The 115,343-nt window shown below is 29.0% G+C and carries 100 protein-coding genes, 4 riboswitches and 1 other annotated feature (1 of these 105 running past the window's edge); of the genes, 82 read left to right on the top strand and 18 right to left on the bottom strand.

Annotation, left to right across the window (positions count from 1 at the left end; all coding sequences use genetic code 11):
• Positions 1-801, bottom strand: partial view of a conjugated bile salt MFS transporter gene (locus Q3287_RS03295; protein ID WP_054271750.1) — the 5' portion only. It extends 480 nt beyond the left edge of the window; 801 of the gene's 1,281 nt are visible here — the first part of the coding sequence; the start codon lies at positions 799-801; its stop codon lies off the left edge, out of view.
• Positions 802-994: 193 nt separating this feature from the next.
• Between Q3287_RS03295 and Q3287_RS03290 the strand changes: the two genes are divergently transcribed.
• The 8 genes from Q3287_RS03290 to clpX all read left to right on the top strand — a co-directional run bounded on the left by Q3287_RS03290 (position 995) and on the right by clpX (position 10,320).
• Positions 995-1,417, top strand: coding sequence for a DUF3783 domain-containing protein (locus Q3287_RS03290; RefSeq protein WP_407815430.1), 423 nt, complete (start codon positions 995-997; stop codon positions 1,415-1,417).
• Between the two features lie 100 nt (positions 1,418-1,517).
• On the top strand, positions 1,518-2,456 hold the full coding sequence (locus tag Q3287_RS03285) for a phosphoglycerate dehydrogenase (protein WP_054271748.1): 939 nt from the start codon (positions 1,518-1,520) through the stop codon (positions 2,454-2,456).
• Between the two features lie 380 nt (positions 2,457-2,836).
• Positions 2,837-4,861: an NAD-dependent DNA ligase LigA gene (ligA, locus tag Q3287_RS03280; RefSeq protein ID WP_407963518.1), complete on the top strand. Its 2,025-nt coding sequence runs from the start codon at positions 2,837-2,839 to the stop codon at positions 4,859-4,861.
• Positions 4,862-5,017: 156 nt separating this feature from the next.
• Positions 5,018-6,367, top strand: coding sequence for a ribonuclease PH (gene rph / locus Q3287_RS03275; protein ID WP_407963517.1), 1,350 nt, complete (start codon positions 5,018-5,020; stop codon positions 6,365-6,367).
• Positions 6,367-6,837, top strand: a complete 471-nt coding sequence (locus Q3287_RS03270) for a metallophosphoesterase (protein WP_054277662.1) — start codon at positions 6,367-6,369, stop codon at positions 6,835-6,837. Before rph ends, Q3287_RS03270 begins: the two co-directional genes overlap by 1 nt.
• 193 nt (positions 6,838-7,030) lie before the next feature.
• Positions 7,031-8,317: a trigger factor gene (gene tig, locus Q3287_RS03265; RefSeq protein WP_054277661.1), complete on the top strand. Its 1,287-nt coding sequence runs from the start codon at positions 7,031-7,033 to the stop codon at positions 8,315-8,317.
• A 149-nt stretch (positions 8,318-8,466) separates the two neighbouring features.
• Positions 8,467-9,051 carry an ATP-dependent Clp endopeptidase proteolytic subunit ClpP gene (gene clpP, locus Q3287_RS03260; protein ID WP_021386274.1) on the top strand — a complete coding sequence of 195 codons (585 nt, stop codon included), beginning with the start codon at positions 8,467-8,469 and terminating at the stop codon, positions 9,049-9,051.
• Positions 9,052-9,069: 18 nt separating this feature from the next.
• Positions 9,070-10,320 carry an ATP-dependent Clp protease ATP-binding subunit ClpX gene (clpX, locus tag Q3287_RS03255; RefSeq protein ID WP_054271743.1) on the top strand — a complete coding sequence of 417 codons (1,251 nt, stop codon included), beginning with the start codon at positions 9,070-9,072 and terminating at the stop codon, positions 10,318-10,320.
• 70 nt (positions 10,321-10,390) lie between these two features.
• On the opposite strand, the gene Q3287_RS03250 is transcribed toward clpX, so the two are convergent.
• On the bottom strand, positions 10,391-10,918 hold the full coding sequence (locus tag Q3287_RS03250; RefSeq protein WP_054271742.1) for a chromate transporter: 528 nt from the start codon (positions 10,916-10,918) through the stop codon (positions 10,391-10,393).
• Positions 10,906-11,418 (bottom strand): chromate transporter, encoded by a 513-nt coding sequence (locus Q3287_RS03245; RefSeq protein ID WP_021386213.1) that lies wholly within the window; start codon positions 11,416-11,418, stop codon positions 10,906-10,908. Before Q3287_RS03245 ends, Q3287_RS03250 begins: the two co-directional genes overlap by 13 nt.
• 171 nt (positions 11,419-11,589) lie before the next feature.
• On the opposite strand from Q3287_RS03245, the gene lon reads away from it, so the two are divergent.
• Positions 11,590-13,953, top strand: coding sequence for an endopeptidase La (gene lon, locus Q3287_RS03240; RefSeq protein WP_054277659.1), 2,364 nt, complete (start codon positions 11,590-11,592; stop codon positions 13,951-13,953).
• The gene (gene yihA / locus Q3287_RS03235; RefSeq protein ID WP_054271740.1) at positions 13,943-14,554 is read left to right on the top strand and encodes a ribosome biogenesis GTP-binding protein YihA/YsxC; all 612 of its coding nucleotides are present in this window, start codon (positions 13,943-13,945) and stop codon (positions 14,552-14,554) included. Before lon ends, yihA begins: the two co-directional genes overlap by 11 nt.
• A gap of 195 nt (positions 14,555-14,749) precedes the next feature.
• On the opposite strand, the gene Q3287_RS03230 is transcribed toward yihA, so the two are convergent.
• Positions 14,750-16,120, bottom strand: coding sequence for an MFS transporter (locus Q3287_RS03230; RefSeq protein ID WP_407963516.1), 1,371 nt, complete (start codon positions 16,118-16,120; stop codon positions 14,750-14,752).
• A 180-nt stretch (positions 16,121-16,300) separates the two neighbouring features.
• Positions 16,301-16,416, bottom strand: a riboswitch (FMN riboswitch).
• Positions 16,417-16,702: 286 nt separating this feature from the next.
• On the opposite strand from Q3287_RS03230, the gene Q3287_RS03225 reads away from it, so the two are divergent.
• From Q3287_RS03225 to Q3287_RS03135, 19 genes are all read left to right on the top strand, one after another.
• Positions 16,703-17,782, top strand: coding sequence for an ATP-binding protein (locus tag Q3287_RS03225; protein WP_407963515.1), 1,080 nt, complete (start codon positions 16,703-16,705; stop codon positions 17,780-17,782).
• 218 nt (positions 17,783-18,000) lie between these two features.
• Positions 18,001-18,681 carry a DUF881 domain-containing protein gene (locus Q3287_RS03220; RefSeq protein WP_054277657.1) on the top strand — a complete coding sequence of 227 codons (681 nt, stop codon included), beginning with the start codon at positions 18,001-18,003 and terminating at the stop codon, positions 18,679-18,681.
• A 28-nt stretch (positions 18,682-18,709) separates the two neighbouring features.
• Complete coding sequence (locus Q3287_RS03215; protein ID WP_407963514.1) at positions 18,710-20,053, top strand: GspE/PulE family protein; 1,344 nt, start codon at positions 18,710-18,712, stop codon at positions 20,051-20,053.
• Positions 20,054-20,204: 151 nt separating this feature from the next.
• Entirely contained in the window at positions 20,205-21,290 is a 1,086-nt protein-coding gene (locus Q3287_RS03210; protein ID WP_407963513.1) for a type II secretion system F family protein, read from the top strand.
• A gap of 51 nt (positions 21,291-21,341) precedes the next feature.
• Positions 21,342-21,692, top strand: coding sequence for a type II secretion system protein (locus Q3287_RS03205; protein WP_054271734.1), 351 nt, complete (start codon positions 21,342-21,344; stop codon positions 21,690-21,692).
• A gap of 39 nt (positions 21,693-21,731) precedes the next feature.
• Positions 21,732-22,604 (top strand): pilus assembly protein PilM, encoded by an 873-nt coding sequence (locus tag Q3287_RS03200; protein WP_074179282.1) that lies wholly within the window; start codon positions 21,732-21,734, stop codon positions 22,602-22,604.
• The gene (locus tag Q3287_RS03195) at positions 22,605-23,048 is read left to right on the top strand and encodes a hypothetical protein (RefSeq protein ID WP_054277654.1); all 444 of its coding nucleotides are present in this window, start codon (positions 22,605-22,607) and stop codon (positions 23,046-23,048) included.
• 14 nt (positions 23,049-23,062) lie between these two features.
• Positions 23,063-23,644, top strand: coding sequence for a hypothetical protein (locus Q3287_RS03190; RefSeq protein ID WP_407963512.1), 582 nt, complete (start codon positions 23,063-23,065; stop codon positions 23,642-23,644).
• Between the two features lie 252 nt (positions 23,645-23,896).
• On the top strand, positions 23,897-24,934 hold the full coding sequence (locus tag Q3287_RS03185) for a YecA family protein (RefSeq protein ID WP_054277652.1): 1,038 nt from the start codon (positions 23,897-23,899) through the stop codon (positions 24,932-24,934).
• A gap of 80 nt (positions 24,935-25,014) precedes the next feature.
• A complete protein-coding gene (locus Q3287_RS03180) occupies positions 25,015-25,380 on the top strand; it encodes a hypothetical protein (RefSeq protein ID WP_054271729.1) in 366 nt (121 codons plus the stop codon).
• Between the two features lie 4 nt (positions 25,381-25,384).
• Positions 25,385-25,702 (top strand): hypothetical protein, encoded by a 318-nt coding sequence (locus tag Q3287_RS03175; protein WP_407963511.1) that lies wholly within the window; start codon positions 25,385-25,387, stop codon positions 25,700-25,702.
• Between the two features lie 47 nt (positions 25,703-25,749).
• On the top strand, positions 25,750-27,354 hold the full coding sequence (locus tag Q3287_RS03170) for an NAD(P)/FAD-dependent oxidoreductase (RefSeq protein ID WP_407963510.1): 1,605 nt from the start codon (positions 25,750-25,752) through the stop codon (positions 27,352-27,354).
• Positions 27,355-27,477: 123 nt separating this feature from the next.
• Positions 27,478-29,106, top strand: coding sequence for a Na/Pi cotransporter family protein (locus Q3287_RS03165; protein ID WP_054277650.1), 1,629 nt, complete (start codon positions 27,478-27,480; stop codon positions 29,104-29,106).
• Between the two features lie 350 nt (positions 29,107-29,456).
• Positions 29,457-30,806, top strand: a complete 1,350-nt coding sequence (locus Q3287_RS03160; RefSeq protein WP_054271725.1) for a glucose-6-phosphate isomerase — start codon at positions 29,457-29,459, stop codon at positions 30,804-30,806.
• Between the two features lie 153 nt (positions 30,807-30,959).
• The gene (locus tag Q3287_RS03155; protein WP_054277648.1) at positions 30,960-32,039 is read left to right on the top strand and encodes a S1C family serine protease; all 1,080 of its coding nucleotides are present in this window, start codon (positions 30,960-30,962) and stop codon (positions 32,037-32,039) included.
• A 344-nt stretch (positions 32,040-32,383) separates the two neighbouring features.
• A complete protein-coding gene (locus Q3287_RS03150) occupies positions 32,384-33,292 on the top strand; it encodes a trans-4-hydroxy-L-proline dehydratase activase (RefSeq protein WP_054277647.1) in 909 nt (302 codons plus the stop codon).
• A gap of 4 nt (positions 33,293-33,296) precedes the next feature.
• Positions 33,297-35,666, top strand: a complete 2,370-nt coding sequence (gene hypD, locus Q3287_RS03145; protein WP_407963509.1) for a trans-4-hydroxy-L-proline dehydratase — start codon at positions 33,297-33,299, stop codon at positions 35,664-35,666.
• 297 nt (positions 35,667-35,963) lie between these two features.
• On the top strand, positions 35,964-36,767 hold the full coding sequence (proC, locus tag Q3287_RS03140) for a pyrroline-5-carboxylate reductase (protein WP_054271721.1): 804 nt from the start codon (positions 35,964-35,966) through the stop codon (positions 36,765-36,767).
• Positions 36,768-37,416: 649 nt separating this feature from the next.
• Positions 37,417-41,058, top strand: coding sequence for an EAL domain-containing protein (locus tag Q3287_RS03135; RefSeq protein WP_407963508.1), 3,642 nt, complete (start codon positions 37,417-37,419; stop codon positions 41,056-41,058).
• A 252-nt stretch (positions 41,059-41,310) separates the two neighbouring features.
• On the opposite strand, the gene Q3287_RS03130 is transcribed toward Q3287_RS03135, so the two are convergent.
• The gene (locus Q3287_RS03130) at positions 41,311-41,892 is read right to left on the bottom strand and encodes a TetR/AcrR family transcriptional regulator (protein WP_054277645.1); all 582 of its coding nucleotides are present in this window, start codon (positions 41,890-41,892) and stop codon (positions 41,311-41,313) included.
• 180 nt (positions 41,893-42,072) lie between these two features.
• On the opposite strand from Q3287_RS03130, the gene Q3287_RS03125 reads away from it, so the two are divergent.
• Positions 42,073-42,258, top strand: a complete 186-nt coding sequence (locus tag Q3287_RS03125) for a hypothetical protein (RefSeq protein WP_407963507.1) — start codon at positions 42,073-42,075, stop codon at positions 42,256-42,258.
• Between the two features lie 271 nt (positions 42,259-42,529).
• Here Q3287_RS03125 and feoB read toward each other — a convergent pair whose 3' ends face one another.
• Together feoB and Q3287_RS03115 are read right to left on the bottom strand one after the other, a co-directional pair.
• Positions 42,530-44,473 carry a ferrous iron transport protein B gene (gene feoB / locus Q3287_RS03120; protein WP_407963506.1) on the bottom strand — a complete coding sequence of 648 codons (1,944 nt, stop codon included), beginning with the start codon at positions 44,471-44,473 and terminating at the stop codon, positions 42,530-42,532.
• A gap of 17 nt (positions 44,474-44,490) precedes the next feature.
• Entirely contained in the window at positions 44,491-44,709 is a 219-nt protein-coding gene (locus Q3287_RS03115; RefSeq protein WP_021386230.1) for a ferrous iron transport protein A, read from the bottom strand.
• Positions 44,710-44,915: 206 nt separating this feature from the next.
• Here Q3287_RS03115 and Q3287_RS03110 point away from each other — a divergent pair, with 206 nt between their 5' ends.
• From Q3287_RS03110 to rgaR, 17 genes are all read left to right on the top strand, one after another.
• The gene (locus Q3287_RS03110; RefSeq protein ID WP_054277642.1) at positions 44,916-45,425 is read left to right on the top strand and encodes a Gx transporter family protein; all 510 of its coding nucleotides are present in this window, start codon (positions 44,916-44,918) and stop codon (positions 45,423-45,425) included.
• A 77-nt stretch (positions 45,426-45,502) separates the two neighbouring features.
• Positions 45,503-45,664 carry an aspartyl-phosphate phosphatase Spo0E family protein gene (locus Q3287_RS03105; RefSeq protein WP_161803447.1) on the top strand — a complete coding sequence of 54 codons (162 nt, stop codon included), beginning with the start codon at positions 45,503-45,505 and terminating at the stop codon, positions 45,662-45,664.
• Positions 45,665-45,813: 149 nt separating this feature from the next.
• Positions 45,814-46,479 carry an MgtC/SapB family protein gene (locus Q3287_RS03100; protein ID WP_054271717.1) on the top strand — a complete coding sequence of 222 codons (666 nt, stop codon included), beginning with the start codon at positions 45,814-45,816 and terminating at the stop codon, positions 46,477-46,479.
• A 65-nt stretch (positions 46,480-46,544) separates the two neighbouring features.
• Positions 46,545-48,329 carry an oligoendopeptidase F gene (gene pepF, locus Q3287_RS03095; RefSeq protein WP_054277641.1) on the top strand — a complete coding sequence of 595 codons (1,785 nt, stop codon included), beginning with the start codon at positions 46,545-46,547 and terminating at the stop codon, positions 48,327-48,329.
• A gap of 202 nt (positions 48,330-48,531) precedes the next feature.
• On the top strand, positions 48,532-49,365 hold the full coding sequence (locus tag Q3287_RS03090; protein WP_054271715.1) for a phosphate ABC transporter substrate-binding protein: 834 nt from the start codon (positions 48,532-48,534) through the stop codon (positions 49,363-49,365).
• Positions 49,366-49,596: 231 nt separating this feature from the next.
• A riboswitch (cyclic di-GMP riboswitch) is annotated at positions 49,597-49,680 on the top strand.
• Between the two features lie 574 nt (positions 49,681-50,254).
• The gene (locus tag Q3287_RS03085) at positions 50,255-50,932 is read left to right on the top strand and encodes a response regulator transcription factor (protein ID WP_054271713.1); all 678 of its coding nucleotides are present in this window, start codon (positions 50,255-50,257) and stop codon (positions 50,930-50,932) included.
• Between the two features lie 71 nt (positions 50,933-51,003).
• Positions 51,004-53,019, top strand: coding sequence for a cell wall metabolism sensor histidine kinase WalK (locus Q3287_RS03080; protein WP_054277639.1), 2,016 nt, complete (start codon positions 51,004-51,006; stop codon positions 53,017-53,019).
• A gap of 49 nt (positions 53,020-53,068) precedes the next feature.
• Positions 53,069-53,749, top strand: coding sequence for a response regulator transcription factor (locus tag Q3287_RS03075; RefSeq protein WP_021386210.1), 681 nt, complete (start codon positions 53,069-53,071; stop codon positions 53,747-53,749).
• A gap of 340 nt (positions 53,750-54,089) precedes the next feature.
• Positions 54,090-55,007 carry a phosphate ABC transporter permease subunit PstC gene (pstC, locus tag Q3287_RS03070; protein ID WP_054271711.1) on the top strand — a complete coding sequence of 306 codons (918 nt, stop codon included), beginning with the start codon at positions 54,090-54,092 and terminating at the stop codon, positions 55,005-55,007.
• A gap of 1 nt (position 55,008) precedes the next feature.
• A complete protein-coding gene (pstA, locus tag Q3287_RS03065; protein WP_054271710.1) occupies positions 55,009-55,833 on the top strand; it encodes a phosphate ABC transporter permease PstA in 825 nt (274 codons plus the stop codon).
• Between the two features lie 18 nt (positions 55,834-55,851).
• The gene (gene pstB / locus Q3287_RS03060) at positions 55,852-56,616 is read left to right on the top strand and encodes a phosphate ABC transporter ATP-binding protein PstB (protein WP_054271709.1); all 765 of its coding nucleotides are present in this window, start codon (positions 55,852-55,854) and stop codon (positions 56,614-56,616) included.
• Between the two features lie 27 nt (positions 56,617-56,643).
• A complete protein-coding gene (gene phoU, locus Q3287_RS03055; protein ID WP_054271708.1) occupies positions 56,644-57,297 on the top strand; it encodes a phosphate signaling complex protein PhoU in 654 nt (217 codons plus the stop codon).
• Positions 57,298-57,456: 159 nt separating this feature from the next.
• Positions 57,457-58,329: an aromatic acid exporter family protein gene (locus Q3287_RS03050; protein ID WP_054271707.1), complete on the top strand. Its 873-nt coding sequence runs from the start codon at positions 57,457-57,459 to the stop codon at positions 58,327-58,329.
• Positions 58,330-58,412: 83 nt separating this feature from the next.
• Positions 58,413-59,849, top strand: a complete 1,437-nt coding sequence (locus Q3287_RS03045) for a [Fe-Fe] hydrogenase large subunit C-terminal domain-containing protein (RefSeq protein WP_223153368.1) — start codon at positions 58,413-58,415, stop codon at positions 59,847-59,849.
• A 47-nt stretch (positions 59,850-59,896) separates the two neighbouring features.
• On the top strand, positions 59,897-60,724 hold the full coding sequence (locus Q3287_RS03040; RefSeq protein ID WP_054271705.1) for a polysaccharide deacetylase family protein: 828 nt from the start codon (positions 59,897-59,899) through the stop codon (positions 60,722-60,724).
• Positions 60,725-61,034: 310 nt separating this feature from the next.
• Positions 61,035-61,296: a binding site (T-box leader), on the top strand.
• A 76-nt stretch (positions 61,297-61,372) separates the two neighbouring features.
• Positions 61,373-64,039: a valine--tRNA ligase gene (locus Q3287_RS03035; RefSeq protein WP_223153369.1), complete on the top strand. Its 2,667-nt coding sequence runs from the start codon at positions 61,373-61,375 to the stop codon at positions 64,037-64,039.
• Positions 64,040-64,463: 424 nt separating this feature from the next.
• Positions 64,464-65,174 (top strand): two-component system response regulator RgaR, encoded by a 711-nt coding sequence (gene rgaR / locus Q3287_RS03030; protein ID WP_054271703.1) that lies wholly within the window; start codon positions 64,464-64,466, stop codon positions 65,172-65,174.
• Positions 65,175-65,433: 259 nt separating this feature from the next.
• Here the strand turns inward: rgaR and Q3287_RS03025 are convergent, their stop codons facing one another.
• Both Q3287_RS03025 and Q3287_RS03020 read right to left on the bottom strand, forming a co-directional pair.
• Complete coding sequence (locus tag Q3287_RS03025; protein ID WP_054271702.1) at positions 65,434-65,757, bottom strand: AzlD domain-containing protein; 324 nt, start codon at positions 65,755-65,757, stop codon at positions 65,434-65,436.
• Positions 65,747-66,463: an AzlC family ABC transporter permease gene (locus Q3287_RS03020; protein ID WP_223153370.1), complete on the bottom strand. Its 717-nt coding sequence runs from the start codon at positions 66,461-66,463 to the stop codon at positions 65,747-65,749. The genes Q3287_RS03025 and Q3287_RS03020 overlap by 11 nt, the downstream gene beginning before the upstream one ends.
• Before the next feature lie 790 nt (positions 66,464-67,253).
• Here Q3287_RS03020 and Q3287_RS03015 point away from each other — a divergent pair.
• Both Q3287_RS03015 and Q3287_RS03010 read left to right on the top strand, forming a co-directional pair.
• A complete protein-coding gene (locus tag Q3287_RS03015; RefSeq protein ID WP_054277636.1) occupies positions 67,254-68,273 on the top strand; it encodes a S8 family serine peptidase in 1,020 nt (339 codons plus the stop codon).
• A gap of 133 nt (positions 68,274-68,406) precedes the next feature.
• A complete protein-coding gene (locus Q3287_RS03010; protein ID WP_407963505.1) occupies positions 68,407-69,705 on the top strand; it encodes a bifunctional folylpolyglutamate synthase/dihydrofolate synthase in 1,299 nt (432 codons plus the stop codon).
• A 130-nt stretch (positions 69,706-69,835) separates the two neighbouring features.
• On the opposite strand, the gene Q3287_RS03005 is transcribed toward Q3287_RS03010, so the two are convergent.
• Entirely contained in the window at positions 69,836-70,081 is a 246-nt protein-coding gene (locus Q3287_RS03005; protein ID WP_054271699.1) for a TIGR03905 family TSCPD domain-containing protein, read from the bottom strand.
• 147 nt (positions 70,082-70,228) lie between these two features.
• On the opposite strand from Q3287_RS03005, the gene Q3287_RS03000 reads away from it, so the two are divergent.
• A complete protein-coding gene (locus Q3287_RS03000) occupies positions 70,229-71,095 on the top strand; it encodes a YncE family protein (RefSeq protein WP_054271698.1) in 867 nt (288 codons plus the stop codon).
• Between the two features lie 3 nt (positions 71,096-71,098).
• Here Q3287_RS03000 and Q3287_RS02995 read toward each other — a convergent pair whose 3' ends face one another.
• Both Q3287_RS02995 and Q3287_RS02990 read right to left on the bottom strand, forming a co-directional pair.
• Positions 71,099-71,635: a DUF4364 family protein gene (locus Q3287_RS02995; RefSeq protein ID WP_009891708.1), complete on the bottom strand. Its 537-nt coding sequence runs from the start codon at positions 71,633-71,635 to the stop codon at positions 71,099-71,101.
• Positions 71,636-71,825: 190 nt separating this feature from the next.
• The gene (locus Q3287_RS02990; RefSeq protein ID WP_003422115.1) at positions 71,826-72,029 is read right to left on the bottom strand and encodes an alpha/beta-type small acid-soluble spore protein; all 204 of its coding nucleotides are present in this window, start codon (positions 72,027-72,029) and stop codon (positions 71,826-71,828) included.
• 290 nt (positions 72,030-72,319) lie between these two features.
• Between Q3287_RS02990 and Q3287_RS02985 the strand changes: the two genes are divergently transcribed.
• The 21 genes from Q3287_RS02985 to Q3287_RS02885 all read left to right on the top strand — a co-directional run bounded on the left by Q3287_RS02985 (position 72,320) and on the right by Q3287_RS02885 (position 97,426).
• Positions 72,320-73,084: a polysaccharide deacetylase family protein gene (locus Q3287_RS02985; protein WP_407963504.1), complete on the top strand. Its 765-nt coding sequence runs from the start codon at positions 72,320-72,322 to the stop codon at positions 73,082-73,084.
• Between the two features lie 389 nt (positions 73,085-73,473).
• A complete protein-coding gene (prdC, locus tag Q3287_RS02980; RefSeq protein WP_054271696.1) occupies positions 73,474-74,787 on the top strand; it encodes a proline reductase-associated electron transfer protein PrdC in 1,314 nt (437 codons plus the stop codon).
• 396 nt (positions 74,788-75,183) lie between these two features.
• A riboswitch (cyclic di-GMP riboswitch) is annotated at positions 75,184-75,269 on the top strand.
• 15 nt (positions 75,270-75,284) lie between these two features.
• Positions 75,285-77,363, top strand: a complete 2,079-nt coding sequence (locus Q3287_RS02975) for a Cys-Gln thioester bond-forming surface protein (RefSeq protein WP_407963503.1) — start codon at positions 75,285-75,287, stop codon at positions 77,361-77,363.
• 370 nt (positions 77,364-77,733) lie between these two features.
• Positions 77,734-79,494, top strand: coding sequence for a sigma-54 dependent transcriptional regulator PrdR (prdR, locus tag Q3287_RS02970; RefSeq protein WP_074179788.1), 1,761 nt, complete (start codon positions 77,734-77,736; stop codon positions 79,492-79,494).
• A 438-nt stretch (positions 79,495-79,932) separates the two neighbouring features.
• Positions 79,933-80,370, top strand: coding sequence for a sugar transporter (locus tag Q3287_RS02965; RefSeq protein ID WP_407963502.1), 438 nt, complete (start codon positions 79,933-79,935; stop codon positions 80,368-80,370).
• Between the two features lie 125 nt (positions 80,371-80,495).
• Positions 80,496-82,373: a D-proline reductase (dithiol) proprotein PrdA gene (gene prdA / locus Q3287_RS02960; protein WP_407963501.1), complete on the top strand. Its 1,878-nt coding sequence runs from the start codon at positions 80,496-80,498 to the stop codon at positions 82,371-82,373.
• A gap of 62 nt (positions 82,374-82,435) precedes the next feature.
• Complete coding sequence (locus Q3287_RS02955) at positions 82,436-82,720, top strand: CBO2463/CBO2479 domain-containing protein (RefSeq protein ID WP_074179789.1); 285 nt, start codon at positions 82,436-82,438, stop codon at positions 82,718-82,720.
• A gap of 37 nt (positions 82,721-82,757) precedes the next feature.
• Complete coding sequence (prdB, locus tag Q3287_RS02950; RefSeq protein ID WP_079739805.1) at positions 82,758-83,483, top strand: D-proline reductase (dithiol) protein PrdB; 726 nt, start codon at positions 82,758-82,760, stop codon at positions 83,481-83,483.
• Positions 83,484-83,562: 79 nt separating this feature from the next.
• Entirely contained in the window at positions 83,563-84,321 is a 759-nt protein-coding gene (prdD, locus tag Q3287_RS02945) for a proline reductase cluster protein PrdD (RefSeq protein WP_054271689.1), read from the top strand.
• A 14-nt stretch (positions 84,322-84,335) separates the two neighbouring features.
• Positions 84,336-84,803, top strand: a complete 468-nt coding sequence (locus tag Q3287_RS02940) for a glycine/sarcosine/betaine reductase component B subunit (protein WP_021386220.1) — start codon at positions 84,336-84,338, stop codon at positions 84,801-84,803.
• Between the two features lie 298 nt (positions 84,804-85,101).
• Complete coding sequence (locus Q3287_RS02935) at positions 85,102-86,109, top strand: proline racemase (RefSeq protein ID WP_054271695.1); 1,008 nt, start codon at positions 85,102-85,104, stop codon at positions 86,107-86,109.
• A 119-nt stretch (positions 86,110-86,228) separates the two neighbouring features.
• Positions 86,229-87,110 (top strand): TSUP family transporter, encoded by an 882-nt coding sequence (locus Q3287_RS02930; protein ID WP_054271687.1) that lies wholly within the window; start codon positions 86,229-86,231, stop codon positions 87,108-87,110.
• Positions 87,111-87,771: 661 nt separating this feature from the next.
• Positions 87,772-88,407 carry a single-stranded DNA-binding protein gene (locus Q3287_RS02925; protein ID WP_054271686.1) on the top strand — a complete coding sequence of 212 codons (636 nt, stop codon included), beginning with the start codon at positions 87,772-87,774 and terminating at the stop codon, positions 88,405-88,407.
• A gap of 183 nt (positions 88,408-88,590) precedes the next feature.
• Entirely contained in the window at positions 88,591-89,160 is a 570-nt protein-coding gene (locus Q3287_RS02920; protein ID WP_021386272.1) for a class I SAM-dependent methyltransferase, read from the top strand.
• A 77-nt stretch (positions 89,161-89,237) separates the two neighbouring features.
• Positions 89,238-89,375, top strand: a complete 138-nt coding sequence (locus tag Q3287_RS02915; protein ID WP_167639843.1) for a hypothetical protein — start codon at positions 89,238-89,240, stop codon at positions 89,373-89,375.
• Entirely contained in the window at positions 89,372-91,147 is a 1,776-nt protein-coding gene (locus Q3287_RS02910; RefSeq protein ID WP_167639844.1) for a sigma 54-interacting transcriptional regulator, read from the top strand. Before Q3287_RS02915 ends, Q3287_RS02910 begins: the two co-directional genes overlap by 4 nt.
• Positions 91,148-91,441: 294 nt before the next feature.
• Positions 91,442-92,749, top strand: a complete 1,308-nt coding sequence (locus tag Q3287_RS02905) for a serine dehydratase subunit alpha family protein (protein ID WP_054271684.1) — start codon at positions 91,442-91,444, stop codon at positions 92,747-92,749.
• 314 nt (positions 92,750-93,063) lie between these two features.
• On the top strand, positions 93,064-93,603 hold the full coding sequence (gene hpt / locus Q3287_RS02900; RefSeq protein WP_054271683.1) for a hypoxanthine phosphoribosyltransferase: 540 nt from the start codon (positions 93,064-93,066) through the stop codon (positions 93,601-93,603).
• A gap of 220 nt (positions 93,604-93,823) precedes the next feature.
• Complete coding sequence (locus Q3287_RS02895; RefSeq protein ID WP_054277627.1) at positions 93,824-94,357, top strand: sigma-70 family RNA polymerase sigma factor; 534 nt, start codon at positions 93,824-93,826, stop codon at positions 94,355-94,357.
• Positions 94,358-94,419: 62 nt separating this feature from the next.
• Positions 94,420-95,637: a DUF4179 domain-containing protein gene (locus Q3287_RS02890; protein WP_054277626.1), complete on the top strand. Its 1,218-nt coding sequence runs from the start codon at positions 94,420-94,422 to the stop codon at positions 95,635-95,637.
• A gap of 103 nt (positions 95,638-95,740) precedes the next feature.
• Positions 95,741-97,426 (top strand): exosporium protein, encoded by a 1,686-nt coding sequence (locus Q3287_RS02885; protein WP_407963500.1) that lies wholly within the window; start codon positions 95,741-95,743, stop codon positions 97,424-97,426.
• Between the two features lie 78 nt (positions 97,427-97,504).
• On the opposite strand, the gene dapB (Q3287_RS02880) is transcribed toward Q3287_RS02885, so the two are convergent.
• The gene (gene dapB / locus Q3287_RS02880; protein WP_054271679.1) at positions 97,505-98,260 is read right to left on the bottom strand and encodes a 4-hydroxy-tetrahydrodipicolinate reductase; all 756 of its coding nucleotides are present in this window, start codon (positions 98,258-98,260) and stop codon (positions 97,505-97,507) included.
• A gap of 341 nt (positions 98,261-98,601) precedes the next feature.
• Between dapB (Q3287_RS02880) and Q3287_RS02875 the strand changes: the two genes are divergently transcribed.
• A complete protein-coding gene (locus Q3287_RS02875; protein WP_407963499.1) occupies positions 98,602-99,591 on the top strand; it encodes an SPFH domain-containing protein in 990 nt (329 codons plus the stop codon).
• Between the two features lie 113 nt (positions 99,592-99,704).
• Here the strand turns inward: Q3287_RS02875 and dapD are convergent, their stop codons facing one another.
• The 5 genes from dapD to dapA (Q3287_RS02850) form a co-directional block, all read right to left on the bottom strand.
• Positions 99,705-100,421: a 2,3,4,5-tetrahydropyridine-2,6-dicarboxylate N-acetyltransferase gene (gene dapD, locus Q3287_RS02870; protein ID WP_021386275.1), complete on the bottom strand. Its 717-nt coding sequence runs from the start codon at positions 100,419-100,421 to the stop codon at positions 99,705-99,707.
• A gap of 188 nt (positions 100,422-100,609) precedes the next feature.
• Positions 100,610-101,359, bottom strand: coding sequence for a 4-hydroxy-tetrahydrodipicolinate reductase (gene dapB / locus Q3287_RS02865; RefSeq protein WP_054271677.1), 750 nt, complete (start codon positions 101,357-101,359; stop codon positions 100,610-100,612).
• Between the two features lie 66 nt (positions 101,360-101,425).
• Entirely contained in the window at positions 101,426-102,313 is an 888-nt protein-coding gene (dapA, locus tag Q3287_RS02860) for a 4-hydroxy-tetrahydrodipicolinate synthase (protein WP_407963498.1), read from the bottom strand.
• 116 nt (positions 102,314-102,429) lie between these two features.
• Positions 102,430-103,431 (bottom strand): aspartate-semialdehyde dehydrogenase, encoded by a 1,002-nt coding sequence (locus Q3287_RS02855; protein WP_054271676.1) that lies wholly within the window; start codon positions 103,429-103,431, stop codon positions 102,430-102,432.
• Between the two features lie 177 nt (positions 103,432-103,608).
• Positions 103,609-103,782, bottom strand: a riboswitch (Lysine riboswitch).
• A 77-nt stretch (positions 103,783-103,859) separates the two neighbouring features.
• A complete protein-coding gene (gene dapA, locus Q3287_RS02850) occupies positions 103,860-104,741 on the bottom strand; it encodes a 4-hydroxy-tetrahydrodipicolinate synthase (RefSeq protein ID WP_054271675.1) in 882 nt (293 codons plus the stop codon).
• A 322-nt stretch (positions 104,742-105,063) separates the two neighbouring features.
• Between dapA (Q3287_RS02850) and Q3287_RS02845 the strand changes: the two genes are divergently transcribed.
• The 10 genes from Q3287_RS02845 to Q3287_RS02800 all read left to right on the top strand — a co-directional run bounded on the left by Q3287_RS02845 (position 105,064) and on the right by Q3287_RS02800 (position 115,319).
• Entirely contained in the window at positions 105,064-106,257 is a 1,194-nt protein-coding gene (locus Q3287_RS02845; RefSeq protein WP_054271674.1) for an L-serine ammonia-lyase, read from the top strand.
• Between the two features lie 206 nt (positions 106,258-106,463).
• Positions 106,464-107,582 (top strand): N-acetyldiaminopimelate deacetylase, encoded by a 1,119-nt coding sequence (locus Q3287_RS02840; protein WP_054271673.1) that lies wholly within the window; start codon positions 106,464-106,466, stop codon positions 107,580-107,582.
• A 130-nt stretch (positions 107,583-107,712) separates the two neighbouring features.
• Complete coding sequence (locus Q3287_RS02835; RefSeq protein ID WP_021386217.1) at positions 107,713-107,958, top strand: small, acid-soluble spore protein, alpha/beta type; 246 nt, start codon at positions 107,713-107,715, stop codon at positions 107,956-107,958.
• On the top strand, positions 107,945-108,691 hold the full coding sequence (locus tag Q3287_RS02830; RefSeq protein ID WP_054271672.1) for a class I SAM-dependent methyltransferase: 747 nt from the start codon (positions 107,945-107,947) through the stop codon (positions 108,689-108,691). The genes Q3287_RS02835 and Q3287_RS02830 overlap by 14 nt, the downstream gene beginning before the upstream one ends.
• 260 nt (positions 108,692-108,951) lie before the next feature.
• Positions 108,952-109,827 (top strand): Hsp33 family molecular chaperone HslO, encoded by an 876-nt coding sequence (hslO, locus tag Q3287_RS02825; RefSeq protein ID WP_407963497.1) that lies wholly within the window; start codon positions 108,952-108,954, stop codon positions 109,825-109,827.
• 279 nt (positions 109,828-110,106) lie between these two features.
• The gene (locus Q3287_RS02820) at positions 110,107-110,907 is read left to right on the top strand and encodes a PIG-L family deacetylase (protein ID WP_407963496.1); all 801 of its coding nucleotides are present in this window, start codon (positions 110,107-110,109) and stop codon (positions 110,905-110,907) included.
• A gap of 188 nt (positions 110,908-111,095) precedes the next feature.
• The gene (locus tag Q3287_RS02815; protein ID WP_407963495.1) at positions 111,096-111,473 is read left to right on the top strand and encodes a lactococcin 972 family bacteriocin; all 378 of its coding nucleotides are present in this window, start codon (positions 111,096-111,098) and stop codon (positions 111,471-111,473) included.
• Positions 111,474-111,565: 92 nt separating this feature from the next.
• Complete coding sequence (locus Q3287_RS02810; RefSeq protein WP_407963494.1) at positions 111,566-113,743, top strand: DUF1430 domain-containing protein; 2,178 nt, start codon at positions 111,566-111,568, stop codon at positions 113,741-113,743.
• Positions 113,744-113,748: 5 nt separating this feature from the next.
• Complete coding sequence (locus Q3287_RS02805) at positions 113,749-114,393, top strand: putative bacteriocin export ABC transporter (protein WP_407963493.1); 645 nt, start codon at positions 113,749-113,751, stop codon at positions 114,391-114,393.
• 359 nt (positions 114,394-114,752) lie between these two features.
• Complete coding sequence (locus Q3287_RS02800) at positions 114,753-115,319, top strand: hypothetical protein (RefSeq protein ID WP_054277618.1); 567 nt, start codon at positions 114,753-114,755, stop codon at positions 115,317-115,319.
• Positions 115,320-115,343 lie beyond the last annotated feature (24 nt).

Below are 115,343 nucleotides of genomic sequence, written 5' to 3'. Positions count from 1 at the left end.
ATTTAGATAATTTCTAAGGTAAGTTGGATATTGTACAGATAATGATGAAACATATATACCTACAAATATAAATCCAATTGCCATAATCCAAAAATATTTAATTTTTTTAGCTTCTTTCAACGTATAACCCCATACTGAAGAAGAAATTGCATCGGATGAGTTCTCTTTTTTTCCTTTAGACCTTACTATTTCACTGGCATCCTTAGGCATTCTAAGTATGAATAATATTATAGGTATACCAATTATCAATGCTGCAATCCCAAATATTAGATAAGAGCGACTATATCCTTGAGATGCTAATAAACGAACTACAAGTGGTTGTAGAAATATACTACCAATAGAACCACCAGCAAAAGCAAATCCTAGAGCCTTTCCTTTACTTTCTTCATCAAACCAAGCACTTATTAAAACAGGTATACCTATAGCAGATATAATTGTAGCACCAACTTGCACAATACATGATAAAGTATAAAATTGCCATAGCTTAGTACATATAGAAAAAGTAGCAAAAGCAATACTAGAAATTATACAGCCTAATAAATAGAGTGTCTTAAGATTGACTTTAGAAAACAATTTACCAATAAAAGGTGATACAATTGCTGAAGCAATCGTACCAATGGTGAATATTAGAGAAAAAGATGCCAAACTAAAGCCTTCCCCTTCAACAACATAACTTATAAACTGAGGTTGTATAGTAGCTACGAGATTAAATGGAATAGCCTGTATCAACATACAACCAAGTACTATAACCCAAGCGTTTGAAAAGTTTTTAATGCTAAATTTATTATTTAGTGTATTCATTGTATCTCTCCTTTAGATTAGGATTTGTAAATATTAATCTAATTATTCCAGTTTTACAGATTAGTTTTGGATAGTGTAGCTATTTAAATGTAATTTTGGGTATTAATATAAAAATTCTCTATTAAAAATTGATTATTTTAAACGGATGAGGTAAATTAACATATATAGATAGATAAATGAAAGGATGGATGAAATGTCATTTGAAAAAATAAATAATAATAATCTAGATAAAATACACAATAGAAAGTGTATCATGTTTGTAAATTTTAATAAAAAAGAATTATCACTAATTAAAAATGTTAGTAATTTTGCTGGAATAAGAGACCACATTATCTTAAGCGATAAAAATGGGGATGACATAATTAGAGATATTTTGGATGGAAATACATCAAATAAATGTGAAAATGGAATTAAGAGTAAGTCTGTGATATTTAATAACATTCCAAGTACACAAGTGAATGCATTTTTGGAAGGATTAAAAAAAGTGAGGATAAATAAGCCTTTTACAGCTATGGTAACTGAAACATCTATTGATTGGACATTAAATAATTTAATAGAAAATTTAGTTCAAGAACGTAATGCAATGGTCTTAGGAAAAACAATTGAGCATAAATAAATTTGAGACATCTTCTAGTGAGTTTAACTAATATACATTAAGTATCATATTGTACTGTAGGATATAAAAGTTTTAATGTGAGTAGATGGAGGAGATTAAGATGAAAGTTTTATTTACAATAAATTATGGAAAAGAGAAGTTCGAGAAAATAAGTGAATTAGGATATGATGTTATACACTACTCTGAAGATAGTATTGAAAATAATGAAGATGTAAATACTGCAGATGTACTAGTTACATATAATCCATTTAGCAGACTAGATATTTCTAAAATGAAAGATTTAAAGTATATACAGACAACTAGTGTAGGTATAGACCAACTTCCAAAAGAAGAAGTATTAAAGAGAGATATTAAAATAGCAAATAATAGAGGTGGATATAGTATACCTATTGGTGAAAGCATAGTTATGTATATTTTAGAAATCTATAAAAATAGTGCAAAGTTTTTTAAACAGCAACAAAACAAAGAATGGAAGATGGATTTTTCTGTATCAGAATTATATGGGCAAAGAGTTGGATTTCTCGGAACAGGTACTATATCATCAGAAGCAGCTAAAAGATTGAAGGCTTTTGGCTTAGAAATATGGGGAGTAAACACTGATGGAAGTAGTAAAAAATACTTTGATAAATGTTTTGCTACTGATGATATGAATGTTGTATTTGAAGAATGTGACATAGTTGTAGTAGCAATGCCTTCTACAAAAAGTACAGATGGAATAGTAAACAAAGACATGTTTAAACTTATGAAAGAGGGTTCTGTATTTATTAATGTTGGCAGAGGAAATACAGTTAATCAGAAAGATTTAGAAGAATGCGTAGAAAAATTTAGAGGAGTAGCATTAGATGTATTTGAAAGTGAACCTTTAAGCCAAGAGAATAAGTTATGGGAGTGCGAAAATGTCATAGTAACTCCTCATAATTCTTGGGTATCTGATAAGAATAAGGAAAGAACATTTAATATGGTTTATAATAATTTGAAACACTATATAATGGAGAATAAACCTATAGATAATGTTGTAGATATATCAAGAGGTTATTAAACATAAAAAATTTAATGAAAATAAAAGGGGTTGTCTTAAAATTGATTTTTTCTAATCAAATTTTAAGTCTAACTCCTTTTTTAATTTAGTAAATCACAACTACTTTATGTTCTATGGCAACTCAACATAGAATACTTAGTATTTTGAGAATGAAACTTATGCAATTGAAAAACAAAGAGACACAATAATTATACTTTCTAACAATATCTACAGAATTGAGGAAGAGTTCCTACATTATGTGTAGATTTTTGGATAAGCACTTTTTTGTAATAAATTTAAAGTCAAAAAAGTGATATACTAAAAAATGTATAAATAGGAAATAATCAATTATAAGGAAATCTTAAAATAATTTAATTTAAAAAATATAAAGAGGTGTAAAAGTGAGCGTTAAAGATGAGATTAATAAACTTATAGAAAAAATAAACTACCATAATGAAAGGTATTATAATCAGGATAGCCCAGAAATATCAGACTATGAATATGATAAATTAATGAAAGAATTAATTTTTTTAGAAGAAGAAAATCCCGAACTAAAGAGAATTGATTCTCCAACAAATAGGGTAGGAGGTAAGCCATTAGACAAATTCAATCAAATTGTTCATAAAGCTCCTATGTTAAGTCTATCGAATGCTTTTTCAGAACAGGACTTAAAAGATTTTGACAAGAGGGTTCAAGAATATGTAGGAGACAATGTTGAATATGTTGTTGAGTTTAAAATAGATGGTCTTTCTGTAGGTCTTACTTATAATAATGGAGAGTTCGAAAAAGGTGCAACTAGAGGAGATGGGATTGTAGGAGAAGATATCTCTCACAATTTGATGACAGTAAAAAGTATACCTCTTAAAATAAATGACAAAAAAGAACTAATAGTTAGAGGAGAAGTATATATCTCGAAAGATAATTTTAGAAAAGTAAATGAACAACAAGAAGAACAAGAACAGCCTTTATTTGCGAATCCAAGAAACCTTGCAGCAGGCTCATTAAGACAATTAGACCCAAAATTAACTGCCAAAAGACCTTTAGATATATTTATATTTAATATGGAAAATATAGAAGAATATGATTTAAAAAGTCACAGTGAATCCCTAGAGTATTTAGAAGAATTAGGATTCTCAGTAAGCCAAAGTTATAAAGTTTGTAAAAATATCGATGAAGTTATTGAACATATTGAATACTGGACGGAGAATAGAGGTAATTTGGAATATGAGATAGATGGTATGGTAATAAAAGTAAACAATATAAAACAGAGGGAAGAAATGGGATATACAGCAAAAAGCCCTAGATGGGCAATTGCATATAAGTTTCCAGCAGAAAAGAAAAAAACTAAAATAATAGATATAATAGTAGAAGTTGGTAGAACAGGTACAATAACACCTTCAGCAATACTTGAACCAGTCAGACTTGCAGGTACTACTGTAAGTAGAGCTACACTTCATAATGAAGATTATATAAGAGAAAAAGATATAAAGATAAATGACACAGTATTAGTTCAAAAAGCAGGCGATATAATACCTCAAGTTTTAGAAGTTATAACAGAAGAACGTACTGGAGATGAAATAGATTTTAAGATGCCAGAAAAATGCCCTGTATGTTCAGAACCAACAGTAAGATTAGAAGGGGAGGCTGCTATAAAGTGTATAAATATGTCTTGTCCAGCTCAAATAAGAAGGGGAATTATACACTTTGTATCAAGAGATGCAATGAATATAGATGGTCTAGGAGAATCTATAATTACATTATTGCTAAATGAAAAAATAATCCAAGATGTATCTGATTTATACTATATAAAAAAGGAAGATGTAGTCGACCTAGAGAGAATGGGTGAAAAGTCTGCTGATAATTTAATAAATTCAATTGAAAAGTCAAAAGAAAATGATTTATGGAGACTTATAAATGGATTAGGTATCAAATTTATAGGAGTTAAAGCAGCTAAAATACTTGCATCTAACTTTAAGGATTTAGATGATGTAATTTCTTCAACAAGTGAGCAACTGGAAGAATTAGAGGAATTCGGAAGTATAATGGCAAACAGCGTTGTAGAGTTTTTTAAGGAAGACAAAAATATAAATGTTATAAACAAGTTGAAAAGTGTAGGAGTAAACACAAAATCATTGGATAATACAGGCGAAAATGTAGAAAAGATATTTGAAGGAATGAAAATAGTATTGACTGGTACACTTCCTACATTAAAAAGAAATGATGCAAAAGATATGATAGAAAAAAGAGGTGGAAAAGCTACATCTAGTGTAAGTAAATCGACAACATTTGTTTTGGCAGGGGAGGAAGCTGGCTCTAAACTTACTAAAGCAAATGATTTAGGAATTAAAGTTATAGATGAAGATAGTTTTTTAGAATTATTGAATTTATCATCGAAAGATGAAGTAAAAGCTATATTAGAGGGCTAAAAAGTCGTTTAATTTACTAGAAAACTACTATAATTAATGATAGAATAGTTCAGTAAGCTAATGAGATTATAAAAAAACAATATAATATTTGATTAAATTAAAAATTATAAAAAATAACTTTATAAAATATAAAAAATATAAGAAAGGATATTAAAAATGACCAGAAGTTATGATAGAAGTAATGACCAGATAAGACCTGTAAAGATAAGCAGAAATTATACAAAGTATGCAGAAGGCTCTGTTCTTATAGAAATGGGAGAGACAAAGATTATATGTACTGCATCAGTAGAAGAGAAAGTACCTCCTTTTTTGAGAAATAGTGGTACTGGATGGATAAATGCTGAATATTCTATGTTACCAAGAGCAACACAACAAAGAAAGATAAGGGATGCATCTAGGGGGAAAATCGACGGAAGAACACAAGAGATACAGAGATTGATAGGAAGAGCAATAAGGTCTGTTGTAGATTTGAATAAATTAGGTGAAAGAACTATTTGGGTAGATTGCGATGTTATACAAGCTGATGGAGGAACTAGAACAGCGTCTATAACAGGAGCCTTTGTGGCAGTTGCAGAAGCAATATATAAATTGTATAAAGCAAAGACAATAAAAGAAATGCCAATAACAAATTTTGTATCTGCAATTAGTGTTGGAATAGTAAATGAAACACATATGTTGGATTTATGTTATGAAGAAGATTCTAAAGCACAGGTAGATATGAATATAATAATGACTGATAAGTGTGAGTTTGTAGAAGTACAGGGGACTGGAGAAGAGAAACCTTTTTCGAGAAAAGATTTAAATTTATTGTTAGAGTTAGGAGAAAAAGGGAATAAAGAATTAATAAGGTTTCAAAGAGAAGCTTTAGGTGAAATAGCAGATGAGATATTAGGTATGGAGTATGGTAATGAAGTAGTAATTGCTACTAATAATGCTCATAAGTTAGAAGAAATAGGTGAAATCTTAAAAGACTTTGAATATACAGTGTATTCTTTAAAAGATGTTGACCTAGCAGGTATAGAAATAGTTGAGGATGGAAAAACATTTGAGCATAATGCATTAATAAAAGCTAGAACAATAGCTAAAAAAACTAAACTTATAGCAATATCAGACGATTCAGGTTTAGAAGTAGATGCTTTAGGCAAAAAACCTGGTGTTTATTCAGCTAGATATGCAGGAGAACATGCAACAGATGAAGAAAATAGAGAAAAGCTATTAAAATCTATGCAAAATATACCAATTAGTAAAAGAAATGCAAGATTCGTCTCTGCAATAGCAGTAGTTTTCCCAGATGGAAAAGAGTTTGTAGTAAGAGGAATCTGTGAAGGAACAATAGGTTTTGAAGAAAAGGGTAAAAATGGCTTTGGATATGATAGCTTATTTATAGTAAAAGGATATAATAAAACCTTTGGTGAGATACCTAGTGTTATAAAAAATTCAATCAGCCACAGAGCAAATGCACTAAAACTTATGAAACAAGAGTTTATAAAAAGGGTAGTGAAGTAATGAAGATAGGTATAGTAAGTGACACACATATGATGATTAAAAATATGGAAAAAGCAATACCATATTTGAAAGAATGTGACCTAATAATTCATGCAGGAGACAATTTTACAGACTCAAGATATATTTACAGCATGACTAATGTGGGAATCATTGCAGTTAAAGGTAATTGTGACTTTGATGCTGTTGAGGAAGAAGTTGTCTTTGAAGTAGCAAATAAAACTATATTTTTATGCCATGGAGATAAGTATGGTGTAAAATACGGAACACAGATGTTAGAAAACAAGGCAAGTGAAGTTGGAGCTGATATAGTTATATTTGGTCATACCCATACTCCGTTTAGAGAAATTAAAGATAATGTGCTTTACATAAATCCTGGAAGTACTTCACTTCCAAGAGGAGTATCGTATAAAAGTTTTGTTATTATGGACATAGAAGATGATGACATAAATATTGAAGAAATACGTATATAAGGGTGTATTTATCCAAAAAAACGGCAAAAAACACTCAAAAAATTAAATTTTATCAAATAAGTGCAACGATATTAATGGAACACTTGTAAATAAAAAAACTTATGTGATATAATTAAGTGGTTGAATTATAAATAGAATGAATTATGATACCATTATCGGGTATTACATAAATATCACTAGGAGGATTAGAAGGATGAAAGCAGAACTAATTAAAAAAGAGGGTAATAAAGTTACTTTAAAAATAACAGTAGATAACAATAAATTTGAAGCAGCAGTAAATAAGGCTTATAATAAAAGCAGAAATAAATACAATATACCTGGATTTAGAAAAGGTAAAGCTCCAAGAATTGTTATAGAGACTCAATACGGAAAAGGCATATTCTATAATGATGCTATAGAAATATTATTCCCAGAAGTTTATCCAGAAGCTATCAAGGAATTAGATATAGACCCAATAGACAATCCAGATTTAGATATAGAGGAAATAAGCAAAGATAATGGATTAGTTATGGTTCTTAATGTAGAAGTTAAACCAGAGTTTGAATTAGGAAACTACAAGGGTATAGAAATAGCTAAGGTTGAGAATACTGTAAGTGACGAAAATGTTGAAGCTAAACTACAAGAAATGGTTGAAAAAAATGCTAGATTAGTAAGTGTAGAAGACAAGGCTTTAGAAGATGGAGACACAGCTATAATAGACTTTGAAGGTTTTGAAAATGGTGTGGCTTTTGAAGGTGGTAAAGGTGAAAATTATAACTTAGTTATAGGTTCAAACACATTTATACCAGGATTTGAAGAACAATTAGTAGGTAAAAAAGCTGGTGAAGAAGTAGAAGTTAATGTTACTTTCCCAGAAGAATATCACTCACAAGATTTAGCTGGAAAACCAGTTGTATTTAATGTGAAAATAAATGATGTAAAAGTAAAAGAATTATCTGCATTAGATGATGAATTTGCTAAAGATACTAGCGAATTTGACACTTTAGATGAATTAAAAGCAGATGTAAGAGCTAAATTAGAAGAAGAAGCTAAAAATAGAGCAGATGCAGAAACTAGAAATTCAGTAGTAGAAAAAGTTGCTGAAAATACAGAAATAGAAATACCAGAAGTTATGGTACAACATCAAATAGATAATATGTTAAATGAACTTAACTACCAATTACAATATCAAGGATTTGGATTACAACAATTATTAGAGATGACTGGTAGAACTATGGAAGAATTAAGAGAAGAAAGAAAAGAAGATGCTAAAAAATTAGTTAAATCTTCTCTAGTATTAGAAGCAATAACTAAAGCTGAAGGAATTGAAGCAACAGAAGAAGAATTTAAAGCTGAGTTAGAAAAAATGGCTTCTGCTTACAATATGGAAATAGACAAAATAGAAGCTTCTTTAAGAGATGCTGATAAAGAAGATATAAAAGGACAAATAAAGATAAGAAAAACAATAGATTTATTAGTTGAGAATGCAACAATAGCTTAATAAAATAAACGCTAACTAATATAGTTGACGTTATAGAATGTTTAGTATATAATGATGTGCAAATATAATTTAGTTAAATGCGTATAATAATTTACAGTAGCTTAAAAAAAGCTACTGTAAATTATATAGAATAAAGGGGGTATGAAACCATGGCATTAGTACCTGTAGTTGTTGAACAAACAGGAAGAGGAGAAAGATCTTATGATATTTTTTCTAGACTATTAAAAGACAGAATAATCTTCTTAGGAGATCAAGTTAACGATGCCACAGCAGGGCTTATAGTAGCACAGCTATTATTTTTAGAAGCTGAAGACCCAGACAAAGATATACATTTATATATAAATTCTCCAGGAGGAAGTATAACTTCTGGAATGGCTATATATGATACTATGCAATACATCAAACCAGATGTAAGCACTATATGTATAGGTATGGCTGCTTCTATGGGAGCATTCTTGTTGGCAGCAGGAGCAAAAGGAAAAAGACTAGCACTACCAAATAGTGAAATAATGATACATCAACCATTAGGTGGAGCTCAAGGTCAAGCGACAGATATAGAAATTCATGCAAAAAGAATTTTAAAAATAAAAGAAACTCTAAATGAGATATTATCTGAAAGAACTGGTCAGCCATTAGAGAAAATAAAAATGGATACTGAACGTGATAACTTCATGAGTGCAATAGAAGCCAAAGAATATGGTTTAATAGATGAAGTATTTACAAAGAGACCGTAGATAGAGAGAGGTGTTAATATGTCTAAATATGAAGAAAAACGACAATTAAAGTGTTCATTCTGCGGTAAAAATCAAGATCAAGTAAGAAGATTAATTGCAGGTCCAAATGTATATATTTGTGACGAGTGTGTTGAACTTTGTGACGAAATTATTCAAGAAGAAATAGAAGATACTATAGATGAAGATACTACATCATTACCAAAGCCAAAGGAAATGATGGAGATTCTAAATGATTATGTAATAGGTCAAGAAAAAGCTAAAAAAGCTTTATCAGTTGCAGTTTATAATCATTACAAGAGAATATACAGTAAAAAATCTAGTAACAAGGATATAGAAATTCAAAAGAGTAATATACTTTTACTAGGACCTACTGGTTCTGGAAAGACATTACTTGCTCAAACTCTAGCAAGAACTCTTAATGTACCTTTTGCAATGGCTGATGCTACATCATTAACTGAAGCTGGATATGTTGGAGAAGACGTTGAAAACATACTTCTAAAACTTATTCAAGCTGCTGATTTTGATATAGAAAAAGCTGAAAGAGGTATAATATATATAGATGAGATAGACAAAATTGCAAGAAAATCTGAAAATCCATCTATAACTAGAGATGTAAGTGGTGAAGGTGTTCAACAAGCCCTTCTAAAAATATTAGAGGGTACTGTTGCAAATGTTCCACCACAAGGAGGAAGAAAACATCCTCATCAAGAATTCCTAAAGATAGATACTACTAATGTATTGTTTATACTAGGTGGAGCTTTTGATGGATTAGAAAAAATAATCCAAAAACGTGGTGGAGATAAAACACTAGGTTTTGGAGCTAAGATAGAAAGTAAGAAAGAATTAGATTTAGGAAAGCTATATGAAAAAGTACTTCCAGAGGATTTATTAAAATATGGTATAATACCTGAATTTATAGGAAGAATACCAGTTTTAGCTACTTTAGAATTACTGGATGAGGATGCATTGATGCAGATATTACAGGAACCTAAAAATGCTCTAGTAAAACAGTATAAAAAACTATTGGAGTTGGATGATGTTGAACTAGAATTTGAAGAAGGTGCTCTTCGTGCAATAGCTAAAAAAGCTATAGAAAGAAATACAGGAGCTAGAGGGCTTAGAAGTATAGTTGAAAGCGTAATGATGGAGACTATGTTTGAGGTACCATCTAGAGATAATATAAAGAAGGTTATAGTAACAGAGAAATCTGTGAACGAAGACTCAGTAAATCCTATCATAGTACTTAAGGATCAAGAGGAAAGTGCATAAGATGATGAAAAGGAGCTTTAAAGGCTCCTTTTTTTATGTTAATATGCTTAATATAAAACTAGATATTACATTATAAAAATGAGAGTAATATACCTAGAACACCAAAGACGAATACAATTGCAATAGAACCAATTTTTCCTTTATATAAAAGGTAAAAGGATACTATAAATGCAATTATTCCATATAAGTCCCAATTAACTTCTTTGGCAGATGAAAAAGCTGCCGATAATATGAATCCTAAAGTAATTGGTCTAAGAACCATCAATAAGTTTTCTACTTTTTTATTATTTTTGAACTTAGAAAATAACTTTGATATAATAGTTAGACCTACTAATGCAAAAATCGTTACACCAATAGTTGCAGACAGAGAACCAAAAAAACCTGCAGTCTTAAACCCTACAAATGTAGCACTATTTATTGCTACAGGGCCTGGTGTAGATTGTGATATAGCAAGTAAATCCAAGAATTCTTGATTAGTTATTAGGTGGTATTTAGATATAAATTCTTGTTGAATAAATGGCAGCATGGCATATCCACCACCAAAACTAAAGGCTCCTATTTTAAGGAATATTAAAAAGAGTAGTGTTATTTCTGACATAGACTATATACACCTCCTCCAATTATTAAATAAATAGGGCTTATATTGAATACACCAACAGATAAAACTGCTATAATTAATAGTAGTATGTTAGTTCTAGACTTTGGCAGTTTCTTAAACATGCTCGTAAAAGAATACAATATAAGAGCTATTACGACAGGGGCAACTCCTTTAAAAAATCCATCTAAAATTTTAGATGATGAATTTTTAAAATATAGATATGATAAGACTAATACTATACAAAATGATGGTAAAGCAGAGCCTAAGGTACATATAAGAACTCCTGGTATACCATAAAGTTTATATCCTAATAATACAGATATATTAACTGCCAGTACTCCAGGGTAACTTTGAGCTATGGATAGAAAATCAATAAATTCTTCCTGCTCTAAAAGCTTTTGTTTGTTTACAAGTTCATCTTGTATAAGAGGAACCATAGCGTATCCACCACCAAACGTAAACGCACCGATTTTTAAAAAAGTTAAAAACAATTTCAACATAATAGAAACCTCCAAAAGATAAATAACATCTAAGTATACTAACATTAATATTATATCATAATAAAATAGTAATATAATATGCTAAGAATTTATCATTAATGTTGAAAATTAACTTGTTCGAATATATAATATTAAAATCAAAATAATTAGACTAGAAAAGGAGTAATGTTGATGGAACAAAATTATACTAAAATAGATCATGAATTACCATTAATTCCTCTAAGAGGATTAGCAATATTTCCATATATGATATTAAATTTTGATATAGGAAGAGAGATATCTCTTAAAGCTTTAGACCAAGCTATGATGGAGGAAGAACTTATATTTTTAACATCTCAAAAAGAAGCTGAAGTCGATGAGCCAGGAGAAGATGATTTCTATCATGTAGGGACAATTTGTAAAGTTAAACAAATGATAAAATTACCAGGAGATACAGTTCGTGTTTTGGTTGAAGGTGTATCAAGGGGTAGGGTAAAACAAATAGAACAAGAAGAAGGGTATTTCAAAGCAGTAATAGAAGAAATAGTCTTTGATAGTGACAATTTAGATAGTGAGACAGAAGTTGAAATTGAAGCATTTGTAAGAAATGTATTTGATGCCTTTGAAGAGTATATAAATATCGGAAACAGAGTATCACCAGAAATATTAATATCTTTGGCTGATATAGAAGATGTTGATAGATTTATAGATACAATAGCTGCCAATATATATCTAAAGTCAAGCCAAAAACAAGAAATATTAGAAGAATTTGATATTAAGAAAAGACTTGAGCTTATTTATTCTATATTATTAGAGGAGATAGATATACTAAAAATAGAGAAGAAGATAACTTTAAGAGTTAAAAAACAGATGAATAAAGTTCAAAAAGAATATTACCTTAGAGAACAACTAAAAGCAATACAAAAAGAATTAGGTGAAGAAGAAGATATAAATTCTGAAGCTGATGAATACAGAGAAAAGCTTAAAAAAATAAAAGCACCTAAGACAACTAAGGAAAAAATAGAAAAAGAAATAGATAAATTTTCAAAGATATCTTCAATGTCTCCAGATGTATCTGTAAGTAGAAACTACTTGGATACTATATTTTCATTGCCATGGAATAAGGAAACAAAAGATAAGCTGGATATAAATAAGGCAAATGCTATATTAGATGAAGACCATTATGGATTAGAGAAAGTAAAAGAAAGAATACTAGAATACTTAGCTATAAGAACACTTGCTAAATCACTTAAAGGTCCTATAATATGTCTAGTTGGTCCTCCAGGAACAGGAAAGACATCTATAGTAAAATCAATAGCTAGAGCATTGAATAGAAAGTTTGTAAGAATATCTTTAGGTGGAGTTAGAGATGAAGCAGAAATAAGAGGTCATAGAAGAACTTATGTAGGTTCAATTCCAGGAAGAATAATCAATGGAGTAAAAGAAGCACAAACAAAAAATCCTGTATTTTTATTTGATGAGATAGATAAAATGGCAGCAGATTATAAAGGAGACCCAGCTTCAGCAATGCTAGAAGTATTAGACCCAGAGCAAAATAAGGATTTTGTAGACCACTACTTAGAAATACCTTTTGATTTATCAAAAATACTATTTGTTACAACAGCAAACAGTCTAGGTAATATACCAAGACCATTATTAGATAGAATGGAAATAATAGAAGTATCTGGATATATAGAAGAGGAAAAATTAAATATAGCAAAAAAATATTTACTTCCAAAACAAATTAAAGAGCATGCTTTAAAAGAAAACTTCATAAAAATGGATGATGAGACTTTAAGAAGTATAATAAATCATTATACAAGAGAAGCAGGTGTAAGAACACTAGAAAGAACTATTGGTAAAATTTGTAGAAAAGTTGCAAAAAAATATGTTGAAGACCCAACTCTTGAAGAAGTTATTGTAAATAAGTCTGACTTAGAGACATATCTTGGAAAAGACATGTTTAAGTATCAACTTGCAGAAGTTAATCCTCAAATAGGATTAGTAAATGGTCTTGCATGGACAGCAGTTGGTGGAGTTACACTTGAAGTAGAAGTAAATGTACTTAAAGGTAAAGGCGAAATTGTGTTGACTGGGAAGCTAGGAGATGTTATGAAGGAATCTGCTAAGACAGGTATATCTTATATAAGGTCAATAGTGGATAAGTTTGATATAGACCCAGATTTTTATAAGACAAATGATATTCATATACACATTCCAGAAGGCGCTGTTCCAAAAGATGGACCATCAGCTGGTATAACTATGGCTCTTGCAGTAATTTCAGCACTTACTAAAAGACCTGTTCCAGGCAATATAGCTATGACAGGAGAGATAACTTTAAGAGGTAGAGTATTAGCTGTAGGAGGAGTTAAAGAAAAATTATTAGCAGCTCATAGAGCTGGTATAACAAAAGTATTAATTCCTAAAGAATGTGAAGCTGACTTAGATGAGATACCAGAAAATGTAAAAGAAAAAATGGAGTTTGTACTTGTAGAACATATGGATGAAGTATTAGAACAAGCTTTGTTAAAGAGTGGTGAGAAGAATGAAAATTAGAAGTTCAGAGATAACTATGAGTGCTGTGAATAAATCACAGTATCCAGCAGAAGGTATTCCAGAGATAGCATTAGCTGGTAGGTCAAATGTTGGGAAATCATCAATAATAAATACATTGCTTAATAGAAGAAACTTTGCTAGAACTAGTCAAACACCAGGAAAAACTAGAACTATAAACTTTTATCTAATAAATAATGAATTTTATTTTGTGGACCTTCCAGGTTATGGATATGCAAAGATAGCTAAGTCTGAAAAAGAAAAATGGGGAGGCATAATGGAAAGATATCTAGAAAGTAGACAAGAATTATGTTCTATATTTCTACTTGTAGATATTAGACATGAGCCTACAGCAGATGATAAGCTTATGTATGAATGGATAAAACACTTCGGATATAACTGTGTGATTATTGCAACTAAGGCAGATAAAATATCTAGAGGACAATATCAAAAACATATAAGCATAATAAGAAAAAAATTGCAAATGGAAAGTAGCGAAAAAGTAATCCCTGTTTCCTCATTAAAAAAGACTGGTGTTGAAGAACTATGGGAAGAAATTGTAAACCAATATAATCAACATGGATATGAGATAACAGTAGATTAGTTATAACTATATTAATATCAAAATAAAATATAGGATGCCTCAAAATAGTTCTAATGGATATTTTTTGGCATCCTTGTTGTTTATAAACAATAGATATTAGCAATTTATTGTTATAAATTAAAAAAACTGCAAGGTTTGATATAAATTAGTATATTTAAAAACTTAGTCACTGATGAAATCAGAAATAAATTTTATCTAAGAAATAGATTTCTCTGTTTTTCTCATAAAGAAAATAGTTAGTATAAGTCCTATAAAGCATACTGCTGCAGCAATCCAATAAGATTGATTACTAGCTATAACATAGGCTGCTGTATGGCTTTTGAAATTTTGATTATATGTAAGGCTTTGTGCAAAGAAGCTACTAAAAAATGCTGTTCCAAGAGCAAATGATAAATTACGAACCGTTGCAAGAAAGCTACCTCCATATCCTTGTTTCTGAGGAGGAACATCTGCAAGAATGCTACTATTGTTTGGTGAACTAAAAGCACCTAGTCCTAGTCCAAAAATAACTAAACATACAATTAAAAGATATAATGGTGAATCTGCTTTTAAAAGTGCCATTCCAACGAGTGAAATAGTCATAAATGAAAAAGATGTTGTTAGAATATTCTTTGCACCATGTTTATCAGAAAGAGAACCTGCAATAGGTGCTATAAGTACCATAATAAGTGGATGGACAGTCATTACAGAACCAGCCATCATAGGAGAGAGATTTTTTAATTGTTCTAAATAAAATGGAAGTAGGAAAGATACTGCCATTTGAGGGAAGTAACAAGCTATTCCAATAATATTGCCTACAGTGAAATTTCTATTTTTAAATAAAGGTAAATCAATAAAGCTCTGTTCAAATTTTACTTCTCTTAATGCTAATAATAAGAAGATGATAAGTGATGCTATACCTAGATACAATCTTGTGTTTCCTTTTCCATTCATCGCAAGTAATATAAGTGTAGTACAAGTTGCAAATAGCAGAAGACCTAGAATATCAAAGCTCTTATTTTGTTCATCTAAAGTAGGTCTAGGAAGAAATTTAATTCCAAGAAAAACTGCTACGATACCAATAGGTATATTGATAATAAAAATAGAAGGCCATCCAAAATGTTCTAAAAGTATACCTCCAATTACAGGACCACTCATATTTCCTATACCAACTACAGCGCCAGTGATTCCTATAGCCTTTCCTTTTTCGTTTGCTGGAAATGCATTAGAAACTATACCAAGTCCAGTTGCCATTAAAATACTTGCCCCAACTGCTTGAAATATTCTTGAAGAAATTAATGTAGATAAGTTGTGTGATATACTACACAGAAAAGAACCTATTGTGAATACAAAAAATCCTAATGTGTATAGACGATTTGAACCTACTTTATCACCGAGCTTTCCAAAAAATAACATAGTTGCTGTAACGACAAGCATATAAGCTGTTACAACCCACTGAATCTGTGACATGTTAATTTTAAAGTCAGTAGCAATTGTAGGATTTGCAATATTTAGTATACTTCCATCAAGAGTAGACATAAATACACCAATACAGATTATAATTAATACTATCCATTTTTGTTTCATGATAACACTCCAATCTTTTATATAATAGATTTTATAAGTACAGAATAGTTATAAAATAAACAACAAAAAAAGCACCTACATCTTAGGTACCTCGAATGTGTTTAATTTCATGAATAAATACGGTAGTTGAAGTAGTTGTATAGATTACTCATGTAAAATTACATAAAGGTACTCATATACTATTTTCTTCTACCATCCAGATTTTACTGTCGGCTTTGGAATCTGACCAAATTATGCCATAAGGCTCGCGGGCTTTTACCGCCGATAGGGAATTTCACCCGTTTCTGAAGAAAAACAGATGTATTTTGTAATATTATTTTAACATAAAATCACAATGGAAACAATTGGATTTAAATAAGATACAACTATATTACTGTATAAAGAGTTAAATTAGACTTCCAGATAAAAGCATATAAAAGTTAAATCACATAGTATAGAATCTACTATAATTAGATAAAATTAATTTTTTATTGGTATTAAATGATAAGTTTTAGATTTATCAAAAGCATAAAGTTGTAACAAAACTCGTATAATATTAATATCTTAATTAAGAGATATTGTAAATTATGAGGAGGCGCTAATATGGAAGGAAAGGTAAAGAAGGCATTTCCAGGTGGAAACACATCACAAGGCTCATATTCTTTTTTTGAATATATAATTCCTGAAAATGTAAAAAGGGTTTTTTGTTTAAAAGGTGGCCCTGGAGTAGGAAAATCCTCACTTATGAAAAAAATTTATAAAGAATTTTTAAGTAGAGGATATGATATTGAATTATATAACTGTCCTTCTGACCCAAGTTCATTGGACGGTGTAGTTATAAAGGAATTAGGCGTGGTACTTATGGATGCAACTGCTCCACACACTATGGACCCAAAGTTACCAGGAGCTTTGGACGAGATAATTAATTTAGGTGATTACTGGAACACAGAAGAGTTGGAAAAAAATAGACAAGAAATATCGGGATACGATAAGGATATTAGTAATGCATTTAAAAGAGCGTTTAAATTTTTAAAAGCATCAGAACCAATCTTTAGAGATATAGAGGAAAAATATTCTGATTGTATGGATTATGGTAAAGTGAATCTAGTTACAGAAGAATTTATTAAAAAATTGTTTGATGGAGTTAAAAGCACAGGAAATTTGAAAAGAGAGAAGCATTTATTTGGTTCAGCTATAACTCCTGTAGGATGTTTAGATTATACAGAAAACATATTAAAAGATGTAAATAAGGTTTATTATTTAGATGGTGAAATAGGCACTGGGAAAACTACATTATTAAACAAAGTGTATAAGAAAGCTATTGAAAAAGGTTTAAATGTAGAAGTTTATCATTATCCACTTATACCAGAGAAAGTTGAGACTGTACTATTGACTGACTTAGATATTGGTATAACTACAAGCACAACTTTTAAAGAAGAGGAAACCATTAATTTAAATCAATTTTTAAATAGAGAAAAATTACTTAAATATGAAGAAGATATTAAATTTGATGAGAAAGTTCTGGATGATTTAATTTGTTGGGCTGTATTAAATCTTAAGAGAGCGAAGTCTAAACATGATATTATAGAAAGTTATTATATCCCTAATATGAGATTTGATGAAGTTGGAAAATTAAGAGATAAACTAGTTAATAGAATTTCAAAATATGAGAAGAATGTATAAGAATATATATCTTAAATCAGATGATAATTATAAAATATAACTTTTAGTAAATTGGTGTAGCTGTGAAGCTATGCCATTTTGCTTTTTTTGATGTATTATATTATATACTAAAGATGAATTTTAATATATAAGTTTGATATAATAAATATATATAAAGGTCCAAGGTTTAATTAAAGAAAATTATCATATAAAAATAAATTTGTAAGGAGCAATACAGTATGAAAAAACCATATGTGTTTATAATACTAGCGAGTACTATTTTAGGTATACTTGTTGGAACCATATTTAGAGATTATAGTAATGAAGAAACAGTTTATACAAGTAAAGATAAGTCAATAAGAAAAGAAATAAAATTGACAGGAAAGTCTATAAAGGAATTAAAAAAGGAAAAGGATAAATTAGATAAAGAAATTGATTCAATGAAAAGTAATCAAAAAAATTCTAAAGAAATCTCAGAAATAGAAGCTCTTAGAGAAAATCTATCATATTCAGATGTAAAGGGCAGTGGAATAATAGTAAGTATAGATGCTATAGATGAAAAAACAGGGAATATAGCAAATAGTATAGACTATAATAAAATACTTGTAAAAGTTGTAAATGAACTAAAAGTAAATGGAGCAAAATACATAGAAATAAATGGTCAAAGAATCAATCAGTATTCAGAAGTTGTACTTGCAGGAAGCCATATAAATATAAATGGAGTTCCTGTAGCGCAACCTTATGAAATAAAATGCATTGGGGATAAGGATAAACTCTCTGATTATGTGGATAAAGGCAGTGAATATTTAGACAGTATACAAACGACTTATCCAATGAAAGTAAGTATAAAAACTGAAGAAAATATCTCTATGAAAAAAATGAATATACCTAATAAATTAAAGTATATAAAGGGTGATTAAGATTATATTAGAGGAAAGCAGTTTACCAATGTTAATACCAGAAAAGCTTGCAAAAAAATATAATGTATTTCCAGTAGAATTTCAAGATGATAATTTAGTAGTAGAAATAGAAGATGAAGATATATATGCCATACAGGATTTGAGATTGGCTACAGGTAAAGAAATTATATTGAAAAAAGAGAAAAAAGAACTTATAAGTGAGAAGATTGATAAATATTACAATAACTTTGAACTTGATGAAGATTATGCAAAAAAATTATTTGAAAATCTTTTAGAAAAAGCTATAAAAGAAAATGCAAGTGATATACATATAGAGCCATTTGAAAAGCATTTAATAGTGAGAATGAGGGTAGATGGAGAATTAAAAGAAGTATCAAAGTTTTTAATCGATATATATCCATCATTATCTACTGTAGTGAAATTAAAAGCCTCAATGGATATAACGGAAAAAAGACTTCCACAAGATGGTAGAGTAGATATAAAGTTGGGAGGTGACCTAATTGATATTAGAGTTTCATCAATACCAACTGTATATGGTGAAAAAATTGTTTTAAGAATACTTAATAGAGATACTTTCTTAAAGGATAAGCTAGAACTGGGATTTTCAGAGGAAGCAATAAAGTCTATAAGTAATATAATAAGTAAAAGAGCAGGAATATTACTAGTGACAGGCCCTACAGGCAGCGGAAAGACTACAACAGTATATTCCTTATTAAATGATTTAAAAGGTATAAATAAAAATATAATGACTATAGAAAATCCAGTAGAGTATAAGATGGATGGAATAAGTCAGATACAAGTAAATTCAAAAATAGGATTAAGTTTTGAGGTGGGTCTTAGAGCAATATTAAGACAAGACCCAGATATAATAATGGTAGGAGAAATAAGAGATTCAGAAACAGCTAAAATAGCAGTAAGAGCAGCTATAACAGGTCATTTAGTTATAAGTACTTTGCACACTAATGATGCAGTGTCTTCTATAGCTAGATTATTAGAAATGCAAATACCACCATATCTTTTAAATGCATCTCTTATAGGTGTTATCTCTCAAAAATTGGTTAGAAAAGTTTGTAATCATTGTAGTCATGAGATTATGATAAAAGACAATTTTAGTGGAGATGTAAATACTAAAGTAGCTGTAGGTTGTGAAAGATGTAATGACAAAGGGTATTTTGGAAGAACAGCAATTTATGAAATACTAGAAGTAAATGATGACATAAAAACATGTATAAGAAATATAGATGATTCTAGTAGTATTAAAGAAGTGGCACAAAAAAATGGAATGATAACATTTGAAGATAGTTGTAAAAGACTAATAAATGAAAAAATAACGACATTAGAAGAATGTTTAGTAGTAAATGAAATGATTTAATTGAACTATATAGTTAACTTCATTTAATTTACTTTAATTAAAATGTTTGAACATAAGTTATATTTAAGTTAGACAAAATTAAATGTATTAAATTAAAAAATATTGTATTTATTTAATTGCAATTAATATAATTTGGAAGGAATTATAGTGCATGAGATTATCTAAAAGTATATTTTATAATTTAGAGAAATTTTATTTAATATTAAATAGAATTAGTGATAAAGAAGTTAGAGTAATTTGCAAAGAGATAGGTATATTATTAGAATCTGGATGTGAAATTACAAAGATATTTGAAGTCATTGAGGGTCAGTCTAGTAAAAAAGTAAAAAATTTGCTTAATATAGTATCAAATCACATCCAAAAAGGTAACTCAATAGCAGATTCATTTCAGGTAACAGGTACATTTTCTAAATTCTTTATAAGCATGATAAGAGCAGGGGAAACTAGTGGAAGCCTAGATATAATAATGAATGATTTATCTAATTATTATGATAAAGAATACAAATTAAAAATGAAAATAATAAATATTTCAATCTATCCAATAATACTCATAGCATTATCTATCATGTCAATGATATTTATATTCATATTTGTAATACCTAATTTTCAGGTGGTTTTTGCAAGTAATGGAATTGAACCACCTTTAATAACAAGAGTTTTAATAGGAATATCCACAATAGTTACAAATAACATAGGTTATCTTATGCTTAGTCTTTTATTATTTTTAATAGCAACTGTTTATTTTCTTAGAACAAATGATAATATAAAAAAATTGATTAATTCTCTGAAATTTAAAATGCCTTTTGTAAGAAAAATTAATCAGTTAGTAGTTACAACCAGATTTTCTAGAGCCTTATCTATTTTAATTAGTAGTGGAATACAAATAGTGGAAGCTATAGAAATGTCAGCAAGTGTTGTAGATAATGAATTTATTTGTGAAAGATTAAATATTTCCAATAACTATATAAAAAAGGGAAATAGTATAGGTAAGTCTTTGAATTTAGCAAATATCTTTCCTAAATTATTTATTTCAATGACAAATACAGGAGAAGAAAGTGGAAAACTAGATAAAAGCTTAGATGTAATAAATAAATTCTATGAAAGTGAATTAAATAATAAAATAGAGCAAATAATGAAATTTATAGAACCTTTTTTAATTATATTTATGGGATCAATTATTGGAAGTTTTATTTTATCTATGGTTATTCCCATGTTCGATGCAGTTACTAGTTTTTAAGAAAAAAATAAATTTTATCTAATAAAATTTTTAAAAGGAGAGAATATCTAATTGATAAATAAAAAACGAAAGGGATTTACACTTGTTGAAATGATTGTAGTAGTAACAATTTTAGGTGTTATATCTAGTATAGCATTAGTTAAGTACAGTAAGGTTCAAGAGAGTGCAAAACTAAATGCAGATTATACAAATGCTGCCAACATAGTAACAGCAGCGAGTATGGCTATTAATGATGATGAAAACATAACACAATCTTTAAGCGTAGAATCTTTAAAGGAAAAAGGGTATTTGAATACTGTTCCAGTTCCTCAAAGTACATCTGGCAAATTTGAACTTGTTATAAGTGATAGTGGTGCAGATATAAGTGTAAATGTAAACTCTAAACAATTTTATCCTAAGTAGTATTTTTATATATGTATTTTTATAGCTTAACTAAAGGAGATGGTTATAATTAAAAAAATTTTAAATTTAGAGATAAATGATGATTATATAAGGATTGTATTTTTAAGAAAAAATCACAAAAAAATTTTTATAGATAAATCAATTACAAAAGAAATAAATTTTAATATAAAAAACGATAGCAAAGATGTTATTAAGGTTAGATATATAGAAGATGTAGTTAGATTTGTAAAAGAGGAGATAGGTAAATTAAAAATATCATATAAAAATTTATACTTTAATATTCAAACTCAAGATATAGTAATTAGAAATATTGAAATTCTAGATACTAAGAAAAAAAGAGATATATTAAATATGATTGAATTTGAAATAACACAATACATTCCAATAAATATAAACGACTATTCAATAAAATATAAAGTTATAAATTCTAGTCATGATAAATTGAATATACAAGTAATTCTTTTTCCAAAGATTATTATTCAATTAATTAAGAGCATTTCAACAAATCTAAACTTGAACCCAAAGGCTATAAATATAAATTTTGATATATTACAAAAACTCATAAACCTAGACTTGATAGAGAATTTTTTAGAAGAAGGAGTTTTTATAGAGTGTAAAAAAAATCAGTTCATTATAAATATAACAAGAGGTAAAAAGATAGAAGAGACTTATTTACTATCAAAAGAAATAAAATCCTATGAATCAGTAAAGAAGCTATTAAGTAGTTTTAAGTGTGTTTATTACTATGGAATAGAAAATAATTTTATTGAAGAATACTTTGAAGATAAAGACAGGTATATAGAAATAAGTCCATTGAAATTAAAAGATAAAGTAAAGATAGAAAATAATTTTGATAGAAATTTAGAAAATAGCAGTATAAATTATATAAGTAATATAGGAATGATTGTTTAAATGAAATCTTGTAAAACTATAAACTTTCTCAATGGATTAAAAGAAATTAAACCTTATAATAAGGTATATAAAGCAGTAATAGTCTTAATTTTAACATGTGTTTTATTTAAATCGTTTATATATGTGAAATCTATAAACGAACTTAAAAGTTATATAAGTAAAAATAATTTAATAAATGAGCCAAAACAGACTATACCAGTTGCTGAAAAGACTAGAGAGAAATTTTCTAAAATAAGATTTAATGAAATAAAAAAAATATATGAAACTGTAGGAATAAATAATATTACTAAAATATCAATAGATAAAAATAAGCTAGAAATGGAAGGTGTATGTAATGATTTAGATGTTTTAAATAATCTAAGAAAAATAAAGTACATAAAAGGTTATTATATAGACAGTATTGTAAGAGATGGAGATAACTATAAGTTTAGAATAAAAAGTTAGATGGGTGATTATTTTTGAGGTTAAATAATAGAGAAAAAAATTTACTTAAAATATTGTTAATATTAATTATTGTATTAGCTACTAATATAATATTAAGTCCATTGGAACAAAACTTAACCAGCTTGAAGAAAGAAAAACAAAATCTAATAAATAAAATAAATAAGCAAGATAATTATCAAATAAAGGATAATAGTTATAAAGATGATAAATATATAGAAAATGTTGAATTAAATGGAAATGAAGAATTGAAAAGTAATTTTAATAATTCATTTTTAGATAAAAAAACAAATAAAGATATGGTGTTATTAGTAGAAAATAAATTGAAAGATTTAGTGAATATAGAATATATTAACCAAGAAAATAGTTTAGATAATAATAAAAAACAAGTTAATTTAGAAATAAAAGTTAATGGTGAACTTGAGAATGTATTGAAAATAGAGGGTTTAATGAAGAATTTAAATTTAAATGATAAATTTGAAAAAATAGAGATTAGCAAATTAAAAACGAGTAATTTAGATATTCAAAATATTTATAATGAATATAAACAAGAAAAAGACAATATTGTTGAATGTAAAATGACAATTAGAGTCATATAACAAAAAAGAATAGACAAAGTAAAAAACTATTATCAATTAATAAAATTTTATAGAGGAATTAGTTTTACGATAATCCATTTCTACAAGAGGGATTGTTAGTGATTTTATCGAAATCCTAATTAAAGTTAATATATTATACCAAAATATAAGTGAATTTAAGAGAATATTTATTTATACTATAGATTGATTAATAAAAAAATGGTATAATAACAAATTGTACTTTAATTTAATAATAAGGGAGTGGAAGTCATATTGTTAGGGAGAAATGAGCTATGCCCTTGTGGAAGTGGCAAAAAATACAAGAAGTGTTGTTTAAATAAAGATATTGTTTCAGAAAGAGCATGCAGAAGAACTGAACTTTCACAAAAACAATATACAGATTTATATTCAAAGTTATATGATTATTCAAGACAGGATAGATTCAAAGACGAATGTGAAAAAGCTAAAGAAATGTTTTATATAATGCAAAATGATAGTGTAAATGAAAAATTTGAAAGATTTTTTAATACTTATTTAATACAAGACCATATAATGGAAAATAAAAAGGTAATGACAGTTGGTTTTCTTGAAGAAAATGGTGCAAACCTAAGTCAATCAGAAGTATCAATATTAAAGAGTCTCTTTGAATCATATGTAAGTATTTATGAAGTAAAAGAAGTTTCTGTGGGAAGAATAGTCTTAAAAGATTGTCTAAGTGGGAATGAACTTTATACAGAAGATGTAAAACTTCTAAGAAGTTTTAAAAGCGGAAGTTGTATGATAGCTAGAATTGTCGATATTGAAGGAACTAACATACTGATAGATGTAACTATAAGTATATCAAATGAAGTAAAAGACATAATATTAAAAGATGTTATGAATTTATTTAATCAATATCAAGACTTATACAAGGATATGAAGACTTTCTTAATTTATCATACACATATACTATACAAGTATATACAACAGCTTTTAGACCCAAGTATAGCTGAATACTTAAAGAGAGAAAGAGATAAGAAAGGTACAAAAGTTAATTCAGAAAATGAATTAGCTGAAATAGAGTGCAAAGTTTTAGATACTCTTAAAGAAAATGTAGAAGAAGAAAATATAGATGCCTGTATAGAGTTTTGGAATGAGTATAAGAAAAAACATGAAAATATAAAAGGAGCTGAAAATGGTTGGGCAGCTGCTGTTGAATATTATGTTAAGAAAGAGGCAGGACAACCTATAACTCAAGTACAAATATCAAAAAAATATGATATAAGTTCCAGTACATTAGGAAAAAGATACAAAGATTTAAAAATATCTTAATTAATTATAAAAAGCTTTAAGTCATAGATAAAGAATATATAGTATAATATATGTATAATGTTGAGAAAGAGGTATTAATAATGAGTCTTAGTTTAGGAAATGCAATTGCTGTGTCAACGAACTTTATAAAATCTAATCCAGCAGTACCTGTGTACAATGGAGAAGAAATATATGCAGTTATTTATCATATAGAAATAGGATATAATAATGGTGTATCACCTGATACCAAACAATATATAATAATAGACTATAAAGAGTTCGATTTGTCTATGGATAAAAAAAATGAGCTAATAGAGATAGCAAAAGAATACTGTAAATCTAAAGATATTATAGAAAATGAGAATCTTGAAATAAATCTTTTAGATAATGAAGAAGCAGAAAACTTCTTAGAGAAGGTGTTTAATAACATGAAAGTTATAAGAGGTCTTATAACTAAAAGAGGATAAATAAATGGACTATGTAGGAATAGAAAATATAACACCTTATGAAAATGTATATGAATTTAGTGTGTATAAATATGATGATGAAATCACTTTAGGTAGTGAAGATTTATATGTGTGTGAATTAAGAGTTGTATTAATTAAAGTGAATTCTCTGTATGTTGAAAGATTGAATAAGTCAGTTGAAGCAATGGTTTTAGTAAAAAATTTGAAAAAAGATTTAGATAAAGCAATTGTTGTAAATAAAATAAAGAATTTTGTGTTAGACGAGACTTGGGTAGAAAATCTAGTAAAAGAGAATATAGAAGTTATATTTGTAGAAAGCTAGGAATAACCCTAGCTTTTTTATATTATAATCTAAGAGAGGAAAACAATATGTTAAGAGTATCTAATATAAAACTTGGAATCGATAAAGATATATCTTTATTAAAAGATATTGTACTTAAGAAGCTAAGAATAAAAGAAAAAAGCTTAGTTAAATATAGTATATATAAAGAATCTATAGATGCTAGAAAAAAAGGAAAAATGGAGTTTGTTTATTCTGTAGATGTAGAAGTTAAAGATGAAGATAAAATACTCAGTTCAAAAATAAAAGATGTAACAAAAATAAAGGAAATCAGATATGTAAATGTAACCATAGGTGATAAAAAATTAAAGAATAGTCCTTTAGTAATTGGCAGTGGACCAGCAGGCTTGTTTGCAGGTCTGATTTTGGCTCAAATGGGTTATGAACCAATCATACTTGAAAGAGGTCTTGATGTAGACAATAGAACTAAAGATATAAGTGATTTTTGGACAACTAGAAAATTTAAAAATAATTCAAATGTTCAATTTGGTGAAGGCGGAGCAGGAACTTTTTCAGATGGCAAACTTACAACTAGAATAAAAGATATACGATGTAGAAAAGTACTAGAAGAGCTAGTTCAATTTGGAGCACCAGATGAAATATTGTACTCACATAAGCCACATGTAGGAACAGATATATTAAAAAATGTAGTTAAAAATATAAGAAATGAAATAATAAATCTAGGTGGTCAAGTTAGATTTAATTCAAAAGTGACAGATGTAGTCGTATCAAATGATTCTATACAATCTGTAACAATAAATGATACTGAAAAGATAGATACAGATACAGTTATATTAGCTGTTGGACATAGTGCAAGAGATACTTATGAAATGTTGTATTCGAGAGGTGTAAAAATAATTCAAAAGCCTTTTGCAATAGGAGCTAGGGTTGAGCATCCACAAGATTTAATAAATAAAGCACAATATAAGGAGTTTTACAATCATCCTAGATTAGGAGCAGCTGATTATAGACTTATAGAGCATGTTTCAAATGGAAGGACAGCATATACTTTTTGTATGTGTCCAGGTGGTAGTGTAATAGCATCTGCATCCAATGACTTTGAAATAGTTACTAATGGCATGAGTGAACATGCCAGGGATAAAGTAAATGCGAACAGTGCATTTTTAGTAAATATAACTCCAGAAGATTTTAAAAGTGATAATCCTCTGGCAGGTGTACATTTTCAACAAGAATATGAAAAATTAGCTTTTGAATTAGGTGGAAAAAATTACAATGCACCAGTTCAACTTGTTGGAGACTTTATCAATAATAAAACTTCTACAAATTTAGGTAGTGTTGAGCCATCATATAGACCTGGATATACACTTACAAACTTAAGTGAATGTCTACCTGACTTTGTAACAGAAACTATGAGAGAAGCATTCATATCTCTTGATAAAAAACTGAATGGATTTGCGATGTATGATGCTGTTTTAACTGGAGTAGAAACTAGGTCATCATCTCCAATAAGAATAGTAAGGGATGAGGAGACTTTAGAGTCAATAAGTGTTAAGAATCTATATCCATGTGGAGAAGGTGCTGGATATGCAGGTGGGATAGTTACAGCGGCAGTTGATGGTATAAAATGTGCAGAAAAAATAATACAAAAATACAGTAATAATACAAAAATTTAACATAAATTTAATGATTTTTTAATATTTAACATAAATTTAACATTACTACTCCTATAATTTGATAAAATACAATAGGTTATAAAATTTTTAGAAACATTAATCTCTTTACAAGGAGGAAATAATTTGAACATTATAATAAGTCTAATGGGTGGATTAGGTCTGTTCTTATATGGTATGAACCTTATGGGAGAAGGTCTACAAAAATCTGCTGGGACAAAGCTAAAAAAGATAATAAAATTACTTACTAGTAACCTATTTATGGGAGTTCTAGTAGGTACAGGAGTTACAGCAGTAATACAAAGTTCAAGTGCTACTACTGTAATGGTTGTTGGTTTCGTAAATGCAGGTATAATGACCTTAAAACAGGCAATAGGAGTTATAATGGGTGCCAATATAGGTACTACTGTTACAGCTCAATTGGTATCTTTTGATTTAACTGGTATGGCTCCAGTAGCATTAGGAATAGGTATCATACTTTATTTATTTGGAAATAAGCCTAGAATAAAAAATATAGCTGAAATACTTATAGGTTTTGGTATATTATTTACAGGTATGGATTTTATGAAAATGGCAGTTGAGCCATTAAGAGACTATCAAGGATTTACTGACTTATTAGTTACATTTGGTAGATATCCACTACTTGGATTATTATTGGGATTTGGGATTACAGCAATAATACAAAGTTCAAGTGCATCTATGGGGATGTTGGTTGCATTGGCAGCAGAAGGTCTAGTGCCATTATCAGCAGCATTGCCAATTCTTTATGGTCAAAATATTGGTACTTGTGTAACTTCACTGTTATCGAGTATTGGAGCCAATAAAAACGCACGAAGAGCAGCTATGATGCATCTAATCTTTAATGTTTTAGGGACGGTGATATTCCTAATATTATTAAATAAACCAGTAGTAAACCTGGTTACAAGTTGGGACCCAAGTAATGTCGCAAGACAAATAGCTAACACACATACACTGTTTAATATAATATCTGTCTTAATACTATTACCATTTACAAAGATTATCATAAAGTTAGCAATAAAACTTGTTCCTGATAAAGAAGGCGATATAGATGAAGATGAAGCTAAGACTATTAAATATATAGATGATAGAATGATAGAAACTCCTTCTATAGCCCTTGCAAATACGATAAAAGAAGCACTTCGTATGGGTGAAAAGGCTAAGGAAAGTTTAAATGCATCTATGGAAGCTCTAGTAGAACATTCAACTGAAAAAATAGACAAGACATATAGACGAGAGAGATTAATCAATGATTTACAGAAAGCTATTTTGAATTACTTACTTAAACTTTCAAAAGCACCTTTAGATGATGATTCAAGAGAAGTTGTGGATACCTTGTTTAACACAGTTAATGATATAGAAAGAATTGGTGACCATGCTAAAAATATAGCTGAATTATCACAAGTTGCAATAGATTCAAATATTTCTTTCTCCGAAGAAGGACAATCTGAACTTGATGTTATGTACAATAAAGTTGTTTCAGCATATACTTATGCATTAGAATCAATGAGAACTGATAATGTAGATTTGGCTTGCAAGGTTATAAAAATTGAAGAGCAAGTTGATATAATGGAGAAATCTTGTAGAGCTAATCATATGTATAGATTGAATAATAATTTATGTAGTATAGAGAATGGAGTTATTTATTTAGATGTAATAAGTAATCTAGAGAGAATATCTGACCATGCTGTCAACATAGCACAACAAGTTATAGCTAAGAGATTAGGAAATGATTAAAAATAATATAAAAATTAAAATAGAAAATCAATAAAAAAAGAAACTCTAAATGATAAGTTTAGAGTTTCTTTTTGTTGAATCAGTTATTTATAATGTAGTTATCTTGAGTGTATAACTATTTACAATGAATATATTTTAGTATTTACTAAAAATTCAGACAAGTAATGATTTCTCATAATTTTATTTGATTAAAAATTTATAATTTATAGATACTTATAGTATTTAGAAGAATCGATTTCCTGATAACAAATGGTGATATATGTACAATTTTGTGGCAAACTTTTAAAAAAAACACCTATATTTTGTGTTATAATCTCTTTAAAACGAATATGCTGAAAAGAGGGATTTAAATGGGAAAAATAAATTTTGATTATAGTAAAGCTACGGAGTTTTTTTGTCAAAACGAAATAGATGTTATGCAACCATATGTAGATGTTGCACATGACATGTTACATAATAAAACAGGTCTAGGAAATACTTTTTTAGGTTGGATAGACCTTCCTGAAAATTATGATAAGGAAGAGTTTGATAGAATAAAAAAATCAGCTGAAAAGATAAAATCTGACTCAGATGTTCTTTTGGTGATAGGTATAGGAGGCTCTTATTTGGGTTCAAGAGCTGCTATAGACATGGTAAGTCATTCTTTTAGAAATGGACTTAAAAAAGAACAGAGAAAGGCTCCAGAAGTATATTTCGTAGGACATAATATAAGCTCAACATACATCATGGATTTATTGGATGTAATTGAAGGTAAAGATATCTCTGTAAATGTAATATCTAAATCAGGAACTACTACAGAACCAGCTCTTGCTTTTAGAATATTTAAAGACTATTTAGAGAAAAAGTATGGTAAAGAAGAAGCGAGAAATAGAATTTATGCAACAACAGATTCAAGTAAAGGTGCACTTAGACAGTTAGCTACAGAAGAAGGGTATGAGACTTTTGTAATACCAGATGATGTAGGTGGTCGTTTTTCTGTATTAACAGCAGTTGGATTACTTCCTATCGCTGCTGCAGGACTTGATATTGATGCTATGATGAAAGGTGCAAATGATGCTAGAGAAGCATTTCAAAATCCTGATTTAAAAAGTAATGATAGTTATAGATATGCTGTTGCTAGAACAATTTTACATAGAAAAGGAAAAGATGTAGAGCTATTGGTTAACTATGAGCCTCAATTACATTATGTAAGTGAGTGGTGGAAACAGCTTTATGGAGAAAGTGAAGGAAAAGAAAATAAAGGTTTATTCCCTGCTTCTGTAGATTTCTCAACAGATTTACATTCTATGGGTCAATATATCCAAGATGGAAAAAGACTTTTATTTGAGACAGTACTTAATGTTGAAAACTGTAAAAGAAATATAACTATAAATTCAGAAGAAGTAGATTTAGATGGTCTAAACTATCTAGCAGGTAAGACTGTAGATTTTGTCAATCATAAAGCCTTTGAAGGAACTTTATTAGCTCACACAGATGGAAAAGTACCTAATTTAGTAATAAATATACCTCAATTGGATGAATACAATTTTGGGTATTTAGTGTACTTCTTTGAAAAAGCTTGTGGAATAAGTGGATATTTATTGGGAGTTAATCCATTTGACCAACCAGGAGTAGAAGCTTACAAGAAAAATATGTTTGCTTTACTAGGTAAACCAGGTTATGAAAAAGAAAAAGAAGAATTAGAAAAAAGACTTAAATAATTTCAAATAGTTAAGGTTTAATTAAGATTAAAATAATATAATGAAATCATCGAAAAGGAGTTTACTCAAAATAGATGATTTCATTTTTTTATGAAAAATTGGGAAAAATATATTTTGATAATTTATATTATATTAGATAGGGAGTGGTATGAGATGTCAAGAAGAAAGAAAGGTATAAGTTTAGTAATATTAGTCGCTATAATAAGTTCAATACTTAGTAGTTTGCTAACAATAATTTTAGTTAAAGATAATTTAGGAAGTAAAAGTACAGGCAACTCTACGCCAATAGTTGTAAATGATGATGGTAAGAGTCAAAATATTTATCAAGCAGTTGCAGAAAAAGCCACACCATCTGTTGTAGGTATTACGACAACTAGCGTTGATACTAATAATATGTTTGCAATTCCAACTGAAACACAAGGTGTAGGAACTGGAATCATAGTAGATTCAAATGGTTATATACTTACAAATTCTCATGTTATATCAGATGGTCAGGCTACAAGTGTAAATGTACTATTTAATGATGGTTCAACAACTTCAGGTAAAGTCGTATGGTTTGACCAGCAACTTGATTTAGCTATAGTTAAAGTCGATAAAACTGGATTAACACCAGCAGAATTTGCTGATAGTGATAAAGTAAAAGTTGGAGATATATCAATAGCAATAGGTAATCCACTTGGATTAGATTTCCAAAAAACAGTTACTCAAGGTATAATAAGTGGATTAGATAGAACTATACAAACAGAAAAAACTAATATGACTGGTTTATTACAAACTGATGCAAGTATAAATGCAGGAAATAGTGGAGGACCATTATTAAATCAAAAAGGTCAAGTAATTGGTATAAACACAGCGAAAGCTTCTCAAGCAGAAGGATTAGGATTTGCAATACCAATTAATACAGCTAAAAGCATAGTTGAAGAAGTAATAAAAACTGGAAAATATGAAAAAGTGACTTTAGGTATAAAAGGTACAGATGTATCAAACTATGAAGCAGCTACAGGTACAAAATTAAGTACTGATAAAGGAGTTTATGTTGCAGAAGTAATATCTGGTTCATCAGCAGAAAAAGCTGGAGTAAAAGTAGGAGATATTATAACTAAAGTAGGAGATGCAAATATAACAGGTATGAATGACCTAAATAAAAAACTATATACTTTCTCAAAAGGAGCTAGTACAAAAATTACAGTAAATAGAGGCGGAAAAGCAGTAACAATAAATGTGAATTTCTAAATATGACTAGAAAGGTAGAGACTACATGATAAAGTGTAGTCTCTATTTTTATTTAATTTTTATAGCATATACATCTAAATTAACAAAAATAATATATTGTTTATGTATTATAGCTATATTTACTTATAAAAATAAATTTAATAAATATTTAAATTTAATTTATAAAATCAATATAAATATCATAATAAAATAAAATTTTTTAATATCACTAAAAAAATATAGACAAAATAATAACAAGTATAGTATTATGTAATTGTAGAAATGCTTTTCATAGATGTAGTATATGAAGATGAATTGCATAATAATGAAAAAATGGAATGGATATTATTTAGGGGTGAAAAATTATGAATCCATTAGTTATAAATTTACAAAAATGTAGTATACATGATGGACCAGGAATAAGAAGTACAGTTTTTTTTAAAGGATGTCCACTTGAATGTGTTTGGTGTCATAATCCAGAGAGTCAAACATATACAAAACAAGTTTTGTATAATGAAGAAAGATGTTCAAGATGTGAAGCATGTATAAACATATGTCCTCATAAAGCAATTTTCAAAGGTGAAACAAAAATATGTTTAGACCAAGATAAGTGTGAATTTTGTGAAACTTGCTTAGACTATTGTGTAAACAATGCAAGAGAGATTGTCGGTCAAGAGTATTCTGTAAAAAGCTTGGTTAAAGAGATAGAAAAAGATAGAATTTTCTATGAAGAATCAGGTGGAGGGGTAACTCTATCAGGTGGAGAAGTAATGGCTCAAGACATGGATTTTATTTGTGGAGTAATAAATATGTGCAAATCAAAGGGGATTCATGTAGCAATTGATACTTGTGGTTACGCGAAGTCAGAAAATTATGAAAGAGTCGCAAAATGTGCAGATTTATTTTTATATGATATTAAGCTTATTGATGAAGAAAAGCACATAAAATTTACAGGAAAATCAAATGACTTGATATTAAAAAATGTCAAACTTTTGAGTGAATTAGGAGCTAACATAAATATAAGGATACCGCTAATTGTAGGGGTAAATGTAGATGATGAAAATTTAGAGGTTAAAAAAATGATAGAATTTTTAAAGCCTTTGAATATAAAAGCTGTAAGTCTTCTTCCATATCATAATATTGGAAAACACAAGTATGATAAAATTTATAAAAAGTATGAGGGAGAAGAGTTACAAAGACCAACTGAAGAAAAATTAGAAGAAATAAAAAGGCTGTTTGAAGCAAGTAATTTCAATACTAAGATTGGGGGGTAATAAAATGTCAAGAGGAACTTTTGAGAGAACTAAAAAATTAAGAGAAGAAAGTGTTAATGCAGAACCACACATATCTATTGAAAGAGCAGTACTTATGACAGAAGCTTATAAAAAATACGAGGGAAGTGTAGAGATTCCTGTACTTCGTGCTTTATCATTTAAGCATTATATTGAGAATAGAACTCTTAGCATAAATGATGGAGAATTAATAGTAGGTGAAAAAGGTGATTCTCCTAATGGAGCACCAACATACCCAGAAATTTGTTGTCATACATTAGAAGATTTAGATGTAATGCATAACAGAGATATAATAAATTTCAGTGTATCTGAAGAAGCTAGAAAAATACAACAAGAAGAAATAATACCTTTCTGGAAAAAGAGACAAACAAGAGAAAAAATAATAAATGCAATGACACCAGAATGGCTAGCAGCATATGAAGCAGGTATGTTTACAGAGTTTATGGAGCAAAGAGCTCCTGGGCACACAGTTTGTGGAGATACAATATATAAAAAAGGGTTTTTAGATTTAAAGAAAGATGTAGAAGCAAGACTAAAAGAATTAGATTTTCTTAATGATTTAGATGCATATAATAAAAAAGCTGATTTGGAAGCTATGGCAATAGCTTGTGATGCAATGGTGATATTAGGTAAGAGATATGCTGAGAAAGCAAGACAAATGGCAGAAGAAGAAACAGACGAAGCTAAGAAAAAAGATTTATTACTAATTGCTGAAACATGTGATGTTGTACCAGCTCATAAACCACAAACTTATCACCAAGCTATACAAATGTACTGGTTCGTTCATATAGGGGTTACTACTGAACTTAATATATGGGATGCCTTTACTCCAGGAAGACTTGACCAGCATTTAAATCCTTTCTATGAAAGAGATGTAGAAAGTGGGATACTAGATAGAGATAGAGCGCAGGAATTACTTGAATGTTTATGGGTTAAATTTAATAATCAACCAGCACCACCAAAAGTTGGTATAACATTAAAAGAAAGTAGCACATATACAGACTTTGCAAATATAAACACTGGTGGAATAAATCCAGATGGTCAAGATGGTGTTAATGAAGTTAGTTATATAATACTTGATGTTATGGATGAAATGAAGTTGATACAACCAAGTTCAAACGTTCAAATAAGTAAAAAAACTCCTCAGAAATTCTTAAAGAGAGCTTGTGAAATATCAAGAAAAGGATGGGGTCAACCAGCATTTTATAATACTGAGGCAATAGTGCAAGAACTTATGGAAGCTGGAAAGACTATAGAAGATTCAAGACTTGGTGGAACTAGTGGTTGTGTTGAAACTGGATGCTTTGGTAAAGAAGCATATGTTTTAACTGGATATATGAATATTCCAAAAATACTTGAATTAACATTAAATGATGGATATGACCCAATTAGCAAAAAGCAAATAGGTATAAAAACTGGAGACCCTAGAAGTTTTAAATCTTATGAGGAATTATTTGAGGCATTTAAAAAGCAATTACACTATATGATTGATATAAAAATAGAAGGAAATGCTGTAATAGAAAATATATGTGCAAAACACATGCCTTGCCCACTTATGTCTACAATAGTTGATGATTGTATAGAAAAAGGCAAAGACTATCAAAGAGGTGGAGCAAGATACAACACTAGATATATACAAGGTGTTGGTATAGGAACTATAACAGATAGTTTAACAGCAATAAAATACAATGTATTCGATAAGCAAAAATTTGATATGGATACATTACTTAAAGCACTTGATGCTAATTTTGAAGGATATGAAGCTATACTTAATTTAGTTTCAAATAAGACTCCTAAATATGGAAATGATGATGATTATGCTGATGAAATAATGCAAGATATATTCAACACATATTATAATGAGGTAACTGGTAGACCAACTGTTTGTGGTGGAGAATATAGAGTAGATATGTTACCAACAACTTGTCATGTATATTTTGGTGAAATTATGGGAGCAAGTCCAAATGGTAGACTTTGTGCAAAACCAGTTTCAGAGGGAATCTCACCTGAAAAAGGTGGAGATACTAATGGACCTACAGCAGTTATAAAATCTTGTGCTAAGATGGACCATATAAAAACTGGTGGAACATTATTAAATCAAAGATTTGCGCCATCAGTAGTTCAAGGGGAAAAAGGATTGGATAATATGGCTAATCTAGTAAGAGCATACTTTAATATGGATGGGCATCATATACAATTCAATGTATTTGATAAAAATGTATTATTAGAGGCTCAAAAAAATCCTCAAGATTACAAAGACTTAATAGTTAGAGTTGCAGGATATAGTGACCATTTCAATAATCTAAGTAGAACACTACAAGATGAGATAATAGGAAGAACTGAGCAAACATTCTAGGATTGTTTGTAAACAAAATTTATTACTATGTAAAAACACAACTGGTATAATAGAGTATATACTATAGATACCATTTAAAAAATTTCAGATTAATTATGAGCTAACTTTCTAAATTGGAAGTTAGCTCGTTAAGTTTAATGAAAAAATCGTTAAATTTATATTTAATAAGCTTTATACAGAGCAATAATTTATATTAATAATATTAAGTTTTATGTGTATAAGACAATTTTAAGCAGTTAAAATATAGTTAATTTAGCTACTTTAAAATAAAAACTAATAGAAAAAAGGAGATTTGATATGAAAACTTTAGGATTTATTGGTTCAGGAAATATGGGAAGTGCAATGATAGGTGGTATAGTAAAATCAGGTCTAGTAAAAGCAGAAGATATAACTGTATCAGACTTAAGCCAAATCGCTTTAGATAAAGTAAAAGCAGAATTTTCAGTAAACACTACGACTGATTCAAAGGTAGCTGTTTCAAATTCTGATGTAATATTAGTCGCACTTAAGCCTAATATATGTGAAAAAGCTTTAGCTCCACTTAAAGAATTAATAGATGCAGATAAAATAATAGTGTCAATAGCAGCAGGAAAAACTATAGAAGCATTGGAAAATATTATAGGTTCAGATAAAAAAATAGTAAGAGTAATGCCAAATACTCCAGCTCTTGTTGGGGAAGGTATGTCAGCTCTTTGTAAAAATAATAATGTGACTGATGAAGAATTAAATATGATTAAGGCTTTATTTGAATCATTTGGAGAGGCAGAGATAGTATCAGAATATTTAATGGATACTGTTACAGGTGTTAGTGGTTCTTCTCCTGCTTATGTGTTTATGTTTATAGAAGCTATGGCAGATGCAGCAGTATTAGCTGGTATGCCAAGACAACAAGCTTATAAATTTGCATCACAAGCAGTTATGGGTTCAGCTAAGATGGTTCTTGAAACTGGTAAACATCCAGGTGAATTAAAGGATATGGTTTGTTCTCCAGCAGGGACTACTATAGAAGCAGTTAGAGTATTAGAAGAAGAAGGGTTTAGAGCAGCAGTTATAAAATCTATTGTTGCCGCTACAGATAAATCTAAAGATATGAGTAAATAATAAATTAAGAATAATATAAAAATAAATGTCTCAAAATAAATTCTTTAGTTTGTTTTGAGACATTTTCTATAGATATTAGTAAATATATTTTATAAAAAGAAGGACTTCTTATATTTTTTCCTTTTAAATTATGTAAATAGATGCTAATTTATTTACATACAAATTTATCTATAGAGTTGATATTTTTGATTTTATGCTATAATATAATCTTTCTATAAATAACTAGTAAAATCTATTCTTTTATTGTATTTTGTTATATAATATTATAAATATGTATTCATAATATTGATAAAGTAATAGATGTGAATGAAAGATTAAAATAGGTATTGAGAAGATGTATATTTATTCATATTTCTAGTAAAAAGTTAATGACATTTTAAAATAATTACAATAATAAATCACCTATTTCTAGATACTATGTAATGTTTTTTACAGATATATTTTAATCAAGTCTTATGTTGGAGTGTTTCTTTAATGAGACCTATTGACATTAAAAAATAATATTAAGACAAATTTAAAAAATTTGAGCTTGAATTTAAGGAACTTATTTTATTTTTCAAAAATGAAGTAAGCTTTTTTATTTTATTACAATGAGCACATATTGATTTATGTAAAAAGTAAATTTAAAAGATAAAAAGAGGTGATTTGTATGTGTAATGAAAATCATAAAAAAAACCACCAGCTTGCTTCAGAAGAATTTTATAAAGAAGTAGGAAAAAAATTAAAGAAAATTAAAACTACTAAACAGGCATTAACACTAATTACATTAGATTTTGATAATTTTAATTATATAAATGACTTCTTTGGGTATAAGGCTGGAGATTCAACACTAGAAAAGATAAGTGAACATTTTAATACACATCTTCAAGGAGATGATATTTTCTGTAAAGTTCATGCGGACCATTTTTTATTCTGTTTGCATACAGACAATCAAGTAATTGCATCACAAATGTTTTTACAACTTACAGACTTAAAGAAGGCATTGGAGAATATTCTTCCACCACATTATAATTTAGTTGCAAGTGCAGGAATTATTGTGGTTAGAGATGATGCCATAACACTTTCTGCATTACTTGATAAAGCAAACTATGCTCGTAAAAAATCTAAGGGAAATACCTTGAATACATTTAGCTTTTATGATGATAAAATGAGTCAGGAAGTTGAATGGAAAAAACAAATTACATTTATGATGGACTTCGCATTGAAAAATCATGAGTTTGAAATGTATTTACAACCAAAATTGTTAATTAAAACGGGTGAAGTTGTTGGAGCAGAGGCACTTGTACGTTGGAATAGTTCTGAGTTAGGTATGATTTATCCAGATAAGTTTATTTCAATCATGGAGCAAAACGGATTTATTAGACAACTTGACTTTTTTATGTTGGAGGAGGCCTGCCATTTCCTAAAATGTAGCAAAGAAAAGGGAATACCACAGCTTCCTATCTCAGTTAATTTCTCTAAAGCACATTTACAAACAGATAAATTAGTTGAAAAAATTTTTCAAACTGTAAATCGAATAGGTGTATCTACTCATATGATTGAAATTGAGTTTACTGAAAATTTATTTTCAGACAATATTAATAAATTAATTGAAATTGTTTCTGAACTTAAAATGCTTGGCTTTAAAGTATCTCTAGATGATTTTGGAAGTGCTTATTCTTCTCTTAATTATTTAAAAGATATTCCAATTGATATTGTCAAGATTGATAAAGCATTTTTAAATGCATCCACTAATACAGATAAGGGAAAGATTATTATTGCTAAAGTTATAGAACTGATTAAATCTCTACATATCTTATCAGTTATGGAAGGCGTAGAAAATGATGAACAAGTAAAATTTCTTCAAAAGCTAAACTGTGATTTAGGGCAAGGATATTTTTATGCTAAGCCAATGCCTGCTAGTAACTATATCGATTTTGTTAATAGTGGCTCTGTTATTGAAGATATACAGAAACATATTAGTGGAAAGACTGAAGAAAAACAGGATAAATCTCATATTTATGTAATTCCACAAGAATTTCAAATGGATAACTGGGAACTTTATACACTAGGTAAAAATATTGACATGGGTCTAATGAAAGGTTATCTCGATGGAGAAGCAACAGTTCAGTATGTCAATGACCGTGCATTAGAATATCTTGGTTACACTAGACAAGAATTTAGAGAAGTATTTAATAACAGTATAGTTGCATTTACACATCCAGATGATGCGCATATTGTTCAGAAGAATGCAGAGGAACTTATATCTAGTGGAAAGCCATTGAAATTTCAAACTCGTGCTATTCGTAAAGATGGAAAGATTATTGTGTTACAAGGGCGTTCTTCATGTATTATTGATAATCAAGGAAGACCTGTTGGTTTATATGCATTTCAAGATGTTACAGATGAATTGGATAAAACTGTACAATTAAAGCAATCTCTAGAAAATAAAATAAAAGAATTGGAAGAATCTATAGCATCTGAACAAGAAACCAAAGAAGCACTTCTTATTAGTGAAGAGAAATATCGTATTATTATAGAACAAAGTGATGATATTATGTTTGAATGGGATTTTAAATCAGATACAATTATATTTTCTGGAAGGTATGAAACCTTATTTGGATATTCGCCTTTTACAAGGCATATTACTGCTAATAGGGAAGTACGTAATAAGATTCATCCAGATGATTTAGAAGTTTTCGAAGAATGGATTGTAAATACATATAAAAAACCAGGATATTCAGTATCTAGTTATCGAATTAAGGATATTAAGGGGAATTACTTATGGATGAATTGTCGTTCAACTGCTATTTCTGATAGTAAAGGAAATATAATTAGAGCTGTAGGTGTATTTTCTAATATTAATGCACAAAAACAACAATTAGATGACTTAATTATAAAATCACAGTTAGACCCATTAACGAAATTATTAAATAAAGCTGAATTTAAAAATAGAATTGACCAATTTCTAAAATCATCCAATAATAAATTAGGTGCTTTCTTTATTATAGATATTGATAATTTTAAAGGATTGAATGACACTCTTGGTCATCAGTTGGGTGATAATATATTAATAGATGTAGCAAATAAAATAAGTGGTGTTTTTCCTGAAACAGATATGATTGGAAGAATAGGTGGTGACGAGATTGCAGTATACTTTCCTTATACAGATAGTAATATAATTAGAAGTAAAGCAGAGCATTTATCTCAATCACTTAGATTATCTTATTATGGTGCTGTAAGTAAGTATGAAATTTCAGGAAGTGTTGGAATATCTTTCTATCCTGAACATGGTGATACTTTTAATATGCTTTATCGTTTTGCTGATATCGCTCTTTATAATTCCAAAAATAATGGAAAAGATAGATATACTTTATATGATAATAATATTACAAATTCTCTTTTGGATAATAGCAATCAAGTAGAATATACAACCAATTTTTTAAATACATATTTTCAAAATGATATAACTTTTCGTGTTTTTGAAATGCTTTATGAAACAAAAAATGTATCTAAAAGCATTCAAAATATATTAAAGTTATTAGGTGAAAGATATAACATGGATAGAATATACATTTTTGAAATTGATGAAAAAAAACAACAGATTAGTAATACATATGAATGGTGTGCTCCAGGTATTTCATCTGAAATTGATTCTTTACAAAATATTCACTTAGGAGAGATTACTTCATATATAAGTCAATACAGTAATGAAGGTATTTTTTGTTGTAAAGACATTGAAAATACAACACCTGAGATTCGCAATATTTGTGCTCCACAGGGGATAAAATCCCTTCTTCATTGTGCCATATATAATGAAGGCGTTATGACTGGTTTTATTGGTTTTGACGTATGTAGAGAGAATTATAGTTGGACAGGAGAGGAGATTGCTATTATTGGATACATTTCTCGAATTCTTTCTGTATTTTTAATTAAGAACACTACAACAACAAAATTACGAACTAGCTACAAGAATTATGAAGAGATGGTAGAAAACCTAAATGGACATGTTTATGTTATTGACCCTAATACTTATGAAGTACTTTATGTAAATCGTGCAATTCAAGAATTAGGGCTTAGTACTGGTGAATCTTGTTATAAAATGGCGTTTGGTTCAGAGGAACCTTGCAAAAATTGTCCTATAAATAACTTTAATGATGAAATTCATTATGCGTCAGAAGAAATTTATTCTGAGGTATTAGATAGATGGGTAAATTCAGCAGCTTCAAAAATGAAATGGGAGGATGAGAAAGACGCAGTTCTAGTTTGCTGTACTGATATTTCAAAATATAAACATAAGGCTACAATATAGACTACTAAAATTTAGTGATTCTGGTATTCTTAGTTAATGAAAAGAAAATATATTATATTTAGCAATAAAATCAGAAAATTAGTGTTAGTTAATTTGTTTACTAGACAATTGACTGCAAAAGAGAAATTAGATAATATATTAGTTGATAGAAAATAACATGAACAAGTCTATAATTAATAGATTAAAATAGATTGACAATAATTAAAAATAAATCCCTATAATACTTTTAATAGTGATGTAGGGATTTTTAGATTATATTTTGTTTTTTAATCCATAGATTCCTTGAGAAATAAATGTACTGATAGTTTTTGCAGTTTTTTCTGGTGTTTTTGAATTGTTTATAACATATTCCATGGAAAGCATTTCTAGACAACTATCTACAATTCCTCCTACGATAAAAGCATCTAAAATATTTACGGTTTCTTTATCTTCTATTGTATGATTGCTTTCTTGAATCCCTTTTTTTAATATCTCTTTATACTTATAAAAAAAAGAAGCATTTTTACCATTACAAGATAAGTTTCTAATTGTATCAGCATGTTCTTGAAAAAATATAACTACCTTCAAAATCTGGGGATATGGGTTTTCAACAATATCATAGATATCATATTCTTTCATTGTACACAGGCATTTATTTAATAATTCTTCTTCTACTTGCTCCTGTACATCATAAATATCCTTAAAATGTGCATAGAATGTACCTCTACTTATATCGGCTAATTCTAAAATCTTGTTTACAGTAATTTTACTTACATCATTATGCATACTTAGTTTAATAAATGCTTGTTTTATTGATTCTCTTGATTTTCTTATATCTCTTCTTTCTTTTTTCATATTTTAACCATCTCCAATAGTCCTTAATAATTTTTTGATATATGTATAAATTTATACAAATTTAATTTAATTTGTATATAATTATACAAAATATTTAGAATTTATACGTTGTGTATAATATTATATAATAGTATACTCTATTTAAAATAAAAATCAAGGATTTAGAAAGGTAGGACATATATGAATAGTGTAAAAAAAGAAATAGAGAATATTGTATCTTCTTCTAAAAGAATCGGAAATGCATATCGTGATACTGGTATTGAAGTTGGAAAAGCTTATGCAAAAGCAGGTAAAAAAACTGCAAGATTATTCAAAGAATTATATGATAGTGAAGAAACATTTGAGGTACAAACAAAAGAAAAGTAATTTATAGAAATATATTAGTTATTGAGTGAGAAAGTATTACTTTTTATTGTTATAAATGCAATGAAACTATATTACATAGATTCTATATCAAATTAGGTAACTAAATAAATATTTTGAATTTATGACAAAAACCTACAAAAAAGAAGCTATCACATAGCAATTTAAAATTGTTTGTGTGATGGCTTCTTTTATTGTCATAATAAGATTTTTGTAGAAACTATCTTTAAAGGATAGTCCCTTAAATTTATTTTCAAATTAAAATATTCATATATTAGTGTGTACTGCTTTTTTTATTATCTTTCTCATCTGAGCAAGAATTAGAACTTGGACATCCAGAACAACCAGAGCATCCACTACAGCCATCTCCATTCTTTGTAGACTTGAATTTATTAAATAAAATCACAAATGCAAGAACTATAATTATTCCACCTATCAAAGCTTCCATTATTGAATTACCCATAAATAATACTCCACCAATACTTTTAACTATAAATGCCATTACCCATGCTAATATAAACTGATATGCAAATGATGCAAACATCATTTTATTGCCGTATTCTTTTTTCATAGTTGCAAGTGCAGCTATACATGGAGTATATAAAGCAGTAAATATCAAGAAAGTATATGCAGTAACTCCATTAAATATTGTTGGCAATACAACAGTTAGATTACCATATAGTATGTTTAAAGAGTTTACCACGATTTCTTTTGCGCCAAGGCCACTTAAAATAGCAACTGAAGTTCTCCAATCATCAAAACCAAGAGGCTTGAATATAGGGGCTATAATATGACCTAAGGTAGCTAAAAAGCTTACATTTATATCTTCTGTATATCCAAAAACATTAAATGAAGAAAGTCCCCAAATTACAACTGACATTGCAAACATAACAGTAACAACTCTTATTAAGAAACCTTTTGATTTATTCCAAGTATTTTTAATAAGTGCATCTATAGTAGGTATTCTATATTCTGGCAATTCTAATATAAATGGTTCAGATTCTGTTTTAAATGCTATTTTATTTAAGAATAGTGCAATTACTATTGCCATAACTATACCAACTAAGTATAGTGATGTAGTTACTAAGGCAGCATTATGTGGGAAGAATATAGCTACAAATAGTGCATATATAGGCAGTTTTGCTCCACAAGTCATAAGTGGCGCAATAAGAGCTGTGACTCTTCTATCTTTTTCACTTTCCAATGTTCTAGTTGCCATTATAGCTGGAGAAGAACATCCCATACCCATAACAATAGGTATAAAAGCTTTACCAGATAGGCCAACTTTTCTCATAACTTTATCCATTAAAAATGCTGTTCTTGACATATATCCACTATCTTCAAACAATGATATACCAAAAAATAATGTGAATATTAGAGGGAAGAATGGTAAAGTCCCACCAACACCTCCAATTATACCATCAACTATAAGTGATTTAAACCAAGGGCTAGAGTTAGATAACATATCACTAGCAGGTGTAGAGATATAAGTTTCTATAAGACCAGCAAAGCCCTCTTGTAATGGTCCTCCAACCCAATCAAAGGTAAATTTAAATAAGAGGAACAATACACCAATAAATATTGGATAGGCTAATATAGGATTTAAAACTATATTGTCTATTTTATCACTGATAGATTTTTTTTCTGTATATGTAGTTTTTGTACATCTTGATAAAATGGATTCTAATTTTTTGTATGTTTCCGTTTCACTTCCAAAGTTCGTTTGATATATAAAAGATTTTTGAGTAGCTTCTTTAATTTCTTCTTCTATTTTTTCAACACCATTTTTCTTCTTTGCAATAATTGGAACAACAATTACTCCAAGTTCTTCACCTAATTTTTTAGCATCTATATTAATACCTTTAGATTCTGCTATATCTAACATATTAAGAAGTATGACTATAGGTCTATTAAATTGCATAAGTTGAGTCGTTAAGTAGAGATTTCTCGATAAGTTAGATGCATCAACTACATTCACTATTACATCAACATCCTCATTTTCTAAATATGATTTAGAAACCTTTTCTTCATTTGAGAAAGTATCCATTGCATATATACCTGGTAAATCTACAACCTTTATTTCTTTCCCAATAAATCCTTCTTTTTTTTCTATAGTAACACCAGGCCAGTTACCTACATATTGATTTGAACCTGTAAGTAGGTTGAAAACAGTAGTTTTACCAACGTTTGGGTTTCCTAATAATGCTACATTAATCACAGGTAGCTCCTCCTCTATTATTGTAAAGAAATATTTTTAGCATCAGATTTTCTAATAGCAAGGTCAAAGCCTCTAAATCTGATTATAATTGGGTCTCCAAATGGAGCAACCTTTTTAACTTCTATTTCAGTACTATTTATACATCCAAGTGCAAGTAATCTTTTAGATAATTTAATATCTCCATCTATACTATTAATAAGTCCTTTTTCTCCTATTTTTAAATCGTAAACAGTCATTATTAGCACCTCCTAATGAAATTCATTATCATTAAAATTGTAACAAGTATGATACAAAAAGTCAAGAATTATAGAGGCAATTGAACATTGAGACCCCTAATATTTATTCTAAATAAATTAAAAAATATTTTAATCTAAATTAGGTGTTTTTATATCTTTTGTATTATAATGTAAGATGATAGATAAAATTTGGAGGAATTAACTTAATGAAAACTAGAAAAATGACATTTTTAGGTCTTATGATAGGGTATAGTTTAGCTTTATATGTATTAGAGACATATATACCAAATCCTCTTATAGTTATATTTCCAGGGGCAAAATTGGGTTTGAGCAATATTATAACTTTAATTTCATTAATGTTGTTAGGTGTCAAAGATACTGTTATAATTGTTACTATCAGGGTAATTTTGTCATCAATATTCGCAGGTCCTTTGTCCTATCTTCTATTTAGTATAGGAGGAGCTTATCTAAGTCTTTTATTTATGTATTTAGCAAGTAAAATAAAAGGTCTATCATTGATAGGGGTAAGTATCATAGGTGCAATAGGACATAATATAGGTCAATTAATAGTTGCAAGTTTAATCATAGAAAATATACTTGCTATAGGATACTTACCATTCATGTTAATGGCATCATTAGTAACGGGTATGTTTGTAGGCTTAGTGTCTAGGTATACAGTACCCAAGCTGGAGCATTTTTATAGTAAGTTTTATTGACATAATATTGACAAAATATAATATTGTTTGATAAAATGTATATAAAAATATACAAATTTGTAATAGTGGTGATTATTATGGCGAACAGTGAATTAGAAGCGTTAAAAAATGAGATTGAAGCAGTTAGAGAAGAGATAAATACATACATAGAATATCCAGAAATATTTCAAGAAGAGTTAGTAGAATCAAGTAAGAAAATAGATATATTAATAAATAAATACATGTACTTAAGCAAATAGCCCACAGTTGTGGGTTTTTTTGTATCAAAAATTAACAGATAGCCATATTTTACATATATTAATAATAATATTAAGATATAAAATAGTATTTCTGGTGTGTAAATTATCTGTAGGACATAATTATGATTAAGTCAGGAGGGGTTTATATTATGGTTGATATAGGAAGTAAGGAAATAGCAATAAGATTATTTTTAGCCCTAATAATTGGAGGAATAATAGGTTTAGAGAGAGAAAAAATAAGACAATTTGCAGGATTTAGGACACATATATTAATAGCAATAGGTTCTTGTATTGTTTCAATAACTTCAATTCAGTTGTTTTCTGATTATAATTTATATACAAATGCTGACCCAGCAAGAATGCCTGCTCAGGTATTATCTGGAATTGGTTTTTTAGGAGCAGGAGCAATTTTAAAAAATAAAGGTGGAGTAAAGGGGCTTACTACAGCTGCTGGGATGTGGGCAACTGCATGTATTGGAATAGCAGTAGGTTATGGTTATTATGAATTATCAATTTTAGGTGGGCTATTTGTAATGATAGCATTATTTGTACTTAGGATAATAAATACTTTTCTATTCAGTCAAGAAAAAAATGTTTTGATATTAAAACTAAGTAATTTGGATTCGATACCTTTTTTATATGATAAATTTGAAAAAAGTCAACTTATTGTAAGAAACATGGAAATAGAATGTCGTAATGAAGAATACTGGAAGGTTAATTTTTTTGTATCTTATGGCAAGAGAATACACTTACATGATGTTATGAAAGAAATAAATATGATAGAAGGAGTAATAAATGTAGATTATTTGGACTAAAATATATACAATATATTTTGTAAAGAGAATAAAATATAAATCAAATCAAAATAGAGGTGTATTATATGGAAACTGATAGAAGTAAAATAGAAGAAAAGTATAAGTGGAAGATAGATAAGATGTATTCTAGCAAAGAAGACATCGAAAAAGATATAAGCAAAGTAAAAAGTCTTATTCAAGAAGTAAAAGAATATAAAGGGAAAGTTTCTGAGAGTAAAGAGAATTTATATAAAGTATTAAATATTTCTGAAAATGCATCTAGAATTGTTCAAAATCTATATGTATATACTCATATGAAACAACATGAAGACACTAGAATTAATGACAATCAAGGTAGAGCTACTAAGACAGAGATGTTATCAACTGATTTGGGTGTAGCTACTTCTTATATAGTTCCAGAAATACTGGCTATAGAAGAGAATAAATTGAATGAATATTTAAAGGATGAGAAGTTATCTTTTTATACAAAGTATATCAAGGATATATTAAGAGATAAACCTCACACTTTGAGTGAGAAAGAAGAAGAAATACTTGCAGCTACATCAGAATTATCGACGGTTCCAGAAAATGTATATGATATGTTAACATATGCAGATATGGAATTTCCTGAGATTGAAGATGAAGAAGGCAATAAAGTTAAGCTTTCTCATTCTAATTACTCTTTATTTATAAAAAGTAAAAATGGTAGAGTTAGAAAAGATGCTTTTGAAGGTGTATTTTCAACTTATGGAAAATATAAAAATACATTTGCATCAACACTTTATGGTGGTGTAAAGTCAGAAATATTTTATGCAAAAACTAGAAAATATAATTCAGCAATAGAAGCTTCTTTATTTTCAGATGATGTAAGTTTGGATGTCTACAATAATCTTATATCAGCTATAGATGAAAGTCTCCCTACTTTGAATAAATATGTTGAACTTAAAAAGAAATTTTTAGGTCTAAATGAAATACACATGTATGATTTATATGTTCCTTTGACAGATAAGTTTGACATGGATATACCATATGATAAAGCACAAGATATCATATTAGAGGCACTTAAGCCTTTGGGAGAAGAGTACTTGAAAGTTATAAAAAGTGCATTTGAAGAAGGTTGGATTGATGTATATGATAATGAAGGTAAAAAAGGAGGAGCTTATTCTTGGGGAAGTTATGATTCGCACCCTTATATATTAATGAGTTATAAAAATGACCTTAATTCTCTATTTACTTTAATTCATGAGTTAGGGCATTCTGTCCATAGTCATTATTCAAGAACAAGTCAGCCATTTTTATATTCGGACTATAAAATATTCGTTGCAGAAGTTGCATCTACTTTAAATGAATTACTTCTTATAAATTATTTATTAGAAAATTCTAAGTCTAAAGATGAAACTATATATCTATTAAATTATTATTTAGAACAATTTAGGACTACAGTTCATAGACAAACTATGTTTGCTGAATTTGAGAAAATTGTACATGGAAGGGTAGAGAGTGGAGAGCCACTTACTGCTGATGAATTTACTGACATATACTATAAATTAAATGAAAAGTATTATGGAAAATCTGCAATAGTAGATAAACAAATAGGAATAGAGTGGGCTAGAATCCCTCATTTTTATTCAAACTTCTATGTATATAAGTATGCTACAGGATTTTCGGCTGCAAGTGCTTTAAGCCAACAGATACTTTCAGAAGGTAGTACTGCTGTAGATAGATATATAAACTTTTTAAAAAGTGGAGGGTCAGAGTATCCTCTAGAACAATTAAAATCTGCTGGTGTAGACATGACAAAAAAAGAGTCTATAGAGGAAGCCTTGAATGTATTTGCTGGTTTAGTTAATAAACTAGAAAAAGAGTTATAGAATATAATAAATCAATCAAAGACAACTTAAAAAAATTAAACTAATTTAGAATATACCCTATGAAATTAAATTTTTACATGCATTTAACAATATTTACACTTACTTAACCTCGCTCTAATATTCACTTAACAAAAAATATGTATTATTAAAATATAGAAAATATGAAAACAAAAAAATTAAAATATAAGCGGGGGTAAGTGAAATGTTTAAAAAGAAAATAGGAGTTCTTTTAGCTAGTACAATGTTAGTTGGAGTTTTAGCAGTAGGATGTGGCTCTGGTTCAGGAGGTTCAGGAGACTCAAATAAGGTTTCCGTTTCAGGTTCGACTTCAATAGGTCCTCTTATGGAGACTATAGGAGAAAAGTTTCAAGAAAAAAATGAAGGTGTTAGTGTAGAAGTACAACAGATTGGTTCTTCTGGAGGTATAAAAAATGCTATGGAAGGAACATCTGAGATAGGAATGAGTTCAAGAGATTTAAAAGATGAAGAAAAAAGCGCTGGATTAAAGGAAACTAAGATAGCAATAGATGGAATAGCATTAATAACTAATACTGCTAACCCAGTAAAAAATCTAACAATGGATGATGTTAAAGGTATTTATACAGGAAAGATAACTAACTGGAAAGACGTAGGAGGAAATGATGCACCAATAGTAATTGTATCAAGAGAAGAAGGTTCAGGAACTAGAGATGGATTCCAAGAAATTGTAGGATTCAAGTCAGAAGAATTAACTAAAGATGCACAAATAAGTGATGGTTCAGGAAATATAAAAACTACAGTTGAAGGAAATGAAAATGCTATAGGATATATATCATTTGGATATGTTGATGAAAAAGTGAATAGTTTAAAAGTAAATGATGTTGAAGCAACTGATGCCAATGTAATAGCTAATAAATATCCAATATCAAGACCATTTATACTAGTTAATAAAGAAGATAACTTATCAGAAAAAGGCAAAGCTTTAATAGATTATATATTAAGTGATGAAGGACAAGCTCTTGTTTCAGAGAAAGGATTTATTAAAGTTAATCAATAAGATGAATATTTAATATAAAATAGATATAGTACCCTGTGAGATAAGCACCTAAAAATGTTGCCTACTTGCAGGGTATTGTCTATTATTGGTGGTATAAATATAAACATTTTAATTACATAATAGATATTTTAGTACATTATCTCTGAAGAATATTGGAATATTGACAAAATAATATTACAATGTTAGAATAAAAAGGAAATTTATTAAAATGTATTAAAATTTTTTAACAAAAATATTTTAGAAACTGAGAAGTATACCTTATTATTGGGCATCTAGAGGTATATGGAGTTAGTGGTGCAACCGGCTATGAATATAATCTTATATTGCATGGCCTTTTTTTGTTTTAAATTTAACAAAAATATTTAAAAATCTAAAAACTATTGCATTAGTAGTTAGATTTAATTTGATACGTGTAAATTTGGCTTTTAAAGTAGCCATTTGTTGGAAAAGGGGAATTTTTAAAAAAGTATAATGCAATTATAATAAAAAAATAAAGTCTTTATAAATATTAAGACATGAAATATAAACATTTTGTAACAATACATTTACCAAAATAATCCAATTTATTTTATATTATAACTATATAAACCATATAAATCAATACTCAAACTGGCTTATTGACAAGTTTCTAGAGAAATAATAAATTTATAATATAAAATTGCTTTAAGCTCCATTTTCCAACAATCGGAGACTTTGATTAGTATTTAATAATGAATCTTAATATTTAATACAATATTCAAGAATTATTCAAAAATACTTAAGTTTTATAGTCTAGTTTGTAAAGATATTATAAAATAATAATACCAGTTATATAAAAAATAAAATATCATAATTTGTAATGATTAAAATCTGAGACTATGATTGAAATATTTTTGAATGGAGTGGTGTAATGTATAACTTACTAGTTGTAGATGATGATGTTGATATTTTAAATATAAATCAAATTTATTTTTCAAATATAGGTTTTAACGTATATACATCTAAGACAGCTAAAAGTGCTATGAAGATAGTAGAAAGTGTGGTTTTAGATTGTATAATTCTAGATATTTCATTGCCGGACTTAGATGGATATAAAGTATGCAATGCTATAAAAGAAAAGGTTAACATACCTATAATATTTTTATCTAATTATGAACATGAGGAAGAAAGAGTTCAGGGATTTTTAGCTGGAGGAGATGATTATATAACAAAGCCATATAGCTTAAAAGAACTTGAACTTAGAATATATGCTCGTATGAGGCAATATAAAAATATTACATCGGTTCCTAATGTGTTAAAGTTTTCATCTTTAGTAATAAATGTGAATTCAAGAAAAGTAACTTTTGACGAAAAAAGTATCGACTTAACCACCATGGAGTTTGAAATACTGCTGTTTCTAGCTGAAAATAAAGAACAAGTATTCTCAAAAATAGAAATATATAATCAAGTTTGGAAAATGCCTGATATTGGAGAACAACATACAGTACAGGTTCATATTGCACAGATGAGGAAAAAAATTAATTCTTTAAGCAGAGAACATCAATACATTCAAACCGTATGGGGAAAAGGATATAAGTTTGTACCGTAAGTGAGATGCTGTAATCAATAAATAGTTCTTGTTTTATTTAGTACTACTATGAAAGAGATGTGGTTGATGCAATGAAAAAGTATAACATACTAAAAGGAACTCTCATTGTATTGATAGTCTCTCTGTTGGCAATAACAGGATTAAATCTTCTGTATAAATATGATAACAAATATACATATAAGTCTATTAGAGCAAGTAATGGAATCTTAACTATAAATAATGATACTTTTACTAAAAATAAACTTGTTTTCCTAATAGATGACTGGGAGTTTTATAATCATAAAATATTTAAACCGAATGATTTTATAAAGCAACATATAGAACCAGAATACATTTTTATAGGTCAATATCCAGATTTTTCTATGAGAAAAGAGAATCAGTCACCATATGGCAATGCAACTTATCGTATGAAGATAAAAAATGAAGGTAAGGATAAGGTGTTGAGTCTAGAGATTCCTGAAATTTTTTGTGCAAGTGAAGTATGGATAAATGGAGAAATAGTTTCTAAACTGGGAGAGGTAGGAACAGAAAAATATAGACCAAAAATTAAAAATTCAGTAGTAAGTTTTGTAGCAAAGAAAGATACAGAAATTATAATCAATGTTTCTAATTTCTCACATTATTATAGTGGTATGTATTATCCACCTGCATTAGGAGAAACAAAAGACATAAGTAATATGATATTTTATAGATTACTTTTTTATAGTATAATTTGTTTCACAACTTTTGCAATAGCTGTATTTTCACTAGCTGTTTGGTTTTTATCAAAAAAAAGCAAACTCTACTTTTATTTTGGATGTATGTGTATTTTCTTTGCAATACATGTCTCATATCCTTTTGTACATTTACTGGGACTTCCATTAGTAAACTTTACATATGCAGTTGAAGATGCATCATATTTTATAGCGGTCTTATGTATTATTTGTATAAATGGGAGTATATCAAAAATAGAAGAAAATAAAGGATATAGATTTTTAATTTTGCCATTAGGAATTACAATGTGTATCGTATCTATTGTGATACCAGTTGTTCTTCTCCCATATGATATATATTTTGTTAACATGTATGGAAAATTAATAGATATATATAAATATATTGTATTTATTTATATCTTTGTGTCTTCACTAGTTTCAATCTACAAAAGGACATGCTCTAAACATATAAGTTCTTATATTTTAGTTTCAGTGAACATTGTGTTTGGTATTAGTGTATTATTTGATGCAGTAACGAGTAATAGGTTTGAGCCTATATTTACTGGATGGCAAACAGAATACTGTGGATTTATAATTGTAATTTTATTTTCTATTATGATGATACATAGGAACAGGATGATAATAAGGGAAAATGAAAAACTCACAAAGAATCTTGAACATGAAGTTGAAGTAAGAACTAGTGAACTTACAACACTATTAAATGAACGTAAAAAGTTTTTGGCTGATGTAGCTCATGATTTAAAAGCACCTGTTTCAGCTATACAGGCATTTATAGATTTAATAAAGGTTGGTAATATTCATGTAGATGAAGAGACAAAATCTTATCTATATGCCATAAATCAAAAATCAAATGAGGTACAGAATAGAGTACGTAGTCTACAAGAATTTACATCACAAGATAAAGAGATTGGTATTAGTGAGAAGATATGTCTAAATGATTTTATCAAAGAGATATATGAAAATAACTTACCAGACACACAAGCATGTGGTGTAAATTTTGAATTGAGTATATTAGATAAAAAAATATATGCAAAGATAAATAAAGAAAGATTGGCTAGAGCATTTGAAAATTTAATTTATAATGCTTTAAGCTTTACTTCATATGATGGGAAGATAAGTTTGTCAATGAATAAAGAAGATGGATTTGCAGTCATTAAGGTTTCTGATAATGGGAAAGGAATACCACCAGAAAATATACCAAAGATATTTGAACGATTCTTTACAGCAAGAGATACTGACATTTCAACAGGTCAAGGGTTAGGGTTATATATTGTAAAGTCCATTATAAAAGAACATAATGGAGAAGTTTTTGTAGATTCGCAGTTAGGAAAAGGAACTGTTTTTACAATAAAATTAAGTCTATGTTTTTCATAATAATGGGTTATTTAATATAAAAGAATAATGATATTTAGGAGTGATTATAATGCAAACTAAGATATTAATAATAGATGGAGACAAGAATAATTGCCAGGAATTGAAAAACTTTTTAGAAGGAAAAGGGATAACTATAGATTTAGCATATAGCTGTGAAGAAGCTATTGGAAAAATATTTAGTAATAGATATGATTTAATATTTTTAGAGATAATCCTAACTGATGGTGATGGATGGACTCTTTGTAAGAAAATAAGAAATGTAACTACTTGTCCAATTGTTTATATGACTTACATAAATGAAGACCAAAGCATTTTAAATGCCTTAAATTCTGGCGGAGATGATTACTTAATTAAACCTCTAAATCTGGAAATTTTATATGCAAAAGTAAAAGCAATTTTAAGAAGAGTAAATTCATATGTAAATAGCAATGAAAGTAATTCGAAATTAGAGGAATATAATAGAACTAGTGGAGTAATAAAATTAGAAGACAAAATAATAAAATTAACTCCAACAGAAAATAAATTATTAAATTATTTTATAGAGAATCCCGAAAAGACATTAACTACTAAAGAGATATATGAACATGTGTGGTTAAATGAATATTTAGAAGATAATTATAGTGTAGTAGTTGCAGTGAACGGATTGAGAAAGAAAATAGAAAAAGATTATAAAAATCCTCAAAAAATTATAACAATAAGAGGAGCAGGATACTATTTTAATAAGGAATAATATGAATGTATAGGTTATAAAGGACTAAATTTAATTAATAAATATCAATAGCAGATATAAGTAATGAGTTACATGGAAAATGTATTATTACTTATATCTGCTATTTTAATATAATCAAATAACATCATAATGTAAACTAAATGTCAAAAATAGTTCTAAAAGTAAAATCGATGTTAAAAAAGTGAATATAATTTTACACTTGTTTAACTTAATCCTAATATAGATTTAACTTAAAAAAAGTAGAATAAAAGTATAGAAAATTTAATTGATACGAATTATAAAAATTTAAATTTTGAATACAGAATTAAAATCGATAAGTATATTTTAATGGGAGGATATTATGATAGTAAAATCTAGGTTAGTAGGTTTAGAAAAAAATGACAATAATGGTAACAAGACAAAATATATAGTTGAAAAAGTAGCAAAAAATATTTTTCTACTTAGTGCTTTGGTAGCAGTTGCAAGTTTACTTTTGATAATAGGATTTGTATTTTATAAAGGTCTAAGACCATTTATATTTGAGGGATACTCATTTATAGATTTTTTAACTGGTGCAGATTGGGTTCCTTCTGCTAATAAATTTGGAATATCATCTATGATAGTAGCTTCAATATTTGCAACACTTGGAGCACTTGTGATAGGAGTACCAGTAGGAATATTAACATCTATATTTATAGCAGAAGTAGCACCTAAGAGATTAGCAAAAATAATGTCACCAGCAGTTGAACTTCTAGCAGGTATACCTTCAGTATTATATGGTGTATTTGGTCTTGCGGTGATAGTTCCAATGATACAAAACATATTCAATCTTCCAAAAGGTCAAAGTTTATTAGCAATAGTAATAGTATTAGCAGTAATGATGTTACCAACAATAATATCTGTATCAGAAACAGCTATAAGAGCAGTACCAAAAGCATATAAAGAAGGTTCATTAGCACTTGGTGCATCAAAAATAGAAACAATATTTAAAGTTGTATTACCAGCTGCAAAATCTGGAGTATTAGCTGCAGTGGTATTAGGAGTAGGGAGAGCTTTAGGAGAAACAATGGCAGTAATACTTGTTGCAGGGAATTCACCAGTTATGCCAACTTCAATAACAGATAGTGTAAGACCACTTACAACTAATATAGCACTTGAAATGGGATATGCGTTTGGTACACATCAAGAAATGCTATTTGCAACTGGAGTAGTATTGTTCACATTTATATTAATCTTAAACTTAGTTTTAAATAAACTTTCAAATAAGGCGGTAAATTAGAATGAGAAAGTTCAGAGAAAATACATTAAAGTTATTAGTATACCTATCAGCACTATTTACAATAGTATCGTTAGTAGTCATAGTAGGATTTATATTTATAAAGGGAATTGGAAATATGAATTTTAATTTCTTATTTAGCAATTATTCAGCATCAGGTGATGGTGGTATACTTCCAATGATAATTACAACATTATACACAGTAGTAGTTTCTATAGTTGTAGCAACTCCTATAGGAATCTTAGCTGCTATATATTTGCAAGAGTATGCAAAAAAAGGAAAAGCAGTTACAGCAATAAGATTTGCAACTGAAAGTTTATCAGGAATACCATCTATAGTGTATGGATTATTTGGAGGAATTTTCTTTGTTGTTACATTAAAAATGGGATACTCAATAGTTGCAGGTTCTCTTACAGTAGCAATAATAATTTTACCAGTAATAATTCGTACAACAGAAGAAGCTTTAAAGACAGTTCCTCAAGCATATAGAGAATCATCATTAGCATTAGGGGCTACTAAATTTCAGACTTTATACAAGGTAGTACTTCCAAGTGCGATACCAGGAATCCTATCAGGAGTAATCTTATCAGTTGGTCGTATAATTGGGGAATCAGCTGCAATCTTACTTACAGCAGGTACTGTAGCTAAGATGCCAGGTGGAATATTTGATAGTGCAAGAACACTAACTGTACACTCATACTTGCTAACTAAAGAGAGTGGAGATATAGCAACAGCAGCTAGTATAGGAATTGTTTTGATAGTAATTGTATTAGCACTAAACATGCTAGCAAGATTTGTCGCTAAGAAATTGAATAAGGCTAATTATTAAATTTAAGAGGTGTGAATAATGGAATTAATCGATAAGATAAAAATGAGTGTAAAAGATTTGGATTTATTTTATGGTGACAAGCAAGCATTAAATAAAATAAATATGGATATAAAAGAAAATAAAGTTACTGCTTTAATAGGACCATCTGGATGTGGAAAATCAACTTTTATAAGAACATTAAACAGAATGAATGACCTAATAGAAGATGTAACAATTAAAGGAAACATCTTTGTGGATGGAGAAGACATATATACTTCAGATGATGTAATAAATCTTCGTACTAAAGTAGGGATGGTATTTCAAAAACCAAATCCATTTCCTATGAGTATATATGATAATGTTGCATATGGTCCTCGTACACAAGGACTAAGAGATAAGAAACAATTAGATAAGATTGTAGAAGAGAGTTTGAAAGGGGCAGCTATTTGGGATGAGGTTAAAGATAGACTTAAATCATCTGCATTAGGACTGTCTGGTGGACAACAACAACGTATATGTATAGCAAGAGCAATTGCTATGAGACCAGAAGTTATTCTGATGGATGAACCTACATCTGCCTTAGACCCAATTTCAACATTAAAAGTTGAGGAACTTATAGAAGACTTAAAAAAAGACTACACAATAGTCATAGTTACTCATAATATGCAGCAAGCTGCTCGTATATCAGATGAAACAGCTTTTTTCTTAAATGGAGAGGTTATAGAATTTAGTGATACAAAAACTATGTTTACCACTCCTGTAGATAAAAGAACAGAAGACTATATAACAGGTAGATTTGGTTAAAATATATAACTATAAAGGAGTTAGACAATGGTCAATAATAGCTTAGATATAAGTATTGATACTTTAAAGGAACAAACAGTACTTATGATGGAAAAATGTGAAGAAGCAATAGAAAAGTCTGTGACTTGTATGATAGAGAAGGATTTAGAGGGTGCAAGAAAAGTAGTAGAAAATGATGAAGAGATAAATAAATTGAGAGAAGAGATAAGAGATAAGAGTATAGAACTAATAGTATTAAAGCAACCAATGGCAAGAGACTTAAGATTTATCTATTCATTAGGAAATATATCAATAGAGTTAGAAAGAATAGGAGATTATGCAGCCAACATAGCTAGAGAAATGTTGAAAATAGGTGGAGAAGCTTATATAAAAGAGCTGATAGATATTCCTAAGATGGCAAAAGAGTGTAAGGATATGATGTCTCAGACTAGAGAAGCTTTAATCTTATTTGATGCAAGTATAGCTTATGATGTAGGAACTAAAGATGATATTGTAGATGGTTTGTATGAACAAGTACAAATTGATTGTCTAAAAATAATGCATGAAAATACGAATACTATAGACCAAGGAGTAAAACTTTTACTTATAGGAAGATACCTTGAACGAATTGGAGACCACATAACAAATGTATGTGAAAAGATAATTTTTGCAATTGAAGGTAAAATGGTAGAGATAGGATAAAAAAACTGCTTTAAAGCAGTTTTTTTTATTGTCTAAATTAAGAAGTAATTGATAAAAAAATATGATTAATGGGTAAATTTAAAAAATTGTGATATACTAGGAACATATTAAATATGAGGATGCGTATTTTATATAAGGTGCTTTTTAGGAGGTGGAACTTTGAAACTTCAAAAGATGGGTATGAGAACCATAAAGACAGGAATTAGTGTAACTTTATGTATGCTTCTTGGTGACTATTTAGTTGAGAATATGTTTTATTCTTTGGTAGCATGTATAATTTCTGTTCAAGATACAGTAAAAGGTTCTTTAAAAACAGGAATCAATAGAGTGGAAGGTACTATTTTAGGTGGTATAATAGGATTCATATTTGCCATCACTAAAGCTGGAGACCCATTTTTATGTGGTCTAGGAGTAATGTGCTCAATATATTTATGTAATCTGTTTAAAATAAAGTCAGTAGTAGTTGCTTGTGTAACCTTTCTGGCTATACATTTAGGTGTAGGTAATAATGACCCTGTATATTATTCTTTACATAGAGTATTAGATACATCTGTAGGTGTTTTATTTGGGGTACTTGTTAATTATTATGTTGCTAGACCAAATTATCTAAATAGTGTTATAGATGAATTTAAAAAGATAGAAGAACTTTCAATGTTACTTATTGAAGATAAAATACTCAGAAAAAATAATTTAGATGTAGAGAGATTTGAAGAAGAAGTAGAAAAATTAGAAGAAATATACTCAAAACTTATTGATGAGTTGGATTATAGTTTGAGTGAAACTAATATAGAAAAAATTGAGAATGCCTTAAGGATATGTAGAGAGATACATTTTCACATGCAGTCTATAGAGTTACTAGAAAATAAACTTTATTTGAAGGAGCATACATATAAATACCTTAAGAAAATATATAATGTAGATGAATTAGACTGGAATATAGATGAAGAAAAAAGTCCTGTATTCAACTATCATTTAATGAAAATAATGCTTGAAATAGAGATGTTAAAGAAATTAAATAAATTATATCAATAATAGTAAGTAAATAATAAATAAAAAATAGTATCTTTGTAAATATTAAACATATATAAGTTTAATTTACGGAGGTACTATTTTTTATGGATACTAAAAATGATAATTCTAAAATATTAGAAATATATAAGATGAAGCTTTTTGGAGAACTTGTAAAGGCAGTTTGGAATGATGATACAGAGGATATTGAAAACTTACCTGAAAAAATATTAAATGAAAACTTAAATGAAAATTTAAAAACTAATTTTGGTGAAAAATTTGATAAAGATACTATGGTAAATTTAATTAGGGTGACTATGGGATTAGATGTAACAGGAGACACAGACAAAAATTTAAAAGATACACTACATGAAGCTGTAAATTTAGATGAAGTCAAAAGACCAATAATATCTATAATATCAGATGCTTGCAAATATTGTGATGAAAATAATAAGGAAGATAAGTCATGTAAAATAAGAAGCAAGCATATTAATTGTAATGAGGAAGATGTATGTAGTGCTTGTGGTGATTGTGTATCAAGATGTAAGTTGGGTGCAATATCAGATAAGATAGAATTTATACCAATGATAAAATTGTTAAAAGACATAAAGAGTCCTGTATATGCAATAGTAGCACCAGCTTTTGTAGGTCAGTTTGGAAAAGATGTAAGCCCTGGTAAATTAAGAACTGCATTAAAAAAGATAGGCTTTGAAGATATGATAGAAGTTGCTTTGGCGGCGGATATGCTTACTGCAAAAGAAGCATATGACTATTACGAACATATGAAAAAAGATGAAGAAGGATGCTTTATAACTAGTTGTTGCTGTCCTATTTGGGTCAGCTTGATACAGAATAGTTTTCCTCAAATATTGGAGAATGTATCGCCATCTGTTTCTCCTATGATTGCTTGTGGTAGAGCTGTAAAAATTTTGAATCCAGATGCTAAAGTTGTATTCATAGGTCCTTGCATGGCGAAAAAGAAAGAAGCAATGTTAGAAGATATAAAGGATGCAGTTGATTTTGTGCTTACATTTAAAGAGTTACAAGAAATATTTGATGCATTAGAGTTAAATCCAGCGATAATGGATGAAAGTAATAGAGTAGAGGCATCCCTTTCAGGTAGAGTTTATGCTAGAACAGGAGGTGTAAGTAAAGCAGTTAAATTATCAGTTAGAAGAATTGACAAAAACATAAAATTTGAAGAAAAAGCATTTGAAGGAACAAAAGAATGTATGGACGGTTTAAAGAAAGTTTTAAATAATGAGATAGAAGCTACATTTATAGAAGGAATGGGGTGTGTAGGAGGCTGTGTGGGAGGTCCTAAGCGTATTCTAAGTGTAGAAGAAGGAACTAAAAATGTCGATGAATATAGTGAAAGTACAAATATGGAAACTCCGTTTGACAATTTAAATGTATTACAATTTTTAACTTCTTTGGGAATCAAAAGAGTAGACTCTTTAGGAGAAAAGGAAGAAGAAAAAGTTAAAAAAATATTTAGTAGAGATATAAAAAGCAATAAGAAAGAGAATAAGTATAAAAAATAATTTTTTTACTCTTAAACTTATGCTTTTATAAAAGGGAGATATGGGGGATGAAAATTAAAGATAATAAGACTGCTTTTCATGTAATTATAAGGATATTTCTTATAGCTGTTTTAATTTTAACTGGAACATTATTAGAAGAAAAAATTAATAATGTTCCAGTCCAAAATATAAGCACAAAAGATGAAAATACACTAGAATTACTTTCTCAAAATAATACTTTAGGAGAAATTATGTATAAAGCATCTCAAGAGGAAACAAAAGGGCCAGGAGCTACTTCTGAAAAAGTAGCATACATAACAATAGATGATGGACCATCAAAATATACAAATGCACTTCTTGATATTTTAAAAGAAAATGATGTCAAAGCGACATTTTTCATGCTTAATCAAAATATGAAAAACCATAAGGAAGAAGTAAAAAGAGTACTAGAAGAAAAAAATTCAATAGGTTTTCATAGTGTAAGTCATGATATACATAAGCTATATAAAAGCCCAGAGGTAACAGTTGGGGAGTTTAATACATGTAATGATACTTTACAAGATATAACTGGTCAGAGTTCAAAATTAATAAGATTGCCATATGGAAGTAAGCCATATATGCCAGAAGGTTCATATAGTAAACTTATGGCAAATGATTACTTAATTTGGGATTGGAATTTGGATACACAAGATTGGAAATCTTCTACAAGTCAAATAGTTAGTAATATATTGTATTATGGAAGAAAAAGAGATGAATTGGTAGTGTTAATTCATGAGAAAGAACAAAGTTTAAATGCTCTAAATAACATTATAAGAATTTTAAAAGAGAGAGGATATACAATATTACCAATTACAGAGAATATCACACCTAAAAATTTCTGGCAAGAAAACTTATAATAAATTTAAATATAGTAAAAAATAAAGTAAATTATTTATGAAATAAAACATATAATTTATAAAATAGAATATAAAAAATACAGAATAATAAAGGGAATATAAAGAAAATATAATTTAAAATTAAGAAAATACTGTTAAGATTTAAACAAAATAATAGTATAATTTACTGTCATGATAAAATAAGTTGGAAAGATGGTATATAAAATAACAATTATCATAAAATATAAAAAGACAATTGAGAAAATTCAGAAAAAATAAAATAAAAATAATTGACAAAAAGAATAATATTTGTATATAATAATATGTAACATTAAAGACTGAGAAGAAGAGGAGTAAGTAAATACTACTAAAAGAGAGGAAAATTCATTGGCTGTAAGATTTTCTAAGTATAAGGTTTACTGAATGTAGCTTTGGAGTTTCTAAACTGAACTGTTAGTAAGTTTAGACGGTTAGAACCGTTAAATTCTTTGAGAGTCAAAGTTGATAAAATAACATTAAGTAATATTTAGTTATATATTAATGTGTTTTAAGCTTTGGAATTAAGGTGGTAACGCGAGCTTTTCGTCCTTTTTAAAGAGGATGAAGGGCTCTTTTTTATTTCTAGAGATATTTTAAAAATTTATTTATAAAAATATAGGAGGCAAGACAATGGAAAATACGAACTTATCAAAAACTTATAATCCAAAAGATTTTGAGGCTAGGTTATATAAAAAATGGATGGACGAGGGGTATTTTAAATCTAAACCAAATCCAGATAAAAAGCCATTTACAATAATGATGCCACCACCAAACATAACAGGACAATTGCATATGGGACACGCTCTTGACCATACACTTCAAGATATATTAATTAGATGGAAGCGTATGGATGGGTATGAAGCTTTTTGGCTTCCAGGAACAGACCATGCTTCTATAGCAACTGAAGTTAAAGTTGTTGAAAGAATAAAAAAAGAAGAAGGTAAAACAAAGTATGAAATAGGTAGAGATGAATTTCTAAAGAGAGCTTGGGAATGGAAAGATGAATTTGGAGGAAAGATATCTAATCAGCTTAAGCAATTAGGAGATTCTTGTGATTGGGACAAAGAGAGATTTACTATGGATGAAGGGTGCAATGAAGCAGTTATAGAATTCTTTGTAAAATTGTATGAAAAAGGTCATATATACAGAGGAAATAGAATAATAAACTGGTGCCCAGATTGTAAAACTACTTTATCAGATGCAGAAGTTGAACATGAAGAACATGACGGAAACTTTTATCATATAAAATATCCACTAAAAGATAGTGAGGATTTCTTAGAAATAGCTACAACTAGACCTGAGACAATGATAGGAGATACTGGTATAGCAGTAAATCCAGAAGACGATAGATACAAACACTTAATAGGAAAAACAGCAATACTTCCATTAGTAGGAAGAGAACTTCCAATAGTTGCAGATAGTTATGTTGACTTAGAGTTTGGAACTGGTGCAGTTAAGATGACTCCAGCACATGACCCTAATGATTTTGAAGTAGGATTAAGACATAATCTTGAACAGTTAAACACTATGAATGAAGATGGAACTATGAATGAAGTTTGTGGAAAATATGAAGGTATGGATAGATTTGAGTGTAGAAAAGCTATCGTAGCAGACTTAAAAGAGCAAGGTTACTTAATTAACATAAAAGAGCATAATCATAATGTAGGAACTTGTTATAGATGCCATACAGTAGTTGAGCCTAGATTATCAGAGCAATGGTTTGTTAAGATGGATGAACTTGCAAAACCAGCTATAGATATTCTTAAAAATGGAGAACTAGAATTTGTTCCAGAAAAATTTGATAAAACTTATTTACAATGGTTAGAAAATATAAGAGATTGGTGTATATCAAGACAATTATGGTGGGGTCATCAAATACCAGCTTATTATTGTCAAGAATGTGGAGAAATAGTAGTAGCAAAACAAATGCCTGATAAATGTCCTAAATGTGGAAGTACTCATTTTAAACAAGATGAAGATGCATTAGATACTTGGTTTAGTTCTGCATTATGGCCTTTCTCTACTCTAGGATGGCCAAATAAAACTGAAGCTTTAGACTACTATTACCCAACAAGTGTACTTGTTACAGGATATGATATAATATTCTTCTGGGTAGTTAGAATGGCTTTTGCAGGTATGTTCTGTATGAATGAGAAGCCATTTGACCATGTATTAGTTCATGGATTAGTAAGAGATTCTCAAGGTAGAAAGATGAGTAAATCTTTAGGAAATGGTATTGACCCATTAGAGATAATCGAGCAATATGGAGCTGATGCACTAAGATTTACATTAACAACTGGAAATTCCCCAGGAAATGATATGAGATTTTATATGGAAAGAGTAGAATTTGCTAGAAACTTTGCTAATAAATTGTGGAATGCATCAAGATTTGTATTTATGAATATTGATGAAGATATAATTAAAAACATAACTAGAGAAAGTGTTAAGGATAATTTAACTCTAGCAGATAAATGGATAATATCAAGAGCAAATAATATTGTAAAAGAAGCAACTAATAACATGGATAAGTTTGATTTAGGAATAGCACTTCAAAAGATATACGATTTCACTTGGTCAGAGTACTGTGACTGGTATATTGAAATGGTTAAACCTAGATTATATGGAGAAGATACAGATGCTAAGTCTGCAGCATTATACACATTGACTTATGTTCTTGAAAAGATATTAAAATTATTACATCCATATATGCCATTTATAACAGAGGAGATATACACTTACCTTCCTACTGTTGAAGGATGTATAATAGTATCTGAGTGGCCAAAATATAATGAAGAAGATAATATGGTTGAAGAAGAAGAAATGATGAATTTATTGATGGAAGGTATAAGAAGTATAAGAAATGTGAGAGCAGAAATGAATGTACCACCTTCTAAGAAAGCTAAGTTGATAATAGTACCAAGTGAAGAAAAGGTAGAAGCTATTGAACTTGGTAAAGATTATTTTATAACTTTAGCATCTGCTTCAAATGTTGAAATAGCAAAAGATAAATCTAATGTTCCAGAAGATGCAGTTGGAGTAGTTATTGATGGTGTTGAAATATTTATACCTCTTAATGAACTAGTTGACTTTGAAAAAGAAATTGAGAGATTATCTAAAGAAAAGAAAAAATTAGAGGGAGAAATAAAGAGAGTTAATGGAAAACTTGCAAACCAAGGATTCTTAGCAAAAGCTCCTGAAAGTTTAATTGAAGAAGAAAAAGCTAAAAAAGAAAAATTTGAAGAAATGATTAAATCTGTTGATGAAAGATTAACAAATTTAGAATCTAAAATAAAATAAATACTAGAGTTAATAAAAACATACAAAAAGTACGTAATCTGTACTTTTTGTATGTTTTTCTTTCTATATATACAAATATGATGTTATAATTCATTACAGATGTGTTATATTTTTATCTTATTTATGATGATATTAATCTTATATCTAAAAAATTTATGAGCAATAAAAATTTGCTATATTATGATATTTAATATAGGATGATAAAATACAGATTACGTTTGCCTTCATATATTTTTTGCACAATATATCTAGAAAAATAGATGAATTTATCATAATTTAAGTTTATGTATCAAAGATAATTACTAGAAGTAGTTTAATCGACAATTTAAGTTTGTAAAGAAATTTGAATATAAAAGTCAATGAGTACAGTTTGTAAATTGAAATAAAGTAAACTAAATGATATTTTAGATTTGGAGGTGATATTATGTTCAGGGTAGTTATATGTGATGACGAAAAAATACAAAGAAGCATACTTAAGGAATTTGCAGAAAAACTTTTGTCTGAAAGGTGTCTAAATTATCAAATACTGGAATTCTCTTGTGGAGAAGATTTAATATCTAAATACCCAGAAAAAATTGACATTATATTTTTAGATATCCAAATGAAAGATATCAATGGAATTGAGGTGGCTAAAAAGATAAGAAAGTTTGATGAAAAAGTAGAAATTATATTTACAACTGCTTTTTCAGAGTATGCCCCCCAGGGTTATGAAGTACGTGCTTATAGATATTTAGTAAAGCCTATAGAGTATAGTAACTTTGCAATGGGTGTAAATCTTTGTATTGATAACCTTCAAAGAAAGAAGGAGCGTTATATAGTTTTAAATAGTAAAAAAGGATTTAATAGAATACTTATAGATTCTATTTTATATGTTGAAACTGTAAAGAGAGATTTAGTTGTACATACATTAGGGAGAGATTATAAAGCCAATATGAGCATGAAACAAGCAGAAAAATTATTGTGTGAAAATGGATTTTTCAGATGTCATACAAGTTTTATTGTCAATTTGAGAAGAATAGAAGATCTTGGTGATAATATGATTACTATTAATGAGAAATTTATACCAATTAGTAAGTATAGACTCAAAGATTTAAAAGTAGCATTAACAAGCTTGTTATGTGATATAATGTATTAATTTTGAAAAAGGTAAATTAAAATATTTAAAAAATATTTAAAGTCATCACAGAGCTATTTATTCAAGACTGTCTTAATATAGAAAAAATTCTCTGTATTAAGACGGCCTTTATTATGATGTAAAATAGTAGCTTATAGATTCTAGGTATTGTTTCATTATGTGGAGTGTACAATTATAATAGATTAATTATTAGTATATTATAGATAATTTCTATATGTAGTATTTTAGTTTTTTACTATGCATTAACATATATTAAATTTTACAATATGACTCCAAAAAAGCATATAGATATTGCACCTACAGCTATTGAGATAGCAATAGACTTGAATTTATAAGCTACTAATAGTACTATTATACCTGATATAATTTTGGGATTAGTTAATGACATATATAGATTATCTCCATTAAAAAAAATATCTTTTGCTATGAGTGAACTAAGTATAGCAATAGGTATAAACTTCATGATGTCTTTAATAGAATCAGGCATATCATTTTTTGAAAGTATTATCATAGGTAAAATTCTTGGAATATAAGTAACAATTGCCATACCTAAAATAACTACAAGTATGTAATTAGTATTCATGGATTTCCTCCTTCTTGCGAGTTAACTTTTGTATATAAAAGCCAAATAAAGCAGATAAAATAGATGCTATTATGATGACTAAACTACTTTTAAAGAAAGTATATAAAATTATTGATAATAGGATAGAAAGCATTGAAACTAGTATGTATACTTTACTTTTAATTTGATTAACTACTAATGTTATGAACATTGCTATAAGTAGAAAGCTTGCTACAGAATCACTTATAGTGACAATTTCTCCAAGAAATGCTCCTAAGAAACAACTACCAGCCCATACTAGTATACAAAGATTGTTTAGGTATAATGCGTGTTTATCTGTCCAATTACTATAAGTATATTTTTCTAAGTTTATAGCAAATGTTTCATCTGTAACACCATGACAAAAATACATTAAAAACCTCATATTTTTATTTTTTATATGCATATGTAAGTTGGAGCTCATTAAAAAATTACGAAGATTCAATATAAATGTGGTTAGTACTATTGAAGTTATACTTCCATTTGAAGCTAGCATTGAAGCAGCCACAAACTGTGAACTACCTGCAAATACCATAAGTGACATCATTAGTATGTAAAAGGCAGATAAACCTGCTTTTTGAAGCATAATACCGCAAATAAGTCCTAATGGGATATATCCTAGAAATATTGGGATTGATGTCAGAAAACTTTCCTTTAAAATTTCTTTTCTTGATATTTCTTCTTTCAAATATAATCACCTCTTTAAAATAATGAATATTTATAAAATTCTATAAATATTTGTTTCATTTTATTATATCTATTTTAATTAGTTATATCAATGTCTGAGGCAATACAGTATATATTAAAATAAGCATTTATAATTTGTAGAACTTATAGTAATGAATTTATAAATAGTTTAGTTCTATTAAAAGATTTCCTTTTATGCAATTTATTTATTGAAATATGATATAATGTATAAGGGTTTAGGTATAAATCCTTAGGATAATGACTATATAAATTTTACGAGTGTACAGAGTGCAAGTTTTTATGTACTGATTTAAATATATATTTATTCGCTATCTTGAGTGTTTTTTTACATATTGATTCATACATTGTAGAATGTATTACAAGACAATTACATTTAAATTAATGTTCTTATAGTATATAAATAATTATTCCCCTAAATAAAATTGAGGTTTATGATATTTAAATAAAAAAGTAGAATGTGTAATTGATGGTTAATTATAAATATATATGAATAAAGTATACGAGGGGATTGTCTAGTAAGAAGGATAATCTCCTTTTTACAAATAATTCTAAATTGTGATATAAATCTAAAAATTTTATCTTATTATTTAACAATTTAATGATAATAATTGATATAATGAATATAAATTGAATATATAGTATACTTAATTTATGTTTTTAGAAGTAAATATGGCATTTAAAAGAGAAATTGTGCAACTTAAATTAAAATTTAAGATGAACTATTAACATAGATATATTAAAAACTTTTAGTAATGGAGAATATATGTGATATGAATAATAAAGTTAAGGTTGCAGTATTAGATACAGGAATAGATAAAGAACATGATTACTTAAAGGATAACTTAGTTGGAGGAATTGCTTTTGAATGTATACATGATTATATTTTTATATCAGATAAATTTGATGATGAAGATGGTCATGGAACTGCTTGTGCATCAATAATAAAGAAGGAGTATGAAGATGTAGAGCTATTTGTTATAAAAGTTTTAGGTAAAGATAGCATCGCAAATATAAAAGTTCTTGAAGAAGCATTAAAATATCTTTTAGACACAAACATAAGATTGATTAACTTAAGTTTATCAGTCATAGGAGTAGAAAGTGTCAAGGGATTATTTGAAGTTTGTTATGAATTGTTTAGAAAAGGGAAAATAATAGTATGTTCATTATCTAATGAATTTGACTTAAGTTATCCAGCAATGTTTAATAATGTTATAGGAGTGAGAGGATTTACCTTAGATGTAGATGATTCTTTTTGGTACAATAAAAAATATGATGTTCAATGTGTTATGGATAGTAATTCATATATAAGTTGTGATATAAATAATTCTTATAGATTACCACCAAAGTGTAATAGCTATGTAGCAGCAAAGTTTACTGGTAAAATAGCTAAGATATTGTCTGAAAATCCAGATATAACAATATCTGATTTAAATGATAAACTTGAACTATTAGCAATTAAAAATAATTGGGATAGTTTTGATTTAGATGAATATAGTAGAATTCCAAACTTTAAACTAGATTTGTATGACAAAGAAAATGTTCTTCTTATGAAAGTCGCTGATGTTGTTAGAGATTGCTTAAATATTAAAGTTGATAATGAAAAATTATTTCAATGTAGTCTTTTTAATAAAGAGGTAGGATTAGTTTATGATAATTGTTTTAGTTTGCTTCAAAAACTAGAACGGGTATTTAACATAAAATTTAATTATATGGATATATCAAAGTATGATTTAGTTTCGATATATACATTAACTGAGTTAGTAGAAATGTATAAAAATAAAAAATTATAAATAAGGAATTAGTAATTAGATTTAATGTATAAGGTATTAGATTATATGTATTCTTTGTCAGTAGATTAAAAGCAAAAAATATACTATAATTAGATAACATAAAAGAAAATGCCGATACAGGGGGAATTAGATAATGAAATATGAAGAAGCATTAGAGTACATATCACAAACCAATAAGTTTGGTATAAGATTAGGTCTAGAGAATATTGGAAAATTATTAGAATTATTGGGGAACCCACAAGAAACTTTAAATATAATACATGTAGCTGGAACTAATGGAAAAGGCTCAGTGTGTTCTTTTGTTTCTAATATACTAAGAGAGTGTGGATATAAAGTTGGTTTATATACATCTCCGTATTTAGAAACCTTTACTGAACGTATAAGAGTAAATGGAGAAAATATACCACAAGACGATGTTGCTAGGATAATTGAATTAATAAAAGAAAAAATAGATATTATGGTAGAACAAGGCTATGCATATCCAACAGAGTTCGAGGTGGTTACTGCAATGGCATTTTATTACTATTCAGAACAAAATGTGGATTTTGTTGCTTTAGAAGTTGGTTTAGGTGGAAGATATGATGCTACCAATATAATAACAAAATCACTTGTAAGTGTAATAGCATCTATAAGTTTAGACCATACAGGAATACTTGGAGACACAATAGAAAAAATAGCATATGAAAAGGCTGGGATAATAAAGGAAAATGGAGCAGTACTAGTATATGACCAAACTGATGAAGCAAAAAATGTCATAAAGTCAGTTTGTAATGAGAAAAAAGCACAATATATAGAAGTTAATTTTGATAATATAAATATAAAAAAATCAGATATAGACTCTCAAATATATGACTGTACTGTAATGAAAGAAATTTACAAAGACCTTGAAATAAAATTGATAGGTGAACATCAGATAAATAATTCTATATTGGCGATGAGTGTAATAAAATATTTAAAAGATATAAACAAATTAAAAAAGATAAGTGAAGAATCTATAAGAAAAGGACTTATAAATACTAAGTGGCCAGGAAGAATAGAAAAAATAAAAGAAAATCCAATTTTTATAATAGATGGTGCACATAATGAAGATGGAGCAAAATCTTTAGCAAAAGCACTTAATAAGAATTTTAAAGATAGAAGTTTAACCCTATTAATAGGTATGCTAGAAGATAAAGACATTGATAGTGTTTTAAATATATTATTGCCACATTTTAATAAGGTAATAACAACAACTCCTAATAATCCAAGAGCTATAAATTCAGATACATTAAAAGAAAAAGTATTAAAATATGTAGATGATGTAACATCAAAGCACGAGATAGAAGATGCAGTAAATTACACATTGGAAACATCAAATAAAGATGATGTTATAATAAGTGCAGGTTCTTTATATATGATTGGGACAGTTAGAACTTTAGTAAATAAATTATAACTTTATAAAATAAAAATATAAATACATGAATATAAATAAAAATATAAAAAAAGCTATCTAACTTAGTAGATAGCTCTTTTTTATATAAAGTAAGCTTTTAATAATTTTTCTGATATTTATATAGTGGTAATTATATAGATTGGCGGATAGCTTTAGATAGCTGGTCAGGGCAAGAAGTACCTTTTCCACCACAATCAATACCATTTAATTTATCAGCAACTTCAAGAGCATTTTGACCAATTATTAAGCTTCTAAGTCCTGATAAATTACCATTGCATCCTCCTATGAACTCAGCATCAACAATCACATTATTTTCATCAACTTCAAAAACCATTTCTCTACAACAAACACCACTTGGGTTAAATGTTACTTTCATTAAAAAGACCTCCATTAAATATATTTCATTTTTTTAACATTAATAATAATACCAAATATATGCGTAATAATGCAACTATAAAGCATAATACAAGCTAATGAAATAATATATTATTGTAGTATATGTATTGTGGAGAGGAGGGGTTATGTGAAAATCTATATTTCTAACTATCTATCAAAGAGTATTAGTATAGTTGATTATTCTACACTTGAGCTAGAAAAGGAAATAGTATTAGAAGATAATATATATCCACATCATTTTTGCATAGAAAAAGAAAAAAATTTAATATACATACCTAGTTCAAGTAATGGGATACTCTATGTCTTAGATTTAAGCAATGATAAAATAATTGATACTGTTTCTATAGGAGGAAGTCTTAGTCAAGTTGTACTTAGTGATAATGAATTATTTGTAGCAAATGAAGATTCTAATAGTATATATGTATTGGATAAAAACACATTAAATCCAATAGGAATTATTGGTGTTGATAACATGCCACATGGATTTGATTTTGACAGAGAAAGTAAAAAGTTATATGTACCATGTATAAATTCAATAGTATGTATAGATACAATAAATAAAAATATACAAAAGAAAATTAATATGGACTTTAGAGCATGGCATATAGAACTTGATAAACAAAAGAAAGAAATGTATATATCAACACTTGATGGAAAGCTTATAATAGTTGACGAAGTAAGTATGGATATAAAAAAGGTATTATATGAATTCTTATTACCAGTAGAAATAAGATTTAATTATAGTGGGAAAAAAGTTTATGTTGCTGATTTGGGTTATAATAATGTGAGAATTTTAGATTATACAACAAGTAGATACATTGGGAATATTGAGATAAATGGAATTCCACAGGGATTAGAAATATCTAAAGATGAAAGGTTATTATTTGTGTCAGATACACAAGAAAACTCAGTGAAAGTTTACGAAACTGCAAATAACAAATTAATAAAAGAAATCAAGGTAGGAAAAGAGCCTACAACTATAATTTGTTTGTAGGCTTTAATGTATGTCTCTTATAAGTAAGTCGATAACTTCGGCATACATATAAGATGCATTATTTTTCCAGTTGTTGCAAATAAGCTTTGCCTGTTTCTCTGATGAAACATTTAGATTTAAATCTATTAAGTTAGACTGATTTTCTATGACTCTAAGGTTGACAATAAATTCATTATCACTTTGTTTTACAAAACTAGACTTTACTTGAGTATCTGCTAGTAAATTTTCTTTATTAGAATCTATATACTTGTCTATTTTTTCTGTAACACTAGTAGGTATTCGATTAAAGAAGTATTCTAGACTTTCTACGCCTCTTTGAGTAAGAGCATAATATTCTCTGTCAGAGTCTTTATATGTAGTCAAAAACTTAGATTCCATAAGCTGAGATAAAAGCTGTTGTAATGAAAAATAATTCATCATCTCAGTCTCTAATACTACTTGAGTTATTTGAGAATTAGTTAAATCCATTTTAATTTTTTCTAATATATATAAAATTAAAAGTTTATGATACGCTAATTCTTCAGACGAGTTTTCAAACATAAATATCATCCTCCGTCAAACTATTTCTATATATAATATATTAAACTAATTCATACAAAATTAAAAGAACAATTTATATAGTATTATTAATCTTTAACAAATCATATAAAATTAATTTTACAAATAAATACAGAGAAACAGGGCTGCTAATTAGCAGCCCTGTTGATACCCAGGTGTCAAAATTTACTATCTATTTTCCAGCCATTTGTCTTTCAGCCATTTCAACTAATTTCTTAGTCATGTATCCACCAACATATCCATTTTCTCTAGCTGTTAAGTTTCCTTTGTCTATGTTTTCATAGTTAGATAAACCTATTTCGTTAGCTATTTCTAATTTCATTTGGTTTAAAGCAGCTTTTGCTTCTGGCACTACTGTTCTGTTTGAATTTGACATAGTAAATTTCCTCCTCAAATAATTAGTTTATGATGTCTAACAACACTTTTATTTATGTGATGTTAATACTAATTTCTCCAAAATAAAAATAATATATACAGAAAAATAAAGGTAAAAATGTAAAAAATATTAAAAAATTAAATAAACGGGTATTTTAGAGCGTTTAACTAGAACGATATAGATTTTGTTTTTTTACTTATTGTCTTATAAATTAAATATTACAGTACTTTTTTGAGCTAAAAAAAAATAAATTTTAAATATAGAAGAAATTATTTAAAAGGGGGAATAGTATGAAAAGAGAAGTCAAAAGAACTAAAGCTTTGATATATAGTGTTTTATTTTTTTCATTATTATTAGTATTAATATTTGCTCTTGTTTATGGAATAAAGTATATGTGTTCTAAGTCTGATAACTCAAAAATGCCTATATATAAAGTTGATACAAATGAGAAAAAAATAGCTTTAAGTTTTGATGTCGCGTGGGGAACTAATAATATGGATGAAATTTTAAAGATTTTAGATAAACATAATGTAAAAGCTACTTTTTTTCTAGTTGGTAGCTGGGTAGATGATAATCAAGATATTGTGAAGGCTATAGATGAAAAGGGACATGAAATTGGCAATCATTCAAATACCCATGCGAATTTGAAAGAAATATCAAAAGAAGACATAACAAAAGAAATAGAAACTACATCAGGAAAGATATTTAATATAACAGGGAAAAAAACAAATTTGTTTAGACCACCTTTTGGAGATGTAAACAACAAAGCTATGGACATTTGCAGTGATTTAGGTTATAAAGTAATTAAGTGGGATGTGGATTCTATAGACTGGAAAGAGCTTGGTCCAAACCATGTAATTGAAAAAGTAATAAAAGAATCTCAACCTGGCTCAATAGTTTTATTTCATGCTAATATAAATGATGTAGATAACTATTTGGACACTATAATAAGTAAGCTTAAAAAAGATGGATACAGTTTAGTAAAAATATCAGACTTATTATATAAAGATAATTACATAATTGATTCTAATGGAGTGCAGAAACTTAAGAATTAACAAGTAGTAAATGTATATTTTAAGTAAAGTTGTGGTAAATTATATAGTATATGTTAGAAAAGTGTCGATAAAAAGACGGTGTCTATTTTTTGACACTTTTTATGCATGTATGCGATATCAATAATTATAGATTAAATTGGTTGAAAAAGTGTCTAATAATTGACTTTTATAAAATGAGTTTAAATATTTGAAAGAAGTTATGGATGCTGTAAGACAGTATTTTCAAAGGGTATAAGTTTGTTTAAAAGTTGGCATAGAAATTGCTTTGTTAATAAGCGATATGTTCTATAGAAATAAACAATATGTTAAGACATTGTAATAGAAAAACAACATTAACATTATTTGAACAGCTTATAAAAAAAATTAATATACTTAAGGGGGCGTACTAGTTGAACAAACTATATTCTATTTTATTAAAACAACACGTTGGTGGTCCAGATAAACCAGTAGTAAGTGTTGGAGATGTAGTAAAAAAAGGAACTCTAATCGCAGAACCAGCTGGATTAGGAGCAAATATTTATGCCAGTGTTAGTGGAAAAATAAGTGAAATAAATGACCAAGCTATAGTAATCGAAGCTGATGAAGTACAAGATGATACTTTTGAACCATTAAAAGGAGAAGGTATACTTGACTTAATTAAAGAAGCTGGAGTTGTAGGTATGGGTGGAGCAGGATTCCCTACTCATATAAAATTAAACATAGATTTAAAAGGTGGAACAATATTAGCAAATGCTGCTGAATGTGAACCTTTATTAGCTCATAACATAAAAGAAATAGAAGAAAGACCAGAGATAGTTTACCAAGGTATAAAATATGCTATGGAAGTTACTAATGCTGGAAAAGGTATGCTAGCAATAAAAAGCAAGCATCCAGAAGCAATAGCAGCATTTAAAAAAGTAATAAAGCCAGGAGATAATATAGAAGTTGCAGAACTAGTTGACATGTACCCAATGGGAGAAGAGAGAGCGATAGTAAGAGATGTTCTAGGTAAATTACTTGAGCCAACTCAATTACCTTCAGAAGCTAATGCAGTAGTAATAAATGTAGAAACATTAACTAGAATAGTAGAAGCTGTTGAGCAAAAAAGACCAGTTATATCTAAAAATGTAACTGTAGTTGGTCAATTAAACAGTGGAAAAGAATCTATAGTATTTGAAGATGTGCCAATTGGAACTACTGTTGGAGAATTAATTGAAAGAGCTGGTGGAATAAAAGGTGAATACGGTGAGATAATCTTAGGAGGACCTTTCACTGGTAAAGCTACTACTTTAGATACTCCAATAACTAAAACTAGTGGTGGTATAATAGTTACTATGCCATTTGTTAATGAAAAGAGAAAAATGGGTCTTTTAGTCTGTGCATGTGGACCTAATGAAGAAAGAATGAGAGACATAGCAGCTAAAATGGGAGTTACTGATATAGTATCAGTTCAAAAATGTAAACAAGCTCAAGAAATTAAAGGTGCATTAAAATGTGAAAATCCAGGACACTGTCCAGGACAAGCTCAAAAATGTATAGAATTTAAGAAAGCTGGAGCAGAAGTTATATTAATAGGAAACTGTACTGACTGTAGTAACACAGTAATGGGTTCTGCACCAAAATTAAAATTAGGTGTATATCATATTACTGACCATGTAATGAGAACAGTTAATCACCCATTAATAAGAAGAATAAAAGGTGACGTAAGATTAAAAATAAAATAATATAATATAAAAATATATAATAAAACATCCTTGGAAAAAATTGGAAAATTGTTTTCAGGGATGTTTTTTTGTTGTTATATGTCGATAACATTAACGAATAATATAAATAATATGGAAGAAATAGACAAAATATAATATCTAATATATAATAATGGCAATAGCTATTAAAATTATATTAGACAAAAACAAACTCAGATATGTGGTCATATTGACATATAAAAATTGAATTGAGTCAATTATCCAATAGAGTAAATAGTTTTGTATTATCTCAAGATACTCTACAGTATCTTTTTTAATGTAAGAATAAGTTTTTGTCTCTTACTAATAATTTTAGAATGTTCGTAAAGAGTGCACTTAAAAAATAAAAAGTATTACAAAAATAAAAATTACTAAAAACCTATTTATAGAAACTGTGAAGTATATCTTAAATTTGGGCACTTAAAAGATATATGGAGTTAGTAGTGCAACCTGCTATAAATATAAATAGGAGGAAAATCTTGAAAATAAAAATTAAAAAATCAAGTATAATTAGTTTAGTAATTGCTTTTAGTATGGCATTTACTGCATTTGCACCAATAATATCTTATGCTGACGAAGTAAGTGGAAAAGATACAATACTTGATGGAGAGAAGCCATCAGGAGGAGAAACACCAGATGGAGAGAAGCCATCAGGAGGAGAAACACCAGACGGAGAGAAGCCATCAGGAGGAGAAACACCAGATGGAGAGAAGCCATCAGGAGGAGAAACACCAGATGGAGAGAAGCCATCAGGAGAGGAAACACCAGACGGAGAGAAGCCATCAGGAGGAGAAACACCAGATGGAGAGAAGCCATCAGGAGAGGAAACACCAGACGGAGAGAAGCCATCAGGAGGAGAAATACCAGATGGGGAGAAGCCATCAGGTGAAGAGATACCAGATGGGGAGAAGCCATTAGGTGAAATTATACCATCAGAAGAAGAGGAAGAATTAGAAGTAGAAGAAATGAGTTTGAAGCAGAATATTGAAGATATTCTTAATCTTACTGTATCTCAAATAAATAAGATTGTATATAATTTCTGGGAAGATGAAAATGATGTAAAAACAGATGAACAGTCAGAAATTAGTGAGGTACTTACTTCAAAAGATGCAAATATTGGATTATGGCATAATAAAAATTCAAAAGTAAAAAATACATGTTTGTTAAAAGAAACAAATGGTTCAAATAGACCTTATTTTGATGTGAGATTTGATGATATTACAAAAACTTTAACTTTTGATTATATAATAGAAGGTCTTATAGGTGCAGGCTATAAAGATGGGAAATATATAATAGAAGGTGAAGACGGAGAACAAACTGCATTTTGTTATAATAATCATCTAAAATCTCCAACTAGTCATAATAAGAGTCCATACTTACCAGCAGAAGATTTTAATGGTCAAGAAAATCAAAACGAAGATGCAATTAAATCTATACTATATGCGGGTTCTGAGTTTGATGGATTTGGATATAAGCAACAATTTAATTTAGGTGGAGAAGAATATGAAGGTATAACTCATTCTACTACTCAAGATGCTATTTGGATTATGCTTGGGCAAATGAATGAGCAGGAAAGACTTAAACAATATCAAGCTAATATAAAGCTTTATGATATGTTTATAGAGAGTGCAAAGACTGAAGAGGAAAAAGCTGAGTATCTAAAAGGTAAGGAAGCAGCAATAAATTCAAAAGCTTACTTAGAGGCATTATTAAATGCAGGGCGTGAAGAATTAAAGCCAAATGATACAGGAAAACCTAGTCTGAGTAATGGTTTGACTGATATTAAATTTGATAAGAATCAAGATGGTACTTATGAAACAGAAGCTATAGCTTTAGTAGGTTATAGTGGTGTAGTTAAATTAAAGTTACCAGATGGAGTAACTGCTTATGATGAAAATGGAAATGTAATAGGTACAGGTGAAGTAGAAATCTCAACACAAGAAAAGTTTAAACTTAAGAGTGTTAATAAGCCAGATGTAAAAGCTAATATATCTGCTTTATCTTATGATTATATTTTCCCAAAAGCTATTCAGTATTTTAAGACAGTTTTCGATTTTGGTGATAAAGACCATTCATCTTTATTGCCTACTAGTAAGCAAAATTTATTAAGTTATACAATAGAACAAAAAAATGGCGAGGAAGTTGATTTCAATATAGGTGTACCAACAGATGGAGACCCTGATGTGAATCCACCAGTGCCACCAGATAATGGTAATGATAACTCAAATGGTCATAAACCTAAGCCATCACCACCATCAGATGATACAGTGATAAATCCACCAGTACCACCGTCAGATGATACAGTGATAAATCCACCAATACCACCATCAGATGATACAGTAATAAATCCACCAGTACCACCATCAGGTGATGTAGTGGAAAATCCATCAGTACCATCAAAAAATGATACAATAGTAAATCCACCAGTACCACCAACAAATGACATAGTTGTAAAATCACCAAAAACAGGTGATGAAACTCAAATAATGCCATACATACTTATTGGTATTGTAGCAATTTGTGGGTTAGTGTATCAAACAAAAAGAGCAAAAAATTAATATGGAGTACTGTTTGTTATTAAGTTTTAGAATATATTGTCTCAAATTGATTTAAAATCATTTTGAGGCATTTTTTTATGTAAGTATAACCTTTGTGAGAACAGATGTTAATTGTTCTGTGAATAGAAAAATACTTTGAAGGTGAAAATAGTATTGAAAAAATAATATACTAAAGGTATAATTCATTTGATTTCATTTGTATAGATTTAAGTATTCATTTTAGTAATTACATGAATTTGTATTAGAAATTTGTATATTAAACAGTTAAGAAATTTTAATATTAATTATTTAATAAACTGTTATTATGATATGCTAGAATAAATATATATAAATAAGTTTTGATGATGTACTACTATAAAGGGGGGACTTTATGTTTTCGATACCAGAAGTAAAAAAAGTAGAAGAGGTAATGGATACAAAATTTACAACTATAGACGAAGACACAAGAATTGAAGATGCAATAAAAGAAATGATAAAAAGCAACACAAAAACTCTAATGGTAATAGATTCATCTGGTGAATTAAAAGGGATTATATCTATGACAGATATACATAATCTTTATGACATGCATAAGAAGTATGACGGTCAACCAGTAAAACTTATAATGAAAAAGGATGTAATATATGTCAGCGAAGGTCTAACCTTAGATGAGTGCAGAGATATAATGATATTGAAAAATATAGGAATTCTCCCTGTTCTTAGAGACAATAAAATTATTGGAGTCTTAAAACAAGAGCATATTAGAGACTATTTATATATGCATTTAGAAGACTATGGATTGACTTTGAAATATATTATAGGACAAATTAAAGAAGGAATTTGTGCTATAAATAACGAAGGTGTAGTTATATTGTGGAATAAGTTTATGGAGGAAAGGTATGATATAAAATCTGAAGACATAGTCGGTCGACCGATGAACGAATTTTTGGAAAATACTATTTCAGAAAAAGTATTAAATAGTAAAATCGGTATGAGTGACTTATATTTTACAGATAAAAAAGAAAATATGTATGCACTAGTCCATGCAAATCCTATATTTTATAAGGAAGAATTTATTGGTGTTGTATGTACAGAAGTTGATGTTACAGAAGCCAAGATACTTGCTCTTGAACTTGAAAAGGTAAATGATACATTGAAATATTTAAAGAATGAAGTTAAAAACTTATCCAAAGGTAGCTTTGATAAAATTTTAGGTAAGAGTTATAAGTTGGAAAAATCGAAAGCGATTGCAAAACAAGTAGCTAGAACCAATAGTAGCATATTTATCTGGGGTGAAAGTGGTACAGGTAAAGAAGTATTTGCCAGAGCTATTCATGATTATAGTGAGAGAAAAGGTCAATTTATACCTGTTAACTGTAGTGCCATACCAAATGAGTTGTTTGAAAGTGAGTTTTTTGGATATGAATCAGGTGCATTTACTGGAGCAAGCAAAAAAGGTCGAATAGGTATATTTGAACTTGCAAAGGATGGGACTGTATTTTTAGATGAAATTGCTGATTTACCTCTTAGTATGCAGGCTAAGTTGCTTAGAGTACTACAAGAAAAGGAAATAAGAAGAGTTGGTGGAGATACAACAATAAAAATAAATCCTAGAATAATATCAGCTACTAACAAAGATTTAGGTAAAATGGTGAAATCAGAAAAATTTAGAGAAGATTTATACTATAGATTAAATGTTGTGGAGATAAAGATTCCACCACTTAGAGAGAGAAAAGAGGACATAGGATTGTTGGTTCATAGCTTTTTAGAAGAAATATGTAAACAAAACAACAAACCTGTTCTTACAATTAGTAAAGATGTAATAGATATATTTCAAAACTATAGATGGAAAGGAAATATTAGAGAATTAAAAAATACAATTGAAAATATGGTTGTTTTGTCTCAAAACTCTAGGATAGAGATGGAGGATGTACCAAGCTACATGATGGATTCTACTAATAAAAGTACTGAAGAAGAGGAATATCCTTTAGATTTGACGAAAGCTACTCAAAAGATTGAAGTAAAAAATATAACAAAGGCTTTAAAAATGTCTAATGGAAATAAAGCTAAAGCAGCTAAGATATTAAATATACCAAGAACTACATTGTATTATAAGATAGACCAATACAAAATAGATGTGTCTAAAATATGACACATGACTAAATTTTGACAAAATAATAAATATCAGTATTAAGTGTAGTGAAATCAATGGTTATAACAATGCTATGTATGTGGGTGTGTTAAAAAAAATAAAAAAGTGTTGATAAATTGACACTTTTTTTTGTTTGAGAAAATGTTTACATACATAAAAAATAAACTGTTTTAAATAAATATTTATATGATATTTGGCTAAAAATAGCGATAAGAGAAGAATCTATTATAGAAAAAATCTTTTTGTTAATAAGTTGGCATAGGAATTGCTTATATATAAAGTGACTTCAAATGAGAAAAAAACAATGATTTTGATGACTTATGTAGTTTAAAAATCTTAACACTTAGAGCTGTTAGTAGGGAACAGTAAAAATGTTGATTATTAAAAGTGTTAAGGTATCAATATAAATTAAAAATCAAAAGAAGGAGGCATTTTTATATGTCAATAACTTTAGAAACAGCTCAAGCTCATGCAAATGACCCAGCAGTATGCTGCTGCAGATTTGAAGAAGGAACAATAATAGCACCAGAAAATTTAGAAGATCCAGCAATATTTGGAGATTTAGAAGATTCAGGATTGCTAGTTATACCAGAAAATCATTTAACAGTAGGTCAAGTATTAGGAGCTAAATTAACAAAAACTTTAGATGCTTTATCTCCAATGACTACAGATAATGTGGAAGGGTATAAAACAACAGAAACAGATGTTGAGGAATCTACTGAAGAAAAAGTAGAAGCTCCAGTAGTACCTGTAGCTACTTTGACACAAGCTACAACAGGTCAAGTAATAAAAATACACATACAAGAAGGTAAAGATATCAACTTAGAGATACCTTTAGCAATTGCTACTCAAATGGGAGTAGTACCACAAAAATAATAGTTAAAATACAACTATTTAAGAAGGTTTTAATTTACTTGATTCCTCAGTTAAGGGGCTACCTGTTGAGGAATCGAGATTTAAAATAATAAATAAGAAAATAATGTAAGGAGGTATTTTATACTATGTCAATAACTTTAGAAACAGCTCAAGCCCATGCAAATGACCCAGCAGTATGTTGTTGTAGATTTGAAGCGGGAACAATAATAGCACCAGAAAACTTAGAAGATCCAGCAATATTTGCAGACTTAGAGGATTCTGGATTATTAACAATACCAGAAAATGGATTAACTATAGGTCAAGTACTAGGAGCTAAGTTAAAAGAAACTTTAGATGCGTTATCTCCAATGACTACAGAAAATGTAGAAGGATACAAAGCAGGAGAGGCTAAAGAAGTAGTAGAAGAAGAAGCAGTAGTAGAAGAAGCTCCAGCAGCTTTAGAAGCAGTAGTGCCAGTAAGCACAGGAGTTTTAGGTGAAACAGTTAAAATACACATAGGTGAAGGTAAAAATATAAGCTTAGAAATACCTTTATCAGTAGCTGGTCAAGCAGGAGTTGCTGCTCCAGTAGCAAACGTTGCAGCTCCAGTAGCAGGTGCAGCAGAAGTAGCTCCAAAAGTTGCAGAAAAGAAACTTTTAAGAAGCTTAACTAAAAAACACTTTAAAATAGATAAAGTTGAATTTGCTGATGAGACTAAAATAGAAGGAACTACTTTATACATCAGAAATGCTGAAGAAATATGTAAAGAAGCTAATGATACTCAAGAGTTAGTTGTAGATATGAAATTAGAAATAATAACTCCTGATAAATATGAAACTTACAGTGAAGCTGTATTAGATATACAACCAATCGCTACTAAAGAAGAAGGCGAATTAGGTACAGGTATAACTAGAGTTATAGATGGAGCTGTAATGGTATTAACTGGTACAGATGAAAATGGAGTTCAAATAGGTGAATTCGGTTCTTCAGAAGGTGAGTTAAATACTACTATGATGTGGGGTAGACCAGGTGCTGCTGACAAAGGTGAAATATTCATCAAAGGTCAAGTAACAATAAAAGCAGGAACTAACATGGAAAGACCAGGACCTCTAGCTGCTCACCGTGCATTTGACTATGTAACTCAAGAAATAAGAGAAGCATTAAAAACAGTTGACAACTCTTTAGTAGTTGACGAAGAAGTAATAGAGCAATACAGAAGAGAAGGTAAAAAGAAAGTTGTTGTTATAAAAGAAATAATGGGACAAGGTGCAATGCATGACAACCTAATATTACCAGTTGAGCCAGTTGGTACATTAGGAGCTCAACCAAACGTTGACTTAGGAAACATGCCAGTTGTATTATCTCCACTTGAAGTATTAGATGGTGGTATCCATGCATTAACTTGTATAGGACCTGCATCAAAAGAAATGTCAAGACATTACTGGAGAGAGCCATTAGTAATAAGAGCTATGGAAGATGAAGAAATAGATTTAGTAGGTGTTGTATTTGTTGGTTCTCCACAAGTAAACGCTGAGAAATTCTATGTATCTAAGAGATTAGGTATGTTAGTTGAAGCTATGGAAGTTGATGGAGCTGTAGTAACTACTGAAGGTTTCGGAAACAACCATATAGACTTCGCATCTCACATAGAGCAAATAGGTATGAGAGGTATACCAGTAGTTGGTGTAAGTTTCTCAGCTGTTCAAGGTGCTCTAGTTGTTGGTAATAAATACATGACTCACATGGTAGATAATAACAAGTCTAAGCAAGGTATAGAGAATGAAATATTATCTAACAATACATTAGCTCCAGAAGATGCTGTTAGAATAATGGCTATGCTTAAAAATGCTATAGCTGGTGTAGAAGTTAAAGCTCCTGAAAGAAAATGGAATCCAAATGTTAAATTAAATAACATAGAGGCTATAGAAAAAGTTACAGGAGAAAAAATAGCATTAGAAGATAATGAGCAATCTTTACCAATGAGTAAGAAAAGAAGAGAAATATACGAAAAAGACGAAAACTAAGATTTAGATAATAGTATAAATTTAGATCCAAGTTTAAAACAGTGTAGAGAGGTAGAATTATAATGGATAGATTAAAATATATCTCATCAGAGACTTTTTATGAGGGTATTATAGTTGACATCAAAGGTGGTGGAGTGACTATAGACCTGAAAGGTAGACTTGGACAATTTAAAATACCTAATAGAATGCTTATAACTGACTACGAACTTAAGATAGGTCAAGAAGTTGGATTCATGCTAAGCTATCCTGAGGTATTAAGTCCAGAGCCTAATCAAGAGTATGTAGAAAATATTAGGAGAGAAAAAGAAAAACAAGAAGAAATGCAATCAAAGCAAGAAGAAAAATAATAAATAATCGTTTGAAAATAGAAGGGAGAGGAAATATATGAGCCTTACAACAGTACAAGGACTTCAATCTGAAATATTCGTTCCAATAACACCTCCTCCAGTTTGGACTCCTGTAACTAAAGAATTAAAAGATATGACTATAGCTTTAGCTACAGCAGCTGGTGTTCACTTAAAATCTGACAAGAGATTTAATCTAGCAGGAGATACTACATTTAGAGCTGTACCTAATACAGCTACAGTTGATGAAATGATGGTATCACATGGTGGATATGATAATGGAGATGTAAACAAAGATATAAACTGTATGTTTCCTATAGATAGATTACATGAATTAGCTGCAGAAGGATTTATAAAAGCAGTAGCTCCTATGCACTATGCATTCATGGGTGGTGGAGGAAACCAACATGTCTTCACTGAAGAAACTGGTCCTGCTATCGCTGCTAAACTTAAAGAAGAGGGAGTAGACGGTGTAGTCATGACAGCTGGCTGAGGTACTTGCCATAGAACTGCCGTGATCGTGCAGAGAGCAATAGAGGAAGCTGGAATACCTACAATAATAATCGCAGCTCTTCCTCCAGTAGTTAGACAAAACGGAACTCCTAGAGCAGTTGCTCCATTAGTTCCAATGGGTGCTAATGCTGGTGAACCACATAACATAGAAATGCAAACACATATATTAAGAGATACATTAGAGCAATTAGTTGCAATACCATCTGCTGGTAAGATAGTTCCATTACCATACGAATATAAAGCTCACGTTTAAAATGTAATTTATATTTGAAAATATAAAACCCTTCTCCCACACAGTTAGGAGAGGGGTTTTAAGAACAAAGGTGGATATTATGGAAGAAAAAATAATGAGAAGACTTGTTATAAAACCGTTTCATATGAATGAAGTTAATTTCGGTTCAAAAACTTCTATAAAGAAAGATGTACTTACAATCAACTTATCAAGTATAGATGAAATAAAAGAAAAAGAAGATTTAATAACAGACATAAAAGTAGATATAATAAAGCCTGGAGATTATGACAGAGAAATTAACACTATTATGGACATTATACCAATATCAACCAAAGTTTTAGGCAGATTGGGAGAGGGAATTACACATACTTTAACTGGTGTATATGTAATGTTAACTGGCGCAGATGAAGATGGAAATCAAATGCATGAATTTGGCTCTTCAGAAGGAATTTTGAAAGAACAAATGGTGTTTGGTAGATATGGAACTCCATCAGTTGAAGATTATATAATTCATGTAGATGTAACTCTAAAGGGAGGTTTACCTTTCGAAAGAGCACTTCCACTTGCAGCATTTAGAGCATGTGATGATTTTATACAAGAAATAAGAACGTCTTTGAAAATGGAAGACGGAAGAAATGCTACTCAAGTTCGTGAATATTTTGACAAAATTCGACCAAATGCAAAAAAGGTTGTCATAGTAAAACAAATAGCAGGTCAAGGTGCTATGTATGACAATCAGTTATTCTCAAAGGAGCCTAGTGGTTTTGAAGGAGGAACATCAATTATAGATATGGGAAATGTACCTATGATTATATCTCCTAATGAATACAGAGATGGTGCCCTTAGAGCTATGACTTAAGAGAGGTGGATATTATGGGAATAGGACCTTCAACAAAAGAAACATCTCTTCATCACTTTAGAGACCCACTTTTAGACATAGTTGAAAGTGATAAAGATGTAGACTTACTTGGAGTAATAGTAGTAGGAACTCCAGATGGAAACGAAAATAAGACTTTTGTGGGACAAAGAACGGCCGCTTGGCTGGAAGCCATGAGAGCAGATGGAGCTATAGTTTCATCAGATGGATGGGGAAACTCACATGTTGACTATGCCAACACATTTGAGGAAATAGGAAAAAGAGATATACCTGTAGTTGGAGTTACATTTAATGGTACTCAAGCTAAATTTGTTGTAAGCAATCAATATATGAATACTATAGTTGATATGAACAAATCAAAAGAAGGTATAGAGACAGAAGTTGTTGGAGAAAACAACACAAATGAAATAGATGCTAAAAAAGCTCTAGCATTTTTAAAACTTAAGATGAGAAAACATGGATAACAAATCCATTACTAGATTTGATAGATATTGATTCTAACATGCACTTGTTATGAATAATTTTAATTAAGGTATTGGATATATTTACAGTAGGTCTTACTATTATGGGAGCAGATGAGGACTAGTATTTACGAAGCCATACATATAAAGCTACCATAATTTATTATAAGAAGACAACATGCTACATAGAAACAGAAGTAGTTGGATACAATCACATGGATGAAGTTGATGTTAAGAAGCATTGGCTTTTCTAAAATTAAAAATGCGTAAAACGCAAAATAAACCTAAGGGGGAATTTGATATGAAATTTAGCAGAAGTATACAAGCTATAGACTCTCATACAGCAGGTGAAGCAACTAGAATAGTTGTAGGTGGAATACCTAATATAAAAGGAAATTCTATGCCTGAGAAAAAAGAATATTTAGAAAAAAATCTAGATTATTTAAGAACTGCTATAATGTTAGAGCCAAGAGGACATAATGATATGTTTGGTTCTGTAATGACTCAACCTTGTTGCCCAGATGCTGACTTTGGAATAATCTTCATGGACGGTGGCGGATACCTTAACATGTGTGGCCATGGTACAATAGGAGCTATGACAGCAGCTATAGAAACAGGTGTAGTTCCAGCAGTAGAGCCTATAACTCATGTAGTTATGGAAGCTCCAGCAGGAATAATAAGAGGAGACGTTACAGTTGTAGATGGAAAAGCTAAAGAAGTATCATTCTTAAACGTGCCAGCTTTCTTATATAAAGAAGGTGTTGAAGTTGAATTACCAGGTGTTGGAACAGTTAAATTTGACATATCATTTGGTGGAAGCTTCTTTGCTATAATACATGCAAGTCAATTAGGTTTAAAAATAGAACCTCAAAATGCTGGTAAATTAACTGAGTTAGCTATGAAACTTAGAGACATAATAAACGAGCAAATAGAAATACAACATCCAACTTTAGCTCACATAAAAACTGTAGACTTAGTTGAAATATATGATGAGCCAACTCATCCAGAAGCTACTTACAAAAATGTAGTTATATTTGGTCAAGGGCAAGTTGACAGATCTCCATGTGGAACTGGAACAAGTGCTAAATTAGCTACTTTACATGCTAAAGGTGAATTAAAAGTAGGAGAAAAATTCGTATATGAAAGTATATTAGGAACTTTATTCAAAGGTGAAATAGTTGAAGAAACTAAAGTTGCAGATTTCAATGCTGTAGTACCTAAAATATCTGGTTCTGCTTATATAACTGGATTCAATCATTTTGTAATAGATGAAGAAGATCCACTTAAACATGGATTTATTCTTAAGTAAGCAATAAATAAATTGGGAAATTAAAATAGAATAGTAGCCTTTTATCGGCTACTATTCTATAGCTTTTAGGCTATAAGATTCAGAATATATTAAAAAATAAAAAAATAGGAGGATGGATTATGGTAGCGATCTTAAAGGCATTATACGTAGTATTCGCAGCAATCTTTGCAGTTGTGTTTGGTAAAGACGTAGCTAAAGCAAACAAAGAGGGGAAACTAGAAGAACAAAGTACTCCAAAAGTTGCTGTAACAGGATTTATAACAGATTTCTTTGATACATTAGGAATAGGGTCATTTGCTCCAACAATAGCAATGTCAAAAGCTTTAAAATTAAATATACCAGATAAAAAAATGCCTGGTACATTAAACGTAGCACATACTATTCCAGTTGTTACAGAAGCATTCATATTTACATCAATCATACCAGTTGATGGTGTTACTCTAGTATCTATGGTTGTGGCAGCAGCTGTTGGTTCATACATAGGTGCAGGAATAATAGCTAAAATGGACGAAAGAAAAATACAACTTGTTATGGGTGTAACTCTAGCATTAACAGCAATATTAATGTTATTAGGTCATCCTTGGGTTAACGTATTACCAGGTGGGGGAAATGAATTAGGTCTTACTGGTGTTAAATTAGTAATAGGTGTATTAGGTAACTTTATACTAGGTGCTTTAATGACAGCTGGTATAGGTCTATATGCTCCTGGTATGGCGATGGTTTACTTCTTAGGAATGTCTGCAAAAGTTGCGTTCCCAATAGTTATGGGTTCTTGTGCATTATTAATGCCAGTTGCAAGTATGAAATTCATAAAAGAAGATGCATATACTAAAAAAGCATCAGTTATAATAGCTATCTGTGGTTTAATAGGGGTTTTCGTAGCTGCATATATAGTAAAAACTCTACCAATGGATATATTAAAAGCATTAGTAATAGTTGTTATAGCTTACACTTCTGCTACAATGATAATGGCTGCAAATAAAAATAAAAAGACTGCTTAGTATTTATTAAATATTACAGCTAATAATAAAACTATAAACTGCTTTAAAATATTAATTTAATATTTTAGGGCAGTTTTTTATTTATTAAATTAATATAATTATATAAAGCAATTAATATGCCAATTGTGTAATATATATAATAATTTATTAAATTAGAGATGAAAATTGTTGTATTTATAAAAATTAAAGCATAATTTGAAGTTAAATATTTACATTTTATGCTCAATAAACTATGCAAGTGCTCATATATTAATACAGATAAATAAAAATATTATCATATTAAGTCTAAAATAACTTGTAACTGATAAAAAATAAGTTATATATGACTCTAGAGTTATCTGAATTATTTGGATAAATTTAAGTTGCTGGATTTACTTGTATACAAGTATTTAGAATGAGTTATATATGACTTAAAAAAATATATAAAGAGTTTTAAAATTAATATAAGGGTGAAATATAGGAATTAAACAGTGTGATGATATATAAATCCAATAACAATTTTATAAATTTAAAAAGGAAAAGATTAAATGAAATTTATAACTAAATAAAAATTTTTAAACAGCAATCAAAGATTTGTAATAAAATACATCCCTCACAAATATATTTATTATATAAGCTGATACCAGAAATATAAGAATTAACAATTGTGGAGGGATAAAATATGATAGCTGTTAAAGATGAGAATAACGTAGTAAACTTAAGAGGGGAGTTAGACAATAAGCTAGAATTTAGTCATGAGATATTTGGGGAAAAATTTTATAATATGAAAATAAAAATAAACAGACTAAGTGATTCTTTTGATATACTTCCAATGACTGTATCAGAAAGACTTCTTCAAGATGTTGACCTCGATAAACAAAATTTAGTCAATGTTGTAGGTCAATTAAGGTCATATAATAAAACATTAAATAATAAAAATAGATTAGTACTTACAGTGTTTGCTAGAGAAATAAAAAGCATAGATGAGGAAAATAAAGACCCTAATAGCATATTTCTAGATGGATATGTATGTAAGGAGCCTGTATATAGGAAGACGCCTCTAGGAAGGGAAATAACCGATTTATTGGTGGCTATAAATAGACCTTATAACAAATCTGACTATATACCATCAATAGTTTGGGGTAGAAATGCTAAATTTGCAAAGAATCTAAAGGTTGGTGATAGGATACAGCTTTGGGGTAGGGTTCAAAGTAGAGAATATGAGAAAAAAATAGATGAAAATAATGTGATTAAAAAAATGGCTTATGAAGTATCAATATCGAAAATAAAAAAACTGGATGAGAATAACAACGAATAGATTCAAAAAGTATACTGTTTTTTATGAACAAAATACCAATAATTCTGCTATAATAACATATTAAAATCCATAAAGATTGTTTAAAAAAATACTAATGAAATATCTCTTGAATAGTTGCTCGCCATTTATTATAATGTAATCTGTACATAATTTATAATTGAGGAAATGAAGAGGTGAAGCATTGTGAAAAGCATATTGTATCAGATAAATAGACAGCCAGTTAAAGCTAAATATACATCTGATGAATTAGAATGTTTTTTGGATACAATTGAGTATAATGTAGGTGATAAAATATTGCTTGTTGGTCATATAGGAAACCTAGGCAAGAGATTGAGAGGTCTTGGTACTTCTGTAACTATACTGGAGAATAGTAACTATGAAGATGTCTGTTATTCTTTAGTATATAATGAAAATTGCAATGTAGTTAAAGGTAAGTTAGAGTTTTTACCATTTGATGATAATCATTTCAACAAGATAATAATAGTAGACCAATTTAATGTTATTACAGATTGTGAAAAAGCTTCATCTGAAATACAAAGAGTTTTAAAGGGCAATGGAGAGGTTATATTAGAGGATTTAAATTTAAAAAATTTAAAAGTTAAGTTAAACTATCTTAAACATAAGTTTTGTGGTTCTGTTGCAAAGATTCACTATCCACATGAAGTATTCAATATATTTTCAAGATTAAACTTTGATGGTATGATTAAAGAGTCAAATAAATTAAAATATATTTATGTGGGAAAAAGAAGATAAATGAGTTAAAATATAAATATGGATATAATATAAAAGACTAGGTTAAGCCTAGTCTTTTGTTATAAGGAGATGTTTAGATGGAAATAAATTATGAATTGATAATAATTGTTATGCTCTTTGTAATCCTAATGTCAATCCAATTTACTTTAAATAAGATATACTTGATTCTTAAAGAAATAAGACAAATACTTATGTTAAGAAAAAATAAGGAATGATGATTATGATAGGTTTAGAATATATAAAATCTGATATTCAAAATATAGCTGAGGCTATAGTATCAGTACTCAATATAGATGTAACTATAGTAAATAAAGAACTATTTAGGATTGCGGGAACAGGAATCTATGTAGATAAAATAGGTGAGAAAGTAGATAAATATACAGCTTTTAAAAAATCACTTACAGAACAGATTACAATACTAATCGATGACCCAAAGAGTAGTGATATATGTAAGGAATGCTATAAGAATGATGCCTGTGTAGAGTTTGCAGAGGTATGCTGCCCTATTATATGTGATGGTGATTCTCATGGCGTTATAGGTCTTATAGCCTTTACAAAAGAGCAGGCACAGATTATAGAAAATAATAAAAGTGGTCTTATAAACTTTCTAGGTAAGATGGCAGATTTAATATCGAGCAAATTAAAAGCTCAAATTAAAACGTATGAACTGGAATTAGAAAAGAAAAAATTAGAGACTTTATTAAACAACATGGACAAGGCTGTTGTATCTATTGATGTAGATGGCAAGATTGATAAGTATAACTCAAAATTTAAGGAGCTTTTTAATCTAAAAGATAATATAACTGGAAAAAACATATTTGCTGAATTAGATTTTATACAGAAGCCTTCTGTAAATAACTTTAAGAAAGATAAATCATGTAGCTTTTTTTATAAGAGATATGGATATGATTCAAAAGGAATATATAATATCAATAAAATAGTATTAAAAAATGAATTAAAAGGCTATGTTATTGATTTTATAGATAAAAGAGATGCTATAAAGAACTACAATAAGATTAATAAAGATTATAAGATAAAATTAGAAAATATAATTGGAGAAAGTGCAGCCATAAGACATTCTAAAAAAGAAGCCCTAATAGCCTCTAAATCAACTTCAACAGTACTTATTACTGGTGAAAGTGGAACGGGCAAAGAACTCTTTGCAAGAGCTATACACAATCATAGTAATAGGGTTGATAATCCTTTTATAGCTGTAAACTGTGCAGCAATACCAGATAATTTATTAGAGAGTGAGTTATTTGGATATGAAGAGGGAGCTTTTACTGGAGCTAAAAAAGGTGGAAAGCTTGGAATGTTTGAAGTAGCTCATAAAGGAAGCATATTTTTAGACGAGATAGGAGATATGAGTTTACACTTACAGTCAAAATTATTGAGAGTATTGCAAGAAAAAGAGCTCAATAAGATTGGAAGTAAATCAAATGTTCTGATAGATGTAAGGATTATTGCCGCAACGAATAAAGATTTAGAAAAGATGGTTCAAAATGGGACCTTTAGAGAAGATTTATATTATAGATTAAACGTTATACCTATAAAATTACCTAGTTTAAGAGAAAGAAAAGATGATATACCACTTATAATCAAGCATATGGTTAAAGAGTATTCAAAAAAACTAGATAAAAATGTCATTGATATAGATAGCAGAGTTGTCGATGCTATGATTGAATATAAGTGGCCAGGTAATATAAGAGAACTACAGAATATTATTGAATATAGTGTGAATATGTCTTCGTCTCCAGTCATTACAATGAATGTGATTCCTCAAAAGATAAAAAATACATCTGTAGAAGAATTAGAGGTTAAAAGTGATAGAATAGTTCCACTTGATGAACTTGAGAAGATTGAGATAATAAAAGCTTTAAATAGGTACAAAGATTATAAAAAAGATAAAGAATTAACAGCTAAAGCACTTGGAATATCAAGAGCTACATTATATAGAAAAATTGAAAAATACAATATAATCTCATAGTAATAGAATAAGTGTAAGCCGTCTCAAAATGATATAAAATCTCATTTTGAGATTTTTTTTTGTCTTTTTGCGAAATTGTCATCCTTTTATAGATTGAAAGGAATAGAAAATCTCTATGTAAATAAAAAAAGTATATATATAGAATCAGTCATATCAATGAGTATAGCGTATCAAAATAAAAATATAGAAAAAATAAAAAATATGGCATGCATCTTGCTATAAATATAGATAAGAAATTATTTAATAGAATTATTTGAGTACTAAATCTAAACTTAATTGGGAGGTTTATATAAAATGAGAGATATAAGAAAAGAATTAGTGGAAATGTTAAAGGCGGAAGTTAAGCCAGCAGTAGGATGTACTGAGCCAGTAGCTTTAGCACTAGCATGTGCAAAAGCAAAGGAATTATTAGGAGAAGAAATAGTTGAAAATCGTATGTTAGTTAGTCCTAGTATATATAAAAATGGTATGTGCGTAGGTATACCAGGGACTGAAAGATTAGGATTAAAAATAGCAGCAGCTCTAGGTATAGTAGGAGGTCATTCTGAAAACGGATTAAGTGTACTAGAAACTTTAACAAAAGAAGAAGTTAAAATAGCTGAAGATTATATGGATAACACTCCTTTATCAATAACACCTGCTGATACTAGAGAGAAAGTATTTATAGAAGTGTTATTAAAAGGAGCAAATCATACTTCTAAAGTTAGAATAAGAACTAAACATGACAACTTCACATACTTAGAGAAAGATGGAGAAGTATTACTAGATAATGAGCCAAAAGTATCAGTTTCAAATGATTCAGCAGAAAAAGCTGAGAGCTTAATGGACACTGTAACTATACAAGAATTAGTAAAAAATGTAGAAGATATTGATTTTAAAGATATAGAGTTTTTACTAGATGGAGTAAAAATGAATGAAGAAATGGCCGAATATGGATTAAAGCAAAAAACTGGTATTGGCGTAGGATATGGAATCAAAAAATCTATGGAAGAAGGTCTTTTAGGTAATGATGTTATAAACTATGCAATGATGTTAACTGCTGGAGCTTCAGATGCAAGAATGGCTGGAGTAAAAATGCCTGTTATGAGTTCTAATGGTAGTGGAAACCACGGTTTAACAGCAATTCTTCCAATAGTTGCTTACAATAAAAAATTCCCACAATCTGATGAAAGACTAGCAAAAGCTTTAGCTATATCACATCTAGTAACTGGTTATATTAAAAACTATACAGGAAGATTATCTGCTGTATGTGGATGCGGAGTTGCTGCATCTACTGGAGCTACTGCAGGTATCTCTTGGCTTATGAATGGTACTGAAAAGCAAATAGAGGGAGCTATAGAAAATATGATAGCTGACCTAAGTGGAATGATATGTGATGGAGCAAAAGCTGGTTGTGCTTTAAAATTATCATCTGCTGCATCTGCTGCTATACAAAGTGCTATAATAGCTAAGCAAGACTGTTTTGTACCACCACTAAATGGTATAGTTGGTTCAAGTGTTGAGCAAAGTATACAAAACTTAGGTAGAGTAAGTGATAAAGGTATGTCTATAACAGATGAGATAATCTTAAATGTAATGAATGATATGAATAAAGTTGATTAGTATTTTAAAATATTTTTATATTATAAGATATAGTAAAAATAGCATAAATAAATTTAATTAGTGCCTCTGATGAAATACAATTATGTATAAATGGAAAAAACTTGTTATTGCAAGTTTTTTCTTTTTTTGTCTAAAATATATAGTATGTAATTTAGTATTAATATATGAACTACTTAAAATATAAGATACATTGTTAATAATTGTTGAATGCACCTAAAAACTCAATAATATTGGCTAATATTGAATAAGAGTATTGAAAAAGTGAGCAATCTCTTATAAAATTAAGAAGGATTATTACAATTGGAGGTCTTTTTATGGATATAGAAGCAAAAAAATGGGAAGTGTTGTATTCAGAAGAAAAAATTAAAGATAAATTAAAAGAATTAGGAGCAGTTATAGAAAAAGACTATAAAGATAAAAATCTTATGGTAGTTTCTCTATTAAAAGGTAGCTTTATATTTTGTGCGGACTTAGTTAGAAATATAAATTTACCTCTTAGAGTTAATTTTATGACTACATCTAGTTATGGAAATAGTGAAGAAAGTACTGGTAAAGTAAAAGTAGTTGCAGATGTTACTACTGATATAGCAGGATATGATGTATTAGTTGTAGATGATATTACCGACTCTGCATTAACTATGGATTTTGTATTAAAGCATTTAAAAGCTAAAAACCCAGCTAGTTTAAAATGTTGTGTTCTTTTGGACAAACCAAGTAGAAGAAAAGTAGATTTAGTGCCAGATTATTGTGGATTTGAAATAGAAGATAAGTTTGTAGTCGGGTATGGATTTGATTTTGGTGATTACTATAGAAATGTTCCTTATATATTCAATGTTACAGATGAAGATAGATAAGCAATTATATAATTTTGTGGATGCCTCAATATGATTTTTATTAATCGTGTTGAGGCATTTTTCATTTGAAAGGTAATTTAAAGTAGGATTAGTTTAATTTTATATGGCTTAACTAGTTTTATTTTTATAAATATAATAAAAAAATTTAAAATAAGTGATAGGAAATGAGATTTTTAATTGTATTAGTAGTTGTAAAGGCTTTTACAAAGGAGGTATTAACTTGGAGGATAAACTGATAATCAAAAATATAAAAAAGAAAAAAGAAAAAGGGATGGAAATGCTTATTGATGAGTATGGAAATTTTATAGCATCTATAGTTAGAAGAACTCTTGCTAATGCTAGGATTTATGAGGAAGAGTGTATAGATGATGTACTTTTATCAATATGGAATAACATAGAAAAATTTGATAGTGAAAAAAATTCCTTTAAAAATTGGATAGGTTCTATCTCTAAATATAGAGCAATCAATTATAGGAAAAAGTACACAAACAATAATACACACTTGGAATTGGAAGATAAAGAAATATCCTATATAGATAAAAAATTGGACAAAAAAGAAATTGAAGAAGAAATAAATGACCTTATAAGTACATTAAGTGATAAAGATGCAGAGCTCTTTAGAAAGTATTATTTAGAAGATATATCTCTAAAAGACATAGCTATGCAAAATGAGACTACTGTTGAGAATTTACATAATAGACTTTCAAGGGGCAGAAAAAAGATGAAAATTCATTTAAATAAGAAGAAAGCTTAAATATAAAATGGATAATAGTAAATATTTGAATATAAAAAATATAGAAGAAAAGGAGATTTTTTATGAAAGATAAATTTGATTTATTTAATGAGACAAATATAAATATAGAAGAATATGATGACATTGTATTGAGTAGTGAAGAAAAAGAGGAGATGAAAAAGAGAATGAAATCTAAGGTTAAATATAATAAGAGTAATAATTTTAAGAGATATGCTCTTGTAGGAGGATTATCAGTAGTTATTTTAGGTACATCTGCATTTACTAATGAAACTACCTTAGCATACATGCAACATATAGGAAAACAAATAGAATACTTCTTTAATAAAGATACTGAAGAACTCAAACCTTATAAAAACATTGTAGACAGTGTTGTTACAGATAAAGGAATAAGCATAACATTAAATGAGATTATGCTTGGAGAAGGGGAGCTATTTTTAAATATAAGTGTTGATGATAGCAAGCTTGATAAAGATGCCTTGGGCTTAAAGAAAGAGAATGGATTCTTGGGAATTGATGATATTAAAATTAAAGTTGGAGATATGAACTTTGTTTCAGTATCAGGTCCTTCTACATCAGAAAAAAATAAAGATGGAACTACTAATATGGTTATGACATGCAAACTTGAGAATTTGGATAAAGATGGAGATGGAAAAAGTGATGTAGAAAATTTTGATTTATTGAAAAATGTAGATTTAAATAAAGATTATGATATAAGTATAAGCATAAATAAAGTTGAGTATGAGTTAAACAAGAGTATAAAGACATCAAAAGAGATAGAAATAGGAAACATGGGAGGAGTAGAAGGTGAGCACTTAAATGGGTATCTTAGTGGAAATTGGGAATTTAATACTAGTATAAATGGTTCAAATATAGCTAAAGATACAAGAATTTATAATGTAGACAAGAATGTACGATTAAAAAATAAAAACGTTGATATAGATTTAGTATTAAAAGAAGTGAGGGTTTCTCCAACGAAGATTAAAGTAATGTATGGATTCAAAGTTAATAAATATAATTTTGCTAAAGATGATAAACTTCCAAAGATATTAGGATTTGAGCTTAAAGATGCAAGAGGAAAAAATTTAGAGTTACTTAGTGGGGCAGGAGGATATAGTCTAGATTATTCTAAAGGTAATTATGTTGAATCTTCTTTAGAGTATGAAGTCAAAAAAGATGTTAAAAAAATAAGTATTACTCCAATAATAGAGGATTGGAGCAAAGAAGTTAATAATATAGAGTCATTTAATAATCAAAGTATAGATATTGATATAAGTAAATAAATATATTCTCACATAAGAAATTGTCGATTCATATAATTATATAGAGTAATGCTCAATACTTATAGAGTATTACTCTAATTCTAAAAGAGAGAGGATTTATTATATGAGTGATTACAATGACAATTCAGGGCCAAGTTTGTATCAAGATGTAGGCCCAACAGGACCAACTGGCCCGGCTGGTCCAACTGGTCCAACAGGTCCTAAAGGAGCCACAGGGGCAACAGGAGCCAATGGAATAACAGGCCCAACAGGAAATACAGGAGCAACAGGGGCCAATGGAATAACAGGTCCAACAGGAAATACAGGAGCGACAGGGGTCAATGGGGCAACTGGAGAAACAGGTCCTAGAGGAGCGACAGGAGCGACAGGAGCCAATGGAATAACAGGTCCAACAGGAGCCACAGGGGCCACAGGAGCCAATGGAATAACAGGTCCGACAGGAAACAAAGGAGCAACAGGGGCCAATGGAATAACAGGTTCTACAGGCCCAACAGGAAATACAGGAGCCACAGGAGCCAATGGAATAACAGGAGCAACAGGAGCGACAGGGGCCAATGGAATAACAGGTCCAACAGGAAATGCAGGAGCAACAGGAGCGACAGGGGCCAATGGGATAACAGGTCCAACAGGAAATACAGGAGCAACAGGGGCCAATGGAATAACAGGAGCAACAGGCCCAGATGGAGCAGTAGGTCCAACAGGCCCAACAGGAAATACAGGGGCAACAGGAGTCAATGGAATAACAGGTTCTACTGGACCAATAGGAGCAACAGGTCCAACAGGAGCAGATGGAGAAGTAGGTCCAACGGGAGCAGTAGGAGCAACAGGTCCCGATGGGGCAGTAGGTCCAACCGGAGAAGTAGGTCCAACAGGTCCAACAGGTATAGATGGAGCAACAGGAGTAACAGGCCCAACAGGAGCAACAGGAGCAACAGGCATAGATGGATCAACAGGTCCAACAGGAGCAACAGGAGTAACAGGAGAGACAGGAGCAACAGGAGCAGTAGGAGCAACAGGCCCAACAGGAGCAGATGGAGAGGTAGGTCCAACAGGAGCAACAGGAGCAACAGGAGCAGATGGAGCAGTAGGTCCAACAGGAGCAACAGGAATAACAGGAGTAACAGGAGCTACAGGAATAGTGGGAGCAACAGGTCCAACAGGAGCAGATGGCCCAACAGGTCCAACAGGAGCAACAGGCCCAACAGGAGCAAATGGAGCAGTAGGTCCAACAGGAGCGACAGGAGCAACAGGAGCAAATGGAGCAGCAGGAGCAATAGGTCCAACAGGACCAACAGGAGCAAATGGAGCAACAGGGGCAACAGGAAATACAGGAGCAACAGGAGCAGATGGAGCAACAGGCCCAACAGGTCCAACAGGAGCAACAGGGGTATTAGCATCAAATAATGCACAGTTTGTAGTATCTTCTACAACCTTATCAAATAATTCATTAGTTACATTTAACTCATCATTTATAAATGGAACTAATATAACTTTACCAACAAGTAGTACTATAAATCTTGCAGTTGGAGGAATATATAATGTATCTTTTGGTGTACGTGCTACACTTTCACTTGCAGGGTTTATGTCAATAACTACAAACTTTAATGGAACAGCTCAAAATAACTTTATTGCAAAAGCAGTAAATACTCTTACTGCATCGGATGTAAGTGTAGGACTGGACTTCTTGGTTGATGCCAGAGCAGCAGCTGTTACTTTAAGCTTTACTTTTAACTCAACAACATCAGGTACTTCTGCTGCTGGATTTGTTTCAGTATATAGAATACAATAATATATATTAAAATCTCAATCTATTTAAATGTTTATACTTGAATATCTAAATAGATTGAGATTTATTATGTATAAAAAACTATCCTAATATGTCTGACATTTTATAAAGTCCAGATTGTTTACCAACTAAGAATTTAGCTGCAACTATAGAACCGTTTGCAAACACCTCATCAGATTGAGAATGATGACTTAATGTAAGAACTTCATTATCACCTGCAAATATAACATCATGGTCACTGATTATATTGCCTCCTCTTATAGAGTGTATTCCAATTTCGTTTGCTTTTCTTTTGCAATCCCTACCATATCTTCCATGTTTATTTATACTTTCAGGCAACACTTCTTTAATTGCATTTGCTATCATAGTAGCAGTTCCACTAGGAGCATCTTCTTTTCTATTGTGATGTTTTTCTATAATTTCAATATCAAAACCATTTAGCATTTTTGATGCATCTTTAACCAATTTTATTAATATATTTACTCCAAGAGATGTATTTGATGATAATAATATAGGAATATTTTTTGATGCTTCTTCTATTCTGTTTAAATCACTCTCATCATAGCCAGTAGTGGCTAATACTACAGGTACATTATTTTTTAGCGCGTATGATAATATTGGTTCTAAAGTTTCATGATGTGAAAAATCTATTATGACATCAGCTTTTTCAGTAACATCAGTCATTGTCTTATAAAGTTTTGTATCACCATGGCAACCTTTTTCATCAGCAGACCTAGCTACCCCACACACTAGTTCTAATTCACTATCTTTTTTTACACATTCTGCTAGTACTCTTCCCATTGTTCCATTATAACCACTAATTATAACCTTCAACATAAATTCCTCCTATTAAATTAATAAAAATTTGTTGTATTACTATAAGTTTATTTTATCACTAATACAATTTATATAAAATAATATTAGTGATATTAGGGTTATAGTTTACTGGATATTTAAAAAAGAGTGCCTAAATTTAATATATATTAAATTTAAGTTCATATTTCATGAAATTCGCTTAAAAATCAATATTAATATATTAAAAGTTCTAAAGATGTGTATATGTAAAGATAAATAAAAATTTAAAGTATTAACTTTAAACTCAACATTTAGGGTAATAAAAGTGATATTATTAAATTAGAAATATCTTAACTTAATATACTAAGATGGGAGTGATAGATATGTTAAAAGAAGAGAAGACTTATCAAGAGAAAGAAGCAAAGACATTTAATGGAGTAATGGCTTTGATAATGATTATCTTATTTTTAGTAGTTTCAATAGCTATTATGGTTTTTGGAATAATAAAACTTGATAGTGGTTTTGCTGGGATAGGTTCACTTATGTTAATTTCAGGGCTTGTATTTATACTGGTAGATTTTATCCTATGTTTTGGACTAAAGATGATTAATCCTAAGGAAGCTATAGTTCTTGTTTTGTTTGGTAACTATTATGGGACTATAAAAAAAGAAGGATACTATTGGGTAAATCCATTTTGTTCTGCAATAAATCCAACATCATCAGGAATTAATATATCAAAATCTTCATCTGATGAAAAAGTAGATATATCATCTAATCCAAAAGGGAAAAAAGTATCTTTAAAAACAATGACTCTTAATAATGAAAAGCAGAAAGTTAATGATTTATTAGGAAACCCGATTATAATAGGAGTTGTTGTAATTTGGAAGGTTATAGATGCAACAAAGGCAGTATTTAATGTGGATAATTATAATACATTTTTATCTATTCAATGTGATTCGACTATTCGTAATGTTTCAAGACTTTATCCATACGATGTATCTGAAGATGGAGATGAGAAATCTCTTCGTGGTAGTAGTCAAGAGATAGCTGATAAATTAAAAGACGAATTACAATCAAGAGTTGATATTGCAGGAATTGAAGTGTGTGAAGTAAGAATTACTCACCTTTCTTATGCACCAGAAATTGCAGCGGCAATGTTACAACGTCAACAAGCAGAGGCTATAATAGCAGCACGTAAAAAGATTGTTGAAGGGGCTGTAAGTATGGTAGAAATGGCACTAACTAATTTAAGTGAAAATAATGTTGTAACTTTGGATGAAGAACGTAAAGCAGCTATGGTAAGTAATCTATTGGTTGTTCTTTGTGGTAATAAAGATGCACAACCAGTAGTAAATAGTGGTTCAATATATTAATCTAGGGTAAAGTTAAGACATTTTAAATAATTTCAAATATCCTAAAAAGAGGGTGTCTCTAATGAATTAAATTCATGTTGAGACACCCTTTTGCTTATACATTACTTATTTAATTAATCTAAATTTCTAAGGTCATCCATAAGTTTAGTCTTGTCAGCCGTTTTTTCATCTTTCATTTTTATAACTTTAGCAGGAGAACCAGCAACAACAGCACCAGCTTCTACATCAGTAGTTACAATAGCACCAGCTGCAACAACAGCACCTTTACCGATTCTAACACCTTCAAGAATAACTGCATTAGCTCCTATTAAAACATCATCTTCAACTATAACAGGAGTAGCAGAAGGTGGCTCTAAAACACCAGCAACAACAGCACCAGCACCTAAATGAACATTTTTACCAAGAGTACCTCTAGCTCCAATAACAGCATTCATATCTACCATAGAACCTTCACCAATAACAGCGCCTATATTTATAACAGCTCCCATCATCACAACAGCATTTTTTTCTATAGTAACCATATCTCTTATTATTGCACCTGGCTCGATTCTTGCATGTTCACTTAAAGTATTTTTTAGAGGAATAGCAGAATTTCTTCTATCGTATTCTACATGAGTATCTATTATATCTTTACCATGTTTATCTAATACTTCCATTATATCTTCATAGTCACCTATAAATATATAAGAACCATTGCATCCAAATACTTTAAATTTATCAGTTGATTGGAAATGTAAAGAGTTAGTATTTACATATACCTTAACAGGTGTTTTCTTTTTAACTTCTTTTATATATCTTGCTATTTCATAAGCATCGTTTAAATTTACCATTTGTTAATTCTCCTTGTATTTCATTATATTTCTTTTATTATATACTTATTTATCAATTTTAGTATATACTTACTTTTCATTATTTACATTTATTTTACAGATTTTTTATTATATAAGCATAGTATCAAATAAATTTATCTATTGTATATATTTGAGTTAAACTGTGTGTCCTCATTATATTATTGTTATTATCCTAACATGCTGTCCATATTATAAAATCCTGGTTTTTGTTTAACTAAGTATTTAGCAGCAGCTATAGAACCACTTGCAAATATACCACGAGATTGGGCTTGATGGCTTATTGTAAGGACTTCATTATCTCCTGCAAATAGAGCATCATGTTCACCAACAATATTTCCACCTCTTATAGCATGGATACCAACTTCGTTTGGTTGTCTTTTTGCGCTACGACCATATCTACCATAATTATTTTCAACATTTGGTAAAACCTCTTTTATAGCGTTAGCAATCATAACAGCTGTGCCACTTGGGGCATCTACTTTTCTGTTGTGATGTTTTTCTATTATTTCTATATCAAATCCTTCTAATAATTTAGCTGCATCTTTAACTAATTTCACTAATACATTTACACCAAGAGACATATTATATGATTGGAATACAGGAATAACTTTAGCCGCTTCATGTATTTTGTTCATTTCTTCATCATTATATCCAGTAGTAGCAATTACTAAAGGTGTCTTAGTCTTTAAAACATAAGATAAGATATTATCTAAATTAGAGTGATGAGAAAAATCTATAACTACATCAACTTCTTCAACTATAGTGCTCATGTCTTCGTAGATTTTAAGGTCACCTTCACAACTATCCATACCTCTAGCTGCAACACAAACCAATTCTAATTCACTATCTTCTCTTATAGTATCGGCTAAAATCTTACCCATTTTTCCATCATAACCAGTTGCTATAACTTTTAACATAATTTCCTCCTATGATTAAGGGCTAACTTTTGACCAAACCTATTTTTTACCATGCATCAATTTTTACTATGCATTAACTTTTAGTCCAAAGTTAACTAATTCTTTCTTTAATACTTCTAAATTTACTGGGTCCATTTCTGCTAGAGGTAATCTTAAATCTCCAACATTGAATCCTAGTAAATTCATTGCAGTCTTAACTGGTATAGGATTTACTTCTATAAATAAAGCTGCTATTAGAGCATCCATACCAAGTTGTAATTTTCTAGAACCTTCTATATCGCCTTCAAAGAATTTGGCTACTAAATCGTGAGTTTCTTGAGGGCAAACATTAGCAAGTACTGATATAACTCCTTGACCTCCTAAAGATAATAAAGGAAGTATAGTATCATCATTACCAGAGTAGATAGCAAAATCATCTGGAACTAAACTAGCTATTTCTGCAACCTGTCCTAGGTCTCCACTAGCTTCTTTTACAGCAACGATATTATCTATTTTAGCAAGTTCAACTATAAGGCTAGGACTTATATTTACACAAGTTCTTCCAGGGACATTGTAAAGTATAATTGGAAGTTTGACACTGTTAGCTATTGTTTCAAAATGACGTTTAAGTCCAGCTTTATTAGCTTTATTGTAATAAGGAGTTATGATTAATAGAGCATCTACTCCTAATTTTTCAGCTTCTTGGCTTAGATTAACTGAGTGCATAGTATCATTAGAACCACTTCCAGCTATAACAGGAACTCTTTTATTAACTTTTTCTACAACATACTTAATAGTGGCAAGTTGTTCTTCATCAGTCATAGTATTAGCTTCACCAGTAGTACCACAAGATACTATAGCATCAGTACCATTAGCTATCTGGTATTCAACCAATTCACCTAATTTGTCAAAATCAACTTTGTTATCCTTTGTAAATGGTGTAACTAGAGCAACAGCAGAACCTTTAAATATCATATAAAATCAATCCCCTCTTTTTTATTTTTGTGTTTTATATTACAGTTACTTCTAATGCTTGTTTTTGTATTATTATTAATATTTTACAAAATTATATATTTATACAAGTTTGTATATTATACTAAATCGTATGATAAAGCCATTTCAGCTATTTGAATTGCATTAGTTGCAGCACCTTTTCTGATATTGTCAGCTACAACCCAAAGATTTACACCATTGTCAACACTGAAGTCTCTTCTTATTCTTCCAACAAATACTTCATCTCTATTGTCAAATTCTACAGCAGTTGGATATTCATTATTAGCAGGATTATCAACTACTACAACCCCTGGAGCTTCTTCAAGTGTTTTTACCAAGTCTTCTAATTCAAATGGATTATTAAATTCAACGTTTATAGATTCACTATGACCATTTCTCACTGGAACTCTTACAGTAGTTGCAGTTATTTTTAAGTCGTAATTATTAAGTATTTTCATAGTTTCATTTACCATTTTCATTTCTTCCTTAGTATATCCATTTTCAGTAAATGAATCTATATGAGGAAGACAATTGTAAGATATTTGGTGAGGGTAGAATCCAGTAGGATTACCATTCATTCCTTTCTCTAAATCTTCAACACCTTTAACACCAGAACCAGATACAGCTTGGTAAGTAGAGTATACTACTCTCTTAATTTTGTACTTATCATCAAGTGGCTTAAGAGGAACCATAGCTTGTATAGTAGAGCAGTTAGGATTAGCTATTATGCCCTTGTGTTCTTTTATTGCTTCAGGATTTACTTCAGGAACTACTAAAGGAACATCTGGGTCCATTCTCCAGTGACTAGAATTATCCACTACTAAGATTCCATTTGATGCTGCTATTGGAGCATACTTTTCACTAATACTTCCTCCAGCAGAGAATAGTGCTATTTGTATACCTCTATCAGTAAATGAAGTTTCCTTTAATTCTTCTACTATATATTCTTTACCACAAAATATTACTTTAGAACCAGCTGATTTAGAAGAAGAGAATAAAAATAGATTTTCTATTGGAAAATTTCTTTCTTCTAATACTTTTAAAAATGTTCTACCTACCATTCCAGTAGCACCAACTATCGCTACGTTTACTTTTTTCATATAAATTCACCCCAATTTTAAATTATTAAAACATTATTTTATTTGATTTTAGTTATACAAGTAAGATATGTTAATATTTTTTTATATCCAAAAACTTTAATATTATATTAACAACTTTAATTATATACAAAAAACGTACAAAGGTATACTTTGTACGTCTAATTTATCACTCAAAGTAAACCCTGTAGCTCATCACTTATAATATAAGTGACAGTATTACACATGTTATGTGTAATCCCAGAAAATATAATTGCAAGAAATATTTTCTTCGGCTGTAAATCCTTTTTCCAATCATTAACGCCTGCCAGCTACTATTGGATACTCTTAGTTACAGCTACCTCTACCCTAGGTTAATAGGATATTAAAATTTGATTATTCTAATAATAATACATATTTAAGAAAAAATCAACTTATTTATATAAATATTGCTAAAATTTAAATCCAAAATTTGTCAATTCTTGTTTTAATACATTAAGATTAGTTTCTTCCATTTCAGCTAGAGGAAGTCTCAAATCTCCAACATTAAAACCTAAAATATTCATGGCAGTTTTAACTGGCACTGGATTTACTTCTATAAATAAGGCAGCAATTAAAGCATCCATATCAAGTTGTAATTTTTTTGAGCCTTCAATATCACCTTTAAAGAATTTAGTTACTAAGTCATGTGTCTCCTTAGGGCAGATGTTAGCAAGCACAGAGATAACACCACTTCCACCTAATGATAATAGTGGTAATATAGTGTCATCATTACCGGAGTATATAGCAAAGTCTTCAGGTACTAATTTAGCTATTTCTGCAACTTGAGCTAAATCTCCACTTGCTTCCTTTACAGCAACTATATTATCTATTTTAGCAAGTTCAGCCACAACAGATGGCTTTATATTTACTTTAGTTCTTCCAGGTACATTGTATAAAATAATTGGTAACTTAACGCTATTTGCTATTGTTTCAAAGTGAAGTTTAAGACCTTTTTCATTAGTCTTATTATAGTAAGGAGTTATTATTAAAAGTCCATCAACTCCTAATTTTTCAGCTTCTTGACTCATATGAACAGACAACATAGTATTGTTTGAACCAGTACCTGCAATGACAGGTATTCTTTTGTTAACTTTTTCAACTGTATATTTTATTACAGCAAAAATTTCAGATTCACTCATAGTAGTTGCCTCACCTGTTGTTCCACAAACAACTAGTGCATCTGTATCATTCTCAATGTGGTATTCGATTAATTCACCTAATTTTTCGAAGTTGACATTATTATCCTCTGTGAATGGGGTAACTAAAGCAACAGCAGAACCTTTAAATAACATATAATCAAATCTCCTTTTTTATCTAAATTTAATTTTTTAAGTACAATAATAATTATAGTACAAATTAATTAATTTTAATAGGTATAGTTAATATCTTAACTGTTTAAATAAGATATTTATATTATATTAATATTAGAAAAATTTGAAATAAATGTTTTATTCTCAAAATATGCATATTAATTTAATAAAATATACCAAAATGGAAATAAAAAATAAATTTTATGCGAATTTAATAACTAATAATTAATATATTTAGGTTATAATAAATATGTGCGTAAAATCTAATAATAAGCAATAATACCGTAAATTTAGGAGGAATAATATGGATACTTTAAAGGAACTTTTTAAAATAGGAAGTGGGCCTTCAAGTTCTCATACTATGGGACCACAAAGAGCAGCAGAAAGATTTAAAAATGAAAATCCAGATGCAGAAAGTTTTAGAGCAATATTATATGGTAGTTTGGCAGCTACAGGAAAAGGTCACTTAACTGACTATATAATTGAAAAAACGATATCGCCAAAAAAAGTTGAAATCGTTTGGGAAGAAGATATTATAAAAGATTTTCATCCAAATGGAATGAAGTTTGAAGCTTTAGATAAAGAAGGAAATGTAACAGCTGAATGGACTGTATATTCTGTAGGTGGAGGAACTATAGCAGAAGAAGGTCAAAGAAATAGCAAAAGCAACAGTATATATCATCTAGATACTATGGATGAGATAGTAAAATGGTGTAAGGAAAATAATAAGACTTTAGTAGATTTTGTGTTGGAATGTGAACCAGAAGACATAAAAGATTATATAAAAACTATAAAAGATGCTATGAGAAAATCTATTGATGATGGATTAAGCACAGATGAAATAATACCAGGTAAATTATTATTAAAAAGAAGAGCAAGTACGTTTTATAATGCATACCAAAAAGATAAAAACTTCTCAACACTTGTATATGCATATGCACTAGCAGCTTCTGAGCAAAATGCTTCTGGTAATATCATAGTTACAGCACCAACTTGTGGTTCTGCTGGTGTAATCCCAGGAATATTCTTTGCAATGCAAGATTTCTATAAGTATGATGACCAAAAAATAATTGAAGCACTACTTGTGGCTGGGATAATAGGTAATATAATAAAGACTAACGCATCAATATCTGGAGCAGAGGTAGGGTGTCAAGGTGAGGTTGGTGCAGCTTGTTCTATGGCAGCAGCGGCAGTAGCATACTTAAAAGGTGGTACTATAGACCATATTGAATATGCAGCGGAAATAGCACTTGAACATCATCTAGGAATGACTTGTGACCCTGTATATGGATACGTTCAAATTCCATGTATAGAAAGAAATGCTATGGCAGCTCAAAGAGCTTATGATGCAGCTAATTATGCATTATTAACTGATGGCTCACATTCTGTCTCCTTGGACCAAGTTGTTGAAACAATGAAAGAAACTGGTATAGACATGATGGATAAATATAAAGAAACTGCTAAGGGTGGACTTGCTAAACATTTCTTCTCTTGCTAAAAAATAAAATTTTTAACTAATAATTCCCCTGTTTTGATTTATGAAACAGGGGAATTATTATTAATGGTGAATTATTTAATAATGCAAAATATTTTTATATTAAATTTAATTTTTTACTTTTAATTAGTATAGTTTGTTATATAATGTTTTAATTATGAGAGATATAGAAATATTTTTATAATAAATTAAAATTTGGAGGAGATTACATGAGAGAGGCATCATATTTACAAGAGCAACTTTATAAACATAGAAAGGCATTAAATCCAATTGCAGAGATTGGAAGAAAAGAATATAAGACTTCAAAATACATAAGAGATTATCTTGATAAATTGGGGATTAAGTATGAAGTTTACTTAGAAACAGGTATAGTAGGAATAATAGAAGGCAAAAAACCTAAAAAAGATATAGCTTTTAGAGCAGATATAGATGGGCTTCATAGTGAGGAAGGTGTAAAGCATTTATGTGGTCATGATGGACATGCCACTATATTACTTGGATTAATTGAATATCTGAATGATAACAAAGAACAACTGAATGATAATATAGTATTCATATTCCAACCAGCAGAAGAAGGTCCAGGGGGAGCAAAAGCTTTAATAAATGAAGGTGTACTTAGAAAATATAATGTTGATGAAATATATGGACTTCATATATATCCAGAGTTGCCAGAAGGATATGTTGGTACAAGAGAAGGATACTTTATGGCTCAAATAGGAGACATTGATATAGAAATAGTGTCTAAAAGTGGACACGGTGCTATGCCACAAAATGGAATTGATGGGATAGTTATAGCTTCAAACTTTGTAAGTTCACTTCAAACTATAGTATCAAGAAATATAAGCCCAATAGATAATGCAGTATTGACTATTGGTAGAATTGAAGGTGGAGCTAGAAGAAACATAATAGCTGAAAATATAAAGATGGAAGGTACAATGAGATGCTTCAGCCCAGAAGTATATGAGAAGATGAAGCTTAGAGTTAGAGAACTTGCTAGAGGATTTGAACTAGCTTATAACTGTAAGGTTAATATAAACATCATAGACGATTATATTGCTGTTAAAAATGACAAGGACTTATATCAAGAATTTGTAACAGCTGTTGGAAATGATAGTGTTGTGGAGTTAGAGCCACTTATGATATCAGAAGATTTTTCTTATTATCAAAAAGAAGTTCCAGGTTTATTTTTTATGTTAGGTTCAAGAAATGAGGAAAAAGGATTTGTAAATGGTCTTCATAATATAAACTTTAATTTTGATGAAAAGATATGTGTAAACGCACTGAATGTCTATGCAAAATTATTAAAATATAAAGGAGCTATAGATTAAGAAATAATTTATAAAAATTAAAAAGTAGAGATACTTAAATCTAAAAAGATGTGAATTGATAAATACCCCTTACATATTTGTATAAATTTCTTTTAATTGACAAAAATACAAATATGAAGGGGTGATTTTTTTGAAAGAAAATATGCAAAGAGAAAAGAAAATAACTAATGGTAAGAATACTAAAATATTGACAAATGATGATATAATGAAATATGAGATAGCCTCAGAACTAGGTCTTATGGATAAAGTTGGAGAACGTGGATGGGCAGGGCTTACAGCTAAGGAAGCTGGAAGAATTGGAGGTATGCTTACATCACGCAAAAAGAGGCTGAAAAAGATTGTGGAGGGGCAGAATAAAAAGGATGAGTCAATATAGCGATTTTGCGTTTGTATACGATGAACTTATGAATGAAGTTGATTATGAAGGCTGGGTTAAATATATAGAAGATATAATAGCTGATGAAGGTGTAAAAGTAAAAAATATATTGGAATTGGCATGTGGTACAGGTAATCTTACAATTCCATTAACTAAAAAAGATTATGATATAGCTGGTATCGATATATCTGATGAGATGCTTAGTGTAGCAAGAGAAAAAGCAGAAAAAGAAGGCGTAGAATTAGTTTTACTTCAACAAGATATATCAGAACTAGATTTTGAAATATCTGATTTAGATTGTGTGCTTTGTGCTTGTGATGGATTCAACTATATAACCTATGATGATGATTTGGAAAATGTATTTTCAAAGACATATGAATTATTAAAAAAAGATGGAATATTTATATTTGATATAAGTTCGTTTTATAAATTAGCCAACATATTAGGAAACAATATGTATGGTGAAAATAGAGATGATATAGCCTATATGTGGCAAAATTACTTTGATGATGAAGAAAATCTAATTGAAATGGAACTGACATTTTTTATTAAAGATGAAGATGGAAAGTTTGAAAGATTTGAAGAAGTACATCAACAAAGGGCGTACACTGAAGATGAAATAGTTGATATGCTTAAAGAATCTGGATTTAAATATATAAAATCTTATGGAGATTTTACATTTAATGAACCTAATGAAGAAAGTCAAAGGATATTTTTTGTATGTAAAAAATAAGATATTTTTGTATGTAAAAAAATTTTGTATATAGAATATAAATGTTATATAAAAATACAACAAATACAAGTTTATATATTAAAACAAAGTGATGTTTTATGAACAGTTACTTTTTCATAATTATAAAGCTTTATAAATTGAGCGTAAATATAATATAGAAGAACCATTATCTAAGGTTAAAATAGGTAAGTATTTATAGATTGAAATTAAAATAGTAATATAGTGAAATTAGATAATTAACGAAATATGGAGGAATATGAATGAGAGATTATGTATTAAGAGCAACATCAGGAAATGGTCAAATCAGAGCATTTGTTGCAACTACTAAAAACACAGTGGAAGAAGCTAGAAGATTACATGAAACTACAAAAGTAGCAACAGCAGCACTTGGAAGAACATTAACTGCAACATCTATAATGGGATTAATGATGAAAAATGATAGTGATAAATTGACTGTAATAATAAAGGGTGGAGGTCCAATTGGAACTATTATTGCAACAGCAGATTCTAAAGGTATGGTAAAAGGATATGTAGGAAATCCACAAGTAGAAGTGGAAGACTATCCAAATGGTAAGTTAAATGTAGCAGCAGCAGTAGGTACAGAAGGTGTTGTAAAAGTTATTAAAGACTTAGGTCTTAGAGAGCCATATAATGGTACTTATCCATTAGTAAGTGGAGAAATTGCAGAAGACTTTACTTATTACTTTGCAGTATCAGAACAAACTCCATCAGTAGTAGCTTTAGGTGTACTTACAAAAGAAGAAGAAGTTGAGTTTGCTGGAGGATTTATAGTCCAATTAATGCCAGATGCAGAAGAAGAGACGATTGCTAAATTAGAGGAAAATGTAGCAAAATTACCTTCAGTAACTAATCTATTAAAAGAAGGGAAAACTCCAGAAGATATATTAAATATTGTTTTAGATGGTTTGGAGCCTAAAATACTTGATACTTGTGAAGTTGGATTTATGTGTGAATGTTCAAAGGAAAGAGTGAAAACTGCTTTAGTTGCAATTGGTAAAAAATCATTAGCTGAAATAATAGAAGAAGATAAAAAAGCAGAAGTTGGTTGTCAATTCTGTAATAAGAAGTATATGTATAGTGAAGAAGAGTTACTTGAAGTTTTAAAAGAAATGTAGACTATGAAAATAGTCGTATAGATATAGTAATTAAAGTATAATTTATACAAAATAGACATATTTAGATTACAAATAAGCTTAATAAATTTTAAGAATTGGGAAGCTTTCTAGCTGTGATATTTGCAATATTGCGGTTAGAAGGCTTTTTTATTTTATTATAGTTCGTGTCAAAGATTGTATGAAACTATAAAATATTGTAAAATGATTTGTGTATTTCAACCTATTTGCCACAAGGGTTTATCAGATATTTGAATTGATAAGAAGGAGAAAATTTTAAATATGGAAAATAAAACAAAGCACATAGGCATAAGTATATTAATATTATTAATGATATTTTTAATTGCAAGGAATTTTGATGGAAAGCTTGAGATGCCTATTCCTAAGAGTAATAGCAGGAAGTTTAAGTCAGCAGCAGTATTTTATCCTCAACATCAAGATGATGAAGTCTTATGGGGTGGAAGTGCAATTGTAGATGCTATAAAACAGTGTGGTGTAAATAATGTATATGTTGTACTAGTATCAGATGGTTCTGGGGTTAACGTTTTTAAGGCTAATACTAAGTTTAGAAACTTAACTAGAAAGCAAAAAGAGGAGCTTAGAAACAATGAATTTAAATCTGCGTTGGAAGAACTTGGGGTAAAACCTAAAAATGTGATTATACTTGCAGATATAGATAAAAAAGAAGGAACACATTATGAGTTAATGAAGAAGACTATATTAGATTTTGAGCATAAATTTAAAGGTAATGTAACTCATATAGCTCATCATTACAAGTATGATGACCATATAATGCATAGAAAAAATGGAGAAGTTTTAAAGAAGCTTAAACGTGAGCGTAAGATACAAGATGATTTATATTTTATCAAGCCAAAATATGTGAAGTATATACCAAGAAATGAAAGAGCTATTTATAAGGCTGTGGATTTTAACGACTATAATAAAGTCAAGAGTGCATGTTATGAATATAAGGTTGTAAATTCAAAACGCAAAATGTATGGTATAGGATATATTTCAGCGCATAGCTATTTTGAACATCTTTTAAATGACCCTGAACTTACATCTGTGTTAAGTGAAGATTAATTTCTTGGAAGTAGTAGGTTACATTTGATTATATTAATAAATACTTATTCTAATTATTAATATAATCAAATGTATATTTTTTTGTTTAATATGTTGAATATATTTTCTTTTACTTTTTAGTAAAATGTCCAGAAAAGGCATAGTTGTTCGTTATATATATGAAAAAATAAATAAAGGGGGATTTTCAAATGATGAAAAGACTAATGTCTTTAACTTGTACAGCAGTAATATGTTTGGGGATAACTGGAGTTGTATTCGCTGATAGCAATGAAACTGAAGGTGGTGTTCATGTATTTGCTGATAATCAAACTAGAGACTCAAGCGGAAAGGAAAATGTAGGTGGAGGTGTATGGGAATATTCATCTACAACTATACGCAATAACGGAACAGGGTCATATCTGAAAGAGTGCAAATCTGATTTTTATCAAAAAAGCAAAAGGCATTCATCAACTGCACGTGTTGGGAGTGCAAAGGATTATGATGAAGTCCCAGCTAAATTAACATCACATGCAAGAGCAGTAGGAAAAGTATACGAAAAAGCAAAAGCATACTGGAGTAATCGTTAGTAAATATAAATCATTTACATAAAAAGAGGCTAATTAAATGCCTCTTTTTATGTAAATGAAACAATATCTATTGTGTAAAGAAAGGTGATATTATGAAGAAAATTTTAGTATTGTTTCTTTTTATATTTTCTGTGTTTTTATATGCTGTTAATTTTAGCCAATATGATTCAGAAAAAGCAAATGAGTTAAATAATTTAGAATCAACTATAGCTAGTCCTTTTAGTATACCTAATGATGGTGTATTATCCTCAGGGAAAGACATGTATAAAATAATAAAAAAAGTATCAAATAATATGAATGTAAATATATACAGAACATGTACTAAAGCAAATAAAAACGGAGAGTTTGAATATGTAAAGTATATATTAATAAATAATAAATCAACTAGCTTTTTTAATTCTATAGATATTGATAATTTTTCTAGAGGAAGTGATTTAGAAGGTAATAAATTTTATAGTACAGAGAATACAAAATCTAAAAATCAAATTGGATTGATAAAAGACTTTGGAAATAATGATAAAATATCAATATATGATTTTAATAAACTATATGAGAATTTTCCTGTTGCAGGTACATATTCAGTTGAACTTAGTGATGGAATAAGTATGTCTGATTTTTTATTTGATTTATCTACTGAAATAAATAAAAGCTTAAATACTAACTTAAAACAAATGGATTTAATAGCAAGACAAACTGATGAAATTCAGAACAAAGAAGAAAATTTCTTATTTCAATTATGTGTTTTTATATCAGCAATCATTAGTACTTTATTAATTATTTTTATAATATTTAATAACTCTAAACAAATATCAATATATAAGCTTCATGGAATAAAAAATAAATCTATTTGGAATGATTTATTTCAAAAATACATTACTGGATCCTATATTTTATTTATATTATTTTCAGTATTAGCATCTCTGTTTCTTGATCTTCCTAAAGATTTTATATCTATTGTATTATTTAGACAAATACTTTACTTTATACTTTTCAGTATAATATCATTTATTTTTTATATGTATATGAGTAGGTGTAATATCAACATGAATCTGAAAAATAAAAACTCTGATATTATTATAGCAATGTTCAATTACACTTTTAAAATAGTAGTAGTTTTTATATTGGCTACAAATTGTATCTCTTTGATAAGTAATATAAATACTTTAAATTATAAACTAGAAAATCTAAAAGATTGGAATAAGGTAAAAGATTATGGTGCAATGTATCCAGTTTTAGTTGGAGATGATACATTAGAGAAATCAGAAACAGAAATTAATGCAACAGAAAAACTTTATAATTTGTTAAACAAAAAGGGATCTATATATATAAAATCTAATCTTTATGAAGATGATAGAGAAAAAGATGTGGATTTTGATGGATATTTTACTTTAGTAGTTAATCCAAATTATCTAGAAAAATTTCCAATTTACAATGTCAACAATAAAAAGATAAATGTTAGTGAGAATGATACTAATTGGATTGTATTAGTACCTGAAAAATATAAATACAAAAAAGATAAAATTATCAAATATATAACAGATAGCAGAAAATCTATATATGATTTTGAAATAGAAAATTTTACAGGTAAAAAATATGACAATATTCTTTCCCCAAAAATTGAACTTATTTGGACTAAAAATAACCAAGATATTTTTTCATTTAATCCAGATGTGAAAAAGCAGAATAATAATATATTAAAGAATGAAATTATAGAAGTAATGACAGAAAAAAATTCTTATCCTAGTGAGAAGTATGGTATTTGGGGTGGAGGAAATACAGATCCACTTAAAATAAAATTAGAAGATAATGATGCAGAAAAAACATATAAATCATTATTACCATATCTCAATAAATGGAGTCTAAGTGATAACTATACTACATTGGTAAACAGTAATGAATTAATATTAAATTATATACACACTTTGAAATATAATATTAAAAATATACTTATTCAGATTATAGTAATAATTATAGTATTTACTATAATTATATTTCAAAATTCTTTGATAATATTTCAAATACTTAAGAAAAAGATAATTGTAAAAAGTATTCATGGTGCTGGGTTTTTAAAAATGCATGGAAATATTTTGCTAATATTAGCATCAACATGGATTATTCAACTAGCTATAGAATACTTATTATCAAGATCAATAAAGTTCAATGTAATGTTAATATATATAGTATTTTTTATTATCGAACTTTTATTTACATTTTTATCTATTTCCATATTAGAAAGCAAGAATAAGATAAATATATTAAAAGGAGAATAAGCTTTATGAATAATATATGTAAACTTACAAATATAACAAAATTTTATAAAGATAAGAATGTTTTTAATAATATAAGCTTAGAAGTCAATAAAGGTGAAATGCTTGCTATAACTGGTAAAAGTGGTGCTGGCAAGAGTACTATTTTGAACATAATTGGATTATTAGATAAAGTTGATAGTGGAAAAATTGAGCTATTTGGAAAAGATGTTACTAATTTGTCAAGAAGAGACAAGGAGGTATTATTAAGAAATAAAATATCATATCTATTTCAAAATTTTGCTCTTATTGAGAATGATACTATTAGTAAAAATCTAGATGTAGCATTATATTACTCTAAAATGAACAAAAAAGATAAGGAATTGCTAAAGTTAAAAGTTTTAAAAGACCTGGACTTAGAAATTTCATTAAATAAAAAAATATATTCTTTATCTGGGGGAGAGCAACAAAGAATTGCTTTAGCAAGGATTATTCTAAAACCTAGTGAACTTATACTAGCAGATGAACCTACTGGCTCATTAGACTCTAAATCAAGAGAAAAAATATTGTCAACATTAAAGTTATTAAATGATAAAGGCAAAACAATTGTAATTGTAACTCATGATGATATTGTTGCAAATATTTGTAGTAGAACAATTAGTATCGATAAGTAAAAAATATTCCTAGTTATAAAGATAACATTATAACTAGGAATATTTTTTATTAAATAACTTACAATCTAACTAATTTACAATTTTTCTAAGTGCAATATTTTATAGTTTAAATCAAATTTTAAAAGATAGACAAATTTCTGAAGATGTGGTAATTTTTTTAAGATTATTGATACTTTTTTATATTTTTCATAAAAATCAAACCCTACATTATACTACCATATAAAACCTACATGCTATAATTTGACCTGTGTTTATAAAAAATAAGAAAAAAACTAATAAAATAGTATTTTACTTACACATAATCACTACTATTATTTACTCAGAAAAAATCGAGATAAAAACAATGCAGGAGGAAAGTTATGAATAATGAATTTATAATTTTAAAAGGATGTAAAGAGAATAATTTAAAAAATGTATCTTTAACAATACCTAAAAGAAAAATAACCATATTTACAGGTGTATCAGGTTCTGGAAAATCATCTATCGTGTTTGAGACAATTGCAAAAGAATCCCAACGTCAATTAAATGAAAGGTTTAGTACTTTTATAAGAAGCTTTTTACCTAGATATGGAGAAGTTAAAGCTGATTGTATAGAAAATCTATCAACGCCAATTATCATAGACCAAAGTAGACTTGGTGGCAATTCAAGGTCAACTCTAGGGACTATCACAGATGTAAATTCATTTTTAAGAACTTTATATTCAAGGTTTGGTAGTGAGTATATAGGTAATGCCAATATGTTTTCTTTCAATGATATTGAGGGTATGTGTCAACACTGTCATGGACTTGGAAAAAAACTAATTCCTAATATGAGTCAGATTCTTGATACTAATAAATCGCTAAATGAAGGAGCCATATTGCTTTCAGGATTTGGAGTAGGCTCTTGGCACTGGAATATATTTTCTGAATCAGGATTCTTTGATTAAAAAATAGCTACGCACACTCGTGAA

This window comes from Clostridioides sp. GD02404 (genome assembly GCF_045898275.1).
GTDB classification, from domain to species: domain Bacteria; phylum Bacillota; class Clostridia; order Peptostreptococcales; family Peptostreptococcaceae; genus Clostridioides; species Clostridioides difficile_A.
Note: the sequence above shows the minus strand (reverse complement) of the source record. Positions and strands in the feature narration are given on the sequence as shown.

Bases quoted from the DNA above. Each gene is read 5' to 3' on its own strand.
- Q3287_RS02820 (WP_407963496.1), top strand. From the start codon at position 110,107: ATGGAAAATAAAACAAAGCACATAGGCATAAGTATATTAATATTATTA.
- lon (WP_054277659.1), top strand. From the start codon at position 11,590: ATGGAACAAAATTATACTAAAATAGATCATGAATTACCATTAATTCCT.
- Q3287_RS03180 (WP_054271729.1), top strand. From the start codon at position 25,015: ATGAGTCTTAGTTTAGGAAATGCAATTGCTGTGTCAACGAACTTTATA.
- Q3287_RS03220 (WP_054277657.1), top strand. From the start codon at position 18,001: ATGAAAAAACCATATGTGTTTATAATACTAGCGAGTACTATTTTAGGT.
- dapB (WP_054271677.1), bottom strand. From the start codon at position 101,359: ATGTTAAAAGTTATAGCAACTGGTTATGATGGAAAAATGGGTAAGATT.
- Q3287_RS03090 (WP_054271715.1), top strand. From the start codon at position 48,532: ATGTTTAAAAAGAAAATAGGAGTTCTTTTAGCTAGTACAATGTTAGTT.
- Q3287_RS02965 (WP_407963502.1), top strand. From the start codon at position 79,933: ATGTCAATAACTTTAGAAACAGCTCAAGCTCATGCAAATGACCCAGCA.
- Q3287_RS02855 (WP_054271676.1), bottom strand. From the start codon at position 103,431: ATGAAAAAAGTAAACGTAGCGATAGTTGGTGCTACTGGAATGGTAGGT.
- pepF (WP_054277641.1), top strand. From the start codon at position 46,545: ATGGAAACTGATAGAAGTAAAATAGAAGAAAAGTATAAGTGGAAGATA.
- Q3287_RS02845 (WP_054271674.1), top strand. From the start codon at position 105,064: ATGGATACTTTAAAGGAACTTTTTAAAATAGGAAGTGGGCCTTCAAGT.
- Q3287_RS03025 (WP_054271702.1), bottom strand. From the start codon at position 65,757: ATGAATACTAATTACATACTTGTAGTTATTTTAGGTATGGCAATTGTT.
- Q3287_RS03015 (WP_054277636.1), top strand. From the start codon at position 67,254: ATGAATAATAAAGTTAAGGTTGCAGTATTAGATACAGGAATAGATAAA.
- Q3287_RS02875 (WP_407963499.1), top strand. From the start codon at position 98,602: ATGTTAAAAGAAGAGAAGACTTATCAAGAGAAAGAAGCAAAGACATTT.
- Q3287_RS03105 (WP_161803447.1), top strand. From the start codon at position 45,503: ATGGCGAACAGTGAATTAGAAGCGTTAAAAAATGAGATTGAAGCAGTT.
- phoU (WP_054271708.1), top strand. From the start codon at position 56,644: ATGGTCAATAATAGCTTAGATATAAGTATTGATACTTTAAAGGAACAA.
- proC (WP_054271721.1), top strand. From the start codon at position 35,964: ATGAAAACTTTAGGATTTATTGGTTCAGGAAATATGGGAAGTGCAATG.
- Q3287_RS02830 (WP_054271672.1), top strand. From the start codon at position 107,945: ATGAGTCAATATAGCGATTTTGCGTTTGTATACGATGAACTTATGAAT.
- rgaR (WP_054271703.1), top strand. From the start codon at position 64,464: ATGTTCAGGGTAGTTATATGTGATGACGAAAAAATACAAAGAAGCATA.
- Q3287_RS03110 (WP_054277642.1), top strand. From the start codon at position 44,916: ATGAAAACTAGAAAAATGACATTTTTAGGTCTTATGATAGGGTATAGT.
- dapD (WP_021386275.1), bottom strand. From the start codon at position 100,421: ATGGTAAATTTAAACGATGCTTATGAAATAGCAAGATATATAAAAGAA.
- Q3287_RS03175 (WP_407963511.1), top strand. From the start codon at position 25,385: ATGGACTATGTAGGAATAGAAAATATAACACCTTATGAAAATGTATAT.
- Q3287_RS02915 (WP_167639843.1), top strand. From the start codon at position 89,238: ATGGAAATAAATTATGAATTGATAATAATTGTTATGCTCTTTGTAATC.
- Q3287_RS02815 (WP_407963495.1), top strand. From the start codon at position 111,096: ATGATGAAAAGACTAATGTCTTTAACTTGTACAGCAGTAATATGTTTG.
- Q3287_RS02910 (WP_167639844.1), top strand. From the start codon at position 89,372: ATGATGATTATGATAGGTTTAGAATATATAAAATCTGATATTCAAAAT.
- Q3287_RS03155 (WP_054277648.1), top strand. From the start codon at position 30,960: ATGTCAAGAAGAAAGAAAGGTATAAGTTTAGTAATATTAGTCGCTATA.
- Q3287_RS03195 (WP_054277654.1), top strand. From the start codon at position 22,605: ATGAAATCTTGTAAAACTATAAACTTTCTCAATGGATTAAAAGAAATT.
- Q3287_RS02935 (WP_054271695.1), top strand. From the start codon at position 85,102: ATGAAATTTAGCAGAAGTATACAAGCTATAGACTCTCATACAGCAGGT.
- Q3287_RS03035 (WP_223153369.1), top strand. From the start codon at position 61,373: ATGGAAAATACGAACTTATCAAAAACTTATAATCCAAAAGATTTTGAG.
- Q3287_RS03005 (WP_054271699.1), bottom strand. From the start codon at position 70,081: ATGAAAGTAACATTTAACCCAAGTGGTGTTTGTTGTAGAGAAATGGTT.
- clpX (WP_054271743.1), top strand. From the start codon at position 9,070: ATGTCTAAATATGAAGAAAAACGACAATTAAAGTGTTCATTCTGCGGT.
- Q3287_RS03250 (WP_054271742.1), bottom strand. From the start codon at position 10,918: ATGTCAGAAATAACACTACTCTTTTTAATATTCCTTAAAATAGGAGCC.
- pstB (WP_054271709.1), top strand. From the start codon at position 55,852: ATGGAATTAATCGATAAGATAAAAATGAGTGTAAAAGATTTGGATTTA.
- Q3287_RS02840 (WP_054271673.1), top strand. From the start codon at position 106,464: ATGAGAGAGGCATCATATTTACAAGAGCAACTTTATAAACATAGAAAG.
- Q3287_RS02885 (WP_407963500.1), top strand. From the start codon at position 95,741: ATGAGTGATTACAATGACAATTCAGGGCCAAGTTTGTATCAAGATGTA.
- dapA (WP_054271675.1), bottom strand. From the start codon at position 104,741: ATGTTATTTAAAGGTTCTGCTGTTGCTTTAGTTACCCCATTCACAGAG.
- Q3287_RS02985 (WP_407963504.1), top strand. From the start codon at position 72,320: ATGAAAAGAGAAGTCAAAAGAACTAAAGCTTTGATATATAGTGTTTTA.
- Q3287_RS03080 (WP_054277639.1), top strand. From the start codon at position 51,004: ATGAAAAAGTATAACATACTAAAAGGAACTCTCATTGTATTGATAGTC.
- Q3287_RS03075 (WP_021386210.1), top strand. From the start codon at position 53,069: ATGCAAACTAAGATATTAATAATAGATGGAGACAAGAATAATTGCCAG.
- Q3287_RS03230 (WP_407963516.1), bottom strand. From the start codon at position 16,120: ATGAAACAAAAATGGATAGTATTAATTATAATCTGTATTGGTGTATTT.
- hypD (WP_407963509.1), top strand. From the start codon at position 33,297: ATGTCAAGAGGAACTTTTGAGAGAACTAAAAAATTAAGAGAAGAAAGT.
- Q3287_RS02905 (WP_054271684.1), top strand. From the start codon at position 91,442: ATGAGAGATATAAGAAAAGAATTAGTGGAAATGTTAAAGGCGGAAGTT.
- Q3287_RS02990 (WP_003422115.1), bottom strand. From the start codon at position 72,029: ATGTCAAATTCAAACAGAACAGTAGTGCCAGAAGCAAAAGCTGCTTTA.
- prdD (WP_054271689.1), top strand. From the start codon at position 83,563: ATGGAAGAAAAAATAATGAGAAGACTTGTTATAAAACCGTTTCATATG.
- tig (WP_054277661.1), top strand. From the start codon at position 7,031: ATGAAAGCAGAACTAATTAAAAAAGAGGGTAATAAAGTTACTTTAAAA.
- Q3287_RS02940 (WP_021386220.1), top strand. From the start codon at position 84,336: ATGGGAATAGGACCTTCAACAAAAGAAACATCTCTTCATCACTTTAGA.
- Q3287_RS03045 (WP_223153368.1), top strand. From the start codon at position 58,413: ATGGATACTAAAAATGATAATTCTAAAATATTAGAAATATATAAGATG.
- rph (WP_407963517.1), top strand. From the start codon at position 5,018: ATGACCAGAAGTTATGATAGAAGTAATGACCAGATAAGACCTGTAAAG.
- Q3287_RS02810 (WP_407963494.1), top strand. From the start codon at position 111,566: ATGAAGAAAATTTTAGTATTGTTTCTTTTTATATTTTCTGTGTTTTTA.
- Q3287_RS03040 (WP_054271705.1), top strand. From the start codon at position 59,897: ATGAAAATTAAAGATAATAAGACTGCTTTTCATGTAATTATAAGGATA.
- yihA (WP_054271740.1), top strand. From the start codon at position 13,943: ATGAAAATTAGAAGTTCAGAGATAACTATGAGTGCTGTGAATAAATCA.
- hslO (WP_407963497.1), top strand. From the start codon at position 108,952: ATGAGAGATTATGTATTAAGAGCAACATCAGGAAATGGTCAAATCAGA.
- Q3287_RS03215 (WP_407963514.1), top strand. From the start codon at position 18,710: ATGTTAATACCAGAAAAGCTTGCAAAAAAATATAATGTATTTCCAGTA.
- pstA (WP_054271710.1), top strand. From the start codon at position 55,009: ATGAGAAAGTTCAGAGAAAATACATTAAAGTTATTAGTATACCTATCA.
- dapB (WP_054271679.1), bottom strand. From the start codon at position 98,260: ATGTTGAAGGTTATAATTAGTGGTTATAATGGAACAATGGGAAGAGTA.
- Q3287_RS03210 (WP_407963513.1), top strand. From the start codon at position 20,205: ATGAGATTATCTAAAAGTATATTTTATAATTTAGAGAAATTTTATTTA.
- Q3287_RS02925 (WP_054271686.1), top strand. From the start codon at position 87,772: ATGATAGCTGTTAAAGATGAGAATAACGTAGTAAACTTAAGAGGGGAG.
- Q3287_RS02800 (WP_054277618.1), top strand. From the start codon at position 114,753: ATGAATAATGAATTTATAATTTTAAAAGGATGTAAAGAGAATAATTTA.
- prdA (WP_407963501.1), top strand. From the start codon at position 80,496: ATGTCAATAACTTTAGAAACAGCTCAAGCCCATGCAAATGACCCAGCA.
- Q3287_RS03100 (WP_054271717.1), top strand. From the start codon at position 45,814: ATGGTTGATATAGGAAGTAAGGAAATAGCAATAAGATTATTTTTAGCC.
- Q3287_RS02955 (WP_074179789.1), top strand. From the start codon at position 82,436: ATGGATAGATTAAAATATATCTCATCAGAGACTTTTTATGAGGGTATT.
- Q3287_RS03170 (WP_407963510.1), top strand. From the start codon at position 25,750: ATGTTAAGAGTATCTAATATAAAACTTGGAATCGATAAAGATATATCT.
- Q3287_RS03125 (WP_407963507.1), top strand. From the start codon at position 42,073: ATGAATAGTGTAAAAAAAGAAATAGAGAATATTGTATCTTCTTCTAAA.
- Q3287_RS03160 (WP_054271725.1), top strand. From the start codon at position 29,457: ATGGGAAAAATAAATTTTGATTATAGTAAAGCTACGGAGTTTTTTTGT.
- Q3287_RS03200 (WP_074179282.1), top strand. From the start codon at position 21,732: ATGGTTATAATTAAAAAAATTTTAAATTTAGAGATAAATGATGATTAT.
- clpP (WP_021386274.1), top strand. From the start codon at position 8,467: ATGGCATTAGTACCTGTAGTTGTTGAACAAACAGGAAGAGGAGAAAGA.
- Q3287_RS03115 (WP_021386230.1), bottom strand. From the start codon at position 44,709: ATGACTGTTTACGATTTAAAAATAGGAGAAAAAGGACTTATTAATAGT.
- Q3287_RS03150 (WP_054277647.1), top strand. From the start codon at position 32,384: ATGAATCCATTAGTTATAAATTTACAAAAATGTAGTATACATGATGGA.
- Q3287_RS02995 (WP_009891708.1), bottom strand. From the start codon at position 71,635: ATGTTTGAAAACTCGTCTGAAGAATTAGCGTATCATAAACTTTTAATT.
- Q3287_RS03085 (WP_054271713.1), top strand. From the start codon at position 50,255: ATGTATAACTTACTAGTTGTAGATGATGATGTTGATATTTTAAATATA.
- Q3287_RS02805 (WP_407963493.1), top strand. From the start codon at position 113,749: ATGAATAATATATGTAAACTTACAAATATAACAAAATTTTATAAAGAT.
- Q3287_RS03135 (WP_407963508.1), top strand. From the start codon at position 37,417: ATGTGTAATGAAAATCATAAAAAAAACCACCAGCTTGCTTCAGAAGAA.
- Q3287_RS03130 (WP_054277645.1), bottom strand. From the start codon at position 41,892: ATGAAAAAAGAAAGAAGAGATATAAGAAAATCAAGAGAATCAATAAAA.
- hpt (WP_054271683.1), top strand. From the start codon at position 93,064: ATGGATATAGAAGCAAAAAAATGGGAAGTGTTGTATTCAGAAGAAAAA.
- Q3287_RS03285 (WP_054271748.1), top strand. From the start codon at position 1,518: ATGAAAGTTTTATTTACAATAAATTATGGAAAAGAGAAGTTCGAGAAA.
- Q3287_RS03290 (WP_407815430.1), top strand. From the start codon at position 995: ATGTCATTTGAAAAAATAAATAATAATAATCTAGATAAAATACACAAT.
- prdR (WP_074179788.1), top strand. From the start codon at position 77,734: ATGTTTTCGATACCAGAAGTAAAAAAAGTAGAAGAGGTAATGGATACA.
- Q3287_RS02930 (WP_054271687.1), top strand. From the start codon at position 86,229: ATGGTAGCGATCTTAAAGGCATTATACGTAGTATTCGCAGCAATCTTT.
- Q3287_RS03225 (WP_407963515.1), top strand. From the start codon at position 16,703: ATGGAAGGAAAGGTAAAGAAGGCATTTCCAGGTGGAAACACATCACAA.
- Q3287_RS03270 (WP_054277662.1), top strand. From the start codon at position 6,367: ATGAAGATAGGTATAGTAAGTGACACACATATGATGATTAAAAATATG.
- dapA (WP_407963498.1), bottom strand. From the start codon at position 102,313: ATGATATTTAAAGGTTCTGCTGTTGCTCTAGTTACACCATTTACAAAG.
- Q3287_RS03010 (WP_407963505.1), top strand. From the start codon at position 68,407: ATGAAATATGAAGAAGCATTAGAGTACATATCACAAACCAATAAGTTT.
- Q3287_RS02890 (WP_054277626.1), top strand. From the start codon at position 94,420: ATGAAAGATAAATTTGATTTATTTAATGAGACAAATATAAATATAGAA.
- Q3287_RS03245 (WP_021386213.1), bottom strand. From the start codon at position 11,418: ATGTTGAAATTGTTTTTAACTTTTTTAAAAATCGGTGCGTTTACGTTT.
- pstC (WP_054271711.1), top strand. From the start codon at position 54,090: ATGATAGTAAAATCTAGGTTAGTAGGTTTAGAAAAAAATGACAATAAT.